The following is a 115,343-nucleotide window of genomic DNA, read 5'->3' as shown; positions in this document are numbered from 1 at the left end:
ATAAGCCGCAAGGTATGCTGCTTATTACCGGACCAACAGGTTCTGGTAAGACCGTTTCTTTATATACGGGTATTAATATCCTAAATACCGGCGAAACCAATATCTCCACCGCAGAGGATCCTGTTGAAATTAACTTAGAGGGTATCAATCAAGTCAACGTCAACGCCAAAGTTGGTTTAACCTTTGCCAATTCGCTCAAGTCTTTTTTGCGTCAAGATCCTGATATCGTCATGGTCGGTGAGATTCGAGATTTAGAGACCGCTGAGATTGCGATTAAGGCGGCGCAAACGGGACATATGGTACTCTCAACGCTGCACACCAACTCAGCACCTGAAACCTTGACCCGTCTGCGTAACATGGGTGTGGCCTCCTTTAATATCGCCACTTCAGTCAACTTGGTTATCGCACAAAGGCTGGCTCGTAGATTATGTAAAAACTGCAAAAAACCTATCGATGTACCGCGTCAAAGCCTGCTTGAGATTGGCTTTACCGATGCAGACTTGGATGACCCCAATAATCATATCAGCGAGCCTGTGGGTTGTAGCGAGTGCCGTGAAGGCTACAAAGGCCGCGTTGGTATTTACGAGGTTATGAAAGTCAGTCCGGATATCTCGCGCATTATCATGGAAGATGGCAATGCGATCGATATCAAAGATGCTGCGCTCAAAAATGGTTTTAGAGATTTGCGCCGCTCTGGTATTTTAAAGGTACTCCAAGGCGTGACGAGTATTCAAGAGATGATGCGCGTTACTTCTGAATAAGTGCACAAACCGACCTGAATAAGCGCGTAAACCAACGAGAAAAGCGCTAAAATTAACATCAATACGTAATCGATTTTACGCTAAAATAACTACAGTTTATTGAATCATAATTGAGGGTGAGCACATGGCGAAAGCTAAGACAGATATGCTATTGGACTTTGTCTATGATGGAGTCAATCGCCGTGGGCAAAAGATCAAGGGCGAGACCACTAGCCGTAGCTTGGAGCTGGCAAAAGCAACTTTGCGCAAACAAGGCATTACGGTTAAAGGTATTAAGAAAAAGCCTAAACCCCTCTTTGAGTTCAAAAAACCGATCAAAGCTATCGATATCGCCATATTTTCGCGCCAGCTGGCGACAATGATGAAAGCGGGCGTGCCGCTTACGCAGTCGTTTGAGATCGTCGCCGACTCGCTTGATAACCCAAGTATGAAAGAGCTGGTCTTAGACATAAAAGCTGATATTGAAGCCGGCGGCACCTTTGCCTCAGCCCTGCGCAAACATCCGCGCTACTTTGATGATCTGTTTTGCTCACTAGTCGACTCAGGCGAGCAATCAGGGGCGCTTGAAACCATGCTGGAGCGGGTTGCCACTTATAAAGAAAAAAGTGAGCTACTCAAGGCAAAAATCAAAAAAGCGATGAAATATCCTATCGCGGTCATCGTTGTGGCCATTATCGTCACCATGATTTTGCTGATCAAAGTTGTTCCTGTATTCTCCGATCTGTTTGCCTCCTTTGGTGCAGAGCTGCCCGCTTTTACCCAAATGGTCGTTGGGATGTCTGAATGGATGCAATCGTGGTGGTTCGTACTGATCTTAATCATTGGCGCAGCTATCATAGGGTTCTCAGAAGCCAAAAAACGCTCTAAGAAGTTTCGTGACTTTCTAGATCGCGCGACGCTAAAGCTACCGATCTTTGGTAATATTGCTTATCAAGCCATTATCGCTCGCTTCTCGCGGACGCTATCCACCACTTTTGCCGCAGGTGTACCGCTCATTGATGCGCTAAACTCTACTGCTGGTGCAACCAATAACGTGGTCTTTTATGATGCCACTCAGCAAATCAAAAACGACGTGGCCACCGGTCAGCAGTTGCAGTTCTCTATCCGCTCAACCAACCTATTCCCAAGTCTTGTCATCCAGATGGTCGGTATCGGTGAGGAGTCTGGAAGCCTAGAGGAGATGCTAGACAAGGTAGCTATATACTATGAGAATGAGGTCGATAACGCGGTCGATGGTTTAACGAGCCTAATGGAGCCACTCATTATGGCGGTGCTTGGGGTATTAGTCGGCGGCTTGGTCATTGCTATGTACTTACCCATTTTCCAAATGGGTTCAGTGGTCGGCTAAAGGATAGCAATGAGATGCAATTGATAGCGTTATTACAAAGCAATATGACTTTGGCTTTGGTCGTGTTTGCCGTATTAGGTCTCTGTGTTGGCAGTTTTTTAAATGTGGTGATTCACCGTATGCCACTGATGATGGTCTACGGCTGGCGACAAGAGTGTAGTCAATTTTTGGCAGGACAGACGGACATAAAAGAGGAGCCAGCAGCCGCGCTCACTCAAATGACGGCAAATGATGTGCCTATTACCCTAAGCATGCCCGCTTCACGTTGTCCGCACTGCGCGCATCGGATTAAATGGTATGAGAATATACCGCTGGTCAGCTGGTTGGTGCTACAAGGTCGCTGCTCTGCTTGCAAAGCGCCTATCGGTATACGCTATCCTATCGTTGAGCTCATCACTGCACTGCTAACTGTGGCAGTTATTTATCACTTCGGCGTTAACGTTATCGGACTCTCGGCACTGATCTTAGTGTGGACGTTGATTGCGCTCACAGGTATCGACTTTGATACTCAGCTATTGCCAGATCGCTTGACCTTTCCGCTTGCTGGATTGGGACTAGCGGTTAATTCACAGAGCTGGTTTGTCACCCCAACGCAGTCTATTTGGGGGTTGCTCCTTGGCTTTTTGTCGCTATGGATAGTGGTCAAGGTGTTTTATTTAATCACCAAAAAACATGGTATGGGACAAGGCGATTTTAAATTACTTGCGGTGCTAGGGGCGTGGCTTGGGCCGATGATGCTACCGCTGATTATTTTGCTATCGTCACTACTCGGCTCTATCGTAGGTATTATCTTGATGCGACGCCAAGGCGAGAGTCAGCCGTTTGCCTTTGGTCCTTATATCGCTATTGCAGGTATCATCGCCTTATTGTATGGCACTGATATCGTAAATGGGTATCTGGGCATGTATGCTTAAAGGTGAAAAACTCAATAGTAAGCTGGCAATCTCAGTAAAACGTTACAATAATGACATGTAACCACGACAGCCAATACTAATGCACGAGTTAAACTTATAGCCATTCACATTGCAAACATAGAACAGCAATTTCTTAAAATTATGACTTGTGCTCATAATCAATCAACCTTTCATTTGCCTATAATAAGTTATTACTATGTCCATACATGCAAGCTCATCTCATGCTGACTCTAACCAAAAATCGGCGCGTAAAGTGACTGGTTTTGACAAAACCAAACTGGTTATCGGACTAACTGGCGGCATCGGTAGTGGTAAGTCCGCGGCGACTAATTGGTTCGCTAAGCAAGGTATCGATATCATAGACGCTGATGTTATCGCACATGAGGTGGTCGCCAAAGGTAGTCCCACTCTGCGCAAGATTCAAAAGAAATTTGGGGATTGGGCGATTAATTCGGAGGGTCAAATGGATAGAGCGGCGGTCAGAGCGCATGTCTTTGCCAATCCTGAGGCCCTTATAGAGCTTGAAACCATCACCCATCCTGCGATACGTGAAGCGGCCAAAGCGCAATTAAATGCCAGTACCTCAGCTTACGCAGTGCTCTCAGCGCCCCTACTCATAGAGGCAGCAGAGGCAGGACTGGCTAATTTGTGTCAGCGTATCTTAGTAATAGATGCGACAGAGGACACGCAACTTGCTCGCGCCAGCCAGCGTGACGGGCAAAGCGTCGCAAAAATTAAAGCTATTATGGTCAATCAGTTAGATCGCGGCGAGCGTACGCGCCATGCTGACGATGTGGTGCTCAATGATGCCGACCTTGAAACTTTGTATCAGCACCTAGAGCCTTTACACCAAGATTATCTTACCCTTGCCCAGCAGCTAAAGTTCGCTGTCGATTAATCTCATATAGCGCCATACCAGTAGCCACGCTGACATTTAGGCTTTGCAAATTGCCATACTCGTTGCCTGACATGGGTATAAATACTAGCTCATCACAGCTCTCCATCGTCAAGCGGCGCATACCCTCACCTTCAGACCCCATAATCAGCGCCGTTTTGCCCGTCAGGTCTGCTTCATGTATGGGCTTAGCGTTTGCTTCAAGCGCGGTACCAAAGACAAAAACACCTGCGTTCTTTATCTGCGTAAGTGTCCGCGCCAGATTAGTCACACTAATAATAGGTATCATCTCAGCTGCGCCTACTGATACCTTGGCAACAGTGGGCGTGAGACTTGCGGCATGATGTTTTGGACAGATAACCGCATCAACACCCATCGCTACTGCGCTGCGCAAACAAGCACCAAAATTATGAGCATCGGTAATCTGATCGAGCACCAATAGCAGACACTGATCGCACCCGCTAATTGTATCAATGAGTCCCTCATCAGCAAATCCGAGGGGACGCGCATGAAGCACCACTCCTTGATGCTGAGGACTACCGCACAGCTGCGTAAGGTTGTCTTTTTGTGTGGGCTGGATGCTAATGCCGTTGGCTTTGGCCTCTTGAATGATAGCCTGTACATGAGTATCGCTCTCGCGTCCTTGTTGCACAAATAGACTTAAACCATCTAAGGGACGGTGCGCAAGTAAAGCATCAATGGCATGAATACCATAGAAGTAACTGGGTTTTGCCATAATAGGCCTGCTGATTAAATAGAAGTATAAGTGTCAATTAAAGAAAAACAAACAGAATCTAAGCGATTGTGTTTGTTTTAATAGATGAGTTGGGACTGCTGATATTAAGATGTAAATGTATGGCTGATTATTAGCCTTCAAGATGACAGACGTACTGAACGATCTCATCGGTACGCAGATTAAAGCCGCTATTGCCCTCAACGACAAAAGACTGCCCAGCGCGGTAGTAATTAAACTCCTCATCACCGCTTATCTTTACTTCGCACTCACCACTAATGATTTCGATACGCTCGGAGGTATTGGTGCTAAAGTGATAGTGATCAACCAAATTGTCACAAGGCAAAATGACGCCTAGGGTCTTGTGGCGACCGTCTTCGAACATAATAGTATGGCTTGAGCAGCGTCCATCGTAGGATATAGTGGCTTGCGCATTAACAGTCACATTAGAGAATTTTACCGCTGTCATAGGGACTTCCTTATCAAATAATCACAACTAAACTAAAAAATAAGTAACGGGTCAAGCCATCATCAAGACAGCTCTCTTTGATATATTGTCGAGTTATCAGGCAACGTAAACAAGGTCGCAATGAGCGTAAAAGTTTATCGTTGTGTGAGATTATGCTACCACATTATATCTGTAAAGTTTGTTACGACACTGCCAAAATTCGCAAAATTTGATAAAATACAAGGTCAAATAATGAGCGCTTTGAGTGATAAATACTATTCTTTTAGACACTTAGCCTGTAGATTTATGTGATATTTTGCCGCTAGAATTTGTATTTGGTGCTGTTTAACACCATACTATATTTAGTTTTTTATTCCTTTATCTGTCTTTAGATACTACCGCATTTTTGTGGTGTACCCTCCTCTAGGCTAATGGTAGCGAGTAGGGTTTATTTGAAGGTTGTGATCAGCCACGAGAGGCGTTGATGCTTTTATCTTTAACTCTACATCAGTTTGCCTTGATAGCTCAGCATGAGCTGAGTATGGCTGAGGGTTTTAATGTGATTACGGGCGAGACAGGTGCAGGCAAGTCGCTACTGCTTGATGCCTTGTCTTTGTGCGCAGGCGAGCGCGCCGATAGCGCTATGGTTAGACATGGCGCAGCGCATGCGGATATCTACGCGCAGTTCGACGTACAGGACAACCAAGCGATAGCCGATTGGTTTGTAGCGCATGAGCGCCCTTTGGATGAGCCTGAGGTGCTGGTACGGCGTCAGCTTAGTAGTAATGGGCGCTCAAAAGCTTGGCTTAATGGTACGCCAGTCAGCTTAGCCGAGCTTAAAAGCCTGGGTACACTATTGGTCAATATCCATAGCCAACACGCGCAGCAGGCACTGCTTAAACCGCAGTTCGTGGTCCAATGGCTAGATGCGATGGCGCAGATTACTGCCATGAGTGACAATACTGCCACCAGCTATCAGCATTATCAGCAGCTCAAGCGCCGCGCCGATGATATTGCTAGCCGCGAGGCGCAGCGCCAAGACCGCATGCAATTATTGCAAAACCAGCTTGCCGATATCGCGCCGCTACTCTCTGTCGATTATGCTGATGTTGAAGCCGAGCACGAAGAGTTATCCAATATCGAGGCGCTGATGACAGAGGCCAGCCATAGCCTACATCTGCTTGATAATGATACTGATGAGCCTGATGTCATGACGTTGCTTGGGCAAGCGATCAAATTATGCGATCATCAAGTCGATGTTAGCGCAACCTTCAATCAAGCCTCCGAGCAGCTGCATTTGGCGCAGCAGCAGATTATCGAGGTTACCGCCTTACTCTCGGACTACGCCGAACAGCAGTTGCCTGACCCTGAACGCTTGCAAGCACTAGACAGCCTTATTAGTTTAGGTCATCGCCTCTCACGTAAACATAACCTGCCAGCGACCGATCTAATCGATGAGGCCAAAGCATGGCAGCAGCAGTTGGACGAGCTAGAAAACGAGCCAAGTAGCGATGCGATGGCAGCACAAATTGAGCAAGCTTGGCAAGATTATCTTGCGCAAGCGACCGCGCTACATAAAGCACGCGTCAAAGCTGCGCCTGCAATCTGTCAGCAGCTCACCGCTCAACTAAAACCTTTAGCCCTGCCTAATGCGCGCTGCGAGTTTGCCTTTACCAAGCGTGATGCCGCGCAGTACAACGCCCAAGGCTGCTATGATATCGACTTGCTCTTTAGCGCTAATGTCGGTATGCCTATGCAACCGCTACACAAGATTGCCTCAGGTGGTGAGCTGTCACGCATGGCGCTAGTAATGCAAGTTCTACAAGTGACCAATGCCGATACTAACGCCGCCAAGCCCATGCTGGTGTTCGATGAGGTCGATGTCGGTATCAGTGGCGGCACCGCGCAAGTGGTCGGCGAGTTACTACGCACATTAGGTCAGACGCAGCAGCTATTAGCGATCACTCACCAAGCGCAGGTTGCCGCCCAAGCGCATCAACATATCTTGGTACAAAAGCATTATGACAAGCTGACCCAAAGCGAGCTAATTATCTTAGAAGGTCACGCACAAGTCGATGAGCTCGCTCGTATGTCAGGCGGCGTCACCATTACTGATGTCACGCGCGATCATGCGCGTAGCTTATTAACTGACGTCAAATCGTAATCTATCCGCTTAGCGCAACTGTATTGATATTTGGTTAAGCGGTGCCATATAACTAGTACCCCATATGCCTAATTTATTTCTAATAGTCTAATAGATATCCAATCTATACTTAATCCTCTTACCCTTTGTTGTATTTGCCTCTATGTCTAAAGCCAATTTGACTCATCATTTTTTGATAGCAGCGCCCAAGCTCTCAGACCCCCGTTTTGAGCAGGCGCTCATTTACATCTGTCGTCATGACAAGCACGGTGCCTTGGGCCTCATGGTCAACCGTCCGCTTGAGCAGGCGCGCGTCGGCAAACTGTTAGAGGATCTAAGTATCGATGTCACTGATCCACAAGTGATGGATGATGTGGCGTTAGACGGTGGTCCTATGTATCCTGAAGTGGGCTTTGTACTACATACGGGGCAGCCTGAATGGGCATCGTCGTTTGCCATCTCCGAAAACGTCTGTATCACTACCAGTCAAGATGTACTTAAACGTATCGCGGTCGGTCACGGCGTCGGTCATTACCAGCTCTGCTTAGGACACGCCAGTTGGGGCAAAAAGCAGCTGGAGCGCGAGTTAAGCGCTGGCGACTGGCTGGTCTGCCCTGCTGATCTGACGCTCTTGTTCGATGCGCCCTTTGAGGAGCGCTGGCAATTAGCCGCTGACAAAATCGGGATTAATTTTGATTATCTAAGTGACGATATTGGTCATGCTTGAAATAACAAATGAGAGAAGAGGACATTCGCGACGATGGTGGATTCGATAGACACAGTGGATAGTACATCAATCGCTAACCGTGCTGACGTTAAACCTCATCTGGTACTATCTCTAGACTACGGGGTCAAAAAGATGGGCATGGCGCTTGGCAATACCATGACGCAGACGGCGCGTGCTTTTGATATTTTGGCGATGAATAATGGTCAGCCTGATTGGGACAATCTACTGGGTATTATCAAAGTCTGGGGCGTGACCCAAATTATCGTCGGTCTACCACTCAATATGGATGGCAGCAGCTCTATGCTCTCAAAACGCGCGCACAAATTTGCGCGGCGCCTAGCGCATCGGATAATGGAGCAGCACATACCCGCCACTGTTATGATGTGTGATGAGCGCCTCACCTCAGTTGCTGCCCGCGAGATCGCATGGGAGAACGGCTGGATTGATAATCCGCGCGCGCCAATCGATGATATTTCTGCCTGTATCTTGCTGTCGACCTACTTTAGTGATCCTAATAGTGCGCTGGCAATAGATGCTATTAAGCCTGAATAATTAAGCCTGGCTGATTCAGTAATCTATTAAACGTTTTTTTGAGCAATTATAAATAAGTGACATCCTTTATGAATACGGTCTCAGATCAACCGACTCAGCATGGTTTTGCACCGCTTGCGATCACTCGTATCAAAGGCGCGCAGCGTGCCAATCAAATCGCCATCTATATGTTATATGTAGCGATTCTCGCTTTTATGGTCTTTGGTACGATTGCTAGTATAAAGATGTTTCATGATAATCAACTGCTCTATCGTTTGTACTTTAATCTGCCCTATGTTTTGATCGCTCTGACGATTCCGATTACCCTTTATGATGCCCTAGTCATTTACCGTTACCGATTGAATCAGCCGTCGATGATTGCGCTCAGTATTGGTGTCTCTACTGTCGTTCTTATTGGCGGCTTATTGTTCGCAGATACCGCTTGGCTAGGACTGTCTTGCTGGCTTGGGGTGGCGTTTTTATTCAAATCTAACTTTAAGCGCTTCTTTGACTTTTTGGCCATAGAAGATAGTGTGGTAAAAGATAAATAAACTTATTATCAAAGACTGCTCTTTATTAGCCATTTACTTTAAAATCCAATTAACTTAAATACATAAGCCCTATGACAACTCATACTCCAGCTCACCATCATTTAGACACGCAAGGACTCATTTGCCCTGAACCTGTGATGATGCTGCACCGCGTCATTCGTAAGGCGGAGGGCGGCGAGGTTATCGAAATACTCGCAACCGATCCTGCGACCACACGCGATATTCCTAATTTTTGTCGTCATTTAGGGCACGAGCTTGTGGCGCAAGAAACCCTTGATAACGACGTCAGCTTGCCTGTCGATCCTAACGAGATCACCATCGATAGCGATGATGCTGCGCCGATGAGTCATACGCTTTATCGCTATCTGGTCAAGAAAAAAAGCGCTTAGTCGATAACGACAGTACATATTATTTATAAAAGGTAGGTTACGTGTTAGCACCCCAAAAGCAGTATGTACAGTGGCATGAGAACGATATAGTAAAACAAGCGCGCTGGTTGTCTGAGAGCAATCATGCACCGCCCACTCGAATAGTTATCATTGATGACAAAACCACAGCAGATGAAGCGTACCGCTTGGCCTCTCAAGGCACCTCTTTATTATGGCGTGGCAATTTTCATAACGCCCGGCAGCTATTGCAAGCGATCAACCGCCGTATCGATCGCACCAATGAGCGCTCAGCACTACGCAAAGCTAAGAAAGCGGCAAAAAGCGCTGAATCTGAGTCTAAAGCCATACCCAATCTATTCCATCAGCAGCGCCAAGTGACCGCTCAGCGTGCGCGTATACTCAGCCGTTTGCTGTTGGAGCTGGATGCAGATTATGGTAGCCATTTGCGCCGTGCTCCTGATATGAGCACTGCTTGCATCGCCGCTTTTGGCTCCTTAGATAAAAAGGATGATGAAGCGTGCGTACTGTCGTTTCGTGATGTGCAAGGGGCGCTTGGTGCGGCTGGATGGCGTGAAAAAGGTGTAAAGATCGACACTTTAGAGCTAACCCTTCATCCGCATTACGGTGTGTTTGCACCGACTCGGCATGAGTATGTACAGCTATTGCTCGATGCGCCTTTGCCAGTTGTGCCTGATGTCGCCTATGATATCGGTACGGGTACAGGACTATTGGCGATCATCTTAGCAAAGCGCGGCGCAAAACAAGTCATAGCAACGGACTTGAGCTCGCGGGCCCTCGCCTGCGCTAGTGATAACTTTGCGCGTCTAGATCTGACTGATATACAGTTGCAAGAGGCCAACCTATATCCGACTGATGCGCCGCTCGCCAATCTTATTGTGTGTAATCCACCTTGGTTACCTGCCAAGCCCACATCCCTGCTTGAGTACGCCGTCTATGACCCCAATAGCGCAATGCTGCGCGGATTGTTGCAAGGCGCAAAGTCTCACTTAGCGGAGCAAGGAGAGGTTTGGCTTATCCTATCGGACTTAGCTGAGCATTTGCATCTGCGCACTCGTGAGGAATTATTAGGCTGGTTTGCCGATAGTGGTTTAACCGTAAAATACCGTCTCGACACCCAGCCCAAACACGGTCGTAGCCAAGATGAGACTGATCCGCTATTTGCGGCGCGTCGTCGTGAGATCACTTCACTTTGGTGTTTGCAACCTGCCTAACGTTTAACTTTGAGTTTTCTATAGGGTGCGCCTCGCGCACCGATTGAGCTTAAAAATTCACAGCTCAATCCTGTAATTAAATATTTAAACTTTCGAGTAAATGCTATGAGCCGTGATCGCGCCGTCCAACAGCGACAACCCAAAGCGCTCGCCGTCGATGACGAACCGTATTATGTGACGGAATTTCGTCAAGCCATGCTGGCGCGTGGTCTGGCTACGCGTACCCGTAATGCTTATGTGCGCGACCTACGCGCTTGTGAGCTGACCAACCCGATCGCTCTGACCAAGTGGCAAGCCGATGACGTACTCCATTGCCTATCTACGCTCGCACAAAGCGATAAAACCCCGCGCACCCAAGCACGTATGCTCTCAAGCTTGCGCCAATTCTACCTTTGGATGATTGCCAGCAACCTGCGAGAGGACAATCCTTGCGAGCGTATTAAAAGCCCCAAGATCGGACGCCCCTTACCTAAAGACTTGGCGGAAGCGGATGTCGACAACCTCCTCGCTGCGCCCGATACTAGTACTGCCCTCGGTCTACGAGACAAAGCCATGTTAGAGGTGCTCTATGCTTGCGGTCTACGCGTTAGTGAGCTGATTAATTTGTCGCTTGAACAAGTGAACCTCAATGCAGGCTGGTTACAGATTACCGGCAAAGGCAATAAAACTCGCCTCGTACCTCTAGGCGAATATGCAGCAGACGCGTTGGAGGATTACCTATCTCATGGACGCGGTGAGCTGATCGCGCATTTAAAATCTGGCAACTGCCAAGCGGTGTTTTTGACCGCGCAAGGCGGTTATATGACCCGGCAGAACTTTTGGTATCTATTAAAGAAATACGCCAAAGTCGCCAGTATTGATAAAGAGCTATCACCGCACACCCTGCGCCATGCCTTTGCCACTCATCTACTCAATCATGGCGCGGATTTGCGCAGCGTGCAGTTGTTGCTTGGGCATAGTGACCTGTCTACCACGCAGATTTATACTCATGTGGCGACGGCGAGATTGCAGAAATTGCATGCGGAACATCATCCGCGTGGTTAGGGTATTGAAGAAAGGGTAAAAGCTTGATGTAGGGTGGGTTAGACTTAACAAATTCTCGAAGAGAATGCGGTTAAGACGTAACCCACCTTTTTTATAACTGTATTCTAAACTTGGTGGGTTACGCTGTCGCTAACCTACCCTACTCGCTAATTTACCTTTATATAGAAAAATAATTTTAATATATTAGCTTAACTCGCGTATTCGCTGGGCTAAAAGCACCAGCCTACAAAGACTTTTCGTACCAATAATTATCAGTGATCGTAAAAGGAATATCCAGTGCCGCAAGCCAAGCCCTCTACCCCGCCTAATCTAACCAAAAGTCAAAACTCTACGCTTAAAACGCTGACTATCATGGGTTATTTAGAGGGTACTTCTTTTTTATTGTTGCTAGGTATCGCGATGCCGCTAAAATATATGCTGGGCATTCCTGAAGCAGTAAGATACATTGGTATAGCGCATGGGGTACTATTTGTTGCTTATATTTTGACGCTTATCTACGCTGCTAGCAAAATAAAAATGCCACTTTGGGCTCTGCCTGCTGGCGTCCTCGGCTCGTTTTTACCTTTTGGTCCGTTTATCTTTGATTATGTTTTAAAAGAGAAATTGAAAGGGTAGCCTGTAGGGTGGGTTAGTTTTGTCAAGCTCTCAAAGAGCGCAGTCAAGACGTAACCCACCTTTCGAGATTGCGTTGATTCTAGATTTGGTGGGTTACGCTATCGCTAACCCACCCTACGCGCTATTTCATTCTACATAACTATGGGAGAAAACACTTATCCTAACCATTCTTTTAATTCCTGAAATTGCTCATAGTTAGTACGTAGGCTGGTGCTTTTAGCCCAGCACGATCTATAAAACCTCAAGATTTTGATATCGACAAATGAACTCACTTATATAAAAAGATAATTCTAGTGTTTGAGCTTAATTCTCTCATTCGCTGGGCTAAAAGCACCAGCCTACATCAAAATCTGTTTGTTATGTAACAGACATAAAGCGCGTTCCACGCACCGATATTGAGTATTATTTCCATGATACTGCGTCCAGCGAATCTTACCGATTAGCGAAACTTCCCTCCGCATCTAATTTTGTAATTATTAAATAGTCACCTTGAGGCGCGATCAGCTCCCATTACTCCTTAGACTGCCACTCGTCCAATGGCTTTAACGCTTCCTAACTGACAAAGCATATCGTTGGCGCTAGACTATTGGTTATAGAGTTTGGCGATATGCCTAGACAGGGAGTCTGCTATGTTTGGATTCGATATTGATATGGATTTGATGCAATATCACTTTTTTCAGTTAGGTATTGCGTTTGTGTTGTCGTTGCCGATTGCGCTGAATCGTGAGATGAAGGATAACGGCGCGGGGCTAAGGACGTTTCCGCTAGTGACGATCGCGTCGTGTGCGTTTATGCTGGTGGGGCGAGATATATTTTCTGAGGGTGATGCCGAGGCGCGTATTATGTACGGGATTATCACAGGTATGGGCTTTATCGGTGGCGGCGCTATCTTTAAGAGTAGTAGTAGTGTGAAAGGCACGGCAACGGCGGCAAGTTTGTGGAATACGGGAGCAATTGGGATTTCGGTGGCGTATGGGCGCTATGAGATTGCGATTATCTTGTCGGTGGTGAGTTTTTTAATTTTGCAATTCTCTGAGCCGTTTAAAGCGGAATCTTAGACTATAGTTTCGCAAGCGCGATAAAACGGTGCTGAAATTTGTCACCGTTGTGGTTACAATAGCGCTTATTATTCACCAATTGAGACCACTATGACTCACCGTCCCCCTGCAGAGCTATTAAAGAGTGCCGAACGCTGGCGCGAAGATATCCACTTTACGGATAACGTGCTGGGCAAGCCGTTTGAGTTTGCGACGACGTGGGGCATATTCTCACCGCAAAAGCTCGATGATGGCAGTTTGATGCTGCTTGATTATGTGGATTTTCAGGCCGATGACGATTCGATAGATTTAGGCTGCGGTTATGGGGTACTTGGCATGACGGCGGCGCGCGAGTGTCCAGATGGTCAGCATACTTTGATTGATAAGGACTTTATGGCGGTAGAATATGCGCGCCGTAATTGTGAAAAAAATGGTCTGAAAAATATCGATGTGCACCTGTCCAACGGCTTTAATCATGTAGCAAAGGACAAGGACTTTAGCTTGGTGATGTCAAACTTGCCTGCCAAAGTTGGTAAAGAGCAGCACTATTTGTATTTCCTCGATGCCTATGCGCGCATGCGTCCTGGCGGTCGTTTTTATGTGGTGACCATCAATGGTTTGCGCCAGTTTATGAAGCGCTCATTTACCGAGGTTTTTGGTAACAGCGACAAGGTCAAACAAGGTAAGACTTATACAATTACCATGGCAATTAAAGAATAAAACAGTTTAACTTTGCCATAAAAAAACACGCTAAAGTTATCAGCTTTAGCGTGTTTTTTTGCGTATTGATCTCACGTCACATCTGTCGTTTTATCAGATAAACCCCCAATGCAGCACTACCGATAATGGGCAGCAGTACCATCAGCATAGGCGAGAACCCTGTAGCTAAAGAGATAAAGCCAACCAAATCTTGTAAGTAGCTAAACAGCAAGCCAAACAATAAGGCGACGACAATACGTAAGCCTAAGCTATGCGTTCTTAGCGAGCCAAAGACGAATGAGCAAGCGACGATCACTAGTGATAGTATTGATAGTGGTGAGAGTAGCTTTTGCCAAAATGCCAGCTCATGCTCTAGTGAGCGGTTACCCTGCCCGCGCATAAACTGACGATGGTCATACAGCTGAGTTAGTGACAAATCCTCAGCATCACGGGTCAGCAGATACACAGATTCTGGAGCAAAAGGTAGACTTAAAACATCGGAGGCGGCAGTGGCTTGACTACTCTCAAAGCCTTGGCTAATGGTTAGCTCTGTCATATTATTGAGTTGCCACTCGTAGCGGTATTGGTCGCTTGCAGCATCATTATTGTCACGACTGACAGGGACGCGCTGGCTATAACGTCCGCCTTCAGCGCGGGTTGCGGTTTGCAGATTGCCATTATTATCTAAATGCCAGCGCTTGACCTCGCCGATATTGCCTGCAACGTCAGCATAATCAATGTACAGGATATCGCTACCATCAGGCTGCATGCTGCCACTTGCGTCGCTTTTGACCCTAGGTTGCACCGTCCAGTAGCCACGTACTGAGGTGATAAGCGCGCGGCTATCATTATCGTTAATCTCGCGCGCTAATTGATTGCTCTGCGGCAATATAAACTGATTGATAGCCAGTGCCAGTAGTACAAAGAGCAGCGCAGGTTGCAACACCCAGCCGACGATACGATAAATGCTCACGCCAGCGGCGCGCATGACCACCAGCTCACTTTTATTGGCGAGAAGGCCTAAACCAACGACGGCGCCAAGCAAAGCGCCTGTCGGGATAAACTGTTCCAAAAAATAAGGCGAGCGATAAAAAATATACTTCAGCGCGGCGCCCAAGGTATAGCCCTCATCCAACGAGTCCAGCTCATTGAGATAGGAGAACAATAGCTGTAGCGCCCAAAGGCCTAGTACCGCGGCTACTATAGCGAGTAGCGCATTAAGTTTTACGTAACGACTCAGTACAGATAGTTTGGTATTATTCAAGCGATCTTTTGGAGAAGCGGCGCGCATTAGGCCTGTCCTCCTGTTATCGGCGGGTTTTGTATGTCACTAGTAGCGGGATCTCGAAAGCGCAGGCGATGCTGGATACGGCTAGCCCAGTTGAGATACAGCGCCAGCGCCATAAAGCCTAAGATCAGCCAAGCGTTTGCCCATACGCTCACACTGCCTTTGCTCACCGCGTTTTTGAGTGAAATAACCCCAAGTGCGCAACTGACAAACAGCAGCACCGAGGGGAATAGACGTAGCCAACGACCTTGACGCGGTCGTACTTGCGCCAGTGGCACAGCGAGCATAGGCGCGATAATCATCAGCCAAGGCAGGGCAAAACGATACCCTAGCTCCCCTTGTGCTGCTCGTAGGGCATCTACGCTAGCGACTGAGGTGCCGCCGGTTGCAGCTTGCCATAGTGGTCCTATTGGCTGGGTCTCGATGTTGTCCTCAGTCACCACCTCTTTTGAGGATTCGGTCAAGGTAATACGGTAGCGATCAAAACTGACTTGATTGTATTTGAGGTTGCCTGCGCCAACTTCATAGCGCCGACCCTGAAACAGATCCAACTGCGTGATGCCGCTACTGCCGTTATCTACTTGCTCGGCGCGTTTGGCTAGCGTGATCGTATCTTTGCTACCCACTTGTCCTGCGCGCTGAGTCATAGCCTTTGGCAACGCGGGCATGTCGCTATCAGCATCGTTGTTTAGATTAACGTTATTTAAATTATCGCTGTTATCGTCATTTTTTCTATCTTCAGTTTGAATCAAAACCACGTCTTGTAGCTGTTTTTTATCATCGCTTAGACTGCCGACATATAAGTTGTAATCGCCACTACTAATAAACTCATTGGGACGAATCAGATCAAAAGCACTACTTAGCGCTTGCTGTTGCCAAATGACTTCAGATGAGCGTACGCCCCAAGGCTTGCCTACTATCGATAATGCTGCCTCGCCTACGAACAGTGCCAAAATTAATGGCGTCATCAACCGTGCAAGCTTACCGCGTGAGACGCCACTGGCATTGATAACCGCCATCTCTTGATCGACATACAAGCGACCAAACACTAGCATTAAGGCAATAAAAAATGCCAAGGGCAGGATCAGCTCTAAAAAGTAAGGTAAATTGTACCCGATAATAGTAAACAACAAGCTGACATCAAGCCCGCCTTCAGCAGCGATACCAAAGTAACGTATGAGACGGCCGCCAAGCATCATCACCATCAAAAACCCCAGCACTAAAGCAGTCGTAGAGGCAACTTGACGGGTCATGTAGCGGCGTAGTATCACAATAGGTACTCTTGGAAAGATAGTTTAAGACGCTCGCGTAAACGCTATAAATCTATTAAGCGTCGATAAGGGGCGTGGGCTATAGGGCTAACCGCTAATGCTAGCATGTTTTGAGCGAAAATAGCGCTGAAAAGTGTTCGCAAACATTACCTAAGCCTTGCTAAATGCTTCTGCTGGCTCTAATAAACTAAGTCTAAAACAGGTGTAGCACTTTGCCTAACTCCTCAAAGTTCTTGAATTATGGTATTTAGAAAGGTTTGTGTGTGGTTGGTATCGTATAGTGACCATGATAGGTATTAGTTGATAGACTCTAAGCATTGAACCTCCCTTTTTATCAAACAAAACTATATAAAGGATACTATTATGTCTACCCCCAAAACCTTGCTACAACTCGCTGGCGGTGAATTTGACGCTATTGATTGGTCAAACTGCGCTATCGTTTTTATCGATTATCAAAACGAATATGTCGATGGCGCGATGCCATTAGGTGACGCTGGCGCTAAGGCCATTGCCAATGCACGCTTATTATTGAATCACGCTCGCGAGAATAATCTTCCTATTTTCCATATTGCTCATCATGGCGAAGATAATGGCAAAGTGTTTGATCCGTTATCAAGTAAAGTCGATATCGTCAACGACTTACAACCCAAAGAGGGCGAAACCCACATCACCAAAAAGCATCCCAATGCCTTTTATGATACCGAGCTACAAGCGCTCATAAAGGATGCAGGTAAACAACAAATATTGTTCGCAGGCTTTATGAGTCATATGTGCGTGAGCTCCAGTGTCAGAGCGGCTTTTGATTTGGGCTTTGATAACTTTGTCTGCCATGACGCCAGTGCCACGCGCGACTTGCCAAATGCCAAAGGCGAGACGATAAGCGCTCAAGTGATGCACGACACGGCGATGGCGGCACTGCAAGATCGATTTGCCGCTTTGGTCTCAACTGACGACTTATTAAACCGTTAGTGCTGTTTGATGCTCAAGATTATAATAGGTTAGCAAATGACAACAACATTCGCTAACCTTTGCTCACAGCGCACCTAGGTAGCAGTGTGCTACACTAGCTATCGGTTAAAACGCTAAAAACAATAATTTATAGCGGTGTTTTAGAACCCAAATCTTACTCTAAAAAGGATAACTATTGATGAATATTACCTTAACTCAGCACCTTCCCAAGACGCATACCCAAAAAATACTAAAAAAAGAAGCCAAAGATAAAGACGCGGCTTGCTTAGTCGTTTTAATCGATTACAAGAAGAACATTCTAGCGGCGTCAAAGCTCACAGACTATCAAGCACGTATTGAGCAGCTTATTGAAGTCTCACACTTTAACGGTAAAGCAGGCGAGAGTGTCGCTGATTATGCGCTAGCCGGCGATAAAAAAACCACCAAGCAAAACCCAGTCCAGCTATTATTAGTCGGTGTTGGTAACTGCGATAAGTTAAAAGAATCTGTCCTACAAAAAATCGCCAAGACTATTTATAACAGCACACAAAAACGCGTGAACTCCATTACTGTTGCTGTAGGGGACGCGTTGGAAGCCGATCAATTTGGTCAACTTGCACTCAACTTACTGGCGGCAAGTTATCGTTTTGATAAATACAAGTCGGAGCAAAAAGAGCCCGTACTCACCGATATCTATCTGCTCGCTGATGACTCGCTCAAATCTACTTTGGACTTTGCTGAATCTATATTCAAAGGCCAAAGCCTCACGCGTGATGTCGCTAATGAGCCAGGCAACATCTGCTTCCCTGTCTACATGGCAGAGCAAGCACAAGCCTTGGCAAAAGCTTATCCTGACGTATTAAAGGTGACAGTCATCGGCGAAAAAGAGATGGCAGCGCTCGGTATGGACTGCTTTTTGGCGGTCGCACAAGGCTCTGCTCGCGAGGGTCAATTGGTACTTATGGAGTATCAAGGCAAGTCGAAGTTTGGCGCAAAAGCGATGACTAATAGCGCATCAGTTGCCAGCGGTCTCAAAGCACTCGCCGATAAACTACCTACCAAAATGCCAAATAAGAAGTCAGGTAAAACAACTCAACAAAATGACGATACTGTATCCGCCTCAAACGATGATGCGCCTATTGTCTTGGTCGGTAAAGGCGTGACTTTTGATTCAGGTGGTATCTCTATCAAGCCTGGCGCCGCTATGGATGAGATGAAGTTCGACATGGGCGGTTCAGCTGCCGTACTCGGTACCATCAAAGCGCTATGTGAAGCTCGCTTGCCAATCAACGTCGTTGGCGCACTCGCTTGCGCTGAAAACATGCCATCAGGGGATGCGACGCGTCCTGGCGATATCGTAAAAGCTATGAACGGCAAGTCGGTTGAGATCTTAAATACGGACGCCGAGGGTCGCCTAGTGTTAGCCGATACCCTATGCTACGTACAACGCTATCAACCAAAAACCATCATCGATGTGGCAACGCTTACAGGTGCTTGCGTAGTGGCACTGGGTCATGTGCGCTCAGCGGTATTTAGTAATGATGAAGACGTGCTCTTTGGTCTTGAGAATGCCAGTAATCAATCTGGTGATCTGGTCTGGCATATGCCTATGGACGATGAATATCAGTCGCAACTTGACTCGCCTATCGCTGATATGCAAAATATCGGTGGCAAAGGTGGCGGCGCGATTACCGCAGCTTGCTTCTTATCGCGTTTTGTTGAAGAGGGTCAAGCATGGGCGCATCTAGATATCGCGGGCACGGCATGGAACTCAGGCAAAGAAAAAGCCGCTACCGGTCGCCCTGTACCGCTATTTATGCAATACTTAAAAAATTGCGCAGATATGGCTTAATGCCTAACGCTATAGCGACATTTTTTGATAACAACTTGTTGATGACAATCCGCTTATGAAAATTAGCTTTTATGTATTAAGCGAAAGTAAAGCCCAAGAGTTCTTGGGCTTTATTTGTCAGCTCACCCAAACGGCGCTAAACAAAAGCGATCAGTCGCTATTGATACTCGCTAGTGATGAGGCACAGTTAATTGCGCTTGATGATGCGTTATGGTCTAAGGATCCGCTCAGTTTTATTCCGCATCAGCGCCTGCTAGAGACTACCGATCATGACACAAAGGTTACAACTCAACCTTTAGCACCTGTCACACTTAGCTCTTACATGCCAGCAGACTTTAGCGGCATTGTCATTAATACTACTGCACATCCTGTAAGCACAAATAACTCAGTAAAGCCCTCTCGTATTCTCGAAATCATCAAACCTGATGAGACAAGCATGAGTGAAGGTCGCCATAAGTACAAAAGCTATCAGCAAGCAGGCTACGAGCTGACGCACTTTAAAGTGTGAATAGTGTAGTTTCATCCTTATTCAAACTACCCTCTCTTTTGTAATTCCTACTCCTTTTGCCCCTTACTCTATTCTTGTTTATACCTTAAAACCACAAGCCTAGTGGTAGGCTAATACTCGAAAAAATGCTACCATCCTTCGATTATTTTATTGTGCTTAAAAGGGTGTCATCATGCGTGCGATTTTTGCGATGTATCAACGAATAGGACTGGTGCCGCTAATCATTATCGGTTTAATCCTTGGCGTCTTGATTGGTTGGCTGGTACCGAGTGCTGGGATAGCGCTTGGGATCTTAGGGACCTTATTCGTCGGTGCGCTCAAGGCGGTAGCACCGATACTGGTGTTTGTTTTGGTCTTAGCGGCTATTAGCAAACAGCGCAGCGGTAATGAGGTCTTTGTCAAACCTGTCTTAGTCATGTATCTATTCGGCACCTTTTTGGCCGCATTAACCGCGGTTGGCGCAAGCTTTTTGTTCCCGATCGAGATGGTCTTGGTCAATGCTGACATTGAGCAAGTACCACCTGCTAATCTTAAAGAAGTCATGACCAATTTGCTGATGAGTCTGGTCGCTAACCCTGTCAACGCGGTTGCCAATGCCAACTATATTGGTATCTTGGCATGGGCAATTATTATTGGTTTTGCCCTACGTCAAGCAGGTGATAGCACGCGCGCAGTTGTGAGCGACTTCTCCGATGCTATATCACAAGTGGTCAAATGGATCATTGCCCTAGCGCCTTTGGGTATCTTGGGTCTGGTTGCCAATACCGTCGCCGAAACAGGTTTTGCGGCATTAAAAGGCTATGCCAATATCTTAATGGTGTTAATCGGTTGTATGCTATTTATCGCTTTGGTTGCCAACCCTTTAATCGTATTAGTCAAAACGCGCAGGAACCCTTATCCCCTCGTCTTTACCTGCCTACGTGAGTCTGGGATTACCGCCTTTTTTACGCGCTCATCAGCGGCAAACATACCTGTCAACATGAACCTTGCGCGCAAGCTTGGTTTGCACGAAGATACCTATTCGGTCACTATTCCCCTTGGCGCAACTATCAACATGGCGGGCGCGGCGATTACTATTAATGTTTTAACTTTGTCAGCGGCGCATACTTTGGGGATAGAGGTGAGCTTCGCCTCCGCCTTGCTGCTAAGTTTAGTAGCCACAGTGAGTGCTGGCGGCGCGTCTGGTGTGCCTGGTGGCTCATTACTCCTTATCCCATTGGCGGCGAGTCTGTTTAGTATTCCAAATGATATTGCGATGCAAGTGGTGGCAGTTGGCTTTATTATTGGTGTAATTCAAGACTCAGCAGAGACGGCGCTGAATTCTTCAACAGATATCCTCTTTACAGCCGCTGCCGATCCAAAGTATGCGCGCTAATGTATAGCGCTTAAACCAATAAAAAAGAGCCAATAGTGGCTCTTTTTTATTACGACTTCTACTTTAAACTCTCAATATCCACTTCAATTACCGGCATCTGCGTATCGACTTGGCGTTTAAACTTGCGCAGTTGTTCCACCTCGTCTAACAGCTCAAGTATTAAACCAATCGCCGGTACGCTAGCGTCAAAGTCGCGGCTCAAACGTGAAGCACGGCGTACTGTTGTAAGCTGGTAGCCTGTAAACTGCTCATACTCTGGTACATCATACTCAATGATGTTTTCTTCTATCAATGCTAGTACCCATTGGCGCTCTTGACCACAAACAGCAACCAGCTCATCAAAGTTCATAATGAGATCATTAAATTTAGGCGAGTGTTCCATTGTCATTCTCCTCGTTCGTCCTTTTTTATCATTATTGTGCGCTTATACGATATTAAAACCTAATATATTGAAGCCTAATATATCGAAGCTCAGTATATTGAAGCGTCCTATCAACGCTTGATACTGGTATCAGCAAAAGCTTGTTTGAGCTGCTCGTAGGCCTGTTTTGCGTCATCGGTACTGACCTCTGGATTGACAATATTAAGCGTCAAATATAGATCCCCCGCGTCTTTAGCAGGAATACCTTTGCCTTTTAGGCGTAAGTTGCTTCCTGATTTACTGTTTTGGGGAATACTTACCCCAAGTGTACCTGTAGGCGTTGCAACATTGACCTTGTCGCCAAGCGCCGCCTCCCATGGGGTGATATTTAGCGTTTGATAAACATCAGCGCCTTCTAAGCGGATGTTATCGCTGTGGGTGATTTTTACCTTTAAAAACAAATCACCGTTTTTGCCGCCACCATAACCTGCCGCGCCTTGCCCTGCTAGGCGAATTTGCTTGCCGTCAGTGATACCTTTGGGGATTTTGATCTTTAGCGTTTTATTTTCATAATCCACGCTACCGTTGGGCTTGCGCACAGGTACATTTAATTTAATACTATAGTCGTCACCGCTATAAACAGAGGCTAAGTCCACGCTGATCTCAGCATGCTGGTCTTGACCCTTACTATCTTGCGCGCCAAATTGATCAAAACCGCCTTGCGTCCCGCTCGATTGCCCACCAGCTGAACCCCGCGCGCCGCGGCCAAAGGCTGAGAAGATATCATCAAAACGAAAGCCACCCCCGCCAAAGGCTTCACCATCACCAAACTGATCTTTGATATCTTCCCAGCGAAAGCCGCCCTGAGCGCCTGCCGATTGTCCACCAAAGCCGCCAAAACCACCAGCGCCGCCTTGAGAGGCAAAAGGATTGTCCAGCATAGCGTCGTATTCTGCGCGCTTGTCTTTATCTCTGATAGTTTCATAGGCGTTGTTAATCTCAGCGATTTTATTATCAGCGTCTGGATCGTCACTCACATCAGGATGAAATTGACGCACCAGCTTGCGGTATCTTTTTTTGATCTCAGCGTCTGAGGCGTCTTTTTTGACCCCCAAAATGTCGTAGTAGTTTTTTTCTGCCATATTTTTATCCTCTTGTTATTATGTTTATAAGCCGACAACCATGAAAATTTATGTTTTGTGTCCCGCCTACACTATATGTGCTGGTATGGGTGTTCTTGTATGTTTGTAAGCTTTTATGTCTTGTTTATACAGTGAGTCATCTTAGCGATGATTTCAAGTCAAAAATCAAAACTTGTTTTTGTCATCTGGCGGTTGATTTTGGTGCACGTCGACTCTACAACATATAGTCAGTTTGATATAAAAACGATATAGCTGAACTAGAATATATTTTCGCACTCTCTGTTTGCATAGGCACAGCAGGCAAAAAACTGACATCAGTCCCATGTCATTACATAGAGTATTTATTTTATGTGGTTTCAACTATAGCTTTATTACTCATTTTTTGGTGAATATGTAGAGTCATACGATTGAGATAATAGGTAAATCAATCACTTATGTAAACTCAAGCGTTTTTTACACAATAGAAGGAATATAGCAAGTTTTTTATTGTATAATACGCACATTATTTGTACTCATAGGGAGTATAGATACTATAGGCAAAAGCATCTGTCTATTCCAAAAATTATTCAAAGGTATTACATGTCTTATTTGATCAGGTCTTTGGTTATCACTTTATCGCTGATATTGACCACTACCGCATTTGCAGGTAACACCAGTTACTATGGTAAAAAATTCCACGGTAAACGTACCGCTAGTGGCAGTATCTTTAACATGAATGCTATGACCGCAGCACACAAAACGCTGCCGTTTGGTACTAAAGTACAAGTGACTAACAAAAAGACAAAGCAGAGCGTTGTAGTAAAAATCACTGACAGAGGTCCTTTTACACCAGGACGTGTTCTTGATTTATCTAGAGCCGCTGCTGGTAAAATAAACTGTCAGTTGTGTACAACAACCATGGAGATTCTCTCTTATGGTGACGGTAAATACCGTAAGCAATAATGTAATAAAAAAGGGAGATTTGGTAATCTCCCTTTTTTGCGTCCTCGTTTTAGTTAAAACCTATCATTCAAACTCAGCTTCCATATCCTCTAACGTCGTCATGGCAACCAGTAACTTCTCTTCATAGTCGCTGTGCTGCTGCTGCAATGAGGCTTGCTCATCAAGTAGCTTCATCAAGTCAGCTTTGCGAGATTCTTCATAAAGGTCAGTATCAGCAAGCTTGTTTTCTAGTTTCGCTGACTTGTCATTGATCTTCTCAAGCTCTTTTTCTATCTCTTCGATCTCGCGGCGAACGGGCGCAGTGCGCTTACGTTGCTCTGCCGCTAATTTGCGTAGCTCTTCTTTGCTAAGCGCTGATGTCTTGTGATCTTGAGTATCTTTTGCCATTGGAGTATTGCTCGTTTCACGTGAAACAAACTTCTTACTCTCTTTTTTACTTTTTTTCTTAGCAGTACTTTTGTCTGTAGCATTCTCTTGTTTACGCTTCTGTTCCAGCCACTTACCGTAGTCGCTGATGTCACCATCAAACTCATCAATCTGACCATCGTGCACCAGATACAGCTCGTCACAGACGTTAGCGATAAGTTCACGATCGTGCGAAACCAGTACCACTGCTCCCTCAAACCCTTGCAAGGCAACAGTCAATGCTTGGCGCATCTGTAAGTCTAAATGGTTGGTCGGCTCATCAAGAACCAGAACGTTCGGACGTTGCCAAACGATTAGTGCTAGTGTCAAACGGGCACGCTCACCACCAGAGAATAGCTCACTTGCAGTATCGATACGGTCACCGCGAAAGTCAAAACTACCCAAAAACGCGCGTAATTCGGCGTCAGAGGTCTTGCCTGCTAGTCGGCGTAACATCTGCATGGGTGTTGCAGTGGCATCCAAGGCGTCCATTTGATGCTGGTTAAAGTAGCCAAGCTTTAGGGTGTCAGAGACGCGGTAGCTACCGGTTAATACTTTAAGCTCACCCACTAATGCTTTAATCAGCGTTGATTTGCCCGCGCCATTCATACCTAGCAGACCTAGACGCGTATCGGGCGTGACTTGTACGCTAGCGTTATAGAGCAGTGGCGTATCACTATAACCGATATCGGCCTGCGTCATCTCGATAAGGGGCGAGCTCATGTTAGCAGGGGGATAAAAGCGAAAAGAGAACGGGTTGTCTGCCATCATAGGTGACAGCTCAGCCATACGCTCAAGCTGCTTGATACGACTTTGTGCTTGCTTAGCTTTACTGGCCTTAGCTCGGAAACGGCGGATAAAGTCATCGAGATGTGCACGGGTCGCTTGCTGCTTTTCATAGGCTTGCTGCTGCTGCGCCATACGCTCATGACGAGTACGGATAAACTGCTGATAATTACCCGTGTAAAGGGTGATTTTTTGTTGTTCCACGTGCAAGATATGTCCGACGGTCGCGTCCAAAAAAGCCTGATCATGCGAGATGACAATGACTAAACCGGTAAAGGCATTGATCCAAGTCTCAAGCCAAAGAATAGCATCCAAATCCAAATGGTTAGTTGGCTCATCGAGTAACATTAAGTCCGCGCGGCTCATCAAGGTCTTGGCAAGGTTTAAGCGCATGCGCCAACCGCCAGAGAACCCTTCTACAGGCAGCTCGTGCTGACTGGTTTTAAAGCCAAGCCCCGCCATAATTTGTGCCGCTTTGGTTGGCGTGCGATACCCATCAATCTCATCGAACTGCTGATGCAAAACGCCGATTTGCTCATCACTAACTGTACTTAAATCATTGAGCGCCGCGTTAATCTCATACCACTGCTCGTCACCGCTTAAGACATAATCAATCGCCGTCTGACTACTAGCGCCAACCTCTTGCGCCATGTGCGCCACATGCCAGCTATCAGGGATACTTACCTCACCCTTATCAAGCGTGACCTCGGTATCACCTGTACCCATTTGCGTAAGTAGTAGAGCAAACAAAGTTGATTTGCCTGTGCCATTATTACCCGTCAGGCCTACCTTGTGACCAGGGTGCAGCTGAAAACTTGCCCCTGAAAATAATTCACGACCATCACGGCGCACGCCTACGTCTTTAAATTCGATCATATCTTTTTTTGTCTCAATATTTGTAAAAAAGGAGTCAATAATTTGACTCAGTAGTGCCATGATTGACTATCAAACAGACACTAATAGCGCGGTATTATTTCAAACGCATCACCAATAGGCAAACGATTACATAACTATTTTAAATTCATGCATTTATTATCAAGAGGACTAGTAAAACTGTAGGGCTAACACTTAACGAAATGTCGTTATCTTACGCACTCTTGACAAACGAATAGATAGCCCCATTATGATATACTGCTAATTGATAAGCGCAGGTAGTCCATCAATGCATTTTGATCGCGTGGCTATACTATTTATAATAAGCTTTAACGACTTACCATTAGTTTTAACGACAGCACCCTATTGAATCAGGCACCGATTATTTGCCATTATGGCATAGCAAACGATAGCTTTTGATTCTAGTTAATGAGGTAGATATGAACGAATCAGCCACCCCTTATAACCCAAGCTCTAGTAGTCCCAGCGCAAGCTGGCCTGTCGATCCTACTATTTTGACGTTGACCGATAGCGCCGCGCAAAAGGTGCGTCGTCTGCGCGAAGAAGAGGGTGATAATGAGCTGATGCTGCGTGTCTATGTGACAGGCGGCGGCTGCTCAGGTTTCTCCTATGGATTTAGGTTCGATAGTGATCTAAATGAGGACGATGCCAATTTTGACAATGAGGATGTGACCTTGGTCATCGATTCTATGAGTTATCAATATTTGCAAGGCTCGACTGTCGATTATATCGAAGGTTTAGAGGGTGCCCGTTTTGTGGTACAAAACCCTAATGCGACGACCACTTGTGGCTGCGGATCCTCGTTCTCAATTTAATTTATTAACTTGATACTTACTATGACAATGCATTTGCCATAACTAACCATTAAAAGCATCTATCCACGTGGTAGATGCTTTTTTTGTGGTTATGTTTTTATAATTTCATTCACTGCACAAGCAGTCGCTATAAACCCAAAAAAGTGGGTAAAAATACGCTATACACGCCACGTATAAAGCTTATCGTATTTGTAAGCACGCATAGTTTTTAGGACTACTTTGGGCTAAACTGAGCGGACTGTCTCTATGACACCCCTTTTTTAGATCGCATTTCGATCTACCTTTATAAATAATGATAGATGACCCTTATGAGTAATCCTGTAAGCAGTTTTGTTGATTTTGAGATTCCAAGTTGGTTTGATAGCAAGCATTTAGTCGGTATGCTACGCGGTATTGAAAAAGAGGGATTGAGGGTCAAAGCAGATGGTTATCTTGCGCAAACGCCGCACCCCAAGCAGCTGGGATCAAAACTAACCCATCCCTTTATCACCACTGATTACTCTGAGAACTTACTTGAGCTTATCACCGACCCAAAAGACTCGCCAAAAGATACCTTAATGATGCTACGCCAGTTGCATGTGCTGGTATATAAAGCTTTGCCTGAAGAGGAGCTGATGTGGCCGCTCTCCATGCCCTGTATGCTCTCATCTAATGATGAAGATATTCCCCTTGCCGATTATGGCAGCTCAAACACCGGTAAGCTCAAAACCCTCTATCGTAGCGGTCTTGGAGTGCGTTATGGTCGTCGTATGCAGACGATTGCCGGTCTTCATTATAATCTGTCATTTGGCGATGATTTGTTTCATGCATGGCAACAGCAAGCGGATACAGAGCAGCCTTTAGCAGAATTTAAAAACGAGAAATACCTAGGTCTTATTCGTAATTTTAAGCGCCTAACGAGCCTTGTGCTCTATCTATTAGGGGCCAGCCCCAGCGTCTGCCCTTGCTTTTTGGCAGGGCGCGAGCACGATTTAGAGCTACTAAACGACTCCACCTATTACAAGCCTGCGGCAACTAGCCTGCGTATGGGCAAACTTGGCTATACCAACAGCGTGCAAGAGCATCTTGACATCCGCTATAATCATTTACCTGAGTATATCGAGGGCTTGCGCCGCGCGATTCAAACGCCGCACGAGAGCTTTCAAAAACTTGGCCTCAATGATAGTAATGGCAATCCTATTCAGATCAATGATCATATTTTGCAGATTGAAAACGAGTACTACAGCCCTATTCGACCCAAGCAAATCGCTGAGCGCGGCGAGACGCCAACTGAGGCTTTAGAGCGCCGCGGTATTGCTTATGTTGAGTTTCGAGCGATAGATTTGGACCCGTACAGTGACGTTGGTATTCGCTTATCTAGTGCTTGCTTCTTAGAAGTCATGGCACTGTATTGCTTGCTCAATGACTCGCCTGAATTGATGCCTGAGGAGGAAGAGGCGCTAGCTATCAATCTTGAGCGCGTAGTCAATGAAGGCCGCCGTGACAATCTACATATTATCAATAATGGACAAGAGCAGTCGCTTGAGAGCTGGATGCTGGCGCACCTAGCCAATATGCAGCCGCTAGCTGCGCTCTTTGATGCGCACTATGGTGGCAATGATTACCGCGCAGCAGTTGCGTTGATGCAAGGCAAAGCGGGACACTCAGAGTCGACGATATCCGCGCAAGTGAACTCTGATAGCGCGCGCCTAGGTAGCTTATGGAAGCTTGGTTTCACCCTTGCCGAGCAGCACCGTGATGCGCTACTACAACAGACGCTAAGCCCTAATATCCAAGCTAAATATGAAGTACTGGCTGAAAAGTCTATTCTTCAGCAAGCTGAAATCGAAGAGAGTGAAACAGAAGACTTTATGGATTATATCCAGCAGTATCGATCCTTTTAAAAGTCATAATTTAATACTGTTATAAGCGTACTACTGATAACTACCGCAACATCTACAGCACTCTTGTCTTAGAGTGCTTATCCCCTTTTAACAAACCAGTTATTCCACATCATATAAGCGTACTTATCTTATGTTACGAGCTATCACCTACCGTCAATTACAAGTCGTATTAATCATTGGGGCTGTCCTAGGCATGAGCTATGCGTTGTTTTTTTTGCAGCGTTACATGGGCTTCACTCCTTGTCCGCTTTGCGTATTTCAGCGCATTGGCTTAATTGTGATGGGCGTCTTTGCCTTACTTGCAGCGATTTTTCATCCCAAATCCAAAGCAGTCAAAATACTGCTGTGGCTTGGTAGCCTAACAGGTATTGTCTGGTCAACAGGGGTCGCGGCGCGTCACGTTTGGCTACAACACTTGCCTGCCGATCAAGTCCCCTCATGTGGACCAGGTTTGGATTATTGGCTAGATACGCTACCGATGAGTCAAGTTATGAACCAGGTATTTGCAGGATCGGGTGAGTGCGCTACGATTGATTGGATATTTTTGGGACTGAGTATTCCTGAGCAGTCATTGATATTTTTTAGCGTATTGATCTTAGTTCATGTACTTATACTATTACGTATCTGGCGTCCTGCTACTCTAAATCATTAGTTTTGTATTTAAAATGTTTCTGGTAACTGGTGAATAAAAATCGCGCGCATTTGTAATGCTTATCAAATTATATGTATTTATAGTCTATTAATTCAGTTACTTAAGCCCTGCTAATATTTACGCTTAGTATGGCTTACTATTGTGTACTTGTTGATTTACTTCAGAACTCCAAGCTTACACTCCATTTATCATAACAAAAAGTGCACAAACTCTAAGATGAGCTTTGTTATCTTGAAGTTTGTCATCCAAAATCTGGCATTAAAAAACGACGCAAAACATCTTGTCTGCTATTGGTGTATTTATGAAATTTATGATGACTTCTTTGTCTATAACAACGATGAGGCGATTCTGGCTCGTATTGCCTGCCCTAGCCATCACTATAGTGAGCTGTGATAACTCTCATTCCTCCTCGACATCGAATAACGCAGTGTCAAGTAAGGTATCTGCTTTTATCAACGCACAGGATGATGGAGACGACGTTACCGTTATTACAAATAGTAATGACGAATCTGAGTTTGATTACGAGACTGACAGTGTGGAGGTTGTAGAAGAAGGCCAATCCCTTATCGCTGCGGCTAAGCCTGATGAAGCCCAGTCATCGTTACCTTCGAGTAATACGTTGCAAGCGACCTTGATGGGTGATTATGGCGGTATCATACCTTGTACATTTTGTGATTATATTGAAGTCACTTTAAACTTATTTGCCGACGGCAGTGTGGTCAAGACCAGCGTATATAATAATCCAAAGCTTGCGCGCGTACCTTTGGTGGAATCGGGCATATATCGTCAAGACGACGACAAGATTACGATCGCTTATGACAATCAGCATACTGAGTCTTACCACATCGAGGACAATCACTTACTGATGATAGATAAGAATAAAAATATTGATGTCAATCACGCTCTATCTCGTCAATAAACCCTTGGACTATATAAACCTTTGCACTGTACAAACCTATAAAGCGACGCCTATTTATCAGGCGTTTTTTATTGCCTGACTGTTAGCTGTGATGCGAATACGCTACAATAAGCCAATTTTACTTCCTCATTCATTGACATGGTCTAAACGATTTATGCATATTCATATTCTTGGGATTTGTGGCACTTTTATGGGCTCTTTAGCGCTGCTCGCTAGGGAGCTTGGGTTTACGGTGACAGGGTCAGATGCCAACGTCTACCCGCCGATGTCCACTCAGCTTGAGCAAGCAGGCGTGACGATCAATGACGGTTATCATATCGAGCACTTACAACCAGCACCCGATCTTATCGTCGTCGGTAATGCGATGAAACGCGGTATGGATGTTATCGAGTACATGCTCGATAAAGGCCTGCGCTATACCTCAGGGCCACAGTTTTTATCCGAGCAAGTGCTACAGTCGCGCCATGTCATCGCAGTTGCAGGTACGCATGGCAAGACGACAACGACGACGATGCTAGCATGGATACTTCATTACGCCGGTATAGATACAGGGTTCTTAATTGGCGGCGTGCCTTTGGTAAATACCCTTGATGAGCACTTACAGCAAGTGTTTGCGCATAGCAGTTATTTGGGTTCTAAGGGTACAAGCGTCGATACAGATAGTGTAGGCTACTTCGTCATTGAGGCGGATGAGTATGATTCGGCGTTTTTTGATAAGCGCTCAAAGTTTGTGCATTATCGTCCCCGTACTGCCATCTTAAATAATCTTGAGTTTGATCATGCTGATATCTTTGCTGATCTGGCTGCCATTCAAACTCAGTTCCATCATATGGTGCGCATGATTCCAAGTAGCGGCAGGATCATTATGCCCGCCCAAACCAAAAGCTTGGAGGATACTTTAGCCAAAGGCGTCTGGACCCCTGTTTGGCGTACTGGTGTCACAACTCACAGCTCAAGCAGTCAGCGTGATAGTGACTGGCAAGCTGAGCTTATCAGCACTGATGGTAGTCAGTTTTGCGTAAGTTTCGCCAATGACCAAACCAGCGCTGTCGTTGAGTGGTCAATGAGCGGACTGCATAACGTTAATAATGCTTTGGTGGCGATCGCAGCGGCTTACGATGTTGGCGTCGATATTACGACTGCCTGCGCGGCGCTATCGAATTTCGCGGGTATCAAGCGCCGTATGGAATTGATCGGTGATGTGAATGATATTCTGATATTTGATGATTTTGCTCATCACCCGACAGCAATCACTATGACTTTGGACGGTGCTAAGAAAAAGCTGGCAGGTAGACGCCTATGGGCGATTATTGAGCCGCGTAGCAATACTATGAAAATGGGTATTCATCAAGATAGCTTAGCGCAGTCAGCAATGCTGGCTGATCAGACGCTTTGGTATGAGCCTGCAGGGCTTGAATGGGGTCTTAAAGCGGTCATCGATGAGGCTAAAGCGACCAATACAGACTTAAGCTCGCAGCAGGTTATGAGTAGTATCGATGAGATTATTAACCATATTCAAACTCATGCACGCGCAGGTGATGCTATCGTCATCATGTCAAATGGTAGCTTTGAAGGTATTCATCAGCGCCTGCTCACTACCTTGCAATAGAGCTTTGATACAATGATGGCGGCATATATTTTAAAGAAGTGCTTTTTGCATTTTTATTAACTAAGCACTTACCTATTGACCCTACGCTATAGCAAAGAGACGGATTTTCTCACACAGCCCATACACAGGTAACAATTTCTACTTACTTTAATTTTAATTTAGCGTTTACAATGACTTCATTACAACGATTACAACGTCGTAGAGTGACAACGTTGCAAAACCTTTAAATTATAAGAATTAGGAGAATAAAAATGGGTTTTATTTGGATGATTATCGTAGGTCTCGTTGCAGGTTTATTAGCTCGTGCTATCAAACCGGGTAATGACGCGATGGGCTGGATTATGACGATTGTATTAGGTATCGTCGGTGCTATGCTCGGTGGTTTTATTGCAGGGCTCATTGGTATTGATGCAGATGGCGGGTTCACCGGTCTTATCTTCTCAGTAATCGGTGCAATTATCCTTCTGTTCCTCTATGAGATGATTATGAACAGACGCCGCGTATAACTATTAGTCTTTTAGCTTACAGTCTATTAAATAAATGAGCCTCATATCGTATGAGGCTTTTTTTGGCATCAGCAATGCCTTTTGGTAAAAGAGCAAACATGCCCTAAATGACCTACCTATATGACTGAGTAGGTCGCAAATATCCTTGATAACGCTTACTTTTGCCCTTATTTAACTTATAATAAGCCCTATTTCATCCGCTATTACCGAGGTGCGCTGTTATGGCAATACGCCCTATTCTAAGTTATCCTGATCCGCGTTTGCGTACTATCGCAGCGCCTGTCAAAGAAGTCACGTCTGAGATTAAAACCTTAATCAAAGACATGATTGAAACCATGTATGACGCTGACGGCATTGGTCTTGCAGCAACGCAAGTAGATGAGCATATTCAGCTTATTGTTATGGATTTATCTGAAAATAAAGACACGCCAATGGTGTTTATCAATCCAAAAGTGACGCCGCTGGTTGAAGAAAAACAGCCGTATGAAGAAGGCTGCCTGTCGGTACCTGAGGTCTATGACAAGGTTGAACGCCCAAACAAAGTACGTATCGAAGCGTTAGACGAAAATGGCGAGATCATAGATAAAGAGGTCGAAGGTTTGCTTGCCGTCTGTATCCAGCATGAGATGGATCATCTAAATGGTGTGGTCTTTGTTGATTACTTGTCTCGCCTTAAGCAAACGCGCGCCCGCGATAAAGTCAAAAAAGTGCTTAAAATACGTGAAAAGCAAGACGTCAAGCAAGCTCAGCCGAGTAATGTTTAAATAGCATTTAAGTTAATTGAGCACTTATCTTAACGCATGATGAGTGCTTTTTCATTTCTGTACACCTCTTTATTTATCTCTATAAAGGTTTCGCCCTATGACTATGATCAAAATCGATCAATATTTTGACTCTGCCGCTTGGCAAAAATTCACCCAAGCCGCGCAGGGTCGCGAGACGCCATTTTTGGTGGTGGATTTGAGCCGTATCAAGACCAAATACAATCAGATGGTTGAGCTGTTCCCTAATACCAAACTTCACTACGCGATGAAAGCCAGCCCTGCGGTTGAAGTCATTAATTTACTTGCTGACTTAGGCTCAAACTTTGACTGCGCTTCTATCTATGAGCTGGATCGGGTACTAGACTGTAATGTTGAGCCCTCGCGTATCTCTTACGGTAATACCATCAAAAAGGCAGAGCACGTTAAATACGCGTTCGATAAAGGCGTCGATCTATATGCGACCGACTCAGAGGCGGATCTCAAAAATATCGCCAAATACGCGCCAGGATCAAGAGTATTTGTACGTATCCTAGTGCAAGGCGCGCAAACGGCTGAGTGGCCACTCTCGCGCAAATTTGGCTGTCACCCTGATATGGCAATCGATCTACTGGTGCAAGCTAAAGCCTTGGGACTGGTACCTTATGGTATCTCGTTCCATGTCGGTAGCCAACAAAAAGACGTGGCGGCGTGGGATGATGCGATTGCCAAGGTCAAATACATGTTTGACTGGATGAAAAACGAAGAAGGCATCAAGCTACAGATGATCAATCTAGGCGGCGGCTTCCCGACCAATTATATTAGTGAAGTCAACCCTATAGAAGTCTATGCCACTGAGATCAAACGTTACTTGTCTGAGGATTTTCATGACGACGATATGCCAGAGATCATCTTAGAGCCTGGGCGCTCGCTAGTCGGTGGCTCAGGTGTTCTAGTGAGTGATGTCGTGCTCATTTCACGCAAGTCTCATACCGATCTGACTCGCTGGGTGTATACCGATGTTGGTCTGTTCCAAGGCTTGATTGAGACTTTGGGAGAGGCGATCAAATATCCAGTCTATACGCCAAAGATGGAGACCTCCACCAGCGAAGGTACCGTGGTACTGGCAGGGCCTACCTGTGATTCGACCGATATCATGTACGAAGAAGCAGGCTATCAGCTGCCCAATGAGCTAGAGATTGGCGATAAGATCTATTGGCTCACCACAGGCGCTTATACCAACTCTTACTCCTCAGTTGAGTTCAATGGTTTTCCACCTTTAGAAGTGGTATATATTGATTAGTTCTTAGATATCTCTATAAACAAAAAGCGCAGCACTGTGAATATAGTCAACACTAGATAAAATGGATACGTTATTCAAAAACGCGGAACTGGTATAAATTTTTCTGGCTTGCTGTGCCTACGCAGACAGAGGCTGCAAAAAATTCATTCCAGTCCCGCTGTATCTTTTTTATATTGGACTGACTATAGCAAGGCTGCGCTTTTTTGTGTCTGCTTTAAATGCAATGACTTCAGCAAATTTATCGAACCAAAAGAGAGATAGGCATACTATTATTGCTACTAAAAGTGCGGTTACTACCATAGCCTGAGCTTTGACTTTGTCCATTTTGGGTAATTTGACCAATCGTAATCCATTGCCCACGCGGCACGATGATCGTACTATTTAGACGCTGAGCTTTGACCGCATTATTCTGACGATACGATGTATTGGATCTGACAAGCGTCTCTTCTACTTGCGACAGAGTAACCTCAACTTGTCCATCTGATAATAATCTTGGTACAACAGCGATGCCTTGCGTGGTCGGCAATAGTATCTGCTGCTGAATGATGATTTGTCCTAAGGGTTGGTTTAAATTAGAGTAAATACTGCTGCTATAATTTTGCGTTAAAGCATAGAGCGTACCTGTGCTAATACTCGCGGCACTGCCTGAGAGCGTCTGTACTTGATACAGATTACTCGTTCGCTGCTGGCGATTGCTCTGGATGATAGCTCCCGATCCTTGAATACCGCGATTGCTGATAATAACCTGACCTTGTTGGCTATTGCCTTGTACCTTGCTATCACTGCCCACACGTACAGCTACAGTTAATGGCTGCGGCTGACTATCAATCTGTTTTAGTAACTGTTGCACGGCTTGATAATTGGCGCGCGTGGTGCGTAGTAACAATTTTTCTTGATAAGTGCTAACAGTGCCGCCATCAGGGCTGGTATCTAATTGCTGACGTACCGCAGGTAATAACTGATTGCCGCCGTAAGTATCGATGACGTAGGTCTGATAGGTAGCGGCTTGAGTGGTAAAAGGCAGAACAATAATACTTAGAGCAATAGCTATTGATCGCACTGCGCCTGTGGCAGTCGTCATAAACTTTGAGTCGTTATTGTTCGTACTTATGTGCCTACTCATCTTATTTATATCCTACTCATTTAACCCAAGCACATCTTGCATATTATACTGACCGTTTTTTTGCTGGGTGATCCAAGTTGCTGCGCGCACTGCACCTGCGGCAAAGGTCATACGTGCTCGCGCTCGATGCGTAATCTCGACCACTTCGCCATCAGCGATAAACATGACCGTGTGATCGCCGATGATCTCGCCGCCGCGAATCGCATGAATACCGATAGTGCCTGTTTCACGTGCACCGGTTTGCCCTTCGCGTCCGTAGATCGCAACGTCTTTTAGGTTTTGACCACGAGCCTCTGCGACTGCTTGGGCCATCATATAAGCCGTGCCAGATGGCGCGTCGATCTTGTGTTTATGATGCGCCTCAATGACCTCGACATCAGCTTCATTGCCAAAGGCTTTGGCTGCCATAGCCAATAGCTTGAGCGATAGATTAACCCCAGTGGAGTAATTGCCTGCGTAGACAATGGCAATGTGTTTGCTGGCTTCAGTCAGCACTTGCTCTTGCTGCTCGTTAAAGCCTGTAGTACCAATGACCATGGCGACGTTGTGCTCAGCGCAAGTTTGCATGTTTTGTTCAGTGGCATCTGGGAGACTAAAATCAATCAATACGTCGATATCGTCAATTACTGCTACCAGATCATCGACGATTTTTATGTTTAAATGATCAATCGCTGCGACTTCGCCGGCGTCTGCGCCTACGAGGCTTGAGCCCTCACGTTCGATAGCAGCACTCAAAGTCGTTTGCAGATTTTCATTGACGGCTTCAATCAGCATACGGCCCATACGTCCGCCTGCACCGATAACGCCGACTTTTATTGTTGTATCATTTGCTTGCTTGCTCATTATCCATCCTAAATACTTGTGAATATCTGATGATTATCATAGCATGAATTAATTTATGCCCTATTATAAACTCATATGAAAAAGCCCAGTAGTTTCACGTGAAACTATTGGGCTTAGAATGTCAAACAGTGAATCAACGACTAGTCAAACAATTCGCCAATCTTTTTAAAGAAAGATTTTTTGTGCGGTGATTGTTGATGCTTGCTATCACCATCCAAAGTATCTTGGAATTGACGTAATAAGTCTTTTTGCTCACGTGTTAGGTTCACAGGAGTTTCGATAATAACGCGGCAAATCAGATCGCCTTTCATCGTGGTACGTACTGGAGTCACGCCTTTGCCGCGTACTCGCAGCAACTTACCGCTTTGGGTGCCCTCAGCGACTTTGATATTGACTCTACCATCAAGCGTTGGGATCTCAACTTCTTTACCGAGCGCGGCATCGGTAATGCTAACGGGGACATCCATATAGAGATCAGCGCCTTGACGGGTAAAGACTTCGTGCGGCTTAACGCGCACTTCGACATATAGATCGCCGTTTTGTACGCCTGCGCCGCCAGCCTCGCCCTCTCCTGCTAGGCGTACGCGGTCACCATCGTCAACGCCTGCAGGGATAGAGACTTCTAAATTGCGCGCTTTGTCTTTAATGCCGTTACCATGACAGTCAGGGCATGGGTTCTTGATTTGCTTACCAGAGCCGCCGCACTGCGGGCAAGTTTGCTGTACAGCAAAGAAGCCTTGCTGCATGCGAATCTGACCTTGACCGTGACAGGTCTGACAAGTGACGATATCTGAGGCATCTTTTGCGCCTTTACCATCACAGGTATTACAAGGCGCAGGCGCGGTAAAGCTAATCTCTTTTTTGCAGCCCCGTACCGCTTCTTCTAAAGTGAGCTCGATAACGTAGCGAAGATCAGAGCCACGACGGGCGCGACCACCGCCGCCGCGCGACTGACCAAAGATATCGCCAAAATTACCAAAGATATCGCCAAAGATGTCTTGGAAGTTACCACCGCCTGCGCCGCCAAAGCCGCCACCGCCCATGCCGTTCTCGAACGCCGCGTGCCCCATACGATCATAAGCGGAGCGCTTGTCGGCATCGCTCAATACTTCATAAGCCATCGAAGCTTCTTTGAATTTTTCTTCAGCATCAGGGTCATCAGAGTTGCGGTCGGGATGATATTTCATCGCCAATTTACGGTAGGCTCGTTTTACTTCTTTATTGTCTGCTGTTTTGCTAACGCCTAATATCTCATAAAAATCGCGCTTACTCATGGGCTCTCCTATCGTCATGACAGTATGGGCTTACAGGTTATCTACGACTCTCACCTTTTAATATCTTGACGATATTCATCGTTATAAAATATATAAGTTTCACATGAAACCTACATTCTACAAGGTAAAAAAGGAGTCGATAAACACCTATAGCGGATACTGCGTAACCAAATCAGTTATTAAAAGTTTGCGCTGTTTATGGAGATGATAGGCTTATTTATCAAGCTGGCAGTCGATAGATTTTTTATTGATGCCATATCCTCTTGTGGCATGCTAATATTTATCGCCCTATTTATTTTTAGATGCTCAAGCAGGTCACACCCTTATGAAAAAGCTGACTACCCTTTTATTGCTACTTATCGTCATTGCTATCGCTGTGTATGCAGGCTCGCCCTACTATAGCGCCTATCAGCTCAAAAACGCTTATGACACCAAAGATGGTGCGACTATCGCAGCTGCCATCGATTATGAGCAGCTGCGACCGAGTATTCAGACGCAGCTGACCGATGATTTTGCAGTGACGATGAGTGAGTACCCACTGGTCGCAGAATTGGGCGGCAATGCACTCAGCCAAGCAGCGGATAACTTTATCGCTCAAGCCGTAGATATCGCGGTCACCCCGCAAAACGTTGAGAGGCTCATTGACACTCAGGGCCAAGCTAATACCGCGACCAAACAGCTGGCGGCGGCTTGGGCCATCGCTAGTAATCAGGTTGATTTGCGCGGTCTGATTCAAGACCTTATTATTCAGCGCGGTGATATGAGTGCAGTGATTGCCAATCAGACGCAGCTGGTCATGGAAAAGCAAGCAAACGAGCTTGCTCAGCAAGACGCGCAAGCTGGTGATAAACCTGCATTAAATTACTGCGGTATCAACTGCTTTACGATTAGTGGTCAAGTCAAAGGCTATCCTATGACGATAGAGATGGCGCGTAACGGCCTTATTGAGTGGAAAATCGTTGATATTGTGCTTCCTTAATAAAATTATAAGACGCTATTGATGTGTCTTTTAGCCTATAAGTGAGTTTATAATGCATACTCAAACTATACTTAAAAAAACAGGCTCTGATTCTGATATTCAAGAATCGATGACTATATTAGATGGCGGAATGGGACGTGAGCTTGAGCGCCGCGGCGCGCCCTTTCGCCAGCCTGAATGGTCGGCACTAGCTTTGAGCGCTGATCCTGATAGTGTGCGTGATGTTCACTTAGACTACATTAAATCGGGCGCTAGCGTCATCACTACTAACAGCTATGCGGTCACGCCTTTTCACTTAGAAGAGCGGTTTTTTAGTGAAGGAGCGCAGCTCATAAGAGTTGCCGCGCAGCTTGCATTTGAAGCAGTACAGGCCAGCAAAAGTCTGGACACACTACAACTGGACCCCCTACAACCTGTACAAATTGCGGGCAGCTTACCGCCACTCTTTGGCTCTTATCGACCTGACTTGTTCGATCCTAAGCGCGCACCTATGATCGCGCGTCCGTTATTAGCTGAGCAAATAGACTATGTCGATATCTGGCTGGTAGAAACACAAAGCAGCATCCTTGAAGCGATCACTTGGCAGCACCTAATTACAGATTTTACAGCAACTCAAAGTAAGCACTCAGCCAAACCCATTTGGGTCGCATTTACGCTCGATGATAGCGCATTAGATATGGCTACTGACGACAATGAATCCGATAAGCATATAAATACCGCGAAGCTGCGCTCTGGCGAATCTGTGACTCAGGCTGTAGAGGCTATGCTCGCGCTCAGTGTCGACGCTATACTCTTTAACTGTAGCCAGCCTGAGGTTATGAATTTGGCATTACAAACAGCCAAAGCAGCTCTAAATAAAGCAACTGTAGATACAACAATTACAGACAAAGCCTGCAACATGCAGCTAGGCGTCTATGCCAACGCGTTTGCCTCAAAGCAGGTGCATAAACAAGCCAACGCACAATTGCGGCAAATACGCAAGGATACGACCCCTGAGAACTACTTGACGTGGGCCAAGCTCTGGCAAGCTTCTGGCGCTACTATCATCGGTGGTTGCTGCGGCATTGGGACTGCTCATATCACGCAGCTTGCGCAGCATTTAGCTGTCAAATAGCGATGTTCCAGAGTCAGTATCAAAATTCTACTCTACCCCCAAAAACGCCAAAAACTCAGGACTCTCAAAACTCGCTTGATATAAGACGCCATCTTCGCGATAAATTGCAGGGGTGGCTATCACTGCCAATCCCGCTGCCTTCTCACGGTTAGGCGTCACATAATCGGTGCTACAACCAGCAGGTGCTGGGGTCATCTGACCGTTTAGCATAGCGCTATCTAACGCTTGGCGGCGGCTTGCCTCACCAGACTGACACCAAATACCGCGCATCTGCTCAGGTGACTGCTCATAGATAGGATAGCCAATCGTTTTCACGGTAACGCCCTTTTGATTTAGACTATCCATCTGCTTGTGTAGCCTACGGCAATAGGGACAATTGACATCCGTTGCAACATAAATAACGGCGCGATCAGTAGTCGTTGCCGGATAAGTAATCAGCTGCGACTCATCTAATTCGTTAAATACCGATAAGTTTTTGCGGGTTTCAAAGTTTTCATCAAGACCCGTGAATTGACCATTCTCTATCACCGATATCTCCCCATCTGTCACGTATTGCGCATCATCAGAGACCAAAAACGGTACGCCTTCTAACGTTGCACCCCAAATGACGCCAGGCACTGCTGTGTAATAGAACGGCGTTTTGGCGCTCATGTTAGCAAGCGCACTCATATTGGCAAGGAGCGCTGACTTGACCGCACTATTGACTGGCGTACCGACTTGCGCAGAACTGCTACGCGTAGGCGTCTGGGTCACGACGCGCGGGCTTGGGTTTTTTTGCAAGTCGCCTTGGATGACGTATTTGGCGTCTGCGGTGATATGGAGTGGCGGTTGTCCAACCAGATCAACTTGATACATATTTGGCAAATTAGAAGGAGCGATCGATGTAATCTCAACCTTGATACCCGCCTCGCTTAACGTTTGACGGATATAGGCATCCACCGTTTGGCTCACTGAGCTGGCTTGAGTATTGCTTGACTGAGAGACGCTACTCATCATCGATGTGGCAGGTTCAGCGCAAGCACTTGTCGCTAATAAGAGAGCGCTAACGAGACTAATTGCTTTAAATAAAGGCGTGGTTTTGATTGTGGGTAGCAGCATAGCGATTGTCCTAACACAATGGAGTAGTTGCTAGAGTCGGTTGTAGTCAGAGACGCGATAACATTAGCAATTACTATACAAAAAAGTAGATTAAAAGATATCAGGACTTTAGCACATAAGTTAAATTCGGGAAGGGTTTGCCAGTTACTTTTGCAAATCGCTACCTGAGCTTAAGGGAGGCGCAATACAAATAGATAAAATGAGGTAAAAATCTTGTATGGTTGTAGGGTATGGTTAGAGAAGCGTAACCTGAAAGTCTTTGAAACAAAGTGCTGCTTTGTTAGACTTGCAAGGAAAGTTCTTTAAATAAAAATTTTAAAACGACTAGAAGGTGGGTTACGTTTTATTGAAATTCTTTATAACAATTCCATAAAACTAACCACACCCTACGTAAGATTAGTTAAATGACTTCTAAAACTTAGCCACTTCATCGGCAGTCAAGAAACGACTATCGCCGCGCTCTAACCCGTCTAAAGTGATATGACCGATACTTGCGCGGTGAAGCTCGGTGACGCGATTGCCAAAGTAGCCCATCATACGTTTGACCTGATGGTATTTACCTTGCTCCAAGGTCAGACGTGCATGCGTCTCATCGATAAACTCAAGGGTGGCAGGTTTAGTCGGCTCATAATCGCCTTCTAACAATATACCTTCACTCACCTTTTGAATAGCTTTAGCTTGTGCGTCCTCATCCATAGGATCAGCTAGGGTCAGCTCATACACCTTGGCATGCTCGTGCTTGGGACTCGTCACGCGGTGCAGCCAGCCGCCATCATCACTAATGAGTAGCGCGCCTGTGGTATCGACGTCCAAGCGCCCTGCAATACGCAAACTACCCAGCTCTGGTACGGCGATGAGTTCTGTGACGATAGGATATTCCTTGGCCTTTAGCGTACATTCAAAGCCTTCAGGCTTATGCAGCAAGATATAGCGATTGCCTGTCGCCACCGATAACGGCTCGCCTGCCCACAGCACTTCATCATTGACAATATCGACATGCACGCCTGGATCTTTGATGACCTCGTCGTTGACCGTTACTTCGCCAGCGTGCAGGATTTTTTTGGACTCTTTACGCGACAGTTCAGTGGCTTTACTAATAAATTTATCTAAACGCATGCTTTTGCTACCATTTGATTTGTTATAGTGAGGCAAGTTTAACATATTCACTCTCAGCCTAGGCATATCATCACGACTATATGAGCTATCAAACCCCAAAAACCGCCGTCAGCGCTCGCCTTGACATCAAAAAATCAGCCTTTATCACTTACGGCTATCCTGTCAGCTCACGTGAAGCGGCTATGTTTCATGTGGAACAATTGCGCGCGCAGTATCCAGATGCGCGGCATTGGTGCTGGGCCTATATCATAGGCGATCCTAACAATACGACGAGCGCAGGTTTTGATGATGATGGCGAGCCAAGCGGTACCGCTGGAAGACCGATATTAAATGTATTGCAGCACAAATCTATCGGTAATGTGATTATTATCGTCGTGCGTTATTTTGGCGGCATTAAGCTGGGCGCAGGCGGTCTGACGCGTGCCTACGCAGGATCAGCGCAAGCCGTGGTCGATGAGATGACGCTGCAACCTTATGTGCCTATGACGCAAGTACAGATCGTTGCCGATTTCGCTCATGAGTCGCAGTGTCGTTATATCGTTGAAGACCTACAGGGTCATCTTGACGATGTCGTCTATAGTAAGCAGGTCACGCTGACTGTGACCATCGCTGACGCTGATATCGCAACGTTGAAAGAGCGTTTGGCGATGGATGGTCGGGTGCTTGAGGACTAAACTGCTTAGAAGACTCACTTATTTGAGTAACCACCCGTTCACTCAAAAGCGTTGGTTTTGCCAGTGGCTATCGGTATGATGACTCATCCTTTTGATCCCACTTTAATAAGATTCTACTATGTATATTCATAATGCCCCAAAAGCCTTTAAACCCGCTCCCTTTAAGCCGCCTTTTTGGCTAACCAATTCACATCTGCAAAGCATCTTACCCAAGTTCTTTGCGCCCAAAACGCCAACGTATCGCCGCGTGGTCAAACCAGACTCCTTGTGCGAGACAGACATCGCCTACGACTTTTATGATGCGCATCCAATCGATAACCCAGATAGCGCCTTAGAGCAGACGCCATTGATCGTTCTGTTCCACGGGATGGAAGGCAGTAGCGATAGCCATTATGCGCGGGCTTTGGCGTATCAGATACATGCTCAAGGCTGGCACTTCGTCGTCGCTCACTTTCGCAGTTGCGGCGGTATACCTGCAAATGGTCGCGTGTTTTATAACGCGGGCGATACCAAAGAGGTGCACCATATGCTACAAAATCTGCGTGAAGAATTTGCCAATATCTATGCCGTTGGCGTCTCTCTTGGTGGTAATGCGCTGGCAAAATATCTGGGTGAATACGGCGATAAAGCCCTCTGCGAAGGGGCAGCGGTGATCTCAGCACCTGTCGATATGTCGTCCGCTGCGCTGAGTATGCATAGCTTTTTGAGTCATCGGATTTATACCCCGTACCTGCTCAACCCTATTATCAAAAAAGCACTCGCCAACGATATCACTGAAGAAGAAATCGCCTCTATCAAAGCCGTCAATCGCATCAGCGACTTTGACCATATCTTTACCGCCCCGCGTCACGGCTACCGCTCCAATAACGACTACTATCATTCTTCCTCGGCGCTACCTTACTTAATCGATGTGACTCACCCCCTACTCCTCATCAGCGCCAAAGATGATCCCTTTATCGGCTTTACCGCGACCGAAGGCGATGTCTCAGACACGGTTACTATTATCGAGACGGATAACGGCGGTCATATTGGCTATTTGCGTTATCGCTCAGAAAAATCTCAGGCCAAAAACGAATCAGCAAATGCTAAGTCCGCAAATGGTGACAACAGCAAAACCTCAAGATTTGATATCAATTGGATACCCGAGACCGTCAGCGCTTACTTTAAAGCCATTGGCGTGGGTTCTAATCAATCATAAGCCGTCATTACTTAGGTCACTTACCCTTGTAAAATTTTGAGACTATATTATGTATCCTTACCTGCGCTATACCAAGTCTATCGTTGACGCTGTCATCGCTAATAAAAAACAGCAACCTCTAGACTTTACGCAAACGAGCGAAGTGACAGTGCGTTGTAGCTTTACCGATATCGATCCGATGTTTGAGATGAATAATGGCCGCGTGTTGACCGTCTATGATATTGGGCGTACCGACTTTATCATTCGTACAGGGCTTGCCAAGCAGCTACTCAAACAGCGTTGGGGTATGGTGGTGGCTGGTAGCACGGTTCAATACCGTAAGCGTATTCGCCTGTTTGATAAAGTGACGATAAAGACGCAGCTGGTCGGTATGGATGAGCGCTGGCTCTATCTTGAGCACTCGATGTGGGTCAAGGGCAAGCCGTGCTCCTCGGTGCTACTACGCACAGGCGTAACAAAAGGCGGCAGAGTAATTGAAACTGCACAGGTATTAAAAGCGCTAGGTGAGCCTGATTTGGTTGTGTCGCCTGAACCTTGGGTACAAGAGTGGATAGCGTCCAATAAAGAACATCGTTGGCCACCAATGGCTCAGAGCTAAAAAACTCCACTTGAGCTTCTGACCACCTTATCCTCCGTTACCCTAAGTTTTGAGAGCAGACCATGTACCCCTTTATTCGTCATACCATCTCACTTATACAAGCGCTGTCGCAAGTCAAAAAGGGTCAGACGTTAACCTTAAATGAGGTCAGTGAAATTGAGTTTCGCTGTCAGCTGACGGATATCGATGATTACTTTGAGATGAATAATGGGCGCATACTGACCCTATATGATCTGGGTCGCATGAACTTTGCCGTACGTACTGGGCTTGGTCGTCAATTGTTCAAGCAACGTTGGAATCTGATTGTGGCGGGTACGAGTATTCAATATCGCAAACGTGTCCGCGCCTTTGATAAAGTGACGATGAAAACTCAAATCGTCGGTATTGATGCACGCTGGATATATATTGAACAGTCCATGTGGGTCAAAGGCAAGCCTTGCTCCTCTGCTCTATTACGAACCGGTATTACTAAAAAAGGCAAGCTAGTCGAGACCGCGCACGTACTTGCAGCACTGGGTCAAGCCGATTGGCTAAAACCACCTGAGCCTTGGGTACAAGAATGGATAGACGCAAATGAGGATCATCGTTGGCCGCCGATGGGTGAGATCGTTTAGGATTTTTAAGCATTTAAAATGTTTAAAAATACAGAATTGAGAGCAAAATTACCGAGTAAGTTTTTGGTAACTTTAGCGCTACCCTTAGCTAACAAGTCACTATATAAATAAATATAATAAATGCTAAGATAATACTGAGTACACCGCTCAACTCATTATAAAATAAGGATAATAATATGGCTAAGCAAACAGATTACGTCGGTACGCTATTTGATAATAGCGACTCAAACCCAAGCAAGATCACCCTCGCCTTTACTATGGCAGGCGTCGCCCTCAAGCAAGGTCACTCTGCAACCGTTATCTTGATGGTAGACGCGGTACACCTAGCCTTACCTAATGCGCTAGATAATGTCGATATTGGCGATCCCTTCGAGCCTGCTGGCGAGCTGCTAGAAGCCTTTATCGAAAAAGGCGGTCAGGTCTTGGTCTGCGGCGCGTGTATGAAACATAACGGCGTGGCAGAGTCAGACATTGACAAGCGCTTCCCCGTCATCAGTGGTGATGATGTGGTTAAGCTGTTGATGAGCGCAAAGGGATCTTTGCAGTTGAATTAGAGCTGAACAAATAAAGTTATAAAAATGAGCTGGTTTTCTTTGGCATCTTTTGATGGTTTGGGGAGCTGACTTATTTTTTGTCTACAATAATTTAGATTTCAAAATCTATTTTGTAGATCAAGCTTTTGAATAATTAAAATGTTGGGTAGGGTGCGCCCAGCGCACCGATTGGTTATTTTGATGTAGCTCAAAGAAATAAACAGAAGACACGTTAGCTAAACCAGAACCTTGAAGCTATAAACTATTTAATTCTATGATGCGCTAGGCGCACCCTACGGCTTAACTACGAAACCGTAGTCAAATATATTGACTACAAATCTGTAGCTAACTACCTTAATAGTAGTAAAGGTGGACATAGGGAGCGGTTCAGCTTGAGCACCGTCAAAAAATTGCACTACAATTTTAGGTGGAAATGGGGTGTGGTTTAGCCTCGATTGCAGCGGATATACTTAGCTAGACACTGTGTTGCGGGGACTTGGCTTTCTAGAAAATCTTAGATTTTCTCTTGCGTCGGGGTAAGTGTCTCCCAGACACTTACTGTTTCCCTCCTCATATCGAGGCAACAGGAGCACGACTGCCTATTAGTCACCGCCACGGTGGCAGCTAAGATAGTAGCGTAAAGCGGGAATAGCTACTACTTAACTCCTTCCCGAAAGCGCTTATAATCCTCAGCCGTTTGATCGACCGCCTCAACCATCGGCACGTGACCGATATCCTTCATCATAATGACTTGTGATTGTGGAATGATGTCTTTGATCACCTTGACGGTTTCAGGCTTGATGACTTGGTCTTTATCACCCCATACCACGAGCGTTGGGATATTGTAGTCGGCGATGACTTTGGCGCGCTCCTCGACATTGTCAGTAACGATTTGCTCCAAAATATTGGCGTGTAGCCCTCTATTGGCAAGGCGCTCTTGCGCAAATACTGCTTTGACCGATTTTGGAATATATGGCGGCTTGTACATGACAAAATCGTACATATCGTAGAAGTCTTCTTTGCTATTAATCAGCAAAGGATTGTTCTCAAGGGTTGCGCCCTCTAGCGATTTTGGCACGCCCGCTGACCAAAACCCTGCGCTATCGACCAGCCACAGACTTTTGACCTCATTAGGATACTTTGCCGCATACGCGACACTGATCGCGCCGCCCATCGAATTACCGCCGACATGAATATTGGACGCCACGCCCTTGGCTTGCATCAGCTCATGCAAGCGTGTGGCTTGTGCCTGTGAGCGGTAGTCTGCGCCCATAGGCTTACTCGATTCGCCAAAACCAAGCAAATCAGGAATCAGCAAATGATAACCCTCTAGCTCATCAGCGATACGGGTAAAGTTGTCTTTGTTACCACCGAAGCCATGTATGAGCAATAAAGGCTCGCCTGCGATGTTGCCGTTTTCGGCATAGACCAGCTTATCGCCAGACGCTAGGGTGAATGATTTGGTCGTTAGATCCGATTTATTGCGCTCATACTGAATGAGCTTTTGGGTAGTATTGACCGCAAGTGTGTTGGGCGCGGTGGTACAGCCAACGACGGACGCCGCTAGTAAAGTGGCGAGACTAAGACGTTTTAAGATCATGAGAGCTTCCTAAATATGAATTTTGCTTATGAGTTTAACGGCAAACTCGTGTTTAGGGTTGTTAATTGATAACTTGATAGTCAAAACAGTTTTGTAATAAACAAAACGACCACCGAGCTGATTACCTTTCTAATCAAATGACTCAAGCATTGTCATTTATAATAGGCATCTTTATTCAACCTACGCCTACTTGGATGGCAAAAAGGATGCACATTGAGCGATACTCATACTGCCACTGATAAGAAGCGTGACCTTACCAAAGGATCCATTCCTAAAACCATGCTGCTATTTGCCTTGCCTACCCTTGGCTCATCAGCGCTACAGTCTCTAAACGGCTCGATCAATGCCGTTTGGGTGGGTCGGTTTTTGGGTGAAGAGGCGCTTGCCGCAACGGCGAACGGCAATATCTTGATGTTTATTATGATCTCTTTTGTCTTTGGTTTCGGTATGGCGGCGACTATCTTGATCGGTCAAGCGATGGGCAGCCGCAACGAGGTCCTGATCAAGCGCACGATGGGAACGGCGCTGGGTAGCATTATTCCGATAAGTGTACTGGTCTCGGCAGGCGGATGGATATTTGCGCCGATGCTACTAGATCTACTCGGTACGCCGCCAAGTGCGTTTGATCTTGCGCTGACTTATCTGCGCATGATTTTTATTGCGATGCCTGTCACCTTAACTTTTACGCTGATGATGATGGCGCTACGCGGCACGGGGGACTCTACGACGCCGCTTTGGTTTATTATTATCTCGGTGGTCATTGACCTGGTTTTGACACCGACACTTATTTTGGGTCTGGGGCCGTTTCCTGAATGGGGTATATTTGGCTCGGCGGTTGCAACTGCGGCGGCAAATGCTATCGCGCTTATTGGCATGATTATTACTTTGTACTGGCGCGGCTCAGTGCTGACCTTAAGTATGCCAGAGCTGCGCTTTTTGCGTGCTGACCGTGAGATTTTGAAGTCGATGTTCTCCAAAGGTTTGCCCATGGGTCTGCAGATGATCGTTATCTCATCAGCGGCTTTGACTATGCTATCGCTAATTAATCGCGAGGGCGTGCAGACGACCGCTGCCTACAGCGCGACCCAGCAGCTGTGGACGTATGTACAGATGCCTGCCATGGCGCTCAGTGCGGCGGCAAGCGCCATGGTCGCGCAAAATATCGGTGCTGATCAATGGAGCCGCGTGGCAGGAATCACCCGCTGGGGGCTTATCTTTAACGTGGTGTTAACAGGTACTATGATCGGCGTACTAACCATTTTTGATAGCACTATTTTGAGCTTTTTCTTGGGTAGTGATAGCCCAGCGGTACCGATTGGACGCCATATTCAGCTCATGGCGACATGGGGCTTTGTGTTCTTTGGTATCGCGCAAGTGTTCTTTGGCACTATGCGTGCAAATGGCTATGTGATTTGGCCGCTGATTGTCATGGTGATCTCGATGTATCCGGTGCGACTTGGCTTTGCTTTTGGGCTTTATCCTGTACTTGGCACCGATGCGCTTTGGCTGTCGTTCCCAGCAGGCATGGTTGCTACCGCTGTGATGGGCGGAGGACTATATCTACACGGCGGCTGGCGTAAAGGCAAAAACCTGTCGGCAGAGGAAGCGGCGCAAAGATCTGAGGGCTACCGTGCTCAGGTAGGGACTTGTTCGTCGTGCCGTGATATGGCACCGACGACGTCGTGGAAGCATTTACCTTCGCTGCGTATTGCCGACTTACGCCACAAACTTCAGAGCATTGATTAGGTACTGCAAAAGGGCGAATTTAGTGAGGCTAAGCGTTGGCATCGAGTTGGGGCTAGCTCAATAAAAACGTCACCGCCGCTAGCGCATGAATAGCGGTCATTAAAAACAATAACTAAGCAGAAGATTATGGCAAACACTACTACCCTCAACATTCGTATTCGTCGCAAATACTACCGTCTGATATTTACCTGCCTTATGGCGCTAATGATGTCGCTTATCATTTCAGCGGCACTGATACTGGTCAAGACGGGCTATAGCGATTATTTTTTCGCTGATCTAATGGGCTCATGGGGACTGGCATTTGTCTTTGCTTGGCCCAGTGCTTATCTCTGCGCGTATCTGGTGCAAGAGCATGTGCTGAGCCGCATCGAGTTTTATTGATCTTGTTAGACTCTCACAACATCAGGTAACCAAATCTGCCTTGCTAGTGATCCAAGCCTCTTGTTAAGGTAATTGTTTATAACAACAATAAAGGAGGCCACTATGCAAGCCTATCTACTCCATAAAGCAGGCGGTATTGAGAATCTAACTCTAAGTGAGATTGATACGCCCATGCCCAAAGATGGTGAGGTGCTAATTAAGATCAAAGCCATAAGTATCAATCCTGTCGATGTCAAAATACGCGAGATGCCAAAATTACTAGACAAAGTCTATGGCACCGATAGACCACTGATTTTGGGCTGGGATATTGCAGGTATAGTCCATGCGGTGGGCCGCGATGTTACTGACTTTAAGGCGGACGACAAGGTATTTGGACTCGTTAACTTCCCAGGTCATGGCAGTGCGTATGCCGAATACGTCGCCGCGCCTGGCGAGCATTTGGTCGAGATGCCTGAGGGCACCTCTTTTCCAGAAGCCGCCGCGACCACGCTTGCAGCATTAACCGCATTACAAGTACTACGCCCAAGAATAAAGGCGGGTGATAAAGTCCTTATTCATGCAGGCTCTGGCGGCGTCGGTCATTTTGCGGTACAGATCGCCAAAGATATCGGCGCTTATGTCATCTCCACCTCCTCCGCTGACAATAGGGATTTTGTGTTGTCGCTCGGTGCAGATGAGCATATCGATTATGAAGCTCAAGACTTTGAAAAAATAGTCTCAGATTTAGACTTTGTATTGGATGCAATCGGTGGTGAGGTGCTCAAGAAATCTCTAAAAGTGACCAAAGATGGCGGCGAAATCATCAGTCTACCTACCCCGCAATTCTCTGATGAGGTACTCGATTATGCGCATGAGCACGACATCGATGTTGCTTATTTTAACGTCACCTCTAATGGCGATGATATGCAAACCCTAAAGACTATGCTTGAGAAGGGGGTGCTAAAACCGCATGTGTTCAAGACTTTTGCCTTTGCAAAGCTGCATGACGCGCATCGTCAAGTTGAGACCAATCATACCGTAGGTAAAGTAACCGTTGAGGTATAGCTCATTTATTAAAGAACGCATGAATCAAAAGGTTTAACTAAAGTCACATTGCGAACCTTTAGGTTCACTTGTTATGGTAGTGCTTGTTTTATAGCTATCGAGCAAGTAGCTAAGCATTTGCAAAAACATTCAAAAGTACAAAACACTTAAAATCAAAAAAAGGATTTATTATGCGCAGCGCAACTTATAACGAATTTGGCAAACCAACCGAAGTACTCAGCCTAGGCGATCGCCCAATTCCTGAGCCCAAAGCCACCGAGGTACGCGTCAAAACCACCCTCGCCTCTATTCATAATCATGACCTATTGACCATTCGCGGCAAATATGGCTTTAAGCCTGAACTGCCAGCCATCGCAGGCTCTGAGGCGGTAGGCGTGGTCGATGCTGTTGGTAGTGATGTCAAAAATCTAAAAGTCGGTCAGCGTGTCGCCGCAGCCAGTGTACAAGCCACTTGGGCGGAGTATTTCGTCGCTGTCGAGGATATGGTCTTTGCCATCCCTGAGAGCTTAGATGATGAGATGGCGGCGCAATTGATCGCTATGCCGCTAAGTGCCCTTATGCTGCTCGAATTCTTAGAAGTAGAAAGTGGTCAATGGGTCATTCATAACGCTGCTAATGGCGCGGTCGGTAAGTCGCTTGCCATGCTAGCCGCAGCGCGCGATGTCAACACCATCAATGTCGTACGCAGTAAAGAAGCGGTAGAGGAATTAGAAGCGGTCGGCGCAAAGAATAACATCAATACCGAAGATGAAGACTGGAAAGAACAGGTCAAAGCGCTCCTCGGTGACGACAAAATCAGCGCAGCAGTTGATTCGGTCGGCGGTCAAGACAGCGGCGATATGCTCTCGCTCCTAGGTCATGGCGGCACCTTTGCAGTATTTGGCGCGATGTCGGGTAAGCCTATGGTACTTAACCCTACCGATGTGATCTTTAAACAGGCGGTGATCAAAGGATTTTGGGGTAGCAAGCTGAGCCAAGAGATGAGCGTGGAGAATAAACAACGCCTAGTTGATGAACTCATCGAGCGCGCCGTAGATGGTAAATTACAGCTTCCTGTCGAAGCTACTTTTGATTTGGCTGATATCACTCAAGCGGTCGATGGCAAATTGCAATCGGGTAAAAATGGTAAGGTATTACTTAAGCCATAAATATATACAAACCTACTAGCACTAAACCACTATTTTTTTAGGAGATACTATTATGTCCGAGCAAACCTTTAAAGCGCTAGTCGTACGCGAAACCAGCGACGGCGAATTTAACAAAAGCATTGAGCAGCGCCATGTTAGCGATTTACCTGAGAATGATCTGCTAGTTGAGGTGCATTACTCATCCTTAAATTATAAAGACGCAATGTCAGCCTCAGGCAATAAAGCTATTAGCAAAAACTTCCCACATACCCCAGGTATCGATGCTGCTGGCGTGGTCGTTAGCGATAAGTCTGGCACTTTTACCAAAGGTCAAGAAGTCGTCATCTTTGGCTATGATCTAGGCATGAACACTGATGGCGGCCTCGCTGAGATGATTGCTATTCCTGCTGATTGGGCGGTTAAATGTCCAGACTCTCTCACGCTAAAAGAGGCGATGATCTATGGTACGGGCGGTGTCACTGCCGCGCTTAGTATCCAAAAGCTTGAGAAAATGGGCGCAAAACCTGAACATGGCTCTGTCGCCGTCAGCGGAGCAACGGGCGGCGTCGGTAGTATCAGTATCGCCATACTTAATCAATTGGGTTATGACGTTATCGCCTTCTCAGGAAAAACGGAACAAACCGAGCATCTCAAAGAGCTTGGCGCAACTGAAGTCCGTCATCGTGATAGTGTCAATGAAGTCGGCAGTCGACCTGTCGGACGCGAGCTGTGGGCCAATGCTATCGATACCGTTGGCGGTGACTATTTAGCGAACTTGCTCAAGCAAACCAAAGCAGGCGGCGCGGTGACCTCTTGTGGTCTGGCGGCCTCTGCTGAATTCTCCATGACGGTACTACCCTTTATCACTCGCGGCGTCTCCTTGCTCGGTATCGATTCGGTCTTTATTCCGTTAGAAGACAAAAAAGCGATTTGGGAGAGAGTGGCTACGGATATGAAGCTGCCTGATCTTGAGAGTTATGGCGAAGAGATTACCCTTGAGCAAACCCCTGAGTACCTAGATCGCTTTATGGCGAGTCAGACGGTTGGGCGTTATGTGGTGAATGTTCGGGGTTAGGGTTTGGTTTAGAAGATAGGTTTTTAAATAATGGCAGTGCTCTTTTGGGGTGCTGCTTTTTTTTTGGAACTCAAGTTTGCGTTCATTTGCGTTCATTTGCGTTCATTTGCGTTCATTTGCGTTCATTTGCGATTATTCAAAACTGTAAGTTACCTGTGAAATTAGACAAAGATAGTATTAAAATGCTCTGAGACATATACTAACCACATTAAATAGAAACAAACTCAGATGACTAAAGGGATATAAATGCCAACACTCAATTGGATTGGTAAAGAAGCAGTAGAAAAGCATCATAAAGAAGTACCATTTCGTTTATTAGAGCCTGTAGAAGCGTTATCTTGCGGGGATGCTGATAGTGGAAATCTAATCGTACAAGGTGATAATTTAGATGCCCTAAAAGCACTGTTGCCGCGATATGCTGGAAAAGTAAAATGTATCTATATCGACCCGCCCTATAACACGGGTAATGAAGGTTGGGTTTATAACGATAATGTGAATAGTCCAGAGATTAAAAAATGGCTAGGCGAAGTGGTCGGTAAAGAAGGTGAAACCTTAGACCGTCACGACCGTTGGTTATGTATGATGTATCCAAGGCTATTGCTTTTAAAACAATTTCTACATGAAGATGGGGTCATTTTTGCATCGATTGACGATAATGCACATTGCTACTTAAGATTTCTTCTTGATGAAATATTTGGCTCGAATTGTTATAAAAATACAATAGCAGTTAGACGTGGAGTAAAGAATGTGCAAGCACAATTTGATGATTGGAGCGCTCTTGCTGTTGGTCATGAATATATCTTAATGTACTCAAAAAATAAAAGTACTCGTTTACCAAAGCTAATGTTAGAGCATGAAGTTGAAAAACCTGGAAAATGGGATACTTTTTGGCGCGGTACTGATAGACCAACAATGAGGTATAAACTATTTGACTTCACTCCTGATAAAGGTCAGTGGCGTTGGGAACGCGTAAGAGCTACTAAAGCTCAGAAGAACTATGAATATTATCTTAACAATATTCAAGACGACATGAGTTTAGATGAATGGTTTATTGAAAACCTTACTGCTAATAACTCAAAGTTAGATTTCGTTCGCGAAAATGACCAAGGAAGTATTCAGTATTACGTCCCACCTAGTAGCGGAAAAATACTGAGTGATAATTGGATGGATATATTGCTCAGTGGAACTGAAACCACTTTTGAGACAGAAAAAAGTATAAAAATAATAGAGCGTATTATCTCTTGGATGACGAAAGAAGGAGATATTATTTTAGATTCTTTTGCTGGTTCAGGTACAACCGCACACGCCGTAATGACAGTTTCAAATAGAGAAAACTGTAAGAGAAATTTCATTGCGATAGAAATGGTAGAAAATATCTCTAAAAATATTCTTATACCTAGGCTAAAAAAAGCCGTAACTGGCTACACCAAAGGAAAAAAGAAAATTCCACCATTAGGTGGCGGTTTTCAAGTTCTTAAATTATCAAAGTCATCGATTTTTAGTTCTGATGGTCAAATCCGTTCCGATGTTACATTCGATCAGCTAGCCGAATTTGTTTGGTTTATGGAAACGGGAACTGGTTTAAAGCTATCTGATTTAAAGTCTATAGATAAGAAAAATATTACACCCTATCTCGGGCAATATAAAGATAGAGCGATATTTTTGCTCTATAACGACATCCTAAAAGATAAATCTGACGCTGGTGGCAACGTCCTTAACGGTCGAACTCTTGAAATACTAGAAGAAGCTTTGCCAAACTTTGAAGGTCAGAAGATTATTTACGGTGCTCGTACACGATTTGATAAAACAAAACTAGCCAGACTCAATATTACTTTTCACCAACTCCCTTATGAATTGGCGGTTAAAACATGGTTCTAAATAATAAATCACTAAAAAACTATCAAAACAACTTACTTGCAGATTATTCAAGCTATCTATACCGCTGTAGAGAGTTGAAAGACCCTGCTGCCGCCTTTGCAGAATCTACCCAGTTGATGACTTCTGGTCTAGCTCAGCCTTACTATCCATTACCAGAGATGGATCATGTGCCTTATGTCTGTCTTCGAGTACCTACTGGTGGCGGGAAAACACGCATAGCAGGACAATCTATAAAACAGGTTAATGATGCGTTCTTAGCAGTAGAGCATTCGTTAGTACTTTGGCTAGTTCCCTCAGATCCCATACGTGAACAGACTTTATATGCGCTCAAAACCGAAGGAGAACTGCTGCATCAAGATATGCGCGACCTATTTGGCGCGGTTAATGTCTTAGATATCAATGAAGCACTGTATATGCAGCCTGCTACACTGAATACTGGCAATACGATTATTGTCGCGACCATGCAAAGCTTTAAGCGTGACACAGCAGACGGCTTGCGAGTGTATCGTCAAAACGGTGCACTTATGCCACACTTTGAAGGTGTAAGTGCTGATGAGCAAAAGGGCGAGCATTCGTTAGTAGATGTGATTCGCTTGAGAAGACCCTACGTCATTGTAGATGAGGCACATAACCAAGGTACTCAGTTAGCAGCTGATACTCTCAAACGCTTCAATCCTAGCTGTATACTAGAACTTACCGCCACACCAGATAGATCACATCAGCCCTCTAACGTATTACGTAGCGTTTCAGCCGCTACTCTACAATCAGAGGATATGTTAAAGCTGCCATTAGAGCTAGCTATTCATCCAGAGTGGCGCGTTTCATTGACAGAAGCAATTGCTCGATTACGTCAGCTAGAAAAACATGCTGAAAAAGAGAAACAACTCACTGGAGAAATTATAGATCCAGTAGTGATGCTAATTCAGGCCGAACGAACTGCTAAAGAAAAAGAGACGTTTACGCCAGACAAAGTAAAAAAGCACTTAATTGAGGACTTCAATGTTCCCGAAGAATCAATAGCTATTGCAACGGGCGCTGTTGATGAATTAACAGGTAAAAGGCTAGGCGATCCTGACTATCCACAGTTTATTATTACCGTTGATAAACTACGTGAAGGTTGGGACTGTCCGAATGCATACGTTTTATTTTCTTTCAGAAACACCACTTCTGCTACAGCTGTAGAGCAGGTACTCGGTCGTATATTACGTATGCCTCATGTCGTACGTAAAAGTGAAGAAGCGCTTAATCGCAGTTATGCTTATGTCGTATCGAATGAGCTTGCTGCTACTGTTCAGAATTTAAAAGATGGGTTGGTTCAGAGTGGTTTTGAGCGTTTAGAAGCAAAAGACTTGATAGTCGCTCGTGGCGAAGAACAGAGCGGAGATTTATTCTCGCAACCTACCGATTTGATTATTCCACTACCTGAGTATGATGGATTTTTGTCCCTTCCTGATGAAGAGTCAGTTTCAGCATTACCGAAATCCTTACGAGATAAAATTGAAATTTCACCAGAAACCTCTACATTGACGGTAAAAGAGGGAGCCACTTCTAAACAAATTCAGCAAATATCAGAGACTTTTAAACAGCCAGAAATAGCAAAATCGATAAAGGAACAACTCAACACTGCACTTGCGATTCAAGCAGCGCCGCCCAGCCAAGAACTAACACCTGCGGAAAAAGGAGTCTCAGCTAAAGTACCTTTACTTAGCTATAGTCAGTTGAGCTTTTTCGATATTTTCGATGAAACGCCACTATTAGATGCTGACTGGGAAATATCAGATTTTGATTACAAACTAACGGATGCTGAATTTTCTCCAGATATAGAAACTATGCGTCGCGCTTCATTAAGTATTTCTCAATTAGAAAGAGTTGAGTGTGATGTTTACGATCAAATGGATAGCCAACTAGCTATTTTTGGAAAAGAGCAAGGTTGGCAAGTAACAGATATCATATATTGGCTAGATAGAAATTTGTATTTCCCTTATTCAGAGCGCGATGTAAAGGTGGCTTGGTTAAACGCTGCCGTTTCTTATTTAATGAATGAAAAGAATTTTACATTAGATGAATTAGCGTATCGTAAGTTTCGTTTACGAGGTGCATTACAACGAAAAATGGCTGCGGGACTAGTAGAAGTAAAACAGCGTGTTTTTGACGACTTATTTGCTGATGAAGATAAATTTGAAGTTAGGAACGAGCATGCTATTACTTTTGAGCAAGGTCGCTATGGCTATGATAGCGTTTACAACGGTTTGATCCCTTTAAAAAACCACTTCTTTAAAGTTATTGGTAATTTAAAAGATAAAGGGGAGGAGTTTGAATGTGCTGAATACATTGCACACCAAATGCAAGGAGTTGAATGGTGGGTAAGAAATGTAGAGAAGAAACCTACGTCTTTCTGGTTGCAGACAGCTTCTGATAAATTTTATCCTGACTTCGTTGTTAAGCTTAAAAGCGGTGTAATTTTGGCTATTGAATATAAAGGAAAAGATCGCTCTGTAGAGATGGGTAATCGAGATAGCATAGAGAAAAAACGTATTGGTGATTTGTGGGCAAAAAGAAGTAATGGAGCTTGTGGTTTTGTATGGGTAGAAAATAAGAACTGGCAGACATTAAAAGATGCTGCGGTGCTATACGGTTCTTAGCAATCCTTTTATTATCCTATACAAGCTGTTTTTATAGTTCACTAGGTTTTGATAATCGATCAATCTCCGACTCGTAGAGCGTTTTAGTTTTTTAGCCTCGATTGCAGCGGTTATCCTTGTTTGACCACTAGATTGCAGCGACTTAGCCCGCGCAGAAAATCATAGATTTTCTCTTGCGTCGGGACGAGTGTCTCCCAGACACTCGCTGTTCCCCTCCTCATCTCGCGTAGCAGGAACACAGCGAGCTTTAGTCGGTGCTCTAGGAGGCAGACAAGATATTAGTGGAAAGCGAGATTAGCTCCAAAAATCTTAAACAAAAAAAACACCCAACCAAGTTGAGTATTTCTTATTTCAGCTAAAACCCATCACTAAGCCAACCCCTACTCCCACTCAATAGTCGCAGGCGGCTTACTCGATACGTCATAAGTCACGCGTGAGACCTCAGCGATTTCATTCATGATGCGATTACTCACCGTCTCAATCAGCTCATACGGCAGATGGGCAAAGCGCGCGGTCATAAAGTCCACGGTCTCGACGGCACGTAGCGCAATCACCCACGCATAGCGGCGACCGTCACCGACTACACCGACCGATTTGATCGGTTGGAATACCGCAAACGCTTGCGCGGTCTTGTCATACCAGCCAGAACGCTCAAGCTCCTGCATGAATATCGCATCGGCTTGACGCAGGATATCGGCGTATTCTTTGGTGACTTCACCCAAAATACGCACGCCCAAACCTGGCCCTGGGAACGGATGACGATAGATCATCTTGGCAGGTAAGCCAAGAGTGATACCGAGTTTACGCACTTCATCTTTGAACAGATCACGTAGCGGCTCAATGAGTTTAAAAGCTAAATCATCGGGTAGACCGCCGACGTTATGATGGCTCTTGATGACGTGGGCTTTGCCTTGATGTGATTTGGCCGATTCGATAACGTCGGGATAAATTGTGCCTTGCGCTAGGAATTCGACCACTTTGCCATCGCTTTGTTCGCTAACTTGGCGCGCGCTATCGGCGAAGACATCGATAAAGGTTTTGCCGATGATTTTGCGTTTGGCTTCAGGATCAGACTCGCCTGCTAGCGCGTTTAAAAATAGATCCTCAGCATCGACACGGATGACTTTGACACCCATGTTCTCCGCGAAGACTTGCATCACTTGATCGCCTTCATGCAGACGCAAGAGACCGTTATCAACAAACACACAAGTGAGCTGATCGCCAATGGCTTTATGCAATAATGCCGCGACCACCGAGCTATCAACCCCGCCTGATAGCCCAAGCAAGACTTGCTTATCACCAATTTGCTCTTTTAATTGTGCCACGCGCATATCAGCGATATTGTCTGGTGTCCACTCGCCAGAGCAGTCGCAGATTTGATGCACGAAGCGACCGAGTAGCGCTTGCCCTTGTAGCGTATGGGTGACCTCTGGATGAAACTGGAGACCGTAATAGTGCTTATCATCATCCGCCATAATCGCAATCGGACAGCTGGGCGTACTAGCGATAATCTCGAAGCCTTTAGGTGCCTCAACCACCTTGTCACCATGGCTCATCCAGACATTGAGCTGAGTAGTTGCCGCTTCTGTCGTCTTATCTTCAATGCCTTCGGTAAGCTGTGAGTGACCGTTTACATTGATTGTCGCTGCGCCAAACTCATGGATGTCACTGGCATGTACCTCACCGCCGAAACGATCTGCCATCGCTTGCATACCGTAGCAAATACCCAATACTGGCACGCCTAAATCAAACACTGCATCATTAATACGCGGGCTATCCGCTGCGTGCACGCTCTCAGGACCGCCCGATAGGATGATGCCCTTGGCACCAAAGTCAGTAATACGCTGGGTGTCGATATCAAAGGGTAACATCTCACAAAATACCCCTGAATCGCGCACACGGCGAGCGATGAGCTGACTATATTGTGAGCCAAAATCAAGGATTAAGATGCGGTCTTCTTTGATAGTTGGGATTGCAGCAGTGGTCATAATATCGTCCAATGGTAAAAGCAGAAAAATAAGCGTATTTTAGCAAGAATAAGACGAGTATGCGCGACTGATAACATCGATTGTGCAACAAAATAGAGCCGCTTCTATATCGACAGTGACCGTGACTAGATGGATCTCATTTAATACATAAACCCTTGGGTTATTCGTTACTATAATTTTGATATAACCATAATGGAGACAGCTTGTGAGCAAAACAGCCAAACCTAAATCTGACGATCCAAAAGACTATATCCTTACCAAGTACGATATTGACGCCATTCCTGAAACCAGACACGTACATCAGTTTAACGACAACGCTATTCGCCATACGGTATCTCTAAGTGACATCGTTGGACTGAACACTTTTGGTCTGCATCTGGTACGCGTTGAGCCAGGCGATGAGACCACCCAGCATCACTATCATGAAGAGTCAGACGAATTTATTTATGTGCTAGAAGGCGAGCTGACGCTACGTTATGGTGACGAAACTTATCCGTTAAGTGCAGGCGATTTTGTTGGTTTTCCAGCGCATGGTGCAGCCCATTCTATGCGTAATGATAGTGATAGCGACGCCACCTACCTTATGGGTGGTAGTAGACCGCCGATTGATATCACCAATTATCCCGATATCAAACGCAGAATGTATAAGATCCATGGAGAAAAGGAATTTGTCGATTTAATAGATTTAGGTAAAGTCTAAATAAATAATAGATAGAGCGAATGGTAAACTTATAAAGAATAGTTTTTTGTATTGCGATTATCTAGAAAAATTAGTATGGTGACTTATCATTTGGTTTAGTCATTAGTTGAGTTTTAGCATCTTGTATAGACTCACTCCCATTCAAAATATTACGATTATAACTCGACAGGTATGTCCCTATGAGCAAACTCAAATCCCTTCTCCGTAAAAACCCTAAAGCCAATAAATCTGTGCCTCTCGCAATCGCCTCTGATAGCAAAAATACCGACAATACCAGTCTCGATATGACTTCCAAGACCAACACCCCTATCGAGCAAACGCGCTGGAATGGTTGGGGTAACGTCAATATCAATAAAAAAGTCTCACCGCATGGCGCAAAACTGATTAAATCACAAATTGGCAAGACTAAAAAGCTCAAATCAGTTAGCCTGCAACAAGTGCTAAAAACTGTACCACAATCACGTTTGCCAGCTGAGCTTACCGATCTTGATATGGTATCGACCGATCAAGAAATCAGACTCAGACACGCCCGCGGTCAAAGCTTCCCTGATTGGATCGCTATGCATGGCGGTGACTTTGAAGTGTTCCCCGATGGCGTAGCTTTCCCCGAATCGACTAGTGATGTCGAGCAATTACTTAAGCTGGCTCAAGAGCACGACTTAATTGTTATTCCTTTTGGCGGCGGTACTTCAGTAGTCGGTCATATCAACCCACAAAAGGGTTCGCGTCCCGTGTTAACGATTGCTATGGGTGAGATGGCGCAGCTGATTGACTTAGATACCGAGAGCCAAATTGCCACTTTTGGCGCGGGTACGCAAGGGCCTGCAGTCGAAGCACAGTTGGACGAGCACGGTTATCGCTTGGGACATTATCCGCAGTCGTGGGAGCTATCAACGCTAGGTGGCTGGATTGCCGCGCGCTCTAGTGGACAGCAATCGCTCGGCTATGGGCGTATCGAGCAGATGTTTGCTGGCGGCACTTTAGTCACTCCGCAAGGCGTGCTAGAGATTGCTGATATACCCGCATCCTCAGCAGGGCCTGATCTGCGTGAGATGATGATGGGCACTGAAGGTCGCGCGGGTATCTTTACCGAAGTGAAGATGCGCGTGCAATCGCAACCTGAGGAAGAGCTATTTAAAGTGGCTTTTTTGCCGAATTGGGAAGCGGGTAAGGCGGTACTCAAACAAGCGGTGCAAAACGATGTTCGCCTGTCTATGCTACGCCTAAGTAATGCGGTCGAGACTGACGCACATTTGCATCTAGGTACTACGCCAAGTCAGTTTTTAGCCATTAGTACTTATCTAAAAGCGCGCGGGCTGAGCTCAGAAAAGGTTATGCTCACTTATGGCTTTTCAGGTGACAAGGCGCAGAATAAACTAGCTATCACTCAGTTTAATAAATTGTTAAAGCAAAATGGTAGTGTCACGGGCAAGATCACTAATATTATGGGTAGTGTTTGGGCACACGGGCGTTTTAAATTTCCGTATCTGCGCGGCACGCTTTGGGATCGCGGCATTATGGTCGATACCTTTGAGACTGCGACCAACTGGAGCCGTATTGACGAGCAAATGGCGCAGATGCAAGACGCGGTAAAAACCTCGCTCGCTGATGAAGGCGAGGACGTCATGGCCTTTACCCATATCTCACATGTCTATAAGCAAGGCGCAAGTCTATATACCACTTATTTCTTCCGCGCCGCCAAAGATCATGCAACCACCTTACAGCGCTGGCAAAAAATCAAACATGCGGCAAGTACTAGCGTGGCTAATGGCAAAGCGACGATATCACATCAGCATGGCGTCGGTCGCGATCATGCCCCGTATCTGGCTGCCGAAAAAGGTAAGCTTGGCATTCAAGTGACTCGTGATATGCTCAAAAGCTTGGATCCTGAGCAGCGTATGAACCCGGGTGTGTTGCTCGAAGAGTAATTTTAATTAAGAGCTTTGTTTATAGCCAGTTTGATAGAAGAGCGTTACAGCGCGGCTGGTCTTGATTTTGCGCAGCCTCTGGAGTGACGCAGTCGCACAGCAAGCAAGCAAGCAAGCAAGCAAGCAAGCAAGCAAGGAAAATTTATACCAGTCACGCGTCATAATACAAAGGGCTTAGTTTATTTGAAATCAACTATGTCTAATAAATTATTAATTAAGAAGAATGGTTTATGACTCAAAGCAAACAACGCCAGCAAGCCCTCGCGCCTCTAGCACGATCTGAACCTTGGGATATGCTCATTATCGGCGGCGGTATTACTGGGGCGGGCATTGCGCGTGAAGCGGCAAGGCGTGGTCTAGCGGTATTACTTATCGAGCAAAAAGACTTTGCTTGGGGCACCTCCAGCCGCTCTAGCAAAATGGTACATGGCGGATTGCGTTACATAGCTTCGGGCGACTACAAAACCACCTTACTTAGCGTCCGTGAGCGTGAGCGTATGCTCACTGAAGCAGACGGTCTGGTCAACGAGATGCACTACGTCATGCCGCATTATAAAGGTAAGTTTCCACCGCCGTGGATATTTAATACCTTATTAAGAGTCTATGACAGAATAGCGGGCAAGCGCTATTTTAAGTATTTTAAAAAAGACGCCTTTTTGCGTCTAAATCCTAATATAAAGCAAGATAAGTTTTTGGGTGCCAGCCAGTTTAGCGATGCCGTCACCGATGACTCGCGCTTAGTGATGCGCGTTTTAGACGAAGCCATCCATGACGGCGCGCAGGCGATTAATTACCTGAAAGCCGAGTCGCTTATCACCAATGAACAAGGCTTAGTCGTTGGCGCAACTTTAAAAGACACCGCTTCTAAAGATAGCGATCAGACTTATAACGTTTATGCCAAAGTCGTGGTCAGTGCCACAGGCGCTTGGGCCGATACCTTACGTATGCAAGCCAGTAATGAAACCGAGCAAAGCTTCCATAAGCAAATCCGACCCTCACGCGGTAGTCACTTAGTGGTCAGTCAAGAGCGCTTACCTACCTCGCAAGCTTATACCTTTTTACATCCTACTGATAAAAGAGCGGTATTCGTCTTTCCGTGGGAAAACCGTACCGTCCTTGGCACCACTGATTTGGATCACCCGCCTTTAGATGATCAAGAGGTCGGCATTACCAATGAAGAAGTCGATTATCTATTAGACGCGACCAATGGATTGTTTGATGATACGGACTTAAACCGCGAAGACGTTATCAGCACTTGGGCAGGCGTGCGTCCGCTGATCTCCGATGGCGGTGATGGCAAACGCGTCAGTCCTAGTAAAGAAAAGCGTGATCATAGCGTTTGGCTCGATAATAATCTTGTTACCGTCAGCGGTGGCAAGCTCACCACCTTTCGCCTTATTGCCCTTGATGTACTTGAGAAGTGTCAACAAGTACTCGCGCTTAGCGATACCACTATGCAAAACCAAACAGTAAGTGGTGACCAAGTCTTTAGTAACCCCACCCCTACCCATCCTAAATTTGCCACTTTACCAAAACCTCTACAACAGCGCTTGCAAGGGTTTTATGGTCTACAGCTTGATAGGTTACTAGACATAGCGCATGACGACGAGTTAGCGTATGTCACCGATAGCAATACTATTTGGGCCGAGATTCGCTTTGCCGCGCGCTTTGAGCAAGTCATTCATTTAGATGATCTACTACTGCGGCGTACGCGCTTAGGTTTGATTCTCCCGCATGGCGCGATGACACCGCTTATTAGCGCGAGACTGAAGCAAATCTGTCAGCAAGAGCTGGGCTGGGATGAGCAAAAGTGGCAACGAGAAGCCGCTCGCTATAGCGAGTTGTGGCAACGCTATTACCATTTGCCTGCGGCTTAGTGCTTCTTCGAATTATTATAGAAATCAGTGTTCTGGATTAGTGCTACTGGTGTAAATTTTTACATAAACTATCTGTGTAACTCTACAGATAGTCAACCGATCTTGAAAGTGGTACAAGGCAGACGAGCGCAAGTACTACGATAGTAGGCTAAGCGAGTCTAACGCTGTAACACTTTAAGAGCGGTTCGACTATAGTTAAGGACAACTATGACCACCTCTCACGACCCGATTTATTTCTTAGCTATCGACAACGGCACCCAAAGCGTCCGCGCGCTTATCTTTGATCAATTCGGCAGCGAGATTGCCAAAGCCCGCGTGCCTATCGAGCCGTATTTCTCCGAGCAGCCCAATTATGCCGAGCAGCACGCCGACTACTATTGGCAAAAGCTATGGGAGGCCTGCCAAAAGCTGTGGCAAAGCTGCGATATTAAACCTGAGCAAATCGCCGGTGTCAGTCTCGCCACTCAGCGTTATACGATGATTTGTTTGGATAAAGACAAACAGCCGCTACGTCCTGCTATCGTTTGGATGGATTTGCGCCGCGCTGAGACTCATGACATCGGTTTTTTAAACCCAATTACAAAAATCATCGGCATGGGCGAATTGGTAAAAGACGCGCAGCAAAAAGCCCGTTGTAATTGGCTCGCGCAAAACGAGCCAGAGACTTGGGCCAAGACCGCCCACTACGTCAACCTCTCCGCCTACCTCACTTATCAGCTAGTAGGTGAACTTATCGACTCAAATGGTCATTCGGTCGGCTATTTGCCGTATGACTACAAAGCACAAACATGGCTCAAACCCAAAGATCTTAAATGGCGACTGTTTAGCTGTACCCCCGAGCAAATGCCCAAAATCATTCCGCCGGGGCGAAAGCTCGGTCAAATTAGCGCGGCAGCAGCCAAAGCTACGGGTATCTTAAAAGGCACACCAATGATCGCTGCCGCCAGTGATAAGGCGTGCGAAGCCCTAGGCGCAGCGGGGTTTGCCGCCGATACCGCGTGTCTTAGCTTTGGCACCACCGCTACTATTAATACTATCTCCCCCGATTACTTAGAGGTCCTCAAGCACATGCCCGCCTACACCGCCGCCGCCCCGCACTACTACAACCACGAGTACATGATTTATCGCGGCTTTTGGATGGTCAGCTGGTTCAAAGAACAATTCGCCCACTACGAGCAAGAGCTTGCTAAAACCCAAGGCATCGACACCGAAAAACTCCTCGATGCCGCCGTCAAAGACATTCCAGCCGGCTGTATGGGACTCATGATGCAGCCGTATTGGTCACCCGGTGTCCGTCATCCGGGGCTTGAAGGCAAAGGCGCACTTATCGGTTTTGGTGATGTGCATACGCGCGCGCATATTTATCGCGCCATCTTAGAAGGGCTGGCTTACGAGCTTAAACTCGGTTTTGATACCATCGAAAAACGTACCGGCAAACCCATCAAACACCTGCGCGTCTCAGGCGGCGGCTCCCAAAGCGACGCTGCCATGCAGCTCACCGCCGACATCTTTGCCATGCCCGCCTACCGCCCGCACACCTATGAGGCCACTGGCCTCGGCGCTGCCATCAACTGCGCGGTGGGTCTCGGCGTCTATCCTGACCACGCCGCAGCCAGCAAAGCTATGACCCATTTAGGCGACGAATTCTTACCTATTGAAGCCAACGTGCAACTCTACAAGCGTCTGTATAACGAAGTCTATCTGAAGATGTACGAGCGCCTAAAACCCTTATACCAAAGCATTCAAGACATCACAGGATACCCCGCCAAGTAGTCTGGACGAGTTTGAAGTGTAGAAGTATTAGGCGTGGTCAAAAGGTGGGATGATTGTGCCGAAGAGGTTATGGGAGCTGATCGCGCCTTCTGCTTGTATCTGTACCCCTAAGCGTGGCGGGCACTAATGGCTGATGGCATTCCTGTATACTCGATACTACCCTCAGCCAAGTGCCCGCAACCCGCTTAGTCGCACAGGATACCGCGTCAGTCACGGCTAAGACGCGTCTCAAGGCAACACTATAATTAGCTTATTAAAGTCTACTCTGACAAGTAATTTTGATATAAGCTATAGAATAAAACAGCTTCTCTACTCAAAAAATTTGAGTTGTTAATATATAAATATAGGTTCCTATGCAAATCTCTAATCTAAGAATAAAGGGTTTCAAGTCATTTGGACCTGAAGGTGTTGATATACTGCTAAAGAACAAACTTTCAGCTTTCATTGGTCTTAATAGTTCTGGGAAGACTACCGCCTTAGAGGCTTTGAGAAAGCTATTTGGTTCAACATTATCAGAAAGAGAGCTTGTAAGAGAAGACTTTCACATTGGCAAGGAAGAGAACTCAGAAAACATAGTAAACCGTGAGCTTTCTATCGAAGCAAAAATTCAGTTTTCTGAGGAAGAAAGCGAAAGTGATGCTATTGTCCAGTTCTTTCCTGATATGGTTATTAACGGTCAAGGTCAAGACCCCTATGTTCGTATTAGACTTGAAGCAAAATGGAAAAAATCTGACATTGAGCCTGACGGTGAGTTTGAATTCGAAACTTATTTCATAAAAGTTGCCGACGGTGAAATAGCGAATGAAGATAATAAAACTAAACTCAGTCCTCATCTAAGACAATTGATACAAATTTTATATGTGCCTGCGATTAGAAGACCTTCCGAACAGATTAAATATGCTTCAGGTAGTATCTTATATAGAATCCTCCGAAAAATTCAGTGGGATGACTCATTTAAAGTGGACTTTGATGAAAAAATACATGAAATTAATGAGGCTTTTAAAGGCCTCGCTGAATTTAACGTTATTCAAGATGTAATTAAAAACGTATGGGGTCAATTTCACAAAGATGAGCGTTATAAAGATACAGCTTTAGGTTTTAGTGCTAGTAGTTCGGATGAAATCTTAAAAAAGCTAGAGATTTCTTTTAGCCCTACAGGTACTCACAAAGAATTTTTTATTCATGAGTTAGGTGATGGATATCGTTCGATGTTTTATCTTACATTGGTATGTGCTTTATTGGATATTGAAGAGCAGTTAGCAGATAGAAGCAATAACGAAACTCTAAAAGCTACTCGTCCCTTGTTAACTATATTAGCCATAGAAGAGCCTGAAAATCATATTGCACCTCAATTACTCGGTCGAGTAGTTAAAATTCTAAATACTATTTCAAAACAAAACCATTCACAAGTATTGTTATCTTCTCATACACCTTCAATTGTCAAAAGAATAGATCCTGAAAGTATTCTACATTTTAGAATTAATGAAAGTTATGAGTCGCAAGTTAGCATGATTGTATTGCCTGAAGAGAATGATTTAGCTTATAGATATATTAAGCAAGCAATACATAATTATCCAGAAATATATTTCGCTAGATTAGTAGTTATTGGTGAAGGTGATACAGAGGAAGTTATTTTTAATCGTTTTATGGAGATAGAAGGTGTTGATTTCGATGACAATATTATCACTTTCGCCCCATTAGGTCACAGATTCGTCAACCACATATGGAAACTACTGAACGCTTTACAGATTCCTTTCATTACCTTATTAGACTTGGATTTAGAGAGAAATGGGGGTGGCTGGGGAAGAGTTAAATACGCTCTTCAACAATTAATTAAAATTGGGAAGGACAAAAATGAACTCTTAGCTTTAACAGATGGAAGTATTTTTTCAGATGAGCGACTGGAATCCATGCATAATATGGAGTTAAATGAACGCAATATTGAAATAATGTATCTATGGATTAGAAGACTGAATAGATATGATGTTTATTTCTCGGAACCTCTAGATTTAGATTTTTTGATGCTAAAGAGTTATACAAGCTTCTATAAAGATACTATTCCGAAAAATGGCGGACCACAAATTCCGAATAAGACAAGTGAGCTTGATAAATTTAATGTCAAAATAGCTAATGGTGTTCAAGCAACTCTAAAATCAGCAGATGCTACTGGTCACACTTATACTCCCGAAGATAGAGAGTTGATGATTTGGTACAACTATCATTTTTTAGGTAGAGGAAAACCAACAACTCATATTCTTGCTCTGGCTAAAATGACAGAAGAGGAAATAAAACAGTCCTTCCCACCTTTATTCACTACTCTTTTCAAACGTATGAACGACTTACTTATTCACTCATAATATAGGTTTCGGTATTAAAACACTCATATCGCTTTAGATATTTAATTTGTAGTAGGTGAATAGAAATTGTTATGAAAGTTATTAGTTCGGAAGACTGGCTTCCCAGTGATAGTTTAGAACTTGAAGACAATGCGTTGGATGCGGTTAAAAGCATGAGTAACTGCTTAATCTTAGCTGGACCAGGTGCTGGTAAAACAGAAATGCTAGCCCAAAGAGCAAGCTATTTATTAGAAACGAACACTTGTAAATACCCTCGAAAAATTCTAGCTATTAGTTTTAAGAGGGATGCTTCTTATAATTTAAATGAAAGAGTTGAAAAACGCTGTGGAGATGAATTAGTTAAGAGATTTGATTCACTCACGTTTGATTCTTTTGCTAAGCAAATTTTAGACAGGTTTAAGAAAGCACTACCTAACGGTGTTAATGTTGCTGACCAGTACGAAGTTTTGTTAGGTGATAAAGAAATACTGGAGCTTTATGAAAGGGAGGGTACAACTCTTCATTCTTATGCTATAAAAAAGCAAATAATGAAGACTCATAACGAGCAGCTTCTAACAGACTTCAGTAATTCGCCTAATGATGCTAGAAAGAGAGTATGGTTACAATTATTAAATTCTAATCCATCAAAATTATCGTTTCCAATGATAATGCGCTTAGCTGAACTCATCATAAATACTAACCCTAAAATAAAAAAGTATCTTCAAATGACTTATCAATTCGTCTTTCTTGATGAATTTCAAGATACTACAGACATTCAATATGACTTATTTCAAAGCTGTTTTATTAATAGCAGTTCTACATTTACAGCTGTGGGTGATGATAAACAACGTATAATGTTATGGGCTGGTGCGAAAGAAACAGTATTTCAGGATTTCATAAATGATGCTGGTGCAAAGCAAATTAACCTTCATATGAATTATCGTAGTGCGCCTAAAATTGTTAATTTATTAAACTATTTCAGTGAGCATTTACTAAGAGATAATCATAAAGCTACTCCTTCTACTAGATGGGAAGTAGATCAAGGTGAATGCAACATATGTTTTTTCAATAGCCCTGAGAATGAAAAACGAGATTTATTAGTAGACGTTAATAGATGGATTACCCAAGATAGTATTGACCCCAGAGATATATGTATTCTAGTGAAGCAACAATTAGACGTTTATGTCGGTGAGATGATAGGTTACTTTTGCAAAAATAATATCAAGACTAGAAATGAAGACAATTTTTACGACATTCTTACTGAGGAAATATCAATATTCATCGTTAATATGATGTATAGATGTTTAGACAATACAAATACTGAAACTAGGAAACAAACTTTTGATTTTATAAGCTATTTGTATTCAGAACTTGATAATCAAAAGCTCTTGAATATGGAGAAAAAACTATTCAAATTTATAAAATATGCTCGGAATAAGTACGACTTTGATAATTTAACATTTGATACAATCAAAGCATTGCTGAAAGATGCTAGAGAGTTAGTAGATGAGAGAAGATTAAAAGCTCAATTTCCTAAATATAAAAATCAGATAGAGCTAGATAAACTTCTGAAGAAATTAGATGATGAGTTATGGAAAGCTTATCAGATATCTGAAAGTTTAGAGACTTCTTTAGATACTCTTTTAGGTAAAGATACTATACCTGTTATGACTATTCACAAAAGCAAAGGACTTGAATACCATACAGTAGTGTTTATAGGATTGGAAGACGGTGCTTTTTGGACGTATAAAAATCAATCTAATGAAGACAATCGTGCTTTTTTTGTAGCACTATCTAGAGCTAAAAAGCGAGTCATATTTACTTTTAGTAAAGAAAGACAAGATAAATTTGGTAGAGTGAGAAATCAATCTTTTGAAAATATTCGTCCTATACTTGATACTATGAACAGCTCTGGTCTAGTTAACATAGATAATAGAATGAGTCCGTGAATTAATAACATTGTATTGCTCAGCCATTGTCAACACGATCATATCGTACTAAGAATAGCAACTTTTCTACTTTAACCTGCTATAATAAGTTTTTAAGTTATCTCGTTTATAAGCATTCCTTACGCAAGAAGCACTAAGATCAAATAACACTAAACGCCGCATAAACCCGATTTAACCCCTCACGCAGTAGCGCCTCAGGACAAGCCACATTAATACGCATTTTTAGATGTCCCTCACTACCGTATTTAATCCCTGAATTAAGCTCAACTTTAGCGTCACGCAGTTTGTCATACAGCGCCTGATCATCTTGCGCATACGCTGAGCAATCCAGCCAAATCAAATACGAAGCCTCAGGACGCATCACCTTAATATCAGGCAGATGCCCTGATAAAAAATCTATCGTAATCTCGATATTTTTTTCGATATAAGCCAGTACCTGCTCAAGCCACTCGCCACCCTCTTTATAAGCGCTTTGCATCACGGTATAAGCAAATAAATTGAGCTCGTATTCATCATTCAAATTCTGCTGCTGGCTGATTTTTTTGATCAGCGTCTCATCTTTAGCAAAGATCATTGAGCCTTTGATACCGGCGACGTTAAAGGTTTTAGTCATCGAGGTCAGGCTGACGACGTTATGCGCGTATCCTTCGGCTTCTGCTAACTTTAAAAACGGTGTAAATTTATAACCACTTAACGTCAAATCTTGATGGATCTCATCACTGACAATTGCTACATTGTGCTTTTTACATAACTTAAGCAGCGCTTTAAGCTCGTCGGTTGTCCAGACGCGCCCGCCCGGATTATGCGGATTGCATAGCAGATATAATTTAACTTTATTATCGATAATTTTAGCTTCGATATCGTTTAGATCGAGTTGATATTTACCGTCGACTTCCTTTATTGCTGAGGTCACCAGCGTGCGCTTATTTTGCTTCACCTTAGTCATAAACGGCGTATAGATGGGATCATTGACCAGTACCGCATCGCCTACTTCAGTAAAAATATGCATCATCAGCGCCAGGCTTGGCACCACGCCTGGCGAAAATAAAATATTGTCTTGAGCCAACTGCAAACCATAACGACTGCCGTGCCAATTAATAATCGACTCGTACAAGGCATCGGTAGGTTTGGTATAACCCAAGATGCCGTGATCCACCACACGCTGTAAGCTATCTAAAATAGGCTGCGCTGCTTTAAAGTCCATATCAGCGACCCACAGCGGAATAGTATCATCGCTATAGTGCCATTTGAGTGATCCCGTCCCGCGTCTATCGATTATCTCATCAAAATTATATGGCATGAGCATTCTCCTTTATATCAGTGAATAGCGAGTGTGTTTTTGGGCTATAACTGCTCATTCGTCGGCTTAAATAACCTTTGAGAGTTTAACACTATCATTACTTGCATGATGCGCAAGAATTAGTGTTACATTACTGTGGCGGACTCTATATCTCATCAGTTTATCGATGCCAGAGTATGCTGATAGTGTACTATTTATAAGATATTGGCACTTGCCAAAACCACTACCTGAGCCAAGATGGCTTATTTAAAAGGACTTAAAATTATGAAAATGGAATTTTCACGAAGCTCTGCACTCAAGATGAGCGTGCTGACTTTAGCAATTGCAAGCGTCGCTGCTTGCTCCAATATAACTACCGCCGCCGAGGTTCAACCGATGGCTGCCGGTGCGACTAGCAGTACGGCCCTCATTTTGGGCAATAGCGCTATGTCTACTGGCACGAACGACACCGTCGCTATCGGTAATATGGCGAACGCCGGACTTAATTCAGCGACAGCTATCGGCGGTCAAGCTAACGCTGCAGGTCTGGGCTCAACCTCTGTCGGTTGGCAATCAAAAGCCACTGCCGAGCGCGCACAAGCCTTTGGTCATCTCGCTAATGCAAGCGGCGTACGCGCAACCGCTGTTGGCGAAGCGGCTATGGCAGGAGGCACCAACGATACGGTCGCTGTCGGTAATAAAGCCAATGCAGGTCTAAACTCAGCAACGGCTGTCGGCGGTGAAGCCAATGCCGCAGGTCTCGGCTCAACCTCTATCGGCTGGCAGTCCAAAGCCACTGCTGAGCGCGCGCAAGCTTTTGGTCATATCGCCAACGCTAGTGGCGTTCGTTCAACCGCCGTCGGTGAGGCGGCCGCCGCACAAGGGGCAAACTCGGTAGCTGTAGGTAACAAATCTATGGCAGGCGGCATGAACAGCATCGCTATCGGTAATGGCGCAATGGCAGCAGGCAATAACCAAGTCGTCTTAGGTAGCGCCGGACAAGTACAATCGAGCACCGCATCACAGTCGGGTACGGTCAGAATCGTGACTATCGATGACAACGGCACTTTGGGCACGATGCTGGTTGACTACTACAAATCCGCTCGTTAAACCATCACTGGATAATATTGGCACAGCTGTAAATCAGATTAAATAAAATAATGAGACCTCGCTAGGTGAACTGACCCCCAAATGTTGGACGGTTTAGTTTATATGGCGGGGTTTTTTTAGCTTTGATGATTTTTTGTAGATTAAACCGTATTCAATATAAAATAATTGCATAAAAATCAATAAGTTTTGCCAAAAATTGGACTGTCGTTGTCTGTTCGTCGGCTAAAACGACCTTTTAAAACATAATTTTATTATTAGTTTAATGACTATCAAAAATTAGTGCTACATTCATAATGCAGACTCTATGCTTTATCTAGGACAGAGGATGTTGATATTGCAAGGATTGTGACCTATTAGCATCGCCCAACTACCCACAAAGCCCAGATGGCTTTTTTAAAAGGATTTAACACTATGAAAACGGACTTTCTTCCATGCTCAGCACTCAAAATCAGTGCACTCACTCTAGCTATTGCCGCCGCTTCTTTAAGTACTAACACTGTTATAGCGGCTGAGTGTCAATTAGCTAGCGGTGATACAGGAGGCGCGACCAGCTTCGGCACAGACGCTCTAGCTTGTGGCCTTAACACTAGTGCCTTTGCTGACAATGCCACCGCCGTCGGTCAAAACTCATTCGCGTCAGATGAAAACGCTATAGCAATCGGTAACACTGCCTTTGCCTCGTTTGAAAACGCTATCTCAATTGGTGCCAACTCTCAAGCTGACGGTGTTGATGCCGTCGCGCTTGGCGGCGGTGTGTCTGAAAACGGTTCACGCGCAGGAGCACAAGCTTTGGGTAACTCGACGACTGCCATTGGTGGTGAGTCAATAGCAGAGGGTGCAGGCGCAACTGCTATTGGTTGGCAGTCAAACGCTACTGGCGCACAGGCACAAGCTTTTGGGCATCAAGCCACCGCTACCGGCGATTTGTCTTTAGCGGTTGGTGAAGATTCTCGAGCACTAAGTGCCAACTCAACGGCCATTGGCAATCAATCTACCGCTACAGGAGTGGATGCCCTAGCGCTTGGCGATCAAGCCAATGCTAACGGCAACTCAACCACTGCAGTCGGCGGTGAGTCATCTGCTAGTGGTCCTGGCGCTACTGCTATTGGTTGGCAGTCAAACGCTACTGGTGCACAGGCACAAGCTTTTGGTCATCAGGCCACCGCTACTGGCGATTTGTCTTTAGCAGTTGGTGAAGATTCTCGAGCACTAAGTGCCAACTCAACGGCCATTGGCAATCAATCTACCGCTACAGGAGTGGATGCCCTAGCGCTTGGCGATCAAGCCAACGCTAACGGTAACTCAACCACTGCAGTCGGCGGTGAGTCATCTGCTAGTGGTCCTGGCGCTACTGCTATTGGTTGGCAAGCGGTTACTCAAGGCAATCGTTCAACAGCGCTTGGGCATCAGACTTCCGCAATTGGTGTGCAATCAGTCGCCGTTGGTGAAGATGCAATGGCTACAGGCAATGGTGCTATCGCTATTGGTGGCAACAATGACGCAAACAACGATGGAGATTTGGACGAAGACGGTGTTGGATCAAATGCCAATGGCAATGACGCTGTTGCTATTGGTGCTGCTGCTAGTGCTCAAGGTAACTCTACAACTGCTATAGGCGGCGAATCAGTTGCTACGGGTGCTGGCGCAACCGCCATCGGTTGGCAGTCAGGGGCTAATGCCGAACGCGCACAAGCTTTTGGTCATTTGGCTCAAGCAAATGGGGTAAGATCGCTAGCAGTAGGCGAAGCGGCTACCGCTGGCGGCGATAACGACACCGTCGCCATCGGCAATACCGCGAACGCTGGTAATAATTCAGCGACAGCAGTCGGTGGTCAGGCCAATGCAGCAGGTCTAGGTTCAACCTCTATCGGTTGGCAATCAAAAGCCACTGCTGAGCGCGCGCAGGCCTTTGGTCATCTCGCCAATGCGAGCGGTCTACGCTCTACTGCTGTTGGTGAGGCCGCCGCTGCTAGCTCAGACAATGCGGTCGCTATCGGTAACAACTCAGTCGCCTCAGGTCTCGATGGCGTAGCAATCGGTGGAGATAGAAGCGGGGTTCGTCAAACGATGGCTTCTGGTACGTCCTCAACCGCTATTGGCGCGCAAGCGCAAGCGACGCAAGCAGGCGCAACCGCAGTCGGTTGGCAGTCGACTGCCAGCGCTGAACGCGCACAAGCTTTTGGTCACTTGGCATCGGCAACTGGCGTACGCTCTACCGCAGTCGGTGAAGCGGCAGCAGCAGGTGGTTTAAACAGTATCGCTATCGGTAATCAAGCATCTGCCGCAAACGATAACCAGATTGCTCTTGGTGGCGCAGGTCAAATTCAAGCCAGTACCGCTTCACAGTCAGGGTCAACTAACATTGTTACTACCGACGGTAACGGTACCTTGGGCGCAAGCGTCACTGTAGATTCACTGGCTACCGCCAATCAGCTGGCTAATACCAACTCCCAGCTTGCCAATACCAATACGCAAGTGGCTAATCTAGGAGTAGCATCTGCTAATAACTCAAGACAGATTAGTGATCTGCGTAGCGAGTACAATCGTCATGAAGACCGCTTGGATGAAGCCGAAGACGGCATCGCTATGGCCCTGGCACTTGAGACCCCAGTCATCCCCTCAGGTAAACGCTATGCTATGACCTTTGGTACCGGTTATTATAATAATGGCTCAGCGCTAAGCACCTCTTTTGCTGGGCGCGTCAGTGATAGTATGACCATCTCAGCTGGTGCCGGCGTCGGGCTTGATACAGGTAAAGTGGGCGCACGTGGCGGCGTGACTTTTGCTTGGTAGACAAAGTTAATATCATTTAACCCGATAAAAAAAGCCCTGCAATTGCGGGGCTTTACGTTGATTAAAGGCGTTTAATAAGTGCTTATTTCTGTTTAGCAGTCACTTATTGAATTCAGCTTTCCTGCATTAAGTGATTACCATCAAACTCTATATTTTAAAACCCAACGCTCATTTTCCAGTAGATCAGTACCGCGCTCATGCTAAAGAACGAGCCGATTGTCGAGACGATGACGATAAAAATAGGGGCAGTGATATTAATAATGTCTAACATGGTAATCATTGCCCTTGATGTCATAAAGCAATTTTAGAATAAATATAAGTCAAAGCTCTAGCGCCCTTTAAATTCAGCCGCGCGGCGCTCTACCATCGCCATCGCACCTTCCTTTGCATCTTCTGAATGAAACAAGTGCGGTAGATAGCCATGAATATTAGCTAGAGCGCTAGCTGCGCCATTACGACTGGCATCTTGTGCTGAGGACAGTAGCCCTTGTACGCCAAGCGGGGCGGCGGTGCAGATCTCTTGTGCTATCGTTAGTGCGCGCTCATACTCTTCACCATTCGGCACCACTTCGCTGACCAAATTGAGTCTGTCTGCGGTTTGTGCATCAAAGTTCTTGCCAGTTAATAGATATGGCATTGCTTTTTGCCAACCCGCTGCCGCCACAAATCGTACCGTCGCCCCGCCAAATGGCATGATACCGCGCTGGACTTCCATTTGTGCAAAGTTGCAGTTGCTACTGGCGATAACCACATCACTATTTAGCATCAGCTCAATACCCGCGGTAAAGCAAGTGCCTTGTATCGCGACGACCACGGGTTTGCTGCGTAATTTACCACCGATGCCCCACGGGTCAATTTGCGTCTCATCAAATTCAAACGCGCCTTTGTCCCATTTATTCTGTAGCTCCATGAGATCAAGACCTGCGGTAAAGTGCTCACCATGAGCGAAAATGAGCGCACAGCGTAGATTATCATCACTCTCATATTTAGTAAGTGCTCTAGAGAGCTGCTTAATCATATGGCTGTCAAAGGCATTGCGCTTGTCGGCGCGATTAAGTCCAATCAGGCAGATGTAACCATCAGTCTCAAAGGTAATGCGGTTGTCCGTATCGTTACTTTGCGTAGTCATAGTTTTATCCTTTTTTGTTGGTATCGCTTTAATCAACGTGCTTTCAATATAGCCACCCCCACTCTATAACACAAGCAGCAAAGCCATTATCAATATAAGTTGACCTGATTTATGATAGCTGCCACTATTATGCAACTTGTAACCCTTATTAGAGCGCGTTATGGAATTTTGCACGGTTTTTTGCTGATCACTAGCGTGCACTTGCTTGCTGCCGCCTCCCCAGGTCCTGATTTTGTATTAGTTTCACAGCAGACTTTGGCAAAGGGGCGACGCACGGGTCTGATTTGTAGTCTCGGTATTACCTTAGGTCTCGCCGTCCACATTATCTATTCGGTATTGGGACTGGCAACGGTAATCGCTCACTCGCAGCCTCTACTCACCGCTATTAAATGGTTGGGCGGCGCTTATCTGATTTATTTAGGCTGGCAAGGCATTCAAGCTAAACCCATTCAAGCTAAACCTAAGTCGGTCTCGGACATAGCAGCGCCCAATACTCAAACTATTTTAGACAGTCAAAGTGTTAAACCGACAAAATCTGGCGTGAGCAACAGCGATTCTACTTTTGCTATTTTGCGTCGTGGATTTTTTTGTAATGTCTTTAATCCAAAAGCGCCTGTGTATTTCGTCGCCATATTTACCCTAGTATTATCGCCCGGTATCCCGCTTTGGCAACTGGCCATTTATGGCGTGTGGATGATGGTGTTACAGATGGCATGGTTTAGCACCGTGGTCATGCTGCTCTCTATTCCAGCAATTTTGCGCCGTTTTCAGCGCTTTGAGCACTGGATAGAGCGTATTTTAGGTACAGCAATGATCATATTAGGACTAAACCTGATTTTGCGTAGCCGATAAGATGGCTATTAACGATGATAATCTGTTAAAATACTCGGTTATATTCACACCTTATAGCCTACTATTATGACCAATTTCTCTTCTAGAAACAGCAGTCCAAAACATAGAAACAGATCCCCAGCAACCGCGAAAAAGCTGGGGCAATTACATCCGCGTAACCCACATCAAGGTCGCTATGACTTTGCAGTATTGACGCGTGCATTACCTGAGCTTAGCGATTACACCATTACCAATCCAAAAGGTGAGTCGACGATTAATTTCTCTGATGCCAAGGCCGTACGTGTGCTCAATCAAGCACTGCTCGCGCATTATTATGGTGTCAAATTTTGGGACATACCTGAGGGTTATTTGTGCCCGCCTATTCCAGGGCGCGCTGATTATATTCACTACATCGCCGACTTGCTCGCGCAAACGACCCATGTGAGTAGCGATAATAGCCCGCCGATGGGCAAAGATATTCATGCGCTCGATATTGGCACCGGTGCCAGTGCCATCTACCCTATTATCGGCGCTCAAAGCTATGGATGGCGCTTTACCGCAAGTGATATTGATACGGTTTCTGTTAATACCGCGACGGTTATCAGCCAAGCCAATCCGAAGCTTAAGGGCGCGATCAAAGTCAAGCTGCAACCTGAACCGAAATACATCTTTAAAAACATCATCGGTCGCCAAGATTACTTCGACGTCGTGGTGTGTAACCCACCGTTTCATGCCTCATTAGAAGAAGCGATGCAGGCTAATAGCCGTAAACAGCATAATTTGCAAAGACATCGCGGCAAGAATGAAAACGCGCAAATAAGTCGCAGCTCAACAAAATCGGGTAATGCCGCGCACAACCTAAACTTTGGCGGTCAACATAAAGAGCTGTGGTCTGAGGGCGGCGAGATTGCTTTTTTAACCAAGATGATTAAAGAGAGCAAGGACTTTGCTGAGCATGTTGGTTGGTTCACAAGCTTAGTATCGAAGTCTGAAAACGTAAAACCTTTGCAGCTATTATTAAAACAACTTGATGTGGCGCAGATGCGCATTATCGAGATGAGTCAAGGTCAAAAGAGCACGCGAGTGCTAGCATGGCGTTTTACCATGGATGAAGCACAAGAGAGTTAATCTATTCATAGGCACATATTTTTATAGGTTTCACATGGAACAATACGTTTTACAAAGAATGCTATATAGTTTCACGTGAAACCAAAAAGACCACTTCATTTTTGAGTGGTCTTTTTTAATAGCGTTTAGAAATGTTTTTTAGGTAAAGAACAGTATCTTAAGTCCTATACCAATAAGTACCACACCGCCCACCATTTCTGCTCTATCCTCAAGCCAAGTTCCTGATTTTCGGCCTAGATACACGCCAAAGAAGCTAAAGATTGCTGTAGTTATGCCGATAATGAAACAGGCTAACCAAGCATTTAAGGCTAATACGTTAAGTGTAAAACCTGCGACCATAGCGTCGATACTGGTTGCAATAGCAAGGGTCAATAACGTGCGCTGAGCAATAGTGTCCTGTACACAAAGGTTTTTATCAGTATGAGCTCCATTATCTCCCGCTTCACTTTGCTCATTGCGTACGACCTCATAAAGCATCTTTGCACCAATACCAATAAGGATAAAACCGCCTATCCAAGGTGCAACAGCAGCAAACCACCCTATCACCGCTACGCCCAATAAATAACCGATCAGAGGCATCACGCCCTGTGCAATGCCAAAATATAACGCGATATAGATAGCTAAACGTCGTAAATATAAGCGGTTTTTATGTTGTGACTGCGCGCCAAGCCCTATAGCAACGGCAAAAGCGTCCATTGCCAAAGCGATTGCTAGTAGTATGACTTCTATCATTTATAACTTACTCATTCTTGTTTCACGTGGAACGTCTTAAGGTATTGACAATGACTGGTTTTAAGGTAGTTACGACTCAACCCTATCCCAAAAGCTGTACTTTTTACCGTGTTTTTTCTGAATAGAATCCACATAATTCTTATGATGGTCAAGACCCATATAGCCAGCATCAGATCTATTAATAAAAGCATCTAACTTGACTAAGTGCTTGTAGTAGCGAGCTGCATGTCCATACGCCATACTGCGATCATTCTCCAAGATATCATTGAGTAGGCTGCGGTAGATGACCACTCGAATAAGATGAGTCTCATCAGGAAGTTGTTTAAGCCACCGAGTCAAAGTCGTATAGTGCATATCGTCAAACTCATCTTGGCGCGCGATAGCGACCTGATTGGCGCGCGTCGTCTCTTTAACTTCAAGCCATAATCCTATCGCAATGATGACATCATCTTGTTGATCAGCCAGCTCGTAGGTTTTTTTGCGTAAGTCGGCTTGCTGGGCTGGTGTAGCAATCGCCATAATCTGCTCAAAAAGTGCAGGCGTTGGCTCAAGCTCAAATGCTGTATTTAATACGTCTAGTTGTAGTGCAACATTATTTTGCTGCGCATAAACTCTATTGAGCCAGTGTAGACACTCTGTCTCTGGGACATGATGACTATCTTGCCAGTCTTTGGTCAAATAACGCAAAGCAGTATGGTAAGCGTCTTGCTCAAGCATAAACGTGATAAACATTTTAAACTCATATAACGAAAACACTCTATGAGTATTTAAATACAAGTACATCTCTTCGAACACGTCGATATCGCCTAGTGCCCACGCTAGATCTGTAAGTGCGGTCTCAAGATATTTTTTGTGGATACTATTAGCGCTGTTTTGCTCATCAAAACTAGGCTTGGAACCATCAAAAAAATCATTAAAAGCATCGTTAAGTAGCGTCTGATAATCGTATTTGTAATCCTCAATCAGGCCTTGTATCTCTATTGATGTAAACAGCTGATCTACGCCTCGCAGAATATGGTCTTTAGTGCCATAGTCATTATCACAAGCTATAGACTTTACTTTTTCCATCCACGCATGGCGGACGATATCTTTCTCATCTATGCCAGCAGCCTGCAATTCTTGCTCGTAACATCTAGTCGCTACTTGTAGCCATAACGAGGTCAGATTCTGGTAAATATCAATGACATCACCGTTTGAGTCATCAATCCGCTCAAAGGTAGGTTCTGTAGAATCAATAAATAGCTCAAGCAGCTCTAAACACGCTTGCGCTTGCTCAGGATATAGACTCATAACATCATCTACGAGGTAATGTAGCTCAGTCACAAAATCGCTATACTCCCAAAAGTTTAACGATTTTCGGCGGCGTCTGAGTCCTTTTAAGGTAGAAGTTAGCTTTTTAATCAGTTTAGGTTTGTCTGATTGTAGTAATAGACGCTCAATCTTTTTATCAAGCAGCTTGTCCATACCTTGCACATCAGCCACAAAATTAACCAAAGTCGCCTTAGGCAGCTTTGATAGACACGCCTTTTGCTGATCATCTAACATAGATAGTCCTTAAGCTATTTTTAAATTATCACCTAAAATGATAAAACAATATCTCACTATTAAATGGGTTTCACATGAAACAAAAAAGCCAGATACTTGCAGTATCTGACTCCTTATAAACCCTCAACCTATTTTAGGACGGGACAAATAAAAGTAAACACTATACTAGATATCAAGATTAGAGACTGTCAACGCATTCTCTTCAATAAAGGCGCGGCGCGGCTCGACATGATCACCCATAAGACAGGTAAACATATGATCTGCAGCAATGGCATCCTCAATAGTCACACGTAGCATACGGCGATTTTCTGGATCCATCGTCGTATCCCAGAGTTGATCGGCATTCATCTCACCCAGACCTTTATAACGCTGAATCGCAAGGCCACGGCGCGCGTCTAACATCATCTGCTGCCATAGATAGTCAAAGTCGCGGACTGGAATGTCTTTGGTCGTGCCAGCAGTATTCTCACGGCGGATAAACGCACTGTCATCTAGTAGCGTATTCCATTCGCTCGATAAACGCAGCAGCCGAGTATACTCACCTGAATTGATAAAGCTGGCATCAAGCAAGTAATGATGGGCTAATTGATGGACGTAAATGGTGACACGTGGTAGCCACTGCGCTTTGGTCGATAGCATCTCGCTATTAGACGCTGTCTGTATTTGGGCATCGGTGTTATCAGCCAATAGCTCAGGTTGCGGCTTCATGCCTAATAAATCAGCAGCAGCAGCATCCATCTCGCTTGCATCCGTTTTTGGCGCGTGAATATTGACCAGTTCGATCTCAGGATTTAAATCACTACCAAAGTGATCAAGCTGAGTCTGTAATGATGTACGCCACTCCTCCATAGACGCCTTATCATAAGTCATATCCGTGCTCAGCTTCGGCGTGTGCGTCAATGCATCAAGTAGCAACGCAGGATAACGAATCTGCAAACGCGCTTTTATTAGCTGCGTCTGGTTATAATCGTTCAATAAAGTCTCAAGCGCTTGACCAGTAATCGCAGGCGCGTCCGCACTTACATGCAGCTTAGTATTATCTATCGTTGATGATAATAAATAAGCTTTGAGTGCTTCATCGTCTTTTAAGTACAGCTCTTGGCGACCTTTTTTGACTTTGTATAGTGGCGGCTGAGCGATATAAATGTAGCCGCGCTCAATAAGCTCAGGTGTTTGGCGGAAAAAGAAAGTCAACAGTAGCGTACGAATGTGCGAACCATCAACGTCCGCATCAGTCATGATGATGATTTTGTGATAGCGGACTTTGTCAGGATTATACTCATCAGGACCGATACCGCAGCCAAGCGCAGTAATGAGCGTACCGACCTCAGCTGAGGACAGCATTTTATCAAAACGCGCGCGCTCGACGTTTAGGATTTTACCTTTTAGCGGTAAAATTGCCTGCGTTTTGCGGCTACGACCTTGTTTGGCTGAACCGCCAGCAGAGTCACCCTCCACTATGTATAGCTCAGATAACGCAGGGTCTTTTTCTTGGCAATCAGCCAATTTACCTGGCAGACCTGCAATGTCTAAAGTGGTCTTGCGGCGCGTCATCTCACGGGCTTTACGAGCGGCGTCACGAGCACGCGCGGCATCGATAATTTTGCCTGCAATTGCTTTAGCTGCGCTTGGATTCTCTAATAAAAAGTCATTAAACTTATCATGCATCGCCGATTCGACCGCAGATTTGACTTCGCTAGATACCAGCTTGTCTTTGGTCTGACTTGAGAACTTAGGATCGGGTACTTTGACAGAGACGATAGCGGTCAAGCCTTCACGCGCATCATCACCTGTCGCCGTGACTTTTTCTTTTTTAAACAGATTCTCACGATCCATATAAGTATTTAGTACGCGAGTCAGTGCCGAGCGAAAGCCTGATAGATGCGTACCACCGTCGCGCTGCGGAATATTATTGGTAAAGCATAATACCTTTTCGTTATAAGTATCGGTCCACTGCAACGCCACTTCTACACCGATGCCGTCATCTTGGTCGCTGTTAAAATGGAAAATCTCATTGATGCCGTCTTTGCCAGCATTGATGTAGCTTACGAACTCAGACAAGCCGCCTTTGTGCTCAAATTCATGGCGTTTATCGATACGCTCATCTGTCAGGACAATACGTACGCCTGAGTTTAAAAATGATAGCTCACGCAAACGTTTTGCTAAAATATCGTACTCAAAGATCGTACCTGTGAACACATCAGTACTTGGATAAAAACGGATTTGCGTCCCTGTTCTATCGGTCGCCTCCATCTGCTGAATATCGCTATCAGGCACGCCATCGGTATAAGTCTGCTGGTAATGAAAACCCTCACGCCAGATGTTCATCTCAAGCTTTTTGGACAGCGCATTGACCACAGAGACGCCAACACCGTGCAAGCCGCCTGAGACTTTATAACTGTTATCATCGAACTTACCACCAGCGTGCAGTACTGTCATGATGACTTGCGCCGCTGATACGCCTTCCTCCGGATGGATATCCACAGGAACGCCGCGACCATTGTCCATAACGCTAACCGACTCATCTTCGTGAATGATAATATCAATCTGATCACAGTGACCAGCTAAGGCCTCATCAATTGAGTTATCAACGACCTCAAAGACCATATGATGAAGACCGGTGCCATCATCAGTATCACCGATATACATCCCAGGGCGCACGCGTACCGCTTCAAGACCACGCAATACGCGGATGTCTTTGGAGCTATAATCTGAAGGCAATCCTTCAGGGGTAATGGTTTCAACGATGCTATCTGTTTGTAATTCTGCTGACATCAGTTGCTCGTTATCGATAGGTAATGACTCACTCATGTGCATTCCTTAGTCTAGCCATAATCAGTTGCTTATCATAAGCACGCGTCTGTAGTGAGGCGAGCATAATGTTATCTTGGACTCAAATAGTTGAACTTGATGTGATAAAAACTAAAACAATCTCAGCGCTTATCAGCACTCATTACTTGTAGATTTATATAAATATAAAACCTTTAATAATCAGTTGCTTGAATAGATATAGAGGCTTAGAATCGCTCGTTTTTTACCTTAAGATAATTTGCTGAATATAGGACAAAAATAAAGCCCTATTTTAGCATTTTTTTGCTCGTAAGTCACTGTTTGCTGGCATATTCTAGCAATAGAATCACTATCTCATTCAGTAGCCAAAAGGACGCCTTGTTTCATGTGAAACACTGTAGAATATGACCAATAACGATTGATGAATGCAATGACATCTTCGGTCAAACTGGTCATAAAGACCTGACACGGAAGCTTTGCTAGTGTTGACAATAAAATATCAAGCGCCCTACCATCTAGCTCTGCGGTAATATCATCTAAGAGTACAACTGGGGTTATAGATAGATCTGATCTAGAACCAATATCCTTTATGCTGACATCATCTGACTTTTCTTGATCAGCAAACTGCGTACTCAGTACTGGTTTATTAAGCAGTAGAGGCAACTGTGATAAGCGTAAAGCGGTAATCAGTAGCTTTTTCTCGCCGCGAGATAAGACGTTAGCGGCCTGCTCTTTTAAGGTTGGTAGTTTTATCGCATTATCAGTTACTGGTTTAGACTTGTCATCATTTGAGCGCCAATGCACATGTATATCGGCGCGGTGGCTGCCGATACGAGTATAACCCAGTTGCAAATCCTGACTTAAACGCTCATTGAGCTGCTCATCAAGAGGTTTTGTAGCGTCAAAGCCTGCATTGTAGCTTAAACTCAGCTGATCTGCGTAAGACGGCAATAGCTGTGCGATACTTTGCGCAAAAAAGGGTCGCCAAGCATCAAATACTTGCTCGCGGTAGTGATGGATAAGCGCTGCATGATTGGCAAGACCTTTATCCCAAGACTTTAACTCGTTGAGTTGTGTTTGGCTTAAGCTACTGCTTTGTTTGAGTAAACTGTTACGCTGCTTAAGTAAGCGCTGATAGGAGACCCACTGCGAATGAAAGCCTGGTTTCATGTGAAACACGAGCCAGTCGAGCAATTGACGCCGACTAGCACTGCCCTGCTCTAACATATCCATAGTAGAGGGATCAATTAGTAGCGTTGGTAGCTGCTCAGTCAGAGCGCTTTGCGTATAAACAGTGTTTTGGTTCAAACGTAATATGGTAGTTGCATCGAGCTGTTTTTGAATAGCAATAGTACGATCTGCCGACAGAGTGGCATGTACCGTCGTTGCAGGCTGATAATGTTGAATATAGCGTTTAGGCTGATGATGACGAAAGCTTTTGCCACGGGATAACAAGAATATCGCCTCAAGTAGAGACGTCTTCCCACTACCATTAGCACCAATAATGATGTTGCAAGCTGAGGCTTTGAGACTTAGGTTATCAAGGTTGCGTAAATGCGAGACTTGTAGACGTTCAATCATATAACTACCTAATAATATATTTTAGTCTATAAATCATCGCATCTTAGAGTGTGAAGCACTATATACGCATAGGCATGATGACGTATTGATGAAACTCATCACCCAATTGGTTGACTAGTACTGAGGCATTAGATTGGCTCATATGCATTTGCAAATCTCCTTGGATCACTCCAAGAACGTCTTGCAAGTAAGCGGCATTGAATGACAGCTCCATCGGCTCGCCACTATATTTAGCTTGTAGCATCTCGACAGCTTCGTCCTGCTCGGCATTGTTAGCACGAACCTCAACCATACCGTCGCTGGCAAAGTTAAACACGACGCCGCGCGATTTTTCATTACTCAAAATAGCAACGCGGCGTAATACATCCATCATTTTTTCTTGATTAAATAGTGCAAGCTTATCTGTATTACTTGGCATAACGCGGCGATAGTCAGGGAATTTGCCATCGATAAGGCGCGCAGTAAAAGTGACCATCAAGTCTGTGCTCACCTGCCCTGTACTATCAACGTTACCAAACGGCAAGCTGACTTGCAAAAACTCTCGGCCAAAGCTAAGCGTTACTGCATTATCTTGCTCACCGAGCATTTTACCAAGCTCAGAGGCCAAACGTTCAAGCTCAATAACGGCCTTGCGCGGCAAAATAGCTTGCATATTCAACTCTTGACTGACATCAACCACGCTGCGAGCCAAAGCCAGTCTATGGCCATCAGTCGCAACAGTCGTGAGCTGCTGCTCTGCAACATCAAACAACATACCCGTTAGGTAATAGCGCACATCTTGAATCGCCATCGCAAATTGTGTTTTGTGAATTAAGTCCAATAGATGGCTACGGCTGATGTTTAGAGGCGTGATACTTTCAGGATTGCCCAAGCTTGGATAGTCTTCGCTTGGCAGCGTTCCTAAGGTAAATCGGCTCTTACCACTAGTTAATAGGCAGCGCTCATTGGCTTGCGTTGCTAGATTGACTTGCGCTTGCGCTGGTAGCGATTTACAAATATCTTTTAGTTTGGTGGCAGGTAGTGTCGTTGCACCCGCTTCGATACAAGCGCCTGCTGGCAGCTTTAGAGTCGATGTCAATTCTACCTCTAAATCAGAAGCCGTTAAGATCAGTTCAGACTCGGATAATTGAAGCTTAATATTACCCAAGATAACCATATTATGGCGCTTGTCAGCAGCTTTGGCGATCAGGTTAATGGCTTTTAGTAACGACTCTCGATTAATCGATAATTGCATGCTTAATTACTCTTATTTAAAGGGCTTTTTGGTTTATTATAAACCATTATTGTAGGCGACAACATAGCCGTAATACTAGGCTTTAAGCGGCTTGTAGCATCATAGATAACGACTTGTAGTCTTTGTCAAAAGCAGGATCCATTGAGCGCAGTTGAGCGACTTTGTCACAGGCGTGCATTACAGTAGTATGATCACGTCCGCCAAATGACTGACCAATATCAGGATAGCTATCACCAGTGAGCTCGCGAGCTAAAGACATTGCAATCTGGCGTGGTCTGGCAATACTTCGAGTGCGTTTGCGTCCCATCAGATCCTTTACGCTAATATTGTAATACTCAGCAACCACTTTGCGTATGTTATCCATATTTACCGCTTGCACACGCATCGCGATAATGTCTTTTAGCGCATACTGTACCATCTCAAGCGTAATTGGTGCACCTGTCAGATTGGCATTGGCAAAAACTTGATTTAGAGCACCTTCTAGACGCCTGACGTTCGACACCACATTTTGTGCGATAAACAATGCACAGTCCTTAGGTAATACCATACCAAAGGAAGCGGCCTTTTTTTGTAGTATCTGCACCCTAGTATCAATCTCAGGGGGATCAACTGCAACTGTCAAACCCCAAGCAAATCGTGAACGAAAACGTTCATCAAATTCAGTCATTTGCGAAGGGTGACGATCTGAGGCCAGAATCAGCTGCTTATCACCACTAGTAAAGTCAGCAAATAAAGTCAAAAACTCATCACTGCTTTTAGTCTTTCCAGCCAAAACATGAATATCATCTACAATAAGTAGATCTACTTTTTTTATTTTCTTCTTAAAATCTTCTATTTTATTATTTCTTAATGAGTAAACTAATTGGTTAATAAATTTTTCAGAAGTAAAATAATAAAAACTTCTATTGTTTTTTATAAAGCGATGCGCAACAGAATGCATTAAATGCGTTTTTCCCAATCCTGAAGGTCCATATATAAATAAAGGATTGTGCCTATTTTTTGATTGACGTTTACTTAGCTCATAACAGGCTTTGTAAGCTAGGTTATTAGACTTGCCTGTAACAAAGCTGTCAAAGGTAAAATCAGGATTTAGATAACTCAAAGACTTAGTATCAGCAGACTCCATAAGCTGAGCATGTTGCTGCAAGCCTGTATCGTAACTCAATAACTCATTATTCTCACTATTGGTAGTAACTTTTGAGTTTGTCTGGAGTAGGGTAGAGGCGTCACTTGTGACTTGGGAGGCATTATTCTCATCACTATAAGACCCGTCATTGTGACCTGTATTGTCAACTCGAACAACGACTTCATCAATACTACCTTGACTATGTTTGGCAACCAGCTGCTGGATATCTTGTAGATGATTCTTTTTAATATAAGAGACAAAGTAATCATTAGGCGCGCGAATGACCAACGTTTTTGATTCTTGATGTGCTGACAAAGGTCTTAGCCACATCGTAAAAACGTTGTCTTTGACGTGATAACGTAAGTCGTCTAAGCACTTATCCCAAATGGTTGCAGTCTCTATCATAAAGAAATTTAACCTTTTATCTTAAAATATGACGCACTTTGTGTCATTTGTGAATAATTTAGAAACTTGCTTAGCAGCACCCTTTGACCATTTAAGGTAGAACAAAGCCAGGATAAGCTCTCTATTTTGTAGGCTGCTAATTTAACATAAACTGCCTGTGGATAACATCTTGTTTTTTGTGGATAAGGCTGTGGATAGTTTTGTGGATAAGTTAAAAGGCAGAGTTATCCATATTTCGCCCACAGGTTATCCACAGGGTTACCCCTAGGCTAGTAGCTTGATAGTAAAGAACTAATTAGACTTACCCACAGATATTAGGGTCTCCAATAACAACAATACTTATATATATTAATTATTAATTATTATGGAAAACAGCATTTGCTGTGGATAACTTTTGAATACTAGTCAAATATTCGTCTAGACTTAACTAGTAACCAAGCGGCACAGATCATAAAAAAAGATCACCTATCTGATGAGATAACGGATACTTAGAAATTTAATAAACTAGTTCGTTGACCCAGTTGTTGCTAAGTGGTATAATCCTTCGCTATTACGAATTTAGTCCATTATTTTGATAGGTGAGTTATGAAACGTACATTCCAACCCAGTGTGATCAAGCGTAAACGTACTCACGGTTTCCGTGCTCGTATGGCAACTAAAAAGGGCCGTCAGGTTCTAGCACGTCGCCGCGCTAAAGGACGTCATCGTCTTACTGTGTAATGAGCACATTGCAAGAATCGTGGGTCAAGGTGCTGGTTGAATATCTAGTATGATAATAAGATAAACTATAGTTGCCATTGATTCATATATTAAAAGCGCCCATATAGGCGCTTTTTTTGTCTTTACGATTTATACTATTACTTTCTGTAACATCAGAAGCTCTCAATTTAGGCTGTACTATGTCCAACACTGTCTTAGCAGTACCTACTACCCGTTTCACTAAAGAGCAGCGCCTACTGACGCCTAGTGACTTCAAATCGGTGTTTGATGCTCCTACTCGTAAGCTTCACCAAAGTCACTTGATGGCATTTGTACGTGATAATACTTGTCAGCGGCCACGAGTAGGTATGGCTATTACCAAGCGCAAAGTACCTACTGCAGTCGCTAGAAATTTAATCAAACGTCAAATACGTGAGCAGTTTCGATTAAAGTCTCATATATTAGAAAATAAAGACATAGTTTTTATTGTTAAAAAACCTGTAAAAGATATAGAAAAAAAAGAGATAAGGGATCAGATAAAATATATATTTAAAAAAATAGAAAATAAATAAAATGACTAACTTTATAAAAAACATTAATCATTTTTTTTATTTATTACTTAGTAGTATTATTGTTTTTTATCAAAAAATAATAAGTCCAGTATTACCTGCGCGCTGTCGCTATTATCCTACTTGTTCAGAATATGGCAAACAGGCCTTGGCATGGCATGGCGTTTGGTCAGGTATTTGGCTATTGTTGAAGCGCTTAGGTCGTTGTCATCCACTAGGTGGCCATGGCATTGATTTTGTACCTCTGCCGCTATCTTCTTATCAATATCAATATGTAGATACGTCTTGGATAAAAGTTCACTCGATCATTTATTCAGACTATACAAGTTATGCTGCTCGTCTGAATTATCTAATGAGAGGATGATGAGGCTGTCTATAATTGAATGCTGTGGATAAGTTCTATAGTTATCCACAGCAAGTTATCCACACTTAGACCTAGCTTTTCCACAGAAAGACAAAGTTATCCCCAGGTTATCTACATTATTTATGATTTGGGCTATTGGTATCATTTAGAGTGGATTTTTAGTAAAATAGTGCACATTTTGTGTCAGTGACTGCTTTTGCCTGATTTCATTGCGTCAGTAGTAGCAATAATCTTATCTAGCAGTCATGACATATGTCCCAACATTTCGCTCCCTAATTTTTAATCTAGGAAAGGTTTATGCAAAAGATATTTCGGGTGATGATCATCATTGCGATGTTGATCACCGCTTATCTGCTGATACTAGCGTGGCGCGACGATTACGCTGATGTACCTGCTGTGGATACTGTCTCTGAGGCCACGACGTCTGTGAGTGCTGATATTCCTGCAACGACTGGTGCTGCAGGCGATATTCCAGTGCAAACACTGCCTGCTGATAACAGTATAGTGGCGGCCGCCCCTGATAGCGCCGCTCTTATCACAGTAACGACTGATCGCTATGATATTAAAATCAACCCAGAAGGCGGTGATATTGAGTATGCAGCGCTTAAGCAGTTTGATGCGACACTCGATAGCGATGAGCCTTTTGTATTATTAGAGAGCAATAGCAATCGTATATATGTCGCTCAATCAGGTTTGATTGGTCAAGATGGTATCGATACTGCTGAGGGCCGAGCAAGCTACAGCCATACTGCTAATAATTATGTGATGGAGGAAGGTCAGCAAACTCTATCTGTACCACTTACCTATCAACAAGACGGCGTTAAGATCACAAAGACCTTTACCTTTACCCAAGGTAAATACCCTATCGATATCAGCTATCAGATTCAAAACGCCTCTACGTCTGCCTGGCAAGGACAGATGTTTGCGCAGCTTAAGCGTGATGATAGTAAAGACCCTGGTATGTCTGATAAGGGCGCGCTTAGTATGGCTACCTATTTAGGCGGTGCGTGGGGTACACCTGATGACCCTTATAATAAGCTTAAGTTCAAAGACTTTAGCGAGCAGCTGGCAGTAACCAGTGATGAGGGTTGGGTAGGGATAGTGCAGCATTATTTTGTTTCTGCATGGACGCCTGAGAATTTCACAGGTAAGTTCTTTACTCGCGAAACAGGCAATGACTATTTTATTGGCTTTAATAGTCAGCCAGTTAATGTCGCCCCAAATAAGCAAGTGACGTTAAATGCAACCTTGTATGCTGGACCAAAAGTACAGTCTGAGCTCAAAGAGGTCGCTGTAGGTCTTAACCAAACGGTTGACTATGGCTTGCTTTGGCCAATATCTAAGATATTATTCGCCATACTTGATGGTATCCATAAGGTACTTGGTAATTGGGGTTGGTCGATCATTGTGTTGACTATCTTGGTCAAAATCGCTTTGATGTGGTTCTCAAATAAGAGCTACTACTCTATGGCGAAGATGCGCGCACTTGCTCCGCGCCTAGCCGCGCTCAAAGAAGAGCATGGCGATGATCGCATGAAGATGTCACAAGAGATGATGGGCATTTATAAAGAAGAAAAAGTCAATCCAATGGCAGGGTGTTTGCCTATACTCATGCAAATGCCTATTTTCTTGGCACTGTATTGGGTGCTGGTTGAAAGTGTTGAGCTGCGTCATGCGCCGTGGATACTATGGATTCAAGATCTATCAGCGATGGATCCATGGTTCATCTTACCACTGCTTATGGGTGCGTCGATGTTCATTCAGCAGCAGCTTAATCCGCAGCCTGCTGATCCGATGCAAGCTAAAGTGATGAAGTTTTTACCTATTATCTTCACCGCCTTTATGTTGTTCTTCCCAGCAGGTCTGGTATTGTACTGGACAGTGAACAACTTGTTTAGTATGACGCAGCAGTATATCGTCAACAAAAAAGTTGAAGAAGAGCAAAAGCGTCGTACTGTTAAAGTGCTGAGCTAAGTTTGTATGTACGGTATAAAAACCATCGCTTTAGCGGTGGTTTTTTTATGATTATAGTTTTATTTTTTAGTGCTAGAGATACTGATATCAAGTTTGTTTTGTGAGTATCCACGCAGCCGTCTATAATGATGATTTTAGCTAGTGAGAGTCAATGTGAATGCTATTGTAACGCCGCTGATGCCTGATGAGCGATCTGAAAAGTCAGGACTTACGACCATTGCCGCTATAGCTACGCCTATCGGCCGCGCGGGAGTAGGCATCGTTAGGCTATCGGGCCCAAAAGCTTATGCTATAGCCTGCAAGCTTACAGATAAAACGAGCTTTACGCCGCGACAAGCTCACTTTTGCCGTTTTTATCAAGCGGATGGTAGTATTATTGACGAAGGCTTAGTGCTGTATTTTAAAGCACCGCATTCGTTCACAGGTGAAGATGTTATCGAGCTACAAGGTCATGGCGGAGTAATACTACAAAATCATCTGCTTGCACGCGTGTTCGAATTAGGCGCTCAGCAAGCGACAGCGGGCGAGTTCTCTTATCGCGCCTTTGACAATGATAAGTTGGATCTAGTACAAGCAGAAGCTATTGCTGATGCTATTGATGCGACTAGTAGTGCTGCGGCGAGTAGCGCTATTCGCTCACTAAGTGGTGAGTTTTCACAAAAAATTAACCAGCTATTAGAGCAACTGATTCATCTGCGTTTGCACGTTGAGGCGGCTATTGATTTCCCTGATGAAGAAGACGTTGATTTTTTATCCGATGGCGTCATACAAGATAAGCTTGAGCACACTCAAGCTAGAATCAGGCAAGTCTTGGCGACTGCAAAACAAGGGCAATTATTGCGTGATGGTATTCATGTGGTGCTAGCAGGGCGTCCTAATGCTGGCAAGTCAAGTCTGCTTAATCGCTTGGCAGGGCAGGAGCGCGCTATTGTCACAGAGGTCGCAGGCACAACTCGTGACACTCTAAGTGAGACAGTGGTGCTCAATGGTCTGACGCTACATCTAACTGATACTGCAGGTCTAAGGGATACTGAGGATACCGTAGAGCGCATAGGGATTGAGCGCGCGCGCACAGCGATTGAGCAAGCCGATATACTCCTTATGGTCTACGATGTGACTCGTGATCTTGTAAGTGAGAGTACACCATTACAGCTAGCAGAGCAGCTATTTGGTAAGCTGCCTGAGGCTAAGCGCTTACTTATAATTGCCAATAAAAGCGATTTATTAAATGCTAGTGATAATCAAAAAAAGGCTATAGATACTGATAAGCAAATGCGAGAAATAGGTTACGAGCAGGTCAATGTTTCATGTGAAACAGGTGCTGGTATCGATACTCTAGTTACGGCTCTATGTGATAAAGTAGGATTTCATCCGCCAGAAAACAGTCTAATCGCTCGTACGCGTCACTTAGATGCTTTGAAGCGAACGGCTGAATATTTAAGTGAGGCGCACGAGCAACTCACGGTATTTACTGCAGGCGAATTGGTCGCTGAAAGTCTGCGCCAAGCGCAGCAGAGTTTGGGCGAAATCACAGGCGAGTTTAGCGCTGATGATCTACTAGGTAAAATATTTGGTAGTTTTTGTATTGGTAAATAGCTGTTTTTAATAAAGAGTTAACAAGGAAGCGATATGCATTGTCCCTATTGTAATGCCTCAGAGACAAAGGTTATTGACTCGCGTCTGGCCGCAGAGGGCGCACAAGTACGCCGCCGCCGCTCTTGTAGTAGCTGTCAAGAGCGCTTTACTACCTTTGAGATGGTAGAGGTAGTCATGCCGCGTATCATCAAATCTAGTGGTAAAATCGTACCTTATGACAATGAAAAACTGCGCCGCTCTATTTTATTGCCGCTACAAAAGCGTCCTATTACTATCGATGAGCAAGAGGCGATGATTAGCCGTATCGAAAAACGTATTAGGCAAATGGGCGAGCGTGAGATCAGTAGCAAAGTGCTTGGTGAGATTATTATGAGCGAGCTTAAAGTGTTGGACGATGTCGCCTATGTACGCTTCGCTAGCGTCTACCGTGACTTTCAAGATATTGATGCTTTTCATCAAGAAATCGCTAATATTCGCCCTAGTGAAAAATCAGATGATTAATTCTGAAAATGGATAGCGTCTTAAAATCATTTCACCTTTTGGTGTTGACTCATATTTACTTAATAAGCACTCCCTTATGTCAACTATAAACCATGCTCAAAATGCGCAAGATAGCTATTTTATGATGCTCGCTATCGAACAGGCTAAACTAGGTTTGTATACGACCAGACCCAATCCAGCGGTAGGCTGCGTCATTGTGCAAGCACAGCAGGTCGTTGGACAAGGCTATCACCCCAAGGCAGGACAGCCTCACGCTGAGGTATTTGCACTCAAAGATGCAGGCGAGCAAGCGATTGGTGCGACTGCTTATGTTACTTTAGAGCCTTGTAGTCATACGGGGCGCACGCCGCCTTGTGCTTTGGCACTGATAGAGGCTGGGATTAAGCGTGTCGTTGTAGCAGGTCTTGATCCCAATCCACAAGTCGCTGGACGCGGTGTCCGCCTACTCAAAGAGGCTAGAATTGAGGTCAGTGTTGGTGTATTAACTGAGCAAGCAGAAGCACTCAATCGAGGATTTTTGAAGGCGATGCGTACGCAAATGCCTTACGTGCGCCTCAAAATCGCTACTAGTCTTGATGGACGTACCGCGATGGCAACTGGCGAGTCAAAGTGGATCACTGGACCAGCTGCCCGCGAGGATGTACAAAAGCTGCGAGCACGTAGTGGTGCCATTATTACAGGTAGCGAGACAGTTATTCAAGATAACCCGCAGCTTAATGTACGCTCAAATCAGCTGGGGGTATCGCCTGAGCAGGTTCCGCCTCCTATCATCGTCATACTCGATAGACGCAAACGCTTATCCCATAATGCACGATCAAATTATCGACTCTGTCGCCATATGGCTACTGTGTATTGGCGCGATGACAATTTGATTGAACTACTAAAAACTTTAGTGAGTGAGCATCATTGCTATGAGGTGTTAATAGAGGCAGGCGCTAGCGTCGCAGGTAGTTTTTTGAGTCAGCAGCTGGTCGATGAATTGATTGTTTATCAAGCGCCTTGTATTTTAGGGGCACATGCACGCGCTATGGTTGATAGTGCTCCGCTGACTTTAGCGCAGCAACTACGTTTTGAGTATCAAAGTTGTGAGAAAATAGGCTCTGATTTAAAGCTAACCTTGTTGCCGATCTAAATACTTATCTATCCACAGCTAATATCATTACTGTTTATAAATATAGATAAAAGCAGCTCTCTTGAAAGTTCCACATGAAACTGTGTATAACTTTGTTTCACATGGAACCAAAATAATTAATCAAAGGTAAGTTGCTATAAATTATCATAAAAATCAGTAATTTATGTCTATTAGTGTTCGTTTACCAGAGTTGTACTATGTATTCAAATACTGTGGATAACTTCTTAATTGGTACTCATGAAATAGTAATATCTAAAATTTTTTATACTTATCCACAGGTTATCCCTTACTACGCAAACTAAAATATAGCATAGGTTTATAACCATAAAAATGAGGTTCATATGTTCACAGGAATTATAGAAAGTGTCGGGCACGTAAAATCAATGCAACCTGTAGGCGGTGATATCCGTCTCACAGTAGAGTCCAATGATCTAGACTTCAGCGATGTCAAGATTGGAGACTCCATAGCATCTAATGGTATTTGTCTTACCGTGGTAGATATGAGCAGCAACGCTTATTCAGTAGATGTGTCACGTGAAACTATGGCTCGTACGGCGCTTGAAGGGCTAAAGACGGGTGATATTGTGAATTTAGAAAAAGCTATGCTACCGACCACTCGTTTTGGCGGTCATATTGTCGCAGGTCATGTCGATGGCGTGGGTACAGTCGTTAAACTCCAACAAGATGCACGCTCTATCTATATTGAGATTGCTATTCCAAAGGAGCTTGAGCACTACGCGGCGACCAAAGGCTCTATTACCCTAGACGGAATAAGTCTCACAACCAATCTAGTCAAAGATAATATCGTATCTCTAAACATCATCCCGCATACTGCACAAGTCACCAATATATCAAAGCATTGGCTGGTAGGAGATAAGGTCAATGTGGAGGTGGATATTGTGGCGCGTTATCTTGAGCGCCTAATTAATAAAACGCCAGCGAGCCAAGAAAGCAGTATTACAGAGGCGTTTTTAGCGGATAACGGTTTTATGAAGTAAAAGGCTTAGATATATTTTTGTAGGACAGTCTGTAGCCTATCCTTATTGATGGGTTTAGATAAAAAGTCGCTCATACCTGCTCTTGTACACGCTTCACGATCCTCTTCGGTATTATTAGCCGTCAAGGCGACGATTGGGATATTTTCGTCTTGTGAGCGAATAGCTCGAGTGGCTTCAAACCCGTCCATAATGGGCATGCGGCAATCCATCAAAATCAGATCAATAGGCTCTTTTTGATTCTCAAATTGTGCCAAGCCCTTTTGCCCATCCTCTGCAACGACGCTACGATATCCCAACTTTTTGAGTAAGCGGCAGGTAATTTTTTGATTGGTCAAGCTATCTTCAACGACGAGTACAAGAGGCGCTGATGACTCAGTTGTATCAGTAATTTCAGTTGTATCAGTAATTGTAGCTGTATCAGTAATTGTGGCTATCTCTTCTTTTTCTACTAAGCTTTTTGGTGACGTAGCGAGGCGTTTTAGTTCAGATAACAATAAACTGATGTCTAAAGGTTTATTCAAAAAACCATCAAAGCGATCAAGAAGACTTGAAGGTATGTGGCGTGTCCGTTTACGGCTTAAGAGTAGGGTGGAGAGGGTATCATCTGCGAGCAAACCATCCAAAAGCGTTATGATGTCAGCGCGGCTCCTAGTCCTTATGCGCTTAGTCTCTTTTGCCGCTTGATGATAAGTGTTCTCGTACAGCTCAAAGTCTAAGAGTACGATAGGGGTGAGGTTTTTATCATTTTGAAGCATATCTTTTATATCATCAATAACATCGATTGAAGTATGGACGCTACAAGTCATCGATAGATGCTGACAGATATTTTCTAAATGCTCTGCATACATTTGATGATTAACAATAGCTATAAGGTGCACATTTTTTAAGCTATCGTTGTCATGATATATCGGTACATAATTGGGTTGACGACAGGGCAGATAAAGGGTCGTGCTGTTGATTTTGTCATACTCACTATCGGAATCATCATTTTGACTGCCAAACTCCATATAGCCGTCCAGCGATTGCCCCGCGCTATCAGCCGCACTCATTTTAAGCTTACTACTATAGTAGTTTTGCTGCGTGGACTTATCATCTTGTTCAGTGTAGTGAATCGGGTAAAGATGCGTAGGATCTACCTTTTGCGTTCTAGTATCGTATACCGTGAAGCTTATCCAAGCGCAGGCGCTCTGCTCTTTTGATACTGAGTCGATAGTTAGAGCAATACAGCCCGCCTCGGTCGCACTGATCGCATCTGCCAATAAATTACGTAGTAACTGCCTTAATCTAGAATCGTCAGTATCGATATAACGCGGACAGTTTGGGGCAAAAAAGTATAGAAGCTCAATACCTTGCTGATGTACCTCATCGGTTACCAAAGCAATTAATTGTTTACCCATCATAAAGATATCTACAGGTTTGCTACTGATCGTTGATTTAGTAGCTATTGGCTGTGCTGTGCTAAGTACATCGATAAGTTTGCCTGATAAGGTGTGACTCAATTGATTAACATCTTCTATTATCTCATCTTTTAATAAAGTGTCAGAACTGATGTCCTTTAGCGTGCTGATTACTCTATCAAGTGGTAAAGCAAGTTCGTGATGAAGAATAGCTTTGGTTTTGTGAGCTTCATTAAGCTGCTGCTGCAATACTTGGTTTTGTCGCTGCAAGCGCTCTGTTTGTTTGACAAAGTCGTTGATGGAGTTAAGAAGTACAGTGAAGCCATGGATCTGTCCATGATCGCCAAACCAAGGGGTAATATGGAGCTGATAGGTCTGTTGATCCTTTAACCCTTTGACTACTAAAGTGCGCATGACGCGCTGGGTCGATAAGTTCTTTAACCAAAGCTGAGTGGCATCATCAAAACCGGTCACAAATTCTGTCAGCTGATAACTATGGCTAAGCTGGGAGGAGACACCAAAGACTTGCTCAAAGCGCTTGTTGGAGAAGCTAATCTGACCGTGGCGCATCAGCATCAGCATCGGGAGCGGTGCTTGTTCAACTAGGCGCTCAAGACGGTGATTAAGGGTTTTTATACTGCGATGATTGTTGTGTATCTGATAGCTAATACGGCTGAGCGCATGACCTAAACGCAAAAATTCAGTAGTAGTATTGCGCTCAAGAAAGGGTTGCGGGCTATAGGATTCTTTTGCACTATTACCCAAGTCATCAGCGTAGCTCATTAGTGCTCGCCAGTTAGCATTTCGTTTGAGCATGTAGAGTAAAGCGATGGTGAACAAGATCAACGCTGCCATTAGAGGAAGCCAAAAACGATAAGAGATCCAACTGATTTGAATAGGCTGATGTTTAATCATGACATAAAGCTGATGACCACTTTGAAGCTTGATAGTGCCTTTTAAATCGATGGTATTAATTGAGTAGGCGCTGTTACTATTACTTTGAGTAGGGGATGAAATCGTAGGAAAAACAACGGTCGATATGGTCGTGTCGTTAGGCCTCGTATACCGATGGATAAAGGTTTGACCTGAGGGCAACATAAATATGATCTGATAGCTCAAATCTTGTAGATATGGTTTGTCCAACAGTTTTCGAACATCAGTATCTGTAACGTTATCTCCATAATCAATAAAGTCGTACTGCAAGGACTCAAAGGCATCAAGGGTATGGCGTTCGCTATAGGTCTCAAGCTCACTAAATACCATCGTATAATATAACGCTAGCATGACTATGAGCGTTATCGTATAAAAAAGCAGCAAGCGTTGCAAAGAATGGAACTGTTGCATAAAAACATAATCCTATGTCAGTACCAAAACCTATCTAAAGTGTTTGAGTATAACAACCATATTAAACGCTTGTCATCGACTTAACCTCGCTATTTTAGTAAAAAATAAGTAATCAAGAATAGACCCAAGTGTAGTCACGGCCTAGGACAGGCATAGCGCTATATAGAAAACTCACTTATAATGGCTAAGTCTATTTTTAATCAAGCCTTACTATGAGCTTATCTGCCGTATCAGAAAAACAAAATACCTTATCTGTCGTGCGTCCATTACGAGTCATCTTTGCTGGAACGCCTGAGTTTGCAGCGACTAGTCTTGAAGCCTTGATTGCTCAGCAAGAGTCGCTGGCTATAGAAATCGTTGCGGTCTACACCCAACCTGATCGCAAAGCGGGGCGAGGTCAAAAAATCACCATGTCTGCGGTCAAGCAAGTCGCTCTAGCACATGATATTGTAGTCGAGCAGCCCGCTACTTTCAAAAAGTCTAGTACTGAGGGCATGGTAGCCAGACAGACGCTGCGCTCTTATCAGCCTGATGTCATGATTGTCGCCGCTTACGGGCTGATCTTGCCAGTAGGGGTGTTGACTACGCCAACTTTAGGGTGTCTTAATATTCATGCGTCATTGCTGCCGCGCTTTCGCGGGGCGGCGCCGATTCACCGCGCGCTACTGGCGGGTGATAAAGAGACTGGCATTACCATTATGCAAATGGATAAAGGGCTAGATACGGGCGATATGCTCTATAAAGTCAGCTGCACTATTGAATCACACGATAGTGCGTCAAGCTTGCATGATAAGTTAGCAGACTTGGGCGCTCAGGCGATCATTACCGTTATGCAAGATCTACAAAACTATCAGGCAAACGCAAGCAAGCAAGATGATAGTCAAGCTAATTATGCCAAGAAGTTAGTCAAGTCTGAGGGCGAGATCGATTGGACGCAGTCTGCTACGGCTATTGAGCGTCAGATACGTGGCCTGACCCCTTGGCCTGGTGCTTATACCTTTCTACAAGCTCAACGTGTCAAGATTTTAGCCAGTTTACCTGTCGATGAAACGCTGCGAACCGACAAGCCAGCGGGCACTGTTATCAGCGTCGGGCGCAAAGCTATTTTAATTGCTTGCGGCAAAGAAAATGCTAGTGATACGCAAGGGAGTACGTTAAGAGTGACTCAGTTGCAATTTGCAGGCAGTAAGCCAGTAAAAGCCGAGCAAGTCTGTCAGGGTAGTCAATTAAATGATGACGACCAATTTACTCGCGACCCTACTTAGTTCTAAGATTAATCCTAAAATACGCCAAACTCTATCTAAATAAGACGCTATTAATCAGACGTCAAGGAAACAAAACTTAATGAGACACCAAACCGCGTCTAATCACAATAGCAAAAAAGCTAAGCCATCGAGTAACCTAAAAATGAGCGGCAGCGTGCGCGTGCGTGTCATACGTACGCTACTTGCGATTCAAAACGGTCAATCCCTCTCAAGCGTACTCGATCCACTGCTCAATAGCCTGCACGATGGAGACAAGGGTTTCGCTCATGCGCTGCTTTTGACCACTCTACGCCAGTGGTACGCGCTCGCGCGACTGCTCGATAGTCTTGCGGATAATTCTATTGATGAGATAGAGGTACGCACGACGATTCAGGTCGGTATGGTGCAATTGCTGTATCTAGAAGTCGCCGACCATGCTGCGATTCACGAAACGGTTGAAGCGGTCAAAGAGATAGAGTTCGCGCATGCCTCAGGTTTGGTCAATGCAATCTTGCGTAAAATCGCCAAAAATACTAATAAATTTCGCAAAAAATGCGATAAAAACCATAGCTTGCCTAATTGGCTGGCCTATCAGCTCAAGCAAGACTGGAGCGAGTACTATAACGATCTTACTCAAGGGCTGCGCCTGCCTGCACCGATGTTTTTGCGCGTGAACAGTCGTATGCATTCGGTCGAGGACTATCATCAAATGCTTATAGATGCCGATATCAGCAATGATGTCGTTGAGCTGCGTAGTGGTTTGGCTTTGAATAATCAGCTAGCTAATCAGGCTGAAGGTAGCGTTACTGAAATAACATCGCAAGCTCTACGCTTACAGCAAAGTACTGCGGTAAGTTATTTGCCGCAATTTAGCGAAGGCGCAGCTAGTGTGCAAGACATGCATGCTCAGCTCGCTGCCTTGCTTATCAATCAAGCGCTTGTCCAAAAGATAACAGGTGCGCGTGAAGAGGATACGCCAACTACAGATATTCATCTGCTAGATGCATGCGCCGCTCCTGGCGGTAAGCTGGCCCACTGGCTAGAATTACTAAACACGGGTAGTGAGCAGTCTTTGTTTCATGTGAAACAAGATAACGACATTAAAACGCAAGTCAAACTAACCGCTATCGATAATGAAGCAATGCGTATCACTCGTATTCACGATAACCTAGAGCGCTTACAACTGGGCCAAGCTCAAAATGAACCTATCGATCTCAATATCGTTTGTACAGATGCCACTCGCTGGCAGTACGCTCAAGATGAAAATCTCGCCGTATTCGATGCTATTTTGCTTGATTCCCCTTGTACGGCAACAGGCGTTATCCGTCGTCATCCTGACATCAGCATCTTGCGTCATGAAGAAGATATGGCGCAGACGGCCATTTTACAAGCGGATATCTTGCACAATTTATGGCCACAGCTTAAGGTTGGTGGTTATTTGCTTTATGTGACGTGCTCTATTTTAAAGCAAGAAAACGTCGAGCAAATGCAGGACTTTATTACTCATCACAATGATGCAGTGGCGATTGAATTCACCGATGCTTGTAACTGGGGAATCCATCAAGAGATTGGTCGTCAGTGTTTGCCGATTGATAGCGACGGCGGCGATGGCTTTTATTATGCGTTGTTGCAAAAGACAGATCAGTAGATATATTTGAGACCTACTTTAAACGATTAAGGTTCAGGGTAGGCTGATGCTTTAGACCAGCTTCTATATTTTGTAAGGTTGCCATGCTGGGCTAAAGCACCAGCCTACAACCGCATATACCTATTTGAAATTTATATTTGAACGAAGCAATTATTTATAGGACAAACAATGAAATATATCAGTACCCGTGGTCAGACTGAGCCGATGGATTTTAGCGATGTGCTTTTATTGGGCCTTGCTCCTGATGGCGGCTTGATGCTACCTGAGCATTATCCAGCGATCGATGCTGCGATGTTGAGCGAGTGGCGAGGGCTGAGTTACCCAGAATTGGCATTTGCCATTATGCAGCGTTTTGCGACTGATATTCCAAAGGCAGATTTAAAAGACATTATCGAGCGTACTTACAAGGCTGAAGTGTTCGGTGATTCTGAGATTGTTCCTGTACGTAAGCTTGAGGACAACCTATACATTTTAGGTTTATCAAACGGTCCGACGCTAGCGTTTAAAGATGTGGCGATGCAGTTTTTGGGTAATGCTTTTGAATATGTACTCAAACAAAAAGACGCTCGCATCACGATTATCGGTGCGACCAGTGGTGATACGGGCAGTGCTGCTGAATATGCGCTACGCGGTAAAGAGAATATCGAAGTCTTTATGCTCTCTCCCCATGGCAGAATGAGTGAGTTTCAGCGCGCGCAAATGTATAGCCTAACCGATGACAACATCCATAATATCGCTATTGACGGTATGTTTGATGATTGCCAAGATATTGTCAAAGCGCTACAGCAAGATGCCACCTTTAAAGCGGCCTATAATCTAGGCACGGTCAACTCTATCAATTGGGGCCGTATATTGGCGCAAATCGTTTATTATTTCAAAGCCTACTTTGCGGTCACTGATAGTAACGATGAGCAAGTGAGCTTTAGCGTGCCATCAGGGAATTTTGGTAATATCTGCGCCGGTCACATTGCTCGCGAGATGGGTTTGCCTATTGGACGCTTAATTGTCGCAACCAATGAGAACGATGTGTTAAATGACTTTTTTAATAAAGGGATTTATCAGCCGCGTCCTACAGAGCAGACTTATATCACCTCAAGCCCATCAATGGATATCTCCAAAGCCTCTAACTTTGAGCGTTTTGTGTACCTATTGTTAGATAAAGATAGCGCCCGCGTCCATGAGCTATTTGAAGGCGTCAAATCAGGTCAAGGGTTTGATCTATCTGGGGTGATGAATACCGTCAATACGCATTATGGCTTTGCAGCGGGCAAATCAACCCATGAGGATCGTCTGCAAACGATCCGCAAGCTGTATAAAGAGTCAGGTGAATTGGTCGATCCGCATACTGCTGACGGTATCAAAGTGGCTAAAGAGTTGCAGCAAGAGGGCGAGGTTATCATTTGTGCTGAGACCGCTTTGCCTGTTAAATTTGCCGATACTATCGTAGAGTCCATTGGTCCAATAGACATTGCTCGTCCAGCACACACTGAAGGCTTAGAGGATTTACCTCAGTACGTTACCGTATTAGCTAATAACGCCGAACTAGTTGCTGACCAGATTCGTCAGCATGTAACTGCTAATCTGTAATAGGTAAAATCGATCTAAAATGTGAGACAAGCTTATTTTGTTTCACATGAAACTTTATAAGTTGTCTTTACTCAAATCTATGGCTGTAAATAGTATTATTTTTTGTAAAAATGTGTCAGAAATTATGCTATGGTTCTTACTACTGTAAGTTGAGCGGTTGGTCATACTTGTTTTATCTTATTTAAAGATAAGAACCTTAGTTTATATCGCCTACGATAACTCTCATATTTTGTGGATATAACAATGAAAATAAGCATTACTGCCCTAACCAAGGCTTTTATGGTCACAGCTTTTAGTAGCGCTATACTCATGACAACCGCTTATGCTAACAATCCACCACCAACCATCAAAGCTGATGCGCCTAACCGCTATATTGTCAAAAAAGGCGATACCTTATGGGATATATCGGGGCGATACCTAGATAGCCCGTGGCGCTGGCGGGAGATTTGGGCAACCAATAAGCAAATCAAAAATCCTAACCTGATCTATCCTGATGACATTCTCATCTTGTGCGTCATTCAAGGCAAAACGCTCATTGGAGTCGATACAGGCGAGGGCTGCGCTGGCGTTGAGAGGCAACTGACTGGTGATGTTGTAGCCACTGCGGTTGCGGTGACCTCAACTGTGAATAGTATACCTGCTATTCCGCGCTCTGCAATTGGGCACTGGCTTGATAAAACCCTTATCGTCAATCCAGCAGACTTTAATACTACCCCTTATATTTTAGCGTCCAAAAAAGGCAACTTGGTCACGGCAAGCGGTGATAAAGTTTATGCCAAAGGTGTGCCTTTAATTGTCGGTCAACGCTACGGTGTGTATCGTGAAGGGCAACAGTATGTTGATCCTAAGAGTCAGAGGGTTATCGGATTAGAGGTCACGCAAGTGGCAACTGGTATGGTCACAAGTGTGGCTAGTAATGGCGTGAGCAGCTTAGAATTGACAGATTCTTATGATAAAGAAGTACGTGAAGGCGATCGGGTGTTCGTTGAGCTTAACAACTCGATACCGCCTGTGTTCTACCCTGAGCCTGCGACAGTCAATCGCGGTGGTATGATCGTACGTGTTATGGATTCTATTAGCTCAGCGGCTAAGGGTAGCGTAGTCGCTATCAATCTAGGTCGTACTCAAGGCGCTAAGCCTGGCGATGTTTTGACTATTTACAAACAAGGCGCTTTGGTACGCGATACTATCGATAATGATATGCCAGTGCGTCTGCCAAATGAGCCAAGTGGTATGCTTATGGTGTTCAATACCTTTAGCGATATCAGCTACGCTTATATTTTAAGCTCAGACTTACCGCTCAATGTGGGCGATAAGCTACTACCGCCGCCTTATCTATAACGGTATTAATAGGCGCGCCCAAGCGTCTTACAGATTTAAGAATCTAAACAGAGCAATGACTCATGACCACGTCGCGACCTTTTTTATCTACAGATCAACGCGCTATATTGGCGCTGTGGTATGAGGTCAATGCGTCACTATCAGCTTATCATAAGCTGGTCACTCATTTGGGTAGCGCGCAGCTGGCATGGCAAGCCAAAGCAAGCGTTTGGCAAGAGATGGGTATCCATCATACTCATCTTAAGCGTCATGAAAATTTAGAGCAAACACAGACTGATATCGATAAGATTGAGCAAGCCTTGGTAGAGGGACGCTATGGTCTCCTGTTCGCCGATCAGCCTGAATACCCTGTGTCACTATCACAAATATTCGACCCGCCGCCACTGCTGTTCTTTCGCGGTGACATCTCTTTATTGCAGCAACCCCAGATTGCTATCGTCGGTAGCCGCAAGCCTAGCACCCATGCGCAAAAAATCACCTTTGATATCGCGCAGTATCTTGTGCAAGCAGGCTATATCGTCACCAGTGGTCTGGCAATGGGCGTCGATAAGTGCGCGCATCTAGGCGCACTGTCGCAGACAGATACGCAGTATCAAGGCCGTACGATAGGAGTTATGGGTACGGGTATCAATATCAGCTACCCCAATCACCACGACAAGCTCTTTAGCAAAATTATCGAACAAGGCGGCTGCCTTATCAGTGAGCTATTGCCGCATACTGGCCCGCACAAACATACCTTTCCGCGGCGCAATCGTTTGGTCGCAGGTTTAAGCCTAGCCACGATAGTGACTGAAGCGACGATCAAAAGTGGCTCCTTAATTACCGCACGTCTGACCTCAGAGCAGGGCAAACAAGTCTTTGCCGTACCCAGCCACATCGACAACAGCAACGCTGAGGGCTGCCATCATCTAATACGTGAGGGCGCAACACTGATATACCATCCGCAGCAGGTGCTAGATGATGTCAGCGCTCAAGTTTATACGCCGCTACAACGTACACGTATAAACCAATCTCAGCCGTCGAAAGTTAACAGCGCGAAAGATAATAGCGCTGACTCTAATAAAAACGCTAAGCAACGCTCAAGTACGGCTATGAATACCAAAGCTGACATAGTCGTGCCTGAGCATTTAGCGCCTGTTTACGAGCAGCTTGACTGGCATGGTCAGGATTTAGATGCCTTGCTTATCAGTACTACTCTCACGGCGCCGCCGCTGATCGGTCAACTGATGGAGCTTGAGCTTTTGGGACTCATTAGTGAGCAGGGCGGACGTTATTTGCGTGTTTGATGATAGTTTTTAGCCTCTGTTTGCCCTGTTAATCTGTATATATTTTCGCAGCCTTATCTATAGCGCCTATCTTATGTCCTTATCTAGCCCGCTTATTACTGAATCCGTCGTTCAAGCTGCCACATGGCTCAAACAAGGACGGCTGCTCGCTTATCCGACTGAAAGCGTTTGGGGTATTGGCTGTGATGCTTATGATAAAGCAGCAGTTGGGCATATTTTAGATATTAAACAGCGCCCGCAAGCCAAAGGTATGATTGTTATCACCGATAGTAGCGAGCGTTTGACTCCTTTATTGGAGACTTTAGACAAAGATAGACACCAACAGATTATGGATAGCTGGCAGGTAGACAATGAGAATTTAGAGGTTCAACATCAGCAAGCTCATACTTGGCTTTTACCTATTCCTCAAACGCTTGTCGGCACTATCCCTCTTTGGATAACGGGTCAGCATCAGAGCATTGCGGTTAGAGTCATTGCCCATCCGCTTATCCGCGAGCTTTGCCGGCAGCTGGTATCTATTGATAATCCTTATGGGTTTATCGTCTCTACGAGCTGCAACCCTTCAGGTCAGCCGCCTGCCAAAAATTTCTTTGAAGCGTATAATTATTTTAATACCCAAATCAGTTATCTACAAGCTGATACTCTCGGCTATACGCAGCCAAGCCAGATACGAGATGCCGTTACAGGTTTAGTCGTTCGTTAATAGTATAGTTAACACTAAATAAAATGGATACGTTATTCAAAAACGCGGGACTAGTATAAATTTTTCTGGCGTGCTGTGCCTACGCAGACAGAGGCTGCAAAAAATTCATTCCAGCCCTGCTGTATCTTTTTTATATTGGACTGGCTATATAGCGTGAAACAGAGACCGTTAAATAAAAAAGTGTATTCTTTAATTTCAGTGTTGACAGAAATAAAAGAATAGCGCAGTATAGATTCAAAGAACTCATAAAAGTTAAGAGTATTTATTTATTATGAAACTAAACCCTGTCACCGAAAAATTTATCTTACATTGGGGCGAAATGGGCTCTAAATGGGGCGTTAACCGTACGATGTCACAGATTCATGCTTTGCTTTATGTCATTGGCAAGCCGTTAAATGCCGAAGAAATCACTGGAACACTAGGCGTGGCACGCTCAAACGTCTCTAACAGCATCAAAGAGCTACAGAACTGGGGATTGGTGCAAAAGGTGTCGATATTAGGCGATCGCCGCGATTACTTTACGACCAATACTGATGTCTGGGAGCTGGCGCGTATCATTGTCGCCCAGCGGCAAAAGCGTGAGCTGGACCCGACCGTTCAATTCTTGCAAGAGCTGATGAATAGTCCTGAGTTTGAACATGAGAATAGCGAAGTAAAAGCTCGTATCCGTGATACGCAAGAGTTCGTCAGCACGCTCACAACTTGGTCATCTGAGATGCTCAAACTACCGACCAATATACTAAAAAAGGTACTAAAACTAGGCGCTAGTATTAAAAAGGTTTTACGCTAATAGTGAAACTGTGTTATTTAAAATAAAAAATTTGAGTACTGTTTTCTGTTTTGACAGAAACTAATAAAATAAAGTTCTATATATTATCCATAGTGAATTCTTAGTTAATTCATTGTCACTACCAACGCTATATTTATACTAAATGAACGACTCACTTTTTAGGGTAAATATAATGAATATAGACAATAGCGCTTATCCTTATTTACAGGTTGTCCTATTATTTTCAGGATTTGGTAGTGTCATCAGTGGACTCATAGCAGAGCTTATTGTTTTGGTTGTTTTTAGAGAGGCGAGCTTTGCGCAGATAGGGTTTCAACCTTTAATATTCGTTGGACTATTTGGGTGTTTACCCGCATTTATAACCGCTTGTATATTAGCCTTTATCAGGCTTAAGCAAAGCGCAAAAAATGCTACAGAGATTACTTTTTTGACAGGGTTTTTAGTATCAGCATTCTACGTGGCTTTTATCGTGCTATACCTAGGTATCGGATCTTTATTAGAAGTTGGCGTTTTACTCGGATTTATGCTCATTGGTGGGGTGTTTGGCGGTACGAGTTCTATAGTAGCGGGCTACTTAACCTTACCTAAACTCACCAAAAGCTGTTTTGACAATAGCGCTAGAAAAGCACAGGATATTGATAAAGATAGTGCTTATAGCAAACATAGATAACGCACAAATCATAACGAATAAGGAAGATATGATGAAGATTTTAATCAGCGGTGGTTCAGGGTTTTTGGGTAGCGCTTTTAGTCAAGAGATCATCAGCCGTTATCAAGGCGACGATAAAGAGGTGCATGTTACTTGGCTCACTCGTGATAGTACGCAAGCGCATCCAAGCCGCGTCAGTATGATGAGCTATGATGAGCTTGCTAAGAGCGATGATAGCTTCGATGTGATATTGAATTTAGCAGGAGCAGGTATCGCCGACTCGCGCTGGAGCGATGAGCGCAAAGAGCAATTGCTCGCCAGCCGCGTGAAACCAACCGAATCATTACTGGAATACGTTGCTCGTAGTAGCACCAAGCCTAAACTGATGGTGAGTGGCTCAGCGATTGGCTGGTATGGCACCCAAGGCGACAAGCCATTAACTGAGAGCAGCGACTACAAGACAGATTTTGCTCATAAACTTTGTGACACGTGGGAGCAACTCGCGCTCAAAGCGACTGCCTATGGTGTACCTGTCGCCATTGTACGTACGGGCGTAGTGATGCATCCTGACGGCGGTATGCTGGATAAACTGATGCTGCCATTTAAAATGGGTGTTGGTGGACAACTGGGTGATGGCCAGCAAATCATGAGCTGGATCAGTCGTGAGGACTGGGTAGGGGCTACGATATTTATTATTGAGCAGCATCTAAATAATGCCGCTAGTAGCCAAGTGACGCAGAACAATGCGATTAAGACAACTACTGATACACCTGCTGTCGTCTACAACTTAACCGCATCCAATCCTGTGAGCAATCATACCTTTACCAAAACCTTTGGCGCCTGGCTACATCGCCCAACGATCTTTACTCTACCAGAATTTTTGCTCAAGCTGATGTTTGGTGAGATGTCGACCTTACTTATCGATGGTCAAAAAGTATTGCCACAAGCACTACAGGACGCCGGCTATAAGTTTAAACAACCGACGCTCAAACAGGCCTTAGAAGAGCAGAAGTAGGGCACCTTTATGAACATGAAAATCAACTTTGTTTCATGTGAAACTTCTCAAGTTTGTTTTTTCAACTTTTAAGCAACGTAGTAACGGTTAAATATAGTTAGGCGGTTTGGACACAGTTTACGAGCCGTCTAATTATTTAACTATTTATTTCAGTTTTGACAGAAATAAAGTAAATGAAGTGATTCAATATTTATATAGATACTAATCAAGGAGAACCTCATGCGGCATCCTTCGCTCAGTCAAATAAAGTGGCAAGACTTACGTCAACTGCGTCCTGTTGACGCTATCTACAATGTATTGCTATCACTTCCTTTTCTTTTGTTATCATGGTGGAGCGCGTGGCAAGGGTTTTGGTTATTGGCATTAGTGGCAACGTTTTTCTTTTTTACCGCTGCACTACGTCAGGCGCATGATTGCTATCACCGCACTTTAGGCATCGGCAAGATGGCGACCGAGCTCATGCTATTTGCGCTCAGTATCACTATGCTCTGTAGTACGCATGCGATTCGCCATACTCACCTCAATCATCATCGTGACCCATTAGGGGAGAGCGATGTCGAGGGCAATTGGGCACGTCTGCCTTGGTATCAAGCGATACTCGGCGGCGGACTATTTTCAATAGCGATTCAGTGGTTCGGTCTGACCCATGGCAGTCGCCATAATCGCTTGCTTGTCGCCATTGACATGCTGCTGATATCAGCGGTTATTGTTACAGCGCTAATTACTATGCATCCTGTCTTGGTCTATCACGTGCTCGTTATGATACTTGCCAATACTATGGTCGGCTTCTTTGCAGTATGGAGCGTCCATCATGGCTGTGATGAGCGAGTTTATGCCCGTAGCGAGCGCCATCCGCTAATCAATCTGCTGACTTTTAATCTGCTCTATCACATCGAGCATCATCTATTTCCAGCGGTACCGACCAACCATTTGCCAGAGCTCGCTAAGCGTTTGGATGCGCAGGCGCCTGAGTGGACGCAGCAACCTGTGATACCTATGTTAGCACCTAGCTATTCGCAAAAGACGAGAAGTCATAAAGACATGCAGAGCGATACCGCACTATAAGAAATACTGTAAAAGTCATGTTCAACATAATAAGTTCAACATAATAAATGAAGGAGCCCGCAGATGATTATTTTAAATAAAGACAACCGCTCAAAATCAAAGGTTACCGCTATCACTATGTACTACGACGACAGTTGCGTGCTCTGTAGTACAGAAGCGCACAGTATGCAAATTCGTAATCCAGAAGGAATTGAATTAACGTCAGTAGATACAGGCATAGACGAGTTACAAGCGGCTGGATTTAGCCGCAATGATGCTATGACTTATCTGTGTGTCAAGACCGATCAAGGTCACTGGTATACGCATATGGATGCTATCAGACTGCTCTATAAAATGGGCGGCGTGAAGTGGGCATCGGTATTATATCTACCTATTATCAAACAGCTGGGCGACTTTATCTATCCTACGGTTGCGCGTAATCGCTACCGTATTCCAAACTGGGTAACCAAATTGATTTATGGTAAAGCAGTGACGCAAGCCTGCGCTAATGGCATTTGTAAAATCGCCCCTGATAAGCGTTAAAGGATTTTTTATGAAGTGTTCGCGAAAACTGACTAGCGCTATTTCGCTTTAGGGTTTAGTACCGTAAGATGGATTTATATTCACTTTGTTAGATATGGCTATGTGGTTCTTTATCACTTTCACCCAGCTGCTTGCTATTATGACCAGCATGATTCTTTTATGGTTAATTAGGCCTAAAAGGGCGATTAGTAAAGTGGTGCTGGTTCTAGCGATTTTTATATTTAATAATGTCATACTCGTTTACGGCTTTACTGAATTTTGGTATGAGCGTTTTCACGTCTATCTAGTGGTCGCTATCTTGCAAGGCTTTATGCTCTATGCTGTAGCCATAACGGCTGTGGTTTGGTTTATCTTATCCAAAGGGTATAGACAAAATCCAAATGCGAAGTTTATACGTTTATTTGCTATCGTCACTTTTGTCAGTATTGCTAGCTTAGCCGTATTCAATGCGTATTCACCAGTGGTGCATAGATTGACGGTTACGACAGACAAACCGTTGGATAAACCTATGGATATCGCGCTAATCTCTGATACCCATTTGGGTAGATGGTTTGGGAATCGGCAGATAAAGAAAATGGTCGATTTGGTTGATGAGCAAAACCCTGACGTGGTTGTTATCGCAGGCGACATCATGAATGATACGACTATCGCTTATGACAATACCAATATGCATGAGCAATTATCGCAGCTAAAAGCGCCGCTTGGCGTTTATGCAACGCTTGGCAATCATGATTACCGAGGCTGTGATGAAGAGATTACTCAAGCTGTGGAAGCGGCTGGTATCACCGCGCTCGATAGCGAGAGTGTGTTGTTAGATGATGCGGTATGGCTGGTTGGACGCTCAGACGATGTTGATTTGACGAGGTTATCGGCGGATACGCTACTCAAGCAAGTGGATACCCAAAAGCCTGTCGTATTTTTGGAGCATCGCCCCTCAACGATGGATGAGATCAGCGGCTTGCCAGTAGATTTGCACTTGTCCGGTCATACGCATGGCGGGCAGATATTCCCGTTAACGATACTAAAGAGTTGGTTCGAGCCGCTTAATTATGGCGCAAAAAAGCTAGGAGGTACGCAGTTTTTGGTCACCTCAGGCTACGGATTTGGCCCTGTGCCCTTTAGACTCGGCACCCGCTCTGAGATTTGGATGATACATTTACAATCAACATCTTAATAATGACTTATCAGCCTCTACTATGAAGAGGCTTTTTTATTGATTTTGGTTGGACCCGTTCTCATATCTGTACTCAAACCAGCTCTAGGACACCGCATGCGCTACACGTTTTTTATTACTGTATTTATGCTATTACAGCTCTTTAGTACGGGTGCGGCGCTCAGCTTACAGTGGTGGCTGGCGCCTTGGAGCACCTCCACATCAAAAGTCGCAGTATGGGTTATTGTGTTTGCGATTACCAATATTTTGCTGGTACTAAGCATTAAAAGAGCATTTGCCAATAGCTATCGCTGGGTGAGTATGTGGATGCTAATCATGCATTTTATTATGCTGACTGCGCTGGTTATCAGTATTTTTTACGGTGGATACTGGCTTTTGGCCTCGTTTACTAGCGTAGCGTCAATGCAATCCATTAGATTAGAGGTTGGCTTGCGAGTGCTGGCATTATTTACATTGATAGGATTATTTTTCTACGCGCTCTATAGCGCTTATGTGCCTGTGGTGCGCAAGCTAAGTATCAAAATAGATAAGCACTTATCTCATCCACTACGCTTAGCGCTAGCAAGTGATTTACATATCGGACGCTTATTTGGCAATAGAGCGATTGATAAATTGCATCAGCTCCTTACTAGTAGTCGAGCAGATATATTACTGATGCCTGGCGATATCATGGATGACAATACGCAAGCGTTTAATGACTATAATATGGCAGCGAATTTAACCAAGCTTTGCGCTGCTGTGCCATATGGTGTTTATGCTACGCTTGGCAATCATGACTTATATGGTCATGAGCAGCCGATCAGCGAGGCGCTACGAGAGGCTGGCGTACAGTTATTAAACGATGAAGTGCTACGAATTGAGCACAAGGGCGATCCGCTATGGCTAGTGGGACGTTTTGATAATCACAAGAGTCAGCGTGTGGTAACCACAGATCTGTTAGCACAAACTGATATGGCAGAGCCTATTATCCTGCTAGATCACAGACCAAGCGATATTATGGAGCACAGCCGGCTACCTATAGATCTGCAAGTCTCAGGACATACCCATAACGGGCAAGTGTTTCCTGCAAATTTTATTGTAAAGGCTATAAACAGAATAGGCTACGGCTATGAAGCCATAAACCAAGGTCACTTTGTAGTGTCCTCAGGTTATGGCTTTTGGGGGATTCCGTTTCGATTGGGCTCGCGTGCTGAGATTTGGTTGATTACTTTAACGGGCAATAAATGATAAAAATAAAACTTATTTTATTTTTAGGCCGCAAGTTTAGCTTGTGTGCTAATAACCTCACTCACAAACTGAGCAAAACCTTTAATAATATCATGCGTCTCTTTGGCTATACCTTGATGTACACTCATCAAGTGAATAAAACCATGCGGCGCGCCAAGTACCGTGTAGGTCTGCGTAGCAATACCAAAACTCTCTAATTGCTTGGCATAAGCAAAAGCCTCATCACGCAACACATCAAGCTCGGAGGCGACCACATAGGTTGGGCATACTCGGCTGTTATCGCCAATCATCGGTGAGATAAGGACATGATCACGTGATAGCGGACTATTGGCAAGGCATGCCGCATCAAACACTGCTACGTCAGCATGATCTAATAGCAAGCCTTCCCCGTACAGCTCCCAGCTTGGATAGTCAGTCTCAACATCAGTCACAGGATATAGAGGCATTTGTGCAAGCGGCGCAGGCAGATCCTTTAATAGCTCAAACGTTTTTTGACCTTCAGCACCCAAATCTGCCCATGCGCTTTGTACTGGCGTAATAACTTGCTGCGCCACTAACGTCGATAGACCGCCGCCTGCACTATCCCCTGCTAATACGATACGCTTAGCAGAAGCGCCAAGGCTTTGACAGTTGTCCGCAAGCCACGCATAAGCAGTAATGCAGTCTCTAAGCGCTACAGGCGCTGAATACTCAGGAGATAGACGATAATCGACGCTGACAACTGGCCAGCCTGTCTGCTCACATACTGCATGACAGAACTCGTGATGGGTATCGACATCACCGATACAGAATCCGCCGCCATGAAAGAACAGCATTACAGTTTCGTCAGGATTAATCTTAGCTTGCGTTTTATTTCCCGCTGTCGCCTGATAGCAGCGTACTGTCATATCGCCATCATCAGCATTAGCAATAGTCTTATCCTGCCAGTTGACAGCTATATCGTCTTTTTTGATAAAGCGTTTGATATTGCTCTTGATCACATCCTCTTGCTGCCATATTTTTGGCGCTTGCATAGCAACTGAGTCAGCGGCGAATCTTTGACGCAGCTCTTGCATTTTATCAACGTGTAGCGGCGTTTTAAGCTTACTGTTGACCGCGATAATAAGGCGCATGTGCGCATCAGCATGCAGATATTGCTTAGACGTCGGACCTTTGAGGCGACCGACTAAATTCTCAAGCAGTGGATCTGGTAAGTAGCCAATACCTTTTAATACGTAATGCAAAGCGTGCTGCTGATAGTCGCTCGTAGGTAGGTAGCTGGCAAGTTTTTCACCGATAAAGCGGTAGCGATCATCAACTGCACTCTCGCTATCATGATAGCTTGCAATTTTTTCTATAGGAGCAAGATCAGACTGGCTATCGTCTTTATTGAACGTCGCTGCTGTCTTGCTCAGCCAAGTGTTGAGCGATGTTATCGATGAATTTGATGTAACATTTCTCATGGGTCTACTCTCTTTCTTAGTACGTTGTTGGCTCAAAGGCCAACGTTTACGCTAAGCTGTTATATGTATAGGATATTAATAATAATTATTTCAGGTGATAATAAAGTAGCTGTGAGATGAGGTGGGTTTTGTTTAGTAATGGTTTATATACAGACAGTAAAAAATTTGGAATAACATGACCTTCTTGTACCTTTTGTAAATCGTTTTTTACACAAGTATTGACAACAGCATCATTCGTCCAGATATGTGGTTTACACTTTGCCAAATAGCTACGCCTGTGCTGATACCTATTTAGGTATAGCGACAGCTTTAGAACATACCTTACTATTAATAAAATTATCCTCATTAATAGGCTTGAAATCAGCGCCTATAGCCTTTATCAATCAGCTATTAGGCCGCATTCATATAAACGGTTAATAGAGGCCATTAAACTAGGTATAAAAGCAAGTTTACATCTTTGATTAAAATAAAGGAGCTATCATGAGCGAGAACAATTCAAATCAAAACACCAGTCACTCAAATCAAAATACTAATAATATTGATGAGCAAACGGCACACAATAATCTAGATCTCAATGAGAGCGTTCTCTCTGAGACTATGGATGAGTTCGATCCTGCCAATAATTCAGGCGAGCATCAAACGATTGAGAGCGAGATTGATTTAGGCGTTTTTGAGGCACGTATTAAAGAGTTAGAAGGCGAAGTCAAGCAGGCCAAAGAGGGTACAGCGCGCGCTAATGCCGAAGCTTATAATGCGCAAAAACGCATGGAGCAAGAAGCGGATAAAAGCAAAAAGTTCGCTCTGCAAAAATTTGCCCGCGAGCTACTAGAAATTGTCGATAACTTAGAGCGTGCTATTGAAAGCGCTAACGCTGATGATCCTGTGGCAGAAGGCGTACAACTGACGCACAAAGCTTTGCTTGCGGTACTAAACAAAAACGGCGTTGAAGTCGTCGACCCTATGGGTGAGAAGTTCAATGCTGATATGCATGAAGCAGTCGGTATCGATAGCGATGCCGAGGCGGATACAGTCGGTACAGTACTACAAAAAGGCTATAGCCTAAATGGTCGTCTATTGCGTCCTGCTATGGTGCGCGTCGGTCAATAATTTAAGCAGTAAATTAAGCAATAAATGATGAAACCCTTGTTTATACTAAGGGTATTCACAAAACTTCACACAAAAACTAGGGTTTAGCCAAGCATTGACTTGAAAAAATGCGCACCTAAACCGATATAAAGCAACAAGTGACCAACTACGGTCTGATATGTCAGTTTTGTTTGAGTTTATATGTTTGGAGTTAATAACTATAAATTAAGTTAGTCACTCAAAGCGTCTCAATGAAACTGGCACCTCAACACAACTATTAAATCAAAAAATTAGGAGCACTCAATTATGGGTAAAGTAATCGGTATTGATTTAGGAACCACCAACTCATGCGTCGCGGTAATGGAAGGCGATAGCGTCAAGATTATCGAGAACGCTGAAGGTACGCGCACCACGCCTTCAATCGTCGCTTACAAAGACGACGAAACACTCGTTGGTCAATCAGCTAAGCGTCAAGCGGTCACCAATCCAAAGAACACGCTGTTTGCTATTAAGCGTCTGATTGGTCGTCGTTTTGATGACAAAGTCGTGCAAAAAGATATCGGCATGGTCCCGTATAAGATCGCAAAAGCGGATAACGGTGATGCTTGGGTCGAAATCAATGGCAAAAAATTAGCGCCGCCGCAAGTATCAGCTGAGATCTTGAAAAAGATGAAGAAGACTGCTGAAGACTATTTGGGCGAAAATGTTACTGAAGCGGTCATCACCGTTCCTGCCTACTTCAATGACTCACAGCGTCAAGCGACCAAAGATGCGGGTAAAATTGCAGGTCTTGATGTTAAGCGTATTATCAACGAGCCAACTGCCGCAGCCCT

General features: G+C 44.8%; 98 protein-coding genes (2 of these 98 cut by a window edge). 74 read left to right on the top strand and 24 right to left on the bottom strand.

Annotated elements, in window-relative coordinates:
* The 4 genes from pilB to coaE all read left to right on the top strand — a co-directional run.
* Nucleotides 1-761: the 3' end of a type IV-A pilus assembly ATPase PilB gene (gene pilB / locus ACTXGE_RS00760; protein ID WP_435949996.1), read on the top strand. It extends 943 nt beyond the left edge of the window; the window shows 761 of its 1,704 coding nt (coding positions 944-1,704); its start codon lies off the left edge, out of view; its stop codon occupies nt 759-761.
* Between the two features lie 124 nt (nt 762-885).
* A complete protein-coding gene (locus ACTXGE_RS00755) occupies nt 886-2,109 on the top strand; it encodes a type II secretion system F family protein (protein ID WP_317200477.1) in 1,224 nt (407 codons plus the stop codon).
* A 14-nt stretch (nt 2,110-2,123) separates the two neighbouring features.
* A complete protein-coding gene (locus tag ACTXGE_RS00750; protein WP_435949995.1) occupies nt 2,124-3,023 on the top strand; it encodes a prepilin peptidase in 900 nt (299 codons plus the stop codon).
* 196 nt (nt 3,024-3,219) lie between these two features.
* Nucleotides 3,220-3,921 (top strand): dephospho-CoA kinase, encoded by a 702-nt coding sequence (gene coaE, locus ACTXGE_RS00745; RefSeq protein WP_443541227.1) that lies wholly within the window; start codon nt 3,220-3,222, stop codon nt 3,919-3,921.
* Here coaE and rlmB read toward each other — a convergent pair.
* Complete coding sequence (rlmB, locus tag ACTXGE_RS00740) at nt 3,884-4,654, bottom strand: 23S rRNA (guanosine(2251)-2'-O)-methyltransferase RlmB (protein WP_443541228.1); 771 nt, start codon at nt 4,652-4,654, stop codon at nt 3,884-3,886. The genes coaE and rlmB overlap by 38 nt on opposite strands.
* 130 nt (nt 4,655-4,784) lie before the next feature.
* On the bottom strand, nt 4,785-5,120 hold the full coding sequence (gene ppnP, locus ACTXGE_RS00735; RefSeq protein ID WP_317200473.1) for a pyrimidine/purine nucleoside phosphorylase: 336 nt from the start codon (nt 5,118-5,120) through the stop codon (nt 4,785-4,787).
* A gap of 463 nt (nt 5,121-5,583) precedes the next feature.
* On the opposite strand from ppnP, the gene recN reads away from it, so the two are divergent.
* The 10 genes from recN to ACTXGE_RS00685 all read left to right on the top strand — a co-directional run bounded on the left by recN (nt 5,584) and on the right by ACTXGE_RS00685 (nt 14,088).
* Nucleotides 5,584-7,263, top strand: coding sequence for a DNA repair protein RecN (recN, locus tag ACTXGE_RS00730; protein ID WP_443541229.1), 1,680 nt, complete (start codon nt 5,584-5,586; stop codon nt 7,261-7,263).
* A 142-nt stretch (nt 7,264-7,405) separates the two neighbouring features.
* Nucleotides 7,406-7,969 (top strand): YqgE/AlgH family protein, encoded by a 564-nt coding sequence (locus ACTXGE_RS00725; protein WP_317200471.1) that lies wholly within the window; start codon nt 7,406-7,408, stop codon nt 7,967-7,969.
* Between the two features lie 33 nt (nt 7,970-8,002).
* A complete protein-coding gene (gene ruvX, locus ACTXGE_RS00720) occupies nt 8,003-8,521 on the top strand; it encodes a Holliday junction resolvase RuvX (RefSeq protein WP_435949991.1) in 519 nt (172 codons plus the stop codon).
* Between the two features lie 68 nt (nt 8,522-8,589).
* Nucleotides 8,590-9,051, top strand: coding sequence for a hypothetical protein (locus ACTXGE_RS00715; protein WP_435949990.1), 462 nt, complete (start codon nt 8,590-8,592; stop codon nt 9,049-9,051).
* 71 nt (nt 9,052-9,122) lie between these two features.
* Entirely contained in the window at nt 9,123-9,440 is a 318-nt protein-coding gene (tusA, locus tag ACTXGE_RS00710; protein WP_435949989.1) for a sulfurtransferase TusA, read from the top strand.
* Between the two features lie 41 nt (nt 9,441-9,481).
* Complete coding sequence (locus ACTXGE_RS00705) at nt 9,482-10,672, top strand: methyltransferase (protein ID WP_435949988.1); 1,191 nt, start codon at nt 9,482-9,484, stop codon at nt 10,670-10,672.
* Nucleotides 10,673-10,777: 105 nt separating this feature from the next.
* Nucleotides 10,778-11,716, top strand: a complete 939-nt coding sequence (gene xerD, locus ACTXGE_RS00700; protein WP_435949987.1) for a site-specific tyrosine recombinase XerD — start codon at nt 10,778-10,780, stop codon at nt 11,714-11,716.
* A gap of 276 nt (nt 11,717-11,992) precedes the next feature.
* Entirely contained in the window at nt 11,993-12,331 is a 339-nt protein-coding gene (locus ACTXGE_RS00695) for a DUF3817 domain-containing protein (protein WP_435949986.1), read from the top strand.
* 629 nt (nt 12,332-12,960) lie between these two features.
* Entirely contained in the window at nt 12,961-13,389 is a 429-nt protein-coding gene (locus tag ACTXGE_RS00690) for an MgtC/SapB family protein (RefSeq protein ID WP_317200463.1), read from the top strand.
* A 90-nt stretch (nt 13,390-13,479) separates the two neighbouring features.
* Nucleotides 13,480-14,088: a class I SAM-dependent methyltransferase gene (locus ACTXGE_RS00685; protein ID WP_443541230.1), complete on the top strand. Its 609-nt coding sequence runs from the start codon at nt 13,480-13,482 to the stop codon at nt 14,086-14,088.
* Between the two features lie 76 nt (nt 14,089-14,164).
* Here ACTXGE_RS00685 and lptG read toward each other — a convergent pair whose 3' ends face one another.
* Together lptG and ACTXGE_RS00675 are read right to left on the bottom strand one after the other, a co-directional pair.
* Nucleotides 14,165-15,358 carry an LPS export ABC transporter permease LptG gene (gene lptG / locus ACTXGE_RS00680; protein ID WP_443541231.1) on the bottom strand — a complete coding sequence of 398 codons (1,194 nt, stop codon included), beginning with the start codon at nt 15,356-15,358 and terminating at the stop codon, nt 14,165-14,167.
* Nucleotides 15,358-16,608: an LPS export ABC transporter permease LptF gene (locus tag ACTXGE_RS00675; protein ID WP_443541232.1), complete on the bottom strand. Its 1,251-nt coding sequence runs from the start codon at nt 16,606-16,608 to the stop codon at nt 15,358-15,360. Before ACTXGE_RS00675 ends, lptG begins: the two co-directional genes overlap by 1 nt.
* Nucleotides 16,609-16,989: 381 nt before the next feature.
* On the opposite strand from ACTXGE_RS00675, the gene ACTXGE_RS00670 reads away from it, so the two are divergent.
* From ACTXGE_RS00670 to sstT, 4 genes are all read left to right on the top strand, one after another.
* Nucleotides 16,990-17,595: a cysteine hydrolase family protein gene (locus ACTXGE_RS00670; protein WP_443541233.1), complete on the top strand. Its 606-nt coding sequence runs from the start codon at nt 16,990-16,992 to the stop codon at nt 17,593-17,595.
* Between the two features lie 178 nt (nt 17,596-17,773).
* The gene (locus tag ACTXGE_RS00665) at nt 17,774-19,426 is read left to right on the top strand and encodes a leucyl aminopeptidase (RefSeq protein WP_443541234.1); all 1,653 of its coding nucleotides are present in this window, start codon (nt 17,774-17,776) and stop codon (nt 19,424-19,426) included.
* Nucleotides 19,427-19,481: 55 nt separating this feature from the next.
* A complete protein-coding gene (locus ACTXGE_RS00660; RefSeq protein WP_443541235.1) occupies nt 19,482-19,934 on the top strand; it encodes a DNA polymerase III subunit chi in 453 nt (150 codons plus the stop codon).
* Nucleotides 19,935-20,106: 172 nt separating this feature from the next.
* The gene (gene sstT / locus ACTXGE_RS00655; protein ID WP_443541236.1) at nt 20,107-21,309 is read left to right on the top strand and encodes a serine/threonine transporter SstT; all 1,203 of its coding nucleotides are present in this window, start codon (nt 20,107-20,109) and stop codon (nt 21,307-21,309) included.
* Between the two features lie 58 nt (nt 21,310-21,367).
* Here sstT and ACTXGE_RS00650 read toward each other — a convergent pair whose 3' ends face one another.
* Entirely contained in the window at nt 21,368-21,691 is a 324-nt protein-coding gene (locus ACTXGE_RS00650) for a chaperone modulator CbpM (protein WP_443541237.1), read from the bottom strand.
* A gap of 110 nt (nt 21,692-21,801) precedes the next feature.
* Nucleotides 21,802-22,812 carry a DnaJ C-terminal domain-containing protein gene (locus tag ACTXGE_RS00645; RefSeq protein ID WP_443541238.1) on the bottom strand — a complete coding sequence of 337 codons (1,011 nt, stop codon included), beginning with the start codon at nt 22,810-22,812 and terminating at the stop codon, nt 21,802-21,804.
* Between the two features lie 579 nt (nt 22,813-23,391).
* Between ACTXGE_RS00645 and ACTXGE_RS00640 the strand changes: the two genes are divergently transcribed.
* Nucleotides 23,392-23,754 (top strand): septal ring lytic transglycosylase RlpA family protein, encoded by a 363-nt coding sequence (locus tag ACTXGE_RS00640; RefSeq protein ID WP_317200451.1) that lies wholly within the window; start codon nt 23,392-23,394, stop codon nt 23,752-23,754.
* A gap of 63 nt (nt 23,755-23,817) precedes the next feature.
* On the opposite strand, the gene ACTXGE_RS00635 is transcribed toward ACTXGE_RS00640, so the two are convergent.
* On the bottom strand, nt 23,818-25,821 hold the full coding sequence (locus ACTXGE_RS00635) for an ABC-F family ATP-binding cassette domain-containing protein (RefSeq protein WP_443541239.1): 2,004 nt from the start codon (nt 25,819-25,821) through the stop codon (nt 23,818-23,820).
* Between the two features lie 437 nt (nt 25,822-26,258).
* Between ACTXGE_RS00635 and erpA the strand changes: the two genes are divergently transcribed.
* The 8 genes from erpA to ACTXGE_RS00595 all read left to right on the top strand — a co-directional run bounded on the left by erpA (nt 26,259) and on the right by ACTXGE_RS00595 (nt 34,266).
* A complete protein-coding gene (gene erpA, locus ACTXGE_RS00630; protein WP_317200450.1) occupies nt 26,259-26,654 on the top strand; it encodes an iron-sulfur cluster insertion protein ErpA in 396 nt (131 codons plus the stop codon).
* Between the two features lie 308 nt (nt 26,655-26,962).
* The gene (gene gshA / locus ACTXGE_RS00625) at nt 26,963-28,537 is read left to right on the top strand and encodes a glutamate--cysteine ligase (protein ID WP_443541240.1); all 1,575 of its coding nucleotides are present in this window, start codon (nt 26,963-26,965) and stop codon (nt 28,535-28,537) included.
* A 130-nt stretch (nt 28,538-28,667) separates the two neighbouring features.
* Nucleotides 28,668-29,189 (top strand): disulfide bond formation protein B, encoded by a 522-nt coding sequence (locus ACTXGE_RS00620; RefSeq protein ID WP_443541241.1) that lies wholly within the window; start codon nt 28,668-28,670, stop codon nt 29,187-29,189.
* A gap of 301 nt (nt 29,190-29,490) precedes the next feature.
* Nucleotides 29,491-30,108, top strand: coding sequence for a copper resistance protein NlpE N-terminal domain-containing protein (locus ACTXGE_RS00615; RefSeq protein ID WP_443541242.1), 618 nt, complete (start codon nt 29,491-29,493; stop codon nt 30,106-30,108).
* 154 nt (nt 30,109-30,262) lie between these two features.
* The gene (gene mpl / locus ACTXGE_RS00610) at nt 30,263-31,717 is read left to right on the top strand and encodes a UDP-N-acetylmuramate:L-alanyl-gamma-D-glutamyl-meso-diaminopimelate ligase (protein ID WP_435949976.1); all 1,455 of its coding nucleotides are present in this window, start codon (nt 30,263-30,265) and stop codon (nt 31,715-31,717) included.
* Between the two features lie 251 nt (nt 31,718-31,968).
* Nucleotides 31,969-32,223, top strand: coding sequence for a GlsB/YeaQ/YmgE family stress response membrane protein (locus tag ACTXGE_RS00605; RefSeq protein ID WP_435949975.1), 255 nt, complete (start codon nt 31,969-31,971; stop codon nt 32,221-32,223).
* Nucleotides 32,224-32,444: 221 nt separating this feature from the next.
* Complete coding sequence (gene def, locus ACTXGE_RS00600; RefSeq protein WP_317200444.1) at nt 32,445-32,987, top strand: peptide deformylase; 543 nt, start codon at nt 32,445-32,447, stop codon at nt 32,985-32,987.
* A 103-nt stretch (nt 32,988-33,090) separates the two neighbouring features.
* Nucleotides 33,091-34,266, top strand: a complete 1,176-nt coding sequence (locus tag ACTXGE_RS00595; RefSeq protein WP_443541328.1) for a type III PLP-dependent enzyme — start codon at nt 33,091-33,093, stop codon at nt 34,264-34,266.
* Between the two features lie 238 nt (nt 34,267-34,504).
* On the opposite strand, the gene ACTXGE_RS00590 is transcribed toward ACTXGE_RS00595, so the two are convergent.
* From ACTXGE_RS00590 to dnaJ, 3 genes are all read right to left on the bottom strand, one after another.
* On the bottom strand, nt 34,505-35,347 hold the full coding sequence (locus ACTXGE_RS00590) for a hypothetical protein (protein ID WP_443541243.1): 843 nt from the start codon (nt 35,345-35,347) through the stop codon (nt 34,505-34,507).
* Between the two features lie 54 nt (nt 35,348-35,401).
* Entirely contained in the window at nt 35,402-36,232 is an 831-nt protein-coding gene (gene dapB, locus ACTXGE_RS00585) for a 4-hydroxy-tetrahydrodipicolinate reductase (RefSeq protein ID WP_317200440.1), read from the bottom strand.
* A gap of 140 nt (nt 36,233-36,372) precedes the next feature.
* Nucleotides 36,373-37,506 (bottom strand): molecular chaperone DnaJ, encoded by a 1,134-nt coding sequence (gene dnaJ, locus ACTXGE_RS00580; RefSeq protein WP_435949973.1) that lies wholly within the window; start codon nt 37,504-37,506, stop codon nt 36,373-36,375.
* A 325-nt stretch (nt 37,507-37,831) separates the two neighbouring features.
* On the opposite strand from dnaJ, the gene ACTXGE_RS00575 reads away from it, so the two are divergent.
* A complete protein-coding gene (locus ACTXGE_RS00575; RefSeq protein WP_443541244.1) occupies nt 37,832-38,485 on the top strand; it encodes a DUF2939 domain-containing protein in 654 nt (217 codons plus the stop codon).
* Between the two features lie 52 nt (nt 38,486-38,537).
* The gene (locus tag ACTXGE_RS00570; protein ID WP_435949972.1) at nt 38,538-39,599 is read left to right on the top strand and encodes a homocysteine S-methyltransferase family protein; all 1,062 of its coding nucleotides are present in this window, start codon (nt 38,538-38,540) and stop codon (nt 39,597-39,599) included.
* A 27-nt stretch (nt 39,600-39,626) separates the two neighbouring features.
* Here the strand turns inward: ACTXGE_RS00570 and ACTXGE_RS00565 are convergent, their stop codons facing one another.
* The gene (locus ACTXGE_RS00565; protein ID WP_443541245.1) at nt 39,627-40,697 is read right to left on the bottom strand and encodes a disulfide isomerase DsbC N-terminal domain-containing protein; all 1,071 of its coding nucleotides are present in this window, start codon (nt 40,695-40,697) and stop codon (nt 39,627-39,629) included.
* Nucleotides 40,698-41,108: 411 nt separating this feature from the next.
* A complete protein-coding gene (locus ACTXGE_RS00560; protein ID WP_443541329.1) occupies nt 41,109-41,813 on the bottom strand; it encodes a pseudouridine synthase in 705 nt (234 codons plus the stop codon).
* An 80-nt stretch (nt 41,814-41,893) separates the two neighbouring features.
* Here ACTXGE_RS00560 and ACTXGE_RS00555 point away from each other — a divergent pair, with 80 nt between their 5' ends.
* The 5 genes from ACTXGE_RS00555 to ACTXGE_RS00535 all read left to right on the top strand — a co-directional run bounded on the left by ACTXGE_RS00555 (nt 41,894) and on the right by ACTXGE_RS00535 (nt 45,451).
* Complete coding sequence (locus tag ACTXGE_RS00555; RefSeq protein WP_443541246.1) at nt 41,894-42,487, top strand: YigZ family protein; 594 nt, start codon at nt 41,894-41,896, stop codon at nt 42,485-42,487.
* 118 nt (nt 42,488-42,605) lie between these two features.
* Nucleotides 42,606-43,685, top strand: coding sequence for a YheT family hydrolase (locus ACTXGE_RS00550; protein WP_443541247.1), 1,080 nt, complete (start codon nt 42,606-42,608; stop codon nt 43,683-43,685).
* Nucleotides 43,686-43,734: 49 nt separating this feature from the next.
* The gene (locus tag ACTXGE_RS00545) at nt 43,735-44,283 is read left to right on the top strand and encodes an acyl-CoA thioesterase (RefSeq protein ID WP_443541248.1); all 549 of its coding nucleotides are present in this window, start codon (nt 43,735-43,737) and stop codon (nt 44,281-44,283) included.
* Between the two features lie 62 nt (nt 44,284-44,345).
* Complete coding sequence (locus ACTXGE_RS00540) at nt 44,346-44,897, top strand: acyl-CoA thioesterase (RefSeq protein WP_443541249.1); 552 nt, start codon at nt 44,346-44,348, stop codon at nt 44,895-44,897.
* Between the two features lie 176 nt (nt 44,898-45,073).
* Nucleotides 45,074-45,451 carry a DsrE family protein gene (locus ACTXGE_RS00535; RefSeq protein WP_443541250.1) on the top strand — a complete coding sequence of 126 codons (378 nt, stop codon included), beginning with the start codon at nt 45,074-45,076 and terminating at the stop codon, nt 45,449-45,451.
* Nucleotides 45,452-46,085: 634 nt separating this feature from the next.
* Here the strand turns inward: ACTXGE_RS00535 and ACTXGE_RS00530 are convergent.
* On the bottom strand, nt 46,086-47,030 hold the full coding sequence (locus tag ACTXGE_RS00530; protein WP_443541251.1) for an alpha/beta hydrolase: 945 nt from the start codon (nt 47,028-47,030) through the stop codon (nt 46,086-46,088).
* 213 nt (nt 47,031-47,243) lie between these two features.
* Between ACTXGE_RS00530 and ACTXGE_RS00525 the strand changes: the two genes are divergently transcribed.
* The 7 genes from ACTXGE_RS00525 (at nt 47,244) to ACTXGE_RS00495 (ending at nt 56,923) form a co-directional block, all read left to right on the top strand.
* Complete coding sequence (locus tag ACTXGE_RS00525) at nt 47,244-48,776, top strand: MATE family efflux transporter (RefSeq protein ID WP_443541252.1); 1,533 nt, start codon at nt 47,244-47,246, stop codon at nt 48,774-48,776.
* 126 nt (nt 48,777-48,902) lie between these two features.
* Nucleotides 48,903-49,157, top strand: coding sequence for a DUF2798 domain-containing protein (locus tag ACTXGE_RS00520; RefSeq protein ID WP_443541253.1), 255 nt, complete (start codon nt 48,903-48,905; stop codon nt 49,155-49,157).
* Between the two features lie 102 nt (nt 49,158-49,259).
* The gene (locus tag ACTXGE_RS00515) at nt 49,260-50,201 is read left to right on the top strand and encodes an NADP-dependent oxidoreductase (protein WP_443541254.1); all 942 of its coding nucleotides are present in this window, start codon (nt 49,260-49,262) and stop codon (nt 50,199-50,201) included.
* A 170-nt stretch (nt 50,202-50,371) separates the two neighbouring features.
* A complete protein-coding gene (locus tag ACTXGE_RS00510; protein ID WP_443541255.1) occupies nt 50,372-51,349 on the top strand; it encodes a zinc-binding dehydrogenase in 978 nt (325 codons plus the stop codon).
* A gap of 52 nt (nt 51,350-51,401) precedes the next feature.
* Nucleotides 51,402-52,403 (top strand): oxidoreductase, encoded by a 1,002-nt coding sequence (locus ACTXGE_RS00505; RefSeq protein WP_443541256.1) that lies wholly within the window; start codon nt 51,402-51,404, stop codon nt 52,401-52,403.
* A gap of 246 nt (nt 52,404-52,649) precedes the next feature.
* Nucleotides 52,650-54,281 carry a site-specific DNA-methyltransferase gene (locus tag ACTXGE_RS00500; protein ID WP_443541257.1) on the top strand — a complete coding sequence of 544 codons (1,632 nt, stop codon included), beginning with the start codon at nt 52,650-52,652 and terminating at the stop codon, nt 54,279-54,281.
* Nucleotides 54,272-56,923, top strand: coding sequence for a DEAD/DEAH box helicase (locus tag ACTXGE_RS00495; protein WP_443541258.1), 2,652 nt, complete (start codon nt 54,272-54,274; stop codon nt 56,921-56,923). Before ACTXGE_RS00500 ends, ACTXGE_RS00495 begins: the two co-directional genes overlap by 10 nt.
* Nucleotides 56,924-57,303: 380 nt before the next feature.
* On the opposite strand, the gene guaA is transcribed toward ACTXGE_RS00495, so the two are convergent.
* Nucleotides 57,304-58,911, bottom strand: coding sequence for a glutamine-hydrolyzing GMP synthase (gene guaA / locus ACTXGE_RS00490; RefSeq protein WP_443541259.1), 1,608 nt, complete (start codon nt 58,909-58,911; stop codon nt 57,304-57,306).
* A gap of 205 nt (nt 58,912-59,116) precedes the next feature.
* On the opposite strand from guaA, the gene ACTXGE_RS00485 reads away from it, so the two are divergent.
* The 6 genes from ACTXGE_RS00485 (at nt 59,117) to ACTXGE_RS00460 (ending at nt 69,474) form a co-directional block, all read left to right on the top strand.
* Nucleotides 59,117-59,611 (top strand): cupin domain-containing protein, encoded by a 495-nt coding sequence (locus ACTXGE_RS00485; protein ID WP_443541260.1) that lies wholly within the window; start codon nt 59,117-59,119, stop codon nt 59,609-59,611.
* 179 nt (nt 59,612-59,790) lie between these two features.
* Nucleotides 59,791-61,539: an FAD-binding oxidoreductase gene (locus ACTXGE_RS00480; protein ID WP_443541261.1), complete on the top strand. Its 1,749-nt coding sequence runs from the start codon at nt 59,791-59,793 to the stop codon at nt 61,537-61,539.
* Between the two features lie 230 nt (nt 61,540-61,769).
* Nucleotides 61,770-63,416, top strand: coding sequence for a glycerol-3-phosphate dehydrogenase/oxidase (locus ACTXGE_RS00475; protein ID WP_443541262.1), 1,647 nt, complete (start codon nt 61,770-61,772; stop codon nt 63,414-63,416).
* Between the two features lie 207 nt (nt 63,417-63,623).
* Complete coding sequence (locus tag ACTXGE_RS00470; RefSeq protein ID WP_443541263.1) at nt 63,624-65,189, top strand: FGGY-family carbohydrate kinase; 1,566 nt, start codon at nt 63,624-63,626, stop codon at nt 65,187-65,189.
* Nucleotides 65,190-65,542: 353 nt separating this feature from the next.
* On the top strand, nt 65,543-67,546 hold the full coding sequence (locus ACTXGE_RS00465; protein WP_443541264.1) for an ATP-dependent nuclease: 2,004 nt from the start codon (nt 65,543-65,545) through the stop codon (nt 67,544-67,546).
* A gap of 71 nt (nt 67,547-67,617) precedes the next feature.
* On the top strand, nt 67,618-69,474 hold the full coding sequence (locus tag ACTXGE_RS00460) for a UvrD-helicase domain-containing protein (protein ID WP_443541265.1): 1,857 nt from the start codon (nt 67,618-67,620) through the stop codon (nt 69,472-69,474).
* Nucleotides 69,475-69,613: 139 nt separating this feature from the next.
* On the opposite strand, the gene ACTXGE_RS00455 is transcribed toward ACTXGE_RS00460, so the two are convergent.
* The gene (locus ACTXGE_RS00455) at nt 69,614-70,774 is read right to left on the bottom strand and encodes a MalY/PatB family protein (RefSeq protein ID WP_443541266.1); all 1,161 of its coding nucleotides are present in this window, start codon (nt 70,772-70,774) and stop codon (nt 69,614-69,616) included.
* Nucleotides 70,775-71,038: 264 nt separating this feature from the next.
* Here ACTXGE_RS00455 and ACTXGE_RS00450 point away from each other — a divergent pair, with 264 nt between their 5' ends.
* Nucleotides 71,039-71,863 carry a hypothetical protein gene (locus ACTXGE_RS00450; RefSeq protein WP_443541267.1) on the top strand — a complete coding sequence of 275 codons (825 nt, stop codon included), beginning with the start codon at nt 71,039-71,041 and terminating at the stop codon, nt 71,861-71,863.
* 411 nt (nt 71,864-72,274) lie between these two features.
* Nucleotides 72,275-74,656 (top strand): hypothetical protein, encoded by a 2,382-nt coding sequence (locus ACTXGE_RS00445; RefSeq protein WP_443541268.1) that lies wholly within the window; start codon nt 72,275-72,277, stop codon nt 74,654-74,656.
* A 328-nt stretch (nt 74,657-74,984) separates the two neighbouring features.
* Here the strand turns inward: ACTXGE_RS00445 and ACTXGE_RS00440 are convergent, their stop codons facing one another.
* Entirely contained in the window at nt 74,985-75,785 is an 801-nt protein-coding gene (locus tag ACTXGE_RS00440; protein ID WP_435949943.1) for a crotonase/enoyl-CoA hydratase family protein, read from the bottom strand.
* A gap of 129 nt (nt 75,786-75,914) precedes the next feature.
* Between ACTXGE_RS00440 and ACTXGE_RS00435 the strand changes: the two genes are divergently transcribed.
* Nucleotides 75,915-76,637, top strand: coding sequence for a LysE family translocator (locus tag ACTXGE_RS00435; protein WP_435949942.1), 723 nt, complete (start codon nt 75,915-75,917; stop codon nt 76,635-76,637).
* 66 nt (nt 76,638-76,703) lie between these two features.
* On the top strand, nt 76,704-77,744 hold the full coding sequence (rlmF, locus tag ACTXGE_RS00430) for a 23S rRNA (adenine(1618)-N(6))-methyltransferase RlmF (RefSeq protein ID WP_435949941.1): 1,041 nt from the start codon (nt 76,704-76,706) through the stop codon (nt 77,742-77,744).
* 138 nt (nt 77,745-77,882) lie between these two features.
* On the opposite strand, the gene ACTXGE_RS00425 is transcribed toward rlmF, so the two are convergent.
* From ACTXGE_RS00425 to dnaA, 6 genes are all read right to left on the bottom strand, one after another.
* On the bottom strand, nt 77,883-78,476 hold the full coding sequence (locus ACTXGE_RS00425) for a manganese efflux pump MntP (protein ID WP_435949940.1): 594 nt from the start codon (nt 78,474-78,476) through the stop codon (nt 77,883-77,885).
* A gap of 69 nt (nt 78,477-78,545) precedes the next feature.
* Nucleotides 78,546-80,021 carry a DUF6880 family protein gene (locus tag ACTXGE_RS00420; RefSeq protein WP_435949939.1) on the bottom strand — a complete coding sequence of 492 codons (1,476 nt, stop codon included), beginning with the start codon at nt 80,019-80,021 and terminating at the stop codon, nt 78,546-78,548.
* Between the two features lie 165 nt (nt 80,022-80,186).
* Nucleotides 80,187-82,796, bottom strand: a complete 2,610-nt coding sequence (gene gyrB, locus ACTXGE_RS00415; protein ID WP_435951082.1) for a DNA topoisomerase (ATP-hydrolyzing) subunit B — start codon at nt 82,794-82,796, stop codon at nt 80,187-80,189.
* Nucleotides 82,797-83,165: 369 nt separating this feature from the next.
* A complete protein-coding gene (gene recF, locus ACTXGE_RS00410) occupies nt 83,166-84,392 on the bottom strand; it encodes a DNA replication/repair protein RecF (protein ID WP_443541269.1) in 1,227 nt (408 codons plus the stop codon).
* Nucleotides 84,393-84,450: 58 nt separating this feature from the next.
* Nucleotides 84,451-85,626, bottom strand: coding sequence for a DNA polymerase III subunit beta (dnaN, locus tag ACTXGE_RS00405; protein WP_443541270.1), 1,176 nt, complete (start codon nt 85,624-85,626; stop codon nt 84,451-84,453).
* A gap of 82 nt (nt 85,627-85,708) precedes the next feature.
* Nucleotides 85,709-87,157, bottom strand: coding sequence for a chromosomal replication initiator protein DnaA (dnaA, locus tag ACTXGE_RS00400; protein ID WP_435949936.1), 1,449 nt, complete (start codon nt 87,155-87,157; stop codon nt 85,709-85,711).
* 585 nt (nt 87,158-87,742) lie between these two features.
* Between dnaA and rpmH the strand changes: the two genes are divergently transcribed.
* From rpmH to ACTXGE_RS00360, 8 genes are all read left to right on the top strand, one after another.
* On the top strand, nt 87,743-87,877 hold the full coding sequence (gene rpmH / locus ACTXGE_RS00395; RefSeq protein ID WP_007394757.1) for a 50S ribosomal protein L34: 135 nt from the start codon (nt 87,743-87,745) through the stop codon (nt 87,875-87,877).
* Nucleotides 87,878-88,056: 179 nt separating this feature from the next.
* Complete coding sequence (gene rnpA / locus ACTXGE_RS00390; protein ID WP_443541271.1) at nt 88,057-88,428, top strand: ribonuclease P protein component; 372 nt, start codon at nt 88,057-88,059, stop codon at nt 88,426-88,428.
* Between the two features lies 1 nt (nt 88,429).
* On the top strand, nt 88,430-88,789 hold the full coding sequence (gene yidD, locus ACTXGE_RS00385) for a membrane protein insertion efficiency factor YidD (protein WP_443541272.1): 360 nt from the start codon (nt 88,430-88,432) through the stop codon (nt 88,787-88,789).
* Nucleotides 88,790-89,086: 297 nt separating this feature from the next.
* Nucleotides 89,087-90,763 carry a membrane protein insertase YidC gene (gene yidC / locus ACTXGE_RS00380; RefSeq protein WP_317200726.1) on the top strand — a complete coding sequence of 559 codons (1,677 nt, stop codon included), beginning with the start codon at nt 89,087-89,089 and terminating at the stop codon, nt 90,761-90,763.
* Nucleotides 90,764-90,940: 177 nt separating this feature from the next.
* Nucleotides 90,941-92,359: a tRNA uridine-5-carboxymethylaminomethyl(34) synthesis GTPase MnmE gene (mnmE, locus tag ACTXGE_RS00375; RefSeq protein ID WP_443541330.1), complete on the top strand. Its 1,419-nt coding sequence runs from the start codon at nt 90,941-90,943 to the stop codon at nt 92,357-92,359.
* Nucleotides 92,360-92,392: 33 nt separating this feature from the next.
* Complete coding sequence (nrdR, locus tag ACTXGE_RS00370) at nt 92,393-92,860, top strand: transcriptional regulator NrdR (RefSeq protein WP_443541273.1); 468 nt, start codon at nt 92,393-92,395, stop codon at nt 92,858-92,860.
* 76 nt (nt 92,861-92,936) lie between these two features.
* Nucleotides 92,937-93,992, top strand: coding sequence for a bifunctional diaminohydroxyphosphoribosylaminopyrimidine deaminase/5-amino-6-(5-phosphoribosylamino)uracil reductase RibD (gene ribD, locus ACTXGE_RS00365; RefSeq protein WP_443541274.1), 1,056 nt, complete (start codon nt 92,937-92,939; stop codon nt 93,990-93,992).
* A 341-nt stretch (nt 93,993-94,333) separates the two neighbouring features.
* Complete coding sequence (locus ACTXGE_RS00360) at nt 94,334-94,990, top strand: riboflavin synthase (RefSeq protein WP_435949931.1); 657 nt, start codon at nt 94,334-94,336, stop codon at nt 94,988-94,990.
* A 5-nt stretch (nt 94,991-94,995) separates the two neighbouring features.
* Here the strand turns inward: ACTXGE_RS00360 and ACTXGE_RS00355 are convergent, their stop codons facing one another.
* Nucleotides 94,996-97,731, bottom strand: a complete 2,736-nt coding sequence (locus tag ACTXGE_RS00355; RefSeq protein ID WP_443541275.1) for a response regulator — start codon at nt 97,729-97,731, stop codon at nt 94,996-94,998.
* Nucleotides 97,732-97,943: 212 nt separating this feature from the next.
* Here ACTXGE_RS00355 and fmt point away from each other — a divergent pair, with 212 nt between their 5' ends.
* The 13 genes from fmt (at nt 97,944) to ACTXGE_RS00290 (ending at nt 111,982) form a co-directional block, all read left to right on the top strand.
* Nucleotides 97,944-98,996: a methionyl-tRNA formyltransferase gene (gene fmt, locus ACTXGE_RS00350; RefSeq protein WP_443541276.1), complete on the top strand. Its 1,053-nt coding sequence runs from the start codon at nt 97,944-97,946 to the stop codon at nt 98,994-98,996.
* Nucleotides 98,997-99,138: 142 nt separating this feature from the next.
* Entirely contained in the window at nt 99,139-100,623 is a 1,485-nt protein-coding gene (locus ACTXGE_RS00345) for a transcription antitermination factor NusB (RefSeq protein WP_443541331.1), read from the top strand.
* A 168-nt stretch (nt 100,624-100,791) separates the two neighbouring features.
* Nucleotides 100,792-102,210: a threonine synthase gene (thrC, locus tag ACTXGE_RS00340; RefSeq protein ID WP_443541277.1), complete on the top strand. Its 1,419-nt coding sequence runs from the start codon at nt 100,792-100,794 to the stop codon at nt 102,208-102,210.
* A 243-nt stretch (nt 102,211-102,453) separates the two neighbouring features.
* Nucleotides 102,454-103,551, top strand: a complete 1,098-nt coding sequence (locus tag ACTXGE_RS00335; RefSeq protein WP_443541278.1) for a LysM peptidoglycan-binding domain-containing protein — start codon at nt 102,454-102,456, stop codon at nt 103,549-103,551.
* Between the two features lie 62 nt (nt 103,552-103,613).
* Entirely contained in the window at nt 103,614-104,837 is a 1,224-nt protein-coding gene (gene dprA / locus ACTXGE_RS00330; RefSeq protein ID WP_443541279.1) for a DNA-processing protein DprA, read from the top strand.
* Nucleotides 104,838-104,910: 73 nt separating this feature from the next.
* On the top strand, nt 104,911-105,540 hold the full coding sequence (locus ACTXGE_RS00325; RefSeq protein ID WP_443541280.1) for an L-threonylcarbamoyladenylate synthase: 630 nt from the start codon (nt 104,911-104,913) through the stop codon (nt 105,538-105,540).
* Between the two features lie 271 nt (nt 105,541-105,811).
* Nucleotides 105,812-106,330 carry a GbsR/MarR family transcriptional regulator gene (locus ACTXGE_RS00320; protein ID WP_443541281.1) on the top strand — a complete coding sequence of 173 codons (519 nt, stop codon included), beginning with the start codon at nt 105,812-105,814 and terminating at the stop codon, nt 106,328-106,330.
* A 172-nt stretch (nt 106,331-106,502) separates the two neighbouring features.
* Entirely contained in the window at nt 106,503-107,000 is a 498-nt protein-coding gene (locus ACTXGE_RS00315) for a hypothetical protein (protein WP_435949922.1), read from the top strand.
* Between the two features lie 28 nt (nt 107,001-107,028).
* Nucleotides 107,029-107,994, top strand: a complete 966-nt coding sequence (locus ACTXGE_RS00310) for a TIGR01777 family oxidoreductase (RefSeq protein WP_443541282.1) — start codon at nt 107,029-107,031, stop codon at nt 107,992-107,994.
* A 219-nt stretch (nt 107,995-108,213) separates the two neighbouring features.
* Nucleotides 108,214-109,059 carry a fatty acid desaturase family protein gene (locus ACTXGE_RS00305; RefSeq protein ID WP_443541283.1) on the top strand — a complete coding sequence of 282 codons (846 nt, stop codon included), beginning with the start codon at nt 108,214-108,216 and terminating at the stop codon, nt 109,057-109,059.
* Between the two features lie 63 nt (nt 109,060-109,122).
* Nucleotides 109,123-109,581 carry a thiol-disulfide oxidoreductase DCC family protein gene (locus ACTXGE_RS00300; RefSeq protein WP_443541284.1) on the top strand — a complete coding sequence of 153 codons (459 nt, stop codon included), beginning with the start codon at nt 109,123-109,125 and terminating at the stop codon, nt 109,579-109,581.
* 94 nt (nt 109,582-109,675) lie between these two features.
* Nucleotides 109,676-110,755: a metallophosphoesterase gene (locus ACTXGE_RS00295; protein ID WP_443541332.1), complete on the top strand. Its 1,080-nt coding sequence runs from the start codon at nt 109,676-109,678 to the stop codon at nt 110,753-110,755.
* 96 nt (nt 110,756-110,851) lie between these two features.
* Nucleotides 110,852-111,982, top strand: a complete 1,131-nt coding sequence (locus tag ACTXGE_RS00290; protein ID WP_443541285.1) for a metallophosphoesterase — start codon at nt 110,852-110,854, stop codon at nt 111,980-111,982.
* 23 nt (nt 111,983-112,005) lie between these two features.
* Here ACTXGE_RS00290 and ACTXGE_RS00285 read toward each other — a convergent pair whose 3' ends face one another.
* On the bottom strand, nt 112,006-113,424 hold the full coding sequence (locus tag ACTXGE_RS00285; protein WP_443541286.1) for an alpha/beta hydrolase: 1,419 nt from the start codon (nt 113,422-113,424) through the stop codon (nt 112,006-112,008).
* A gap of 480 nt (nt 113,425-113,904) precedes the next feature.
* Here ACTXGE_RS00285 and grpE point away from each other — a divergent pair, with 480 nt between their 5' ends.
* Both grpE and dnaK read left to right on the top strand, forming a co-directional pair.
* Entirely contained in the window at nt 113,905-114,531 is a 627-nt protein-coding gene (gene grpE, locus ACTXGE_RS00280) for a nucleotide exchange factor GrpE (protein WP_435949916.1), read from the top strand.
* A 285-nt stretch (nt 114,532-114,816) separates the two neighbouring features.
* On the top strand, nt 114,817-115,343 hold the beginning of the coding sequence (gene dnaK / locus ACTXGE_RS00275; protein WP_443541287.1) for a molecular chaperone DnaK. The gene runs 1,414 nt beyond the window's last position; the window shows 527 of its 1,941 coding nt (coding positions 1-527); its start codon is at nt 114,817-114,819; the stop codon falls past the right edge of the window.

Origin of the sequence: Psychrobacter sp. T6-4 (assembly GCF_052258425.1) — a bacterium.
In the GTDB taxonomy this organism is placed as follows: Bacteria; Pseudomonadota; Gammaproteobacteria; order Pseudomonadales; family Moraxellaceae; genus Psychrobacter.
Note: the sequence above shows the minus strand (reverse complement) of the source record. Positions and strands in the feature narration are given on the sequence as shown.

Bases quoted from the DNA above. Each gene is read 5' to 3' on its own strand.
- ACTXGE_RS00755 (WP_317200477.1), top strand. From the start codon at position 886: ATGGCGAAAGCTAAGACAGATATGCTATTGGACTTTGTCTATGATGGA.
- ACTXGE_RS00750 (WP_435949995.1), top strand. From the start codon at position 2,124: ATGCAATTGATAGCGTTATTACAAAGCAATATGACTTTGGCTTTGGTC.
- coaE (WP_443541227.1), top strand. From the start codon at position 3,220: ATGTCCATACATGCAAGCTCATCTCATGCTGACTCTAACCAAAAATCG.
- rlmB (WP_443541228.1), bottom strand. From the start codon at position 4,654: ATGGCAAAACCCAGTTACTTCTATGGTATTCATGCCATTGATGCTTTA.
- ppnP (WP_317200473.1), bottom strand. From the start codon at position 5,120: ATGACAGCGGTAAAATTCTCTAATGTGACTGTTAATGCGCAAGCCACT.
- recN (WP_443541229.1), top strand. From the start codon at position 5,584: ATGCTTTTATCTTTAACTCTACATCAGTTTGCCTTGATAGCTCAGCAT.
- ACTXGE_RS00725 (WP_317200471.1), top strand. From the start codon at position 7,406: ATGTCTAAAGCCAATTTGACTCATCATTTTTTGATAGCAGCGCCCAAG.
- ruvX (WP_435949991.1), top strand. From the start codon at position 8,003: ATGGTGGATTCGATAGACACAGTGGATAGTACATCAATCGCTAACCGT.
- ACTXGE_RS00715 (WP_435949990.1), top strand. From the start codon at position 8,590: ATGAATACGGTCTCAGATCAACCGACTCAGCATGGTTTTGCACCGCTT.
- tusA (WP_435949989.1), top strand. From the start codon at position 9,123: ATGACAACTCATACTCCAGCTCACCATCATTTAGACACGCAAGGACTC.
- xerD (WP_435949987.1), top strand. From the start codon at position 10,778: ATGAGCCGTGATCGCGCCGTCCAACAGCGACAACCCAAAGCGCTCGCC.
- ACTXGE_RS00690 (WP_317200463.1), top strand. From the start codon at position 12,961: ATGTTTGGATTCGATATTGATATGGATTTGATGCAATATCACTTTTTT.
- ACTXGE_RS00685 (WP_443541230.1), top strand. From the start codon at position 13,480: ATGACTCACCGTCCCCCTGCAGAGCTATTAAAGAGTGCCGAACGCTGG.
- lptG (WP_443541231.1), bottom strand. From the start codon at position 15,358: ATGCGCGCCGCTTCTCCAAAAGATCGCTTGAATAATACCAAACTATCT.
- ACTXGE_RS00675 (WP_443541232.1), bottom strand. From the start codon at position 16,608: ATGACCCGTCAAGTTGCCTCTACGACTGCTTTAGTGCTGGGGTTTTTG.
- ACTXGE_RS00670 (WP_443541233.1), top strand. From the start codon at position 16,990: ATGTCTACCCCCAAAACCTTGCTACAACTCGCTGGCGGTGAATTTGAC.
- ACTXGE_RS00665 (WP_443541234.1), top strand. From the start codon at position 17,774: ATGAATATTACCTTAACTCAGCACCTTCCCAAGACGCATACCCAAAAA.
- ACTXGE_RS00660 (WP_443541235.1), top strand. From the start codon at position 19,482: ATGAAAATTAGCTTTTATGTATTAAGCGAAAGTAAAGCCCAAGAGTTC.
- sstT (WP_443541236.1), top strand. From the start codon at position 20,107: ATGCGTGCGATTTTTGCGATGTATCAACGAATAGGACTGGTGCCGCTA.
- ACTXGE_RS00650 (WP_443541237.1), bottom strand. From the start codon at position 21,691: ATGGAACACTCGCCTAAATTTAATGATCTCATTATGAACTTTGATGAG.
- ACTXGE_RS00645 (WP_443541238.1), bottom strand. From the start codon at position 22,812: ATGGCAGAAAAAAACTACTACGACATTTTGGGGGTCAAAAAAGACGCC.
- ACTXGE_RS00640 (WP_317200451.1), top strand. From the start codon at position 23,392: ATGTCTTATTTGATCAGGTCTTTGGTTATCACTTTATCGCTGATATTG.
- ACTXGE_RS00635 (WP_443541239.1), bottom strand. From the start codon at position 25,821: ATGATCGAATTTAAAGACGTAGGCGTGCGCCGTGATGGTCGTGAATTA.
- erpA (WP_317200450.1), top strand. From the start codon at position 26,259: ATGAACGAATCAGCCACCCCTTATAACCCAAGCTCTAGTAGTCCCAGC.
- gshA (WP_443541240.1), top strand. From the start codon at position 26,963: ATGAGTAATCCTGTAAGCAGTTTTGTTGATTTTGAGATTCCAAGTTGG.
- ACTXGE_RS00620 (WP_443541241.1), top strand. From the start codon at position 28,668: ATGTTACGAGCTATCACCTACCGTCAATTACAAGTCGTATTAATCATT.
- ACTXGE_RS00615 (WP_443541242.1), top strand. From the start codon at position 29,491: ATGAAATTTATGATGACTTCTTTGTCTATAACAACGATGAGGCGATTC.
- mpl (WP_435949976.1), top strand. From the start codon at position 30,263: ATGCATATTCATATTCTTGGGATTTGTGGCACTTTTATGGGCTCTTTA.
- ACTXGE_RS00605 (WP_435949975.1), top strand. From the start codon at position 31,969: ATGGGTTTTATTTGGATGATTATCGTAGGTCTCGTTGCAGGTTTATTA.
- def (WP_317200444.1), top strand. From the start codon at position 32,445: ATGGCAATACGCCCTATTCTAAGTTATCCTGATCCGCGTTTGCGTACT.
- ACTXGE_RS00595 (WP_443541328.1), top strand. From the start codon at position 33,091: ATGATCAAAATCGATCAATATTTTGACTCTGCCGCTTGGCAAAAATTC.
- ACTXGE_RS00590 (WP_443541243.1), bottom strand. From the start codon at position 35,347: ATGACGACTGCCACAGGCGCAGTGCGATCAATAGCTATTGCTCTAAGT.
- dapB (WP_317200440.1), bottom strand. From the start codon at position 36,232: ATGAGCAAGCAAGCAAATGATACAACAATAAAAGTCGGCGTTATCGGT.
- dnaJ (WP_435949973.1), bottom strand. From the start codon at position 37,506: ATGAGTAAGCGCGATTTTTATGAGATATTAGGCGTTAGCAAAACAGCA.
- ACTXGE_RS00575 (WP_443541244.1), top strand. From the start codon at position 37,832: ATGAAAAAGCTGACTACCCTTTTATTGCTACTTATCGTCATTGCTATC.
- ACTXGE_RS00570 (WP_435949972.1), top strand. From the start codon at position 38,538: ATGCATACTCAAACTATACTTAAAAAAACAGGCTCTGATTCTGATATT.
- ACTXGE_RS00565 (WP_443541245.1), bottom strand. From the start codon at position 40,697: ATGCTGCTACCCACAATCAAAACCACGCCTTTATTTAAAGCAATTAGT.
- ACTXGE_RS00560 (WP_443541329.1), bottom strand. From the start codon at position 41,813: ATGCGTTTAGATAAATTTATTAGTAAAGCCACTGAACTGTCGCGTAAA.
- ACTXGE_RS00555 (WP_443541246.1), top strand. From the start codon at position 41,894: ATGAGCTATCAAACCCCAAAAACCGCCGTCAGCGCTCGCCTTGACATC.
- ACTXGE_RS00550 (WP_443541247.1), top strand. From the start codon at position 42,606: ATGTATATTCATAATGCCCCAAAAGCCTTTAAACCCGCTCCCTTTAAG.
- ACTXGE_RS00545 (WP_443541248.1), top strand. From the start codon at position 43,735: ATGTATCCTTACCTGCGCTATACCAAGTCTATCGTTGACGCTGTCATC.
- ACTXGE_RS00540 (WP_443541249.1), top strand. From the start codon at position 44,346: ATGTACCCCTTTATTCGTCATACCATCTCACTTATACAAGCGCTGTCG.
- ACTXGE_RS00535 (WP_443541250.1), top strand. From the start codon at position 45,074: ATGGCTAAGCAAACAGATTACGTCGGTACGCTATTTGATAATAGCGAC.
- ACTXGE_RS00530 (WP_443541251.1), bottom strand. From the start codon at position 47,030: ATGATCTTAAAACGTCTTAGTCTCGCCACTTTACTAGCGGCGTCCGTC.
- ACTXGE_RS00520 (WP_443541253.1), top strand. From the start codon at position 48,903: ATGGCAAACACTACTACCCTCAACATTCGTATTCGTCGCAAATACTAC.
- ACTXGE_RS00515 (WP_443541254.1), top strand. From the start codon at position 49,260: ATGCAAGCCTATCTACTCCATAAAGCAGGCGGTATTGAGAATCTAACT.
- ACTXGE_RS00510 (WP_443541255.1), top strand. From the start codon at position 50,372: ATGCGCAGCGCAACTTATAACGAATTTGGCAAACCAACCGAAGTACTC.
- ACTXGE_RS00505 (WP_443541256.1), top strand. From the start codon at position 51,402: ATGTCCGAGCAAACCTTTAAAGCGCTAGTCGTACGCGAAACCAGCGAC.
- ACTXGE_RS00500 (WP_443541257.1), top strand. From the start codon at position 52,650: ATGCCAACACTCAATTGGATTGGTAAAGAAGCAGTAGAAAAGCATCAT.
- ACTXGE_RS00495 (WP_443541258.1), top strand. From the start codon at position 54,272: ATGGTTCTAAATAATAAATCACTAAAAAACTATCAAAACAACTTACTT.
- guaA (WP_443541259.1), bottom strand. From the start codon at position 58,911: ATGACCACTGCTGCAATCCCAACTATCAAAGAAGACCGCATCTTAATC.
- ACTXGE_RS00480 (WP_443541261.1), top strand. From the start codon at position 59,791: ATGAGCAAACTCAAATCCCTTCTCCGTAAAAACCCTAAAGCCAATAAA.
- ACTXGE_RS00475 (WP_443541262.1), top strand. From the start codon at position 61,770: ATGACTCAAAGCAAACAACGCCAGCAAGCCCTCGCGCCTCTAGCACGA.
- ACTXGE_RS00470 (WP_443541263.1), top strand. From the start codon at position 63,624: ATGACCACCTCTCACGACCCGATTTATTTCTTAGCTATCGACAACGGC.
- ACTXGE_RS00465 (WP_443541264.1), top strand. From the start codon at position 65,543: ATGCAAATCTCTAATCTAAGAATAAAGGGTTTCAAGTCATTTGGACCT.
- ACTXGE_RS00460 (WP_443541265.1), top strand. From the start codon at position 67,618: ATGAAAGTTATTAGTTCGGAAGACTGGCTTCCCAGTGATAGTTTAGAA.
- ACTXGE_RS00455 (WP_443541266.1), bottom strand. From the start codon at position 70,774: ATGCCATATAATTTTGATGAGATAATCGATAGACGCGGGACGGGATCA.
- ACTXGE_RS00450 (WP_443541267.1), top strand. From the start codon at position 71,039: ATGAAAATGGAATTTTCACGAAGCTCTGCACTCAAGATGAGCGTGCTG.
- ACTXGE_RS00445 (WP_443541268.1), top strand. From the start codon at position 72,275: ATGAAAACGGACTTTCTTCCATGCTCAGCACTCAAAATCAGTGCACTC.
- ACTXGE_RS00440 (WP_435949943.1), bottom strand. From the start codon at position 75,785: ATGACTACGCAAAGTAACGATACGGACAACCGCATTACCTTTGAGACT.
- ACTXGE_RS00435 (WP_435949942.1), top strand. From the start codon at position 75,915: ATGCAACTTGTAACCCTTATTAGAGCGCGTTATGGAATTTTGCACGGT.
- rlmF (WP_435949941.1), top strand. From the start codon at position 76,704: ATGACCAATTTCTCTTCTAGAAACAGCAGTCCAAAACATAGAAACAGA.
- ACTXGE_RS00425 (WP_435949940.1), bottom strand. From the start codon at position 78,476: ATGATAGAAGTCATACTACTAGCAATCGCTTTGGCAATGGACGCTTTT.
- ACTXGE_RS00420 (WP_435949939.1), bottom strand. From the start codon at position 80,021: ATGTTAGATGATCAGCAAAAGGCGTGTCTATCAAAGCTGCCTAAGGCG.
- gyrB (WP_435951082.1), bottom strand. From the start codon at position 82,796: ATGTCAGCAGAATTACAAACAGATAGCATCGTTGAAACCATTACCCCT.
- recF (WP_443541269.1), bottom strand. From the start codon at position 84,392: ATGATTGAACGTCTACAAGTCTCGCATTTACGCAACCTTGATAACCTA.
- dnaN (WP_443541270.1), bottom strand. From the start codon at position 85,626: ATGCAATTATCGATTAATCGAGAGTCGTTACTAAAAGCCATTAACCTG.
- dnaA (WP_435949936.1), bottom strand. From the start codon at position 87,157: ATGATAGAGACTGCAACCATTTGGGATAAGTGCTTAGACGACTTACGT.
- rpmH (WP_007394757.1), top strand. From the start codon at position 87,743: ATGAAACGTACATTCCAACCCAGTGTGATCAAGCGTAAACGTACTCAC.
- rnpA (WP_443541271.1), top strand. From the start codon at position 88,057: ATGTCCAACACTGTCTTAGCAGTACCTACTACCCGTTTCACTAAAGAG.
- yidD (WP_443541272.1), top strand. From the start codon at position 88,430: ATGACTAACTTTATAAAAAACATTAATCATTTTTTTTATTTATTACTT.
- yidC (WP_317200726.1), top strand. From the start codon at position 89,087: ATGCAAAAGATATTTCGGGTGATGATCATCATTGCGATGTTGATCACC.
- mnmE (WP_443541330.1), top strand. From the start codon at position 90,941: ATGCCTGATGAGCGATCTGAAAAGTCAGGACTTACGACCATTGCCGCT.
- nrdR (WP_443541273.1), top strand. From the start codon at position 92,393: ATGCATTGTCCCTATTGTAATGCCTCAGAGACAAAGGTTATTGACTCG.
- ribD (WP_443541274.1), top strand. From the start codon at position 92,937: ATGTCAACTATAAACCATGCTCAAAATGCGCAAGATAGCTATTTTATG.
- ACTXGE_RS00360 (WP_435949931.1), top strand. From the start codon at position 94,334: ATGTTCACAGGAATTATAGAAAGTGTCGGGCACGTAAAATCAATGCAA.
- ACTXGE_RS00355 (WP_443541275.1), bottom strand. From the start codon at position 97,731: ATGCAACAGTTCCATTCTTTGCAACGCTTGCTGCTTTTTTATACGATA.
- fmt (WP_443541276.1), top strand. From the start codon at position 97,944: ATGAGCTTATCTGCCGTATCAGAAAAACAAAATACCTTATCTGTCGTG.
- ACTXGE_RS00345 (WP_443541331.1), top strand. From the start codon at position 99,139: ATGAGCGGCAGCGTGCGCGTGCGTGTCATACGTACGCTACTTGCGATT.
- thrC (WP_443541277.1), top strand. From the start codon at position 100,792: ATGAAATATATCAGTACCCGTGGTCAGACTGAGCCGATGGATTTTAGC.
- ACTXGE_RS00335 (WP_443541278.1), top strand. From the start codon at position 102,454: ATGAAAATAAGCATTACTGCCCTAACCAAGGCTTTTATGGTCACAGCT.
- dprA (WP_443541279.1), top strand. From the start codon at position 103,614: ATGACCACGTCGCGACCTTTTTTATCTACAGATCAACGCGCTATATTG.
- ACTXGE_RS00325 (WP_443541280.1), top strand. From the start codon at position 104,911: ATGTCCTTATCTAGCCCGCTTATTACTGAATCCGTCGTTCAAGCTGCC.
- ACTXGE_RS00320 (WP_443541281.1), top strand. From the start codon at position 105,812: ATGAAACTAAACCCTGTCACCGAAAAATTTATCTTACATTGGGGCGAA.
- ACTXGE_RS00315 (WP_435949922.1), top strand. From the start codon at position 106,503: ATGAATATAGACAATAGCGCTTATCCTTATTTACAGGTTGTCCTATTA.
- ACTXGE_RS00310 (WP_443541282.1), top strand. From the start codon at position 107,029: ATGATGAAGATTTTAATCAGCGGTGGTTCAGGGTTTTTGGGTAGCGCT.
- ACTXGE_RS00305 (WP_443541283.1), top strand. From the start codon at position 108,214: ATGCGGCATCCTTCGCTCAGTCAAATAAAGTGGCAAGACTTACGTCAA.
- ACTXGE_RS00300 (WP_443541284.1), top strand. From the start codon at position 109,123: ATGATTATTTTAAATAAAGACAACCGCTCAAAATCAAAGGTTACCGCT.
- ACTXGE_RS00295 (WP_443541332.1), top strand. From the start codon at position 109,676: ATGGCTATGTGGTTCTTTATCACTTTCACCCAGCTGCTTGCTATTATG.
- ACTXGE_RS00290 (WP_443541285.1), top strand. From the start codon at position 110,852: ATGCGCTACACGTTTTTTATTACTGTATTTATGCTATTACAGCTCTTT.
- ACTXGE_RS00285 (WP_443541286.1), bottom strand. From the start codon at position 113,424: ATGAGAAATGTTACATCAAATTCATCGATAACATCGCTCAACACTTGG.
- grpE (WP_435949916.1), top strand. From the start codon at position 113,905: ATGAGCGAGAACAATTCAAATCAAAACACCAGTCACTCAAATCAAAAT.